Origin of the sequence: Cryobacterium sp. SO1 (assembly GCF_004210215.2) — a bacterium.
Classification (GTDB): Bacteria; Actinomycetota; Actinomycetes; order Actinomycetales; family Microbacteriaceae; genus Cryobacterium.
Genome location: NZ_CP067394.1, coordinates 969,424 through 1,080,796, shown reverse-complemented (window position 1 = coordinate 1,080,796; position 111,373 = coordinate 969,424). Strand labels below are relative to the sequence as shown.

The following is a 111,373-nucleotide window of genomic DNA, read 5'->3' as shown; positions in this document are numbered from 1 at the left end:
GCACATCGGAGGAGGTGCGCGGGTCGGAACTGGCAAGCTCGGCCACCGTCTGGGTGACCAGCACGTCGGCCCTGGCCATGCTCGCCGCGAGGGAGTCCTCGGTGGTGCGCGTGAATGTGGCCGAGAGGGTCAGCGTCGCGACAACGAAACCCACCGAGAGCGCCACCGCCAGTCCCGTCGCCAGCAGCCGGGCCAGCGTGGCGCGCAGGCCGGCGAAAAGGACGGTGATCACAGGGTCGGACCGGGCAGCGCCACATCGGGCACCTCCGCACCGGGCAGCGCCGCACCGTGCACCGCCACACCGTGCAGCGCCGAGAGCACGGAGTCGACCGTCGGGGCGTGCAACTCGCCTGCGAGACGCCCGTCGCCGAGGAGCACGACGCGGTCGGAGTACGCGGCCGCCACGGCGTCATGGGTGACCATGATCACCGTCTGGCCCCACTGGTCCACGCTTGTGCGCAGCAGCGCGAGCACCTCGGCGCCGGCCACGGAGTCGAGATTGCCGGTGGGCTCGTCGGCGAAGATCACGGCCGGCCGGCCGAGCAGCGCCCGCGCCACCGCCACCCGCTGCTGCTGCCCGCCGGACAACTCATGCGGGCGGTGTTTCAGTCGGCCGGTGAGCCCAAGGGTCTGCACGACCTCGTCGAACCAGGCCCGGTCCACCCGGCGCCGTGCCAACGCCAGGGGAAGAACGATGTTCTGCCTGGCCGTGAGGGTGGGCACGAGGTTGTAGGCCTGGAAGACGAACCCGATCTTCTCCCGGCGGAGCCTGGTGAGCCCGCGATCACGCAACCCGGTGATCGGGATTCCGTCGATCCAGACGGTGCCGCTGCTGACGGTGTCAAGCCCGGCCAGGCAGTGCATCAGGGTGGATTTGCCCGACCCCGACGGTCCCATCACGGCGGCGAACTGGCCGTGGGGAAAGTCCACAGAGACGTCGGCGAGCGCGGCGACCGCCGATTCCCCTCGACCGTAGGTCTTGCGAAGCGCCTGTGCCGCCACTGCGGCGTCACCGGTGCTGTGAGATTCGGTCATTGTCACTCCCCCGCGTGAATGTCGACACTCAGGCGAGTGCCTCCGTCGGTGTGCCCGGATGCGCGGCCGCGCGTTCACCGGCACGCCATCAGGCCGGGAACGGATTGTCAGCCGGTACTGCGCCCACAAGGCCCGGCGGGCGACCTCACGCTGTCCCCACCGGCAAAGCCCCCGTTTGGGTTACAACCCTACGCCCGTCGGCGACCGCGCGTGACCGCCGTTGAGCGATAGGGCTTTCGGGGGCAGCATGGGGGCATGATGTCCTCGCCACACTCCTCTCCACCCTCTCCACCCTCCTCACCCGCGGCGTCCCCCGTGCCCACTCCTCGCGTCGGCGTTCCGGTTTCGCGTCTCGACCGTTTCCCGGACGGGTCGGTGAGGGCCAATGGGTTCGAACTCGACGGCAAACTCCACGGGCACTGGGAGTGGTTCCGCCTGGACGGTTCGCTGATGCGCTCCGGAGAGTTCGACCTGGGGCATCAGGTGGGAATGTGGCGCACCTGGGACCGCGCCGGACGACTGGTCAAGGAGACCTCGTTTGGCTCGTCGACCCCGACTCCAGCCGGGCAGCGTCACCTGGACCTGCCGGGACCCGTCGGATCCGGCACCGCGAGTCCCGCCCCCAGGTGACGCAATGGCGGGTACCGGGCCGGCTTCCGGCTGATTTCTGAACTGAGCATCCGTTACCCGCGTAGCCCACGCTCGGCCGACAGGGGTGCGCCCGCGGGACTGTCCGCCGAGGGACTCTCTCGCTGCACGAGCTCGGGCCCGAACACGGAGAAGAGCGGGAGTGGATGACGGAGGCCACCGCGATGGCCTGCACGAACGCGGCGACGAATGTCGCTCCGAAGACCACCGCCATGTTGCCGGTCGCACCCGGTTCCTCCGTCGGCCCCTCGCCCACGAGCTTCCGCCTGAGCGGAAAGAAGGTCTTCGGCCCGAACCAGATCGCCCCAGCGACGAAGGCGGCCAGCGTGGCCACGAGAAAGGCCCACAAGTTGAGCTCGGCTCGAAACTCGGCATCGTCACCTGAGGTTGGTCGGGCTGGGGTTATCGGGCTGCGATCACATCAACAGGGCGAGCACGAACTGCAGCACCACCACGCCGGCCGTTGCCCCGGCCAGCGCCAACGCTGCAACGACGAGGCCACGGCCCCGCGCTCCGGCGGGGATGACCCTGTATGCCTGCAGGCTGAACATGAGCCCGACGGCACCGACGACCAGCGCGGGAACCGGATACACCACGGCGACGATGAGCCCGAGAGCCGCCACCCAGAAACCGGGCAGCCGGCCAGGCGTTTTCGTCCAGTCCGACTGCGGGGCGCCCAACGAGAGCAGGCGATTGCCGTCCATTTTCGCACGAGGGTCATTCACTTTGGAGCTCCTTCGAGGGCCCGTTGGACCGGTTCGGCCGCGACCACTCTTCCCTGCCATTGTCCAGCATTCCGTTTGTCTCGCATTCCATTCGTCCCGCATCCCATTCGTCCCGCATCCGCCGGGCCGGCGGTCAACCGATCAGGCACGGCGGCGGCCGGCGGCGGCCTCCCGCTCCAACGGGGTGACGGTCGCCAACGGAATGTTGAGGAAGTCGACCAGCGGGGCCAGCGCCTCGAACCGTGCGACGACGGCGTCGACGAAACCGTCGGTGAGCGCGGCGTCCCCGGGCAAGCGGGCGAACAGCGCCCAGCTGCGAACCCGCAGCAGGTCGGCGGCTGGATGCTCGGCGGGAAACCCCTTGGGCGCACGGAGGAGCGGCCGGCCCTCCAGCGGCTCCGCCAACCGCACCACGGGCGGCGCAGCGAGCAGGCTGCGCATCTCGTCGTGGTGGTCGAGCAGATACTCGCGGATCGCGTGCAATTGCGGCGCACCCGGCGAATAGGCGCCGGCGGCGACCATCACGCCGTGCACCCCCACCTGCAGGAAGAACCCGGCCCCGCTGGTCTTCTCCAGCCCCTGCCGGGGCCAGTTCGCCGCCAGATGGGTTTTGTACGGGGTTTTGTCGTTCGAGAACCGCACATCACGGTAGATCCGTAACATCGCCTTCGGCGCCGGACGCCGATAGTCGGGCGCGAAAGCGTCCAGACGGAGGTTGATCGCGTCGATCACCTCGAGCATCCGGGCCTTCAGCTCGGTCTCGTATAGACTCCGGTGCTCCTCGAACCAGTCACGGTTGTTGCGGTGCTCAAGCTCCTCGAGAAAATCGAATGCCTGCTCGCTGAAATGGGGGCCCACCGGCACGCTCCTTCGGTCACGTCCGTCCATTCTCTCGCGTCCGACGCCGAGCGTGTCGCCGGCCGTGTCGACGGCCCGTACCAAGGCCGGCCCGACGGTTACTTGGCTGCCTTGGCCGCGGCTTTGGCCGCTCGTTTGCTCTCCCGTACCTTGCCCAGCGACTCCGGGTCGACGATGTCAGCCACCGACCGCAACGAGCCCTCCTCGCCGTACGGGGCGGATGCCTCGCGCCAGCCTGGTGCCGTGACACCGAGCCGCTTGCCGAGCAGGGCGAGGAAGATCTTGGCCTTCTGCTCACCGAAACCCGGCAGCGCCTTCAGCCGGCGCAACACCTCGGCACCGTCGGGGGCCGTCCCGTCCGGGGCAGTCCCGTCCGGGGCAGTGCCGTCCGGGGCAGTGCCGTCTAAAGCCGTGCCGTCTGAAGCAGTGCCGTCTGAAGCAGTGCCGTCTGAAGCGGTGCCGTCCGGACCGGCCGCGGTCCAGATGGCGGCCGCGTCACCGTTCCAGTCCTGGGCGACCACGCCGGCCAGGGTCTGCACCCGTGCGGCCATCGAGCCGGGAAACGGTGTACCGCCGGGGTCTGCTTGAAGATCGCGACGAACTCTTCGGGGTCGTACCCGGCGATCACCGACGGGTCGAGGCCGCCGATCCGGTCCCGGATCTTCGCCGGACCGGCGAACGCGGTCTCCATGGCGATCTGCTGGTCCAGGAGCATGCCGAGCAGGAGCGCGAACGGGTCATCGCTGAGGAGGGTGTCTGCGGCGGTATCGCCGGTGAGGTGCAGCGTCATCAGCCCAGTCTCGCACCGCCCGGGCTGATCTGCAGGGTACGCTGCGGGTTGGCAGCGCGGCACCGGGGGTCCACCATGGCGACAACCGGAGTGCCCCATCCGAAAGCACCGTGCAGCGCGGGTCCCGGTCAGAGGAGGGTGACATGTTCGACATCCCTGCGGGCAGCGTGATGCGCAGCTGGACCGGGTGGATCAGGCCGGAGGATCGTGAGGCCTACGCGGGCTATCTGGAGCGCACCGGGCTGGCCGACTACAGGTCGACCCGGGGCAATCTGGGCGCCGCCACGGTGTTCCGCGACCTGCCGGACGGCCGGTGCGAGGTGCGCACGGTGTCGTTCTGGCGCGACTACTCCGATATCGTCGCCTTCGCCGGCGACGACATCAACATGGCGGTGTTTTATCCGGAAGACGACGGGTTCCTCATCGATCGTGACTTCACGGTGGCTCACTTCGATGTGGCCTGATGCCCCTGGTACTTCGACGCACGCTTCTTCGACGCACGCGCTCCCGTTTCTGCAGGTTCGGGCCGATCATGGCTGTATGGATGCCGTCGACGCCCTCTCCGAGATCGCCTTCTGGCTGGAGCGCGACCTCGCCCCGACCTTCAAGGTGCAGGCGTTCCGGCGGGCCGCCACCCTGATAAGCGACCTCGACCCCGCGGAACTGGCCGATCGGGTGCATGACGGCCGGCTCCGGGCGATGAAAGGAATCGGCGACCGTACGGCGGAGGTGATCGGGCAGTCGCTGTCCGGCCTGCCCGACTATCTCGACAACCTGCGCCGGCGCGGCGCCGAACCCCTCGCCGCCGGCGGTGTCGAGCTGCGCGACGCGCTCCGTGGCGACCTGCACAGCCACAGCGACTGGTCGGACGGCACCACGTCGATCGAGCTGATGCGCAAAGCGGCCCGGCTGCTCGGCCGGGAGTACCTGGCGCTGACCGACCATTCCCCCACTCTCACCGTCGCGCACGGTCTCACCGCCGACCGGCTGGAGGAGCAGCTCGGCGTCGTCGCCGACCTCAACGCGGACCCGCCCGATGGGGTGCGGCTACTCTCTGGCATCGAGGTCGACATCCTCGAGAATGGGCGGCTCGACCAGTCCCCCGCGCTGCTGGCCCGGCTCGACCTGGTCGTTGCCAGCGCGCACTCCAAGCTCCGCGTCGACTCGATCACCATGACCCAGCGGATGCTCGCCGGCATCCGTGACCCGCACACCAACGTGCTCGGCCACTGCACCGGGCGGCTCGTGACCGGGTCGCGCGGCACCCGGCCACCGTCGGCCTTCGACGCCGAGCGGGTGTTCGCCGCCTGCGCCGAGAATGACGTGGCTGTCGAGATCAACTCCAGGCCGGAGCGGCAGGACCCGCCGGCCGACCTGATCACGCTCGCGCTGGAGGCCGGCTGCCTGTTCACTATCGACTCCGACGCGCACGCGCCAGGCCACCTCGACTTCCTGGCCTACGGCGCCGAACGTGCCGCCGCAGCCGGGGTACCCCCGGAACGAATCGTGACAACCTGGCCGGTCCAGAAGCTGCTGGCCTGGTCGCGCGCCGGCCGCTGAGAATCCCGCGGCACGGCCGGACCGAACCGCGCCAGCACCCGGTCAGGATGCTTCGATAGGTTGGATGCCTGCCACACCGGCTGCCCCGGCAACTCACGAGGAGCTCCATGCCCATCACCGTCACAGGCGCGATCGCCCGCTCGAAGGGGGCTCCCGTCGAGCTCACCGACATCGTCATCCCCGACCCGGGGCCCGGCGAGGTCATCGTCGACATCGAGACCTGCGGTGTCTGTCACACCGACTTCCACTACAAAGAGGGCGGCATCAACGATGACTTCCCGTTCCTGCTCGGCCACGAGGCCACCGGCCGGGTCAGCGTGATCGGTGACGGCGTCACCCATGTGGCCGTCGGCGACTTCGTCGTGCTCAACTGGCGCGCCGTCTGCGGCGACTGCCGCGCCTGCCGGCGTGCCGAGCCCTGGTACTGCTTCAACACCTTCAACGCGACTCAGAAGATGACCCTGGTCGACGGCACCGAGCTCAGCCCGGCGCTGGGTATCGGCGCGTTCGCCGAGAAGACCCTGGTGCACGAGCGCCAGTGCACCAAGGTGAACCCGGACGCCGACCCGGCCGCCGTCGGACTGCTCGGCTGCGGCATCATGGCCGGCATCGGCGCCGCCATGAACACCGGCAACGTCACGCCGGGCAACTCCGTGGCCGTGATCGGCTGTGGCGGTGTGGGCGACGCTGCGATTGTCGGCGCCAAGCTGGCCGGCGCGAGCAGCATCATCGCCATCGACCGGGACGCCAAGAAGCTGACCAAGGCCACCGAGTTCGGCGCCACGCACACCATCGACTCGTCGAGCCTCGACGAAGACGGCGTTGTGGCGGCGGTGCAGGCACTCACCGGCGGCTTCGGCGCCGATGTCGTGATCGACGCGGTCGGCCGCCCGGAGACCTGGCGGCAGGCGTTCTACGCGCGCGACCTGGCCGGCACCGTGGTGCTTGTCGGGGTGCCGACGCCCGAGATGATGCTGGAGATCCCGCTGCTGGATGTGTTCGGGCGCGGTGGCTCGCTCAAGAGCTCCTGGTACGGCGATTGCCTCCCCGAGCGGGACTTCCCGATGCTCACCGAGCTGTACCTGCAGGGCCGGTTGCCGCTGGGCGATTTCGTCAGCGAACGCATCAGCATCGACGAGATCGAGGCGGCGTTCGCCACGATGGCGGCCGGCGACGTGCTGCGTTCGGTGGTGGTGCTGTAATGCGTGCGCGCATCGAGCACCTCGTCACCGAGGGCAGCTTCGACCTCGACGGCGGCAGCTGGGCGTTGGAGAACAACGTCTGGATCGTCGGCGATGACACCGAGTGCGTCGTCATCGACGCCGCCCACAACGCCGAGGCGATCCTCGCGGCGGTCGGCGACCGCACGCTGCTGGGCATCCTCAGCACGCACGCGCACAACGACCACATCGGCGCCGCCGGCGCCGTCTCGGCCGCCACGGGCGCGCCGGTCTACCTGCATCCGGACGACCGGATGCTCTGGGACGTCGTCTACCCCGACGCCGCGCCGGGCCGTGACCTCGCCGGCGGGCAGCGCCTCGCCGTCGCCGGGATCGAACTGCAGGTGATCCACACCCCGGGGCACTCCCCCGGCTCGGTCTGCTTCAGCGCGCCCGACTTACGCACCCTTTTCAGCGGCGACACGCTGTTCCACGGCGGGCCGGGTGCCACCGGACGCTCGTACAGCGACTTCCCCACCATCATCGAGTCGATCACGGGCAAGCTGCTCACCCTGCCGGCCGACACCGTCGTGAACACCGGGCACGGCGAGTCCAGCACCATCGGCGCCGAGGCTCCCGACCTGCCGGCCTGGCTCGCCCGCGGGCACTGACAGACGCACAGATAAAACACGCACCGACGCAACGGGTCACACCGACTGGCGCGGTTCCGGGCGTCCGCCCTCGGACTCCCTGGCCCGGTGCCCGTAGTACTCGCCCGTGGTCACCGACCGGTATGACGCCGTCACCATCTCCTCGAGCACGGCGAGGTCCACCTTCGCCAGATCGGTGATGTACAGGCAGCCCACACCGGTCTTGTGCGGGCCGAGCCGGGCGAGCTCGTCGGTATGGGCACCCAGGCCGTCGGCAAAGTAGATCGACATCGACGCCTTGCGCGGCGAGAAGCCGGCCGCTGCGGCGTCGCCCTCTCGTCCGCTCTCGTACCTGTAGTGGTAGCGACCGAACCCGATGATCGACCCGGGCCACAGCAGCGCCGGCTCATTGGTGATGCGTCCGAACCTCTCTAGCAGTGTTTCCGCGTCCCGCCGCCGGGTGGCGCCAGGGACGGCGTCGATGAAGGCGCGCACCTCATCATCGGTGGCCTGGTCGTCGGTGACCTGGTCGTCGGTGGCCTGGTCGTCGGTGGCCTGGTCGTCGGCGCAGTCAGCTGGGGTTTGGGTTGCCATGCCCCCCACGGTAGCGCCAGCCGCCCGGCCCGGCCAGTGCCGACACCAGCCGGCGGATGCCCGTGCGGGTGCGCCCGACTTCCTTCGTAACACTGCTTCTGACGAGGGCTTTTTTCGGCGAAGCTCGTTACCAGGGCATCGAACGCCCCGTTCGCTGCCCCGATCGCGGTGTGCCGGAGAGGCCAGGGAGCAGCCTGCAAAGCCGTCTACGCGGGTTCGATTCCCGCCATCGCGTCGCTCACACGCCGGGGCCTCTGGAGCGGCCCCGGCGTGCGCCGAGCGTTCGGTCAGTCGTGCAAGATCAGTCGTGCAGAATCAGGCATGCTGCTCGGTCTTGGCCAGCTGCCTGGCGAGGTCTTCCGGCGACAGGTTGGCGTCTCGGAACGCATCCGTCAGCGGCAACTGCAGCCGCAGGTCAGTACCCAGGCAGAGCGCCGCGCTGCCGCTCTTCAGCTTGAAGTCAAGTACGTGCCCGCCCCCGGTTCGGTCGTCGGTGATGAAGTGGGTGTGGCAGCCGGGCACGCCGATGCCCTGCTCGTAGAGCGGGGTGCGAAAACCCACGAGGGAGCCGGAGACGTCGTGCAGCTCGACGATGGCGTCCTCGTCGGTGGCCTCCACCATTGGTCGGTACGGCTTCTCCTGCTTCACGACGGTGCGCATCCGGATCCACTCGAAGTCGCCGTCGATACGCAGCGCGTACATGTAGTTCTCGGATGCCGTCATGTGGTCGATGAACGCGGATGCCTCGGAGCGAACCACGTTGTCGGGCAGCTGGCTCTCGATGTGCGGCACGAAGTTCGTCACCACGGCGTACGGCGTGTAGGCACCCAGGTCGGCCTTGGTCACGCCCCCGTCGGCGCGGAGCTGGTAGCACTTGCCGTCGACGATGAGCATCTCGCCGTCAAGCCCGTTGAAGGTGCCGATGCCGAAGCTGCCGTGGCCGAGCAGGTCGCGCACCGTCATCTCGCCCTCGTAGACGCCGTCGAGCAGGGCGCTCATCAGGCTGGTCTGGAAGATCTCGTGCCTGGTCACCGTGAAAGCGGGGGCGGTGATGTCGTTCACAGCAGCACGTCGCTTTCCAGGTCGGCCATCAGTTCGTCGCGATTGTTGCGGTAGTCCACCCGCACGTCGATGATGCTCGGGCCGTCATCGTTCATCGCCTGCGCGAGAACCGCGGCGAAATCGTCCAGGTGGGTGACTCGGTAGCCATGGGCGCCAAACGATTCGGCGTACTGAACGGCGTCGTAGTCGCCGAGCTGCACGCCGGAGGTGCGGCCGTACTTGCCCTGCTGCTGGAACGCGACCATGTCGTAGGTGCCGTCGTTGAAGATGATGTGGGTGAACTTCGAGCCGAGCCGCACCGCGGTCTCCAGTTCCATCGCGGAGTATAGGAACCCGCCGTCGCCGGACACCGACACCACCGGGGTGCCGGGGCGCACCAGCGTTGCGGCGATCGCCCAGGGCAGGGCGACGCCGAGGGTCTGCTGGCCGTTGGAGAACAGCAGGGTGCGCGGGTGGTAGGTGCGGAAGTGCCTGGCCATGTAGATGTAGTGCGAACCCACGTCGCAGAGCACCGTTGTGTCGTCGGGCAGGAGGGCGCGCATCGCCAGGGTCAGTTCGGCGGGGTGCACACCCTCGGACTCGTCGTCACGGTGCACGGGCACGTCCGCCTCGGCCAGGCGGGCCCGCTCGGTGGCCACGACCGCCGACGCGGATGCCGACAGGGTGAGGCCGTCGATCTCGCGGGCGAGCGCATCCATCGTCTCGGCCACATCGCCGCGCAACTCGACCGTGGGACGGTAGTAGTCGTCCAGGTCGGCCGACAGCTCGTCGAGGTGGATGATGCGGCGCAGATGGTCCTTGTTCCACTTGGACGGTTCGTATTCGACGAAGTCGTAGCCGATCGCCAGGATCAGGTCGGCCTTGTGCAGCAGCACGTCGCCGGGCTGGTTGCGGAACAGTCCGACCCGGCCGAGGTAGTGCTCCTCGAGGTCGTGGGAGATGACACCCGCGGCCTGGAAGGTCTCGACGACGGGGAGCTTGGCGGCGCCGAGCAGCCGGTGCAGGGCCGCGACTGCCCGGTCGGAGCCGGACCTGGCGCCGGCGAGGATCACCGGGAACTGCGCCGCGTTGAGCAGGTCCGCGGCCTGGCGGACGCTCTCCGCCGGGGCGGCGCCGAGCTGCGGCACCCAGTGCGGGGTGGTCATCGACACCGTGGTCGAATCGGTGAGCACGTCGTAGGGCAGCACCACGGCGGCGGCGCCCTTGGGATCCTGCACCGCCTGGCGGAAGGCATTGGCGATGGCCTCGGGCACATTGTTGGCGACGCTGACCTCGCCGGCGGACTTGGCGACGGCGGAGAGCATGCCGACGGCGTCCATCGACTGGTGGGTGCGCTTGAGCCGGTCGCCGCGGGAGACGGCGCCGCAGATGGCGACCATGGGGTCGCCCTCGGTCGTGGCGGTGAGCAGCCCGGTGGCGAGGTTGGCGGTGCCGGGGCCGCTGGTGACGAGCACCACGCCGGGTTCGCCGGTGAGGCGGCCGACGGCGGCGGCCATGAACGCGGCGTTCTGTTCGTGGCGCACCACGATCATCTGCGGGCCGCCATCGAGGAGGGCGTCGTAGACGGGGTCGATCTTGGCGCCGGGAACGCCGAAGACCCACTTGACACCGTAGGCCTCGAGGCATTCGACCACCCGGTCGGCCGAGCGGCGGGGTGAGCCGAGCGCGCCGAAGCCGGAGGTGCCGACCTTTTCATCCAAGACCGATGAATCCTGAGCCATGCCGTGCCTCCTGTAGCGGGTGAGCGCCGTGTGGTGAACCGGCGTCTTCCTCCACTCTGCCCGCTCGATCGATAACGAACAACGCCAATACCGGATGCCAATCATCTGCCAATCAGATGAGTCGGTGGGATGATGGAGGTATGGACCTCAGGCAGCTCGAATTCTTCAGCGCCGTCGCCGGCGAGCTCAACTTCACCCGGGCGGCCGAACGCCTCACCATCGCGCAGTCTGCCGTGTCGGCCGGGGTACGGTCCCTCGAGAGCGAGCTCGGGGTCGAGCTGTTCGACCGCAGCCGTCGGCAGATCCGGCTCACCTCCACCGGCGAGCTGTTGCTGCCCAAGGTGCGGGAGGCCCTCGATGCCGTCAACGAGGTGCGGGATGTCGCGCAGCAGTCCACGCACGCCATCACCGGATCTATCGTGATCGGGCTGATGACCTCGGTGACGCTGGTGAATGTGCCGCGGCTGCTCGGCCTCTACCGCAGTGCTCACCCGGGCGTGGGCGTGCGGCTGCGGGCCGCCCGGCGGGGCTCGGCCGACCTCGTCGACGAGCTGGCCAGCGGCGAGCTCGACCTCGCCTTCCTCGCCCTCAGCGGACCCGTGCCCGCGACGCTGTCGGCCGTTCCGATCGCCTCCTCCCCCATGGTGCTGGTGGTGCCCGCCGGGCATCCGCTCGCCGCGGCCGGTGGCGTTCAGCTGGCCGACCTCGGCGGGCAGGAATTCATCGACCTGCCGCCCGGCTATGCCAGCCGGCAGATCGTGGACGACGCCTTCGTCGCCGCCGGAATGGAGCGCCGGGTGATGATCGAGGTCTCCGACATCGGCACCGCCGCCGAGTACGTCACCAACGGTCTCGGCGTGGCCCTGCTGCCCGAGTTCGCCGCGCACGACGCCCTCAACGTGCGCCGCATCCCGGTGGTCCATGTGCCCGACTTCACGGTCTATCTGGCCGCCGCCCGCAAACGCCGGACCTCCGCCGCAGTGCGCGCCTTCGTCAACCTGGCCCTCTCCGGCGAGTAGCCGTCCCGGACCGTCCGCCCGGCGCGGCCAGATTGCCCCACTGTTCCCGTTCCGGACAAGTGGTCCCGGCACACCGGCACCAATTGTCCGCATGGGGACCAGTCGGGCTGTCGCGGGCGGGAGCGCCTGCCTTTCATGCAGGCAGGTTTGAGTCTGGAGGTGCACCCGTGACACTCGAGGTGACACCCGCCCACAGCTTTGAGGACATGGCCACCATGTTCGCGCCGAAGAACCCCGAATCGTCTGTCTGCTGGCCCCTGTCCTGGTAGTTGCGTTCGAAGGAGAACCGGGCGCTCACGGGTACCGCCAGAGCCGACAAGGTGCGGGAGCTCTGCGTCCGGGAGCGTGCCCCGGTTGCGTATTCGCCCACATCGACGGACCTTACCCTTAGCGATCGGCCAATAGCCAGATCGCAGCACGATTATTGGCTGGCACCTCCCCCGGATGCCGTGGCGGTGTAACGCGCGGCGAGGTCGCCGAATGCTGTCGCGAGTTCGGGCGGGCCGACGACCTCGATGGTGGTATCGAACCGGCCCAGCGCCGCAGCCAACGCCACCCACGACCCAGGTGGTCGACTGTTCCGAGCCTTGAAGCACGCGCGGGGCGAAGCGGTCAGCGCGGAGGTCGGCCGTAGCCCGGTGATCGCCCTGCTTCAGGGCAAAGCCGAGGACCCGGCCGGCGGCGTTCTCACTAGCGCCGTATCCTGCCCTACCTCGAGCAACGCCGCGGCGCGGCGCCGATGGGCATCCAGGGTGCCCGGGTCCATGTTGCCCAGCAGGGATACGACCATCCGGGTGCGCGGGTTTGCTGCGAAGACGGCACGGTGATCGTCGATGAACGTCCAGTACAGCCCGTCCCAATCGGGCATCCACTCACCCGGCGGCAGGTCGGACATCTTGCGCAGGTAATTGCTGCCGGACACATAGGGCTTGGTGGTGATCTCGTCCCCCGCCGCAAATTGGCTCATCGCGTACACGTTGGGCACCATCACCCAGTCGTACGCGTCGATGAACATCTCCATGAACCACTCGTGGACCGCGTCCGGGCGGATGCGCAGCAGCGCCATGGCGTTGCCGAGCACCATCAGCCGTTCGATGTGATGGGCGTACCCGGTGTCGAGCACACGGGAGATGACCAGGTCCACCGGCGCCAGCCCGGTTGTGGCGTCCCACCAGCCGTCGCCGAGTGCGCGCTGGTGATCGAGCCGGTTCGAGGTGCGCATCCGCCGCCCGCTGGTGCGATAGGTCGCCCGCATGTACTCGCGCCAGCCGATCACCTGCCGCACAAACCCCTCGACCGAGGCGAGCGGGGTGTCGTCATCGGCACCGTCGAGCACAGCCTGCACGACATCTCGCGGGTCGAGTAGCCCGATGTTCAGCGCCGCGGTGAGCAGGCCGTGGTTGATGAACGGATGCGTGCTGGAGATCGCGTCCTCGTAGGGCCCGAAGTCGTGCAGGCGCTCGCGCACGAACTCCTGCAGGTGCGCCCGGGCTTCGTCGGCGCTGGTTGGCCAGGCGAACAGGTGCGGGTCACCCGGCGCGTCCGGGAACTCGGTGTTGACCCAGGCAATGGCCCGGTCGACCTCTGGCGGCACCGGGGTGTGGTCGGTATCGCCCATCAGCGCGTCGAGGTCGAAGGCCCCCGCCTGGTGCAGGACGGGATGGCTCGCGAACCGGCCGACAACAGGGGCCGTGTACCCGCGCGGCAGCTTCTTGCGGTTCTCGGCATCGAATGACCATTTGCCACCCACCGGCTTGCCGTCGTCGACAAGGATCCCCAGCCGGCGGCGTTGCCACCCGTAGAAGTCCTGCATGCGGGAGCCGTTGTGGGCGAACCAGTCGTCGATCTGGGCCCGGTCGGTGAGGAAGTTCGGGGTCTCCAGCACGTCGTCCGGGCGCATGCGGTAGCCGCCGTCGGCGAGCCCGGCAAACAGGTCCCGCTCGAGCCAATCGTCGACAACGTCGAACCAGGTCACCCGTGCCGGGTCCCTGCTTTCCACGAACTCGGCCAGCTGATCGCGGGAGCTTCGTGCCACATCAGTCTGGAGCTCGACGACCTCGTAACCCTGCTCGCGCAGCCGGCCGGCGAAACGAGCCAGCGACGCGCGATGCAACACCAGCTTGTGCGAATGAAACCGATACTGGCGAAAGAGCAGATCGTGCTCGATGAGCACAAAAACGGTGTCTCCGGAGGCCTCGAAGTGTTGTTCGAACAGCTGATGCGGCAGAACGAGACGCACATTCGGGCCGCTACTCATGGTGCCAACCATAGACGGGTCGCAGAGAGCCCAGGCAATCGCATTCGTCACGCCGCTCTTCCAGCTCGGCCGCCGAAATCGTTCAGCCCGTCGGTTCGAGGACCACGACGGCCGTCTTCATCGGCCGCCGGCTGGCATACCCGTCAAGGTCGGTATCCAGCAACCGCCATCGGTCCCAGAGCCGCTCCCTGTCCGCTCCCTCCGCCGCGTGGGCGACGACGACGTGGCCTGTGCGGCCGGCAAGCTGCACCGTCGCCTCCGGATGCGCCTGGAGGTTCAGCCACCACGCGGGCTCGGCCGTGCCCCATCCGTTCATCGCCATGGTCACCAGATTCGGACCGTCCTCGTAGTACCCGACGATCACCGAGCGCTCCTGGCCGCTGCGGCGACCGATCGTGGTGAGTCTCAGCGTGCCCCAGCTCTGATCATGGGGGCGCCACAGCCCACTACGCCCTCCGGTGATCCGAACGAGCGCCCGGTGCACCTTCCAGAAAAGCACAATGAACCATCGGGGCTGTAGGCGCGGCGTGCGTCCGCTCGCTTCCGCCGAACCGCTGCTCTTGTCCACCGTGCATGCCGCCTTTCGCCGGAGTTCCCGCACGCTGCTCGCCAGACGAATCAGCTCACCAACGTGGGCCGATGGCCCGGCAGGAACGAACCCCAGGCAGGGATGGACATCAGCGTATTACCGGCATGGAAGCTTGTCGATGGCCCTCTGGATTCTGAGGCCCTGTCGGACCCCGCCGGCACTGCGGCCAGGCGCAGGGCAGCCGGGCCACTCCGATGCGATTTTGGCCAGAGACTTCTGCGGTCGCCCATAGAATTGATTCGTGACCTGAGGCGTCCCCCCACGCCAGGGTCACGTTGCGTCCCGCCGCGTCCCCCCACGCGGCGGGACGTTTTGGATGGACGTTGATCCATCTCAAACCCGTTGATGACGAAGCGCGCCGGCCCCCCAAAGTCCTGTCCCCTGGTCCCAGCGCACCTCTGTCCTTATCCCCCCTTGGACATGTCTAAGCCTACCTCTATCGGGACGGTGATCGTCACCCTGCGTATCGCCCGTTCAGCTCTCCACTCGGAGAGTGGCTGTGGCTGGTGCTACTGGTCCGTCAGGTCCGAGCCGCCGGGCAACCTGTTCTCGAGCAGCTTCGTGATCTCCCGGAGAGCTTCTGGTGACGTATCCCTGAGGGTTCTGGCCGCGAAGCTGATTACACGCTTGACCCGGATCATGCGGACCAACTCCAACTGGGAGTCGATACGCTCCGGTAGGTCATCGTCGGACCCAAGCAGGTACTCGGGTGCAATCCCGAAGAAGTTTGCGATCTCAGTGAGCAGCCGTACGTCACTGACCAGTGGGCCTTCCCCCCTGACCATGTACTGCCATCGGGCCCTCGAGAGCGAAACCTTCTTGGCTTTGAGACCGGCGGCGATCTCGCGGTAGGTATACGGGGTATTCCCTTCGGCCACGACTACGTCGAGCAGCAGGTTCAGCTTGCGTGCGAGTTCCAGTTGCGGAGTGGGCAGCGGTGCCCCTGTCCCTCCCGCTTCATTAGGCGTTTTGGTGCTCATCGGTCCTCGAGTCGTTTGTGGTCCCGTGAGTTGCATCTGACGCCCGACGAAAATGGTCTTCGATCCTCTGGATGAGCCTGGCTTCGCGAGCGGAGAGAGCTTGGTCGGGGTGGAGAAGGAGACAGTCACGAACCTCGACGTAGCGACGATGGAGGTGGATTGCGTGGCTCCCCCGGAAGCAGAGCGCCACCCGTGACATCGGTGCTTCAATGCTCAGCTCAGGTCGGTCAGCAAGCAACCGCTCCCAGAGTGGGGTGACCTTCCACAGCAGCCGTCGGCTTTGGCCGGCGTCGCTCAGGTTTCTGGAAGCTCCGATTAGCAGTCGGAGACCGAGACCCAGCGACAGGAGAACGGGGGCTAGGAACGTGCAGGCATCCGATAAGAAATCAACTGTCGCGCTGACGTGGGAGCCACCTGTTGCCCTGTTGATGGCGACACCCATCTGAATGACGACATAGAGCGATACCAACGCGCACCCGATAGAGATCATCACGAGTGCACTCTTGAGCGATGTGTCCGACTGACGTTTGAAGTCAGTCGTGCAAGCAACGATTGTCGAGATCGCAAGAACGATCAGAGCAATCCAGGTCGTGAAGCCATAGACCAGCTGACTCCAGTCGCCAGGGCCGATGAACTCGATGTTGTCAATGTCCCAGTCGTTGGTGAAGAAAAGGCCGGCCTGGAGGAGGATCAGTCCAGGGGCTCCCCACAAGGCAAATCGTTTTCGAATCGAGGTTAGTCCGGCCTGTGAGACAGCGGTCTGGATGAGGCAATCAAACAAAGCCACACAGATGATCGCTGTCGCGTGGAAGCTGAAATACGTGATGTCAACTCCACCCAGGAGTTTGTCGACGAAGGCATACGGGCCGTCGGCGATCAGCGACATTGTGACGGCGAAGGCCACCATGAACCAGAAAAGCAGACGTCGTTTTCCTCGGAGCGCGCTGGGTACAAGCAGAAGGGTCGTGCCCCACAGGGCTGCGAGCACCACGTATTCGATGAGCGCGAACATCAGAGAATCTGCCCGAATCCGGTCTCGGCTCCGCGCCTGCTTGTGGATGCGTCCTTCCGAAAGATCATCGCTAGCTCGTCCCCGATAGCCTCCGCCATTGCCTCTTCGTCATCGGTGAAGCTGCTTCTGGAGAGCGCCGAGACGATGGCGTACATCGGGACGAGGGGTGCGAGAAGTGCGACCCTGTCGGCCGGCATGATCATCTTCTTGTGGTTGAGGATCATGTGTCCGAACTCATGATTCACGAACTGCTGCCGGTGGACGGCGGAGTCTGTTGGCGCGTAGTAGATCCGCTCGAATTCTTCACCGGCCACCTCAAGCCAGAGCGCGCAGATTCCGCTATCAATCATTCCCTGTGGCGCCTGCACGATGACGATCTTTTTCTTGCGGAGCTGCTCCATATGGTGGTGCAGGATTTCCGAGTTCGCGGGGCGTGGGAGGTCGATCTCCTGCACCAGTTGTTGCGCGCGTTGTTGCCGTGCTGCGTAGTCCACTATGGATCCGATTGTCGAGTCGATACGTTGTGTCCCCCCTAGCCGGATCCAGCGCACCTGAGACATGCATGACTGCCGTCACCATGTGATTGTTGAAGCTCTTCATGATAGCCACGAGCTGGCGCCGACGGCATGCTTGAGGTACTCAGCGACGCCGACGATCCTCCAGGATCGCCATTGCCGCCTCTGCCCGTTCGGGCGAGGGAACGTCGGCCTGCAGCAGGGTCACGAGTGTCGAAACGTCATCCGTGTCGATGCGGTCCACAGCGTTCACGGTAGCGCATTTCGGAGCCGGCACCTCGTCGACCGAGAACTCCCGGGAGGTGCCGGAGCCGACTTACACAAGGGCCACCTGCCCCGCAATCAGAACAATGGCGGCCGGCCTCGCTCAAGGACGCCAGGCTCGCCCACGGGTTCGTTGCGCTTCTTCAGCATCCCCCGGGATTCGTATGGTTGCACGATGAGTATCCCTCCCGTCGCACCACTTTCGTACGCCTCCACGAAGATGGCGTCCATCCGTCGCCCGGTGTGGTTACTGAAACCGTCCCAAGCCACGACGGCTCGAGCCGATTCCGGACTTTCTTGGACAAGCCAGCGCGTGGCCGCCAGCATCTCTTCGATCCGATCAGCTACGGCTCGAACCAGCCGTCTACCGGATGAGCCCTCCGTGAGGGCGAAGGGCATCAGTGGACCACGCGGTTGGATGGACCGGAATGCGTGGTCCATGGCGGCCGCCGCGAGGGCGTGGAGTTCGTTCGGATCATCCGCGTGGCTGGACATGTCCAGAGCCTAGTGACGTCCCGGCGCCCAAAGACCCCCGGGTCATCCCCAATTCAGGGGCGACTGGGACTGCCAGGATTGTGCAGCAGAGCAGTCAGCCGAGTCGCTAACCGATCATGTACACGAACCCGCGATTCGACGCCGCCACCTGTGTCAGGAACTCCACAGCGCGTTGCAGGAAGTCGAGAACGTAACGCGCGTCCTGGTCCGTCGCAATGTCGTCGCTCAGACTGTGCTGCAATTCAAGGAGATCTTCGGCAATCTCCACGGCCTCCTCAGGCACAATCGCTCGCGTCCAGGGAAGCCATCCATATCCGTTCATGGTGACCTGCCCCTCGAACATCCGGTAAGCGGGTCGGGGCGTCTCACTTGGCCTACTCGGAGCAGTCAGCGCTTGCATCGATGACCATGCCTTGTCCAGGTACAACATGTCCGTCTTTGGCACCGACTGCACGAAGCTCGTGACGGCCACCTGAGCACCGTGAGGCATGCCCCAGGCGTCAGCCAGCGGGTCATCGCTGATGACACTAAGCGGATCGGCCAGCGCGAGTGCGGTCATGTCTGCGTCGAATGCGTATGCGTAGTATCTGATTCCCATGTGTCGATCCTGCCGAGTGCGCAACGTCTCCACCGGGCCGAACTGAAAATCTGTGGAAAACCCTTCAGTATCCCGCGGAGTGGATAGTCAACGAGGCGCGACGTCGCCCTGCATTGCCCATTGCGACATAGACACTTCGGACACTGACCTCCACGGTATTCCGAAGTCGAATCACCGGTTCCGCGAGCGTGAAACGCGTTGCCAGTTCGCACACGGTTTAGTCGAGCCCCGTCGCGTTGTTTCGCACGGGGGCATAGTGCGGGGTGGCGTAGCGTAAGCCCACTCATCAAAATCGTCCGAGTCGACGGATTCATGCGCCCGCGTCCACAGCTGCGAGGCGGGCTCATAGGCATTCATGAACATTTCGCAGTCGCAACAACACGCGCCCATCGTGGAGAGCCGCGCGATCAGTGCGGTGGCGCGAGGGGCGACGTGATCTCGATAGAGCGATGCGAATCGATGGGTGCCATTGCACCCGAACTCGTCGAGTTGGCGAGCCACAAAGCAGACAAGACATTCGCCGTCTGAGAGAGTCATGAGCGTAGAGGCGGCATCGTGAAGGATCCGCTCAGCCCGTTCGGTGACGGATGTGTGTTCCATGTGGAGACCGTGCCACGAACCACAGACATCGGTTCAGAAGTGCACGAGCCTGGCCGCGACGACTCGGACGCAGACTGCCAGTGGTGCGGTTAGAGAGAAACGTTGAAGCGGAACTCCACCGAATTCGGTCACCGATAAACATCATGGGCAGTGGTATCGCCCTACTTTGGGCGACGGATGGCGCAATTAGCCAGCGTTTAGGATGGTGCGGGCTTGGTCGAGCAGCGGCGCAAGCGCCCTGTGCCACACGGGCAGATCAACGGACAGTGTCACCCACGTGAGCTCACGATTGATCTGGTCGTACTGATGGATGATGAAGTTTCGGTTAGCGACGGCGACGGCCCAATCGACACCTTCCGGCGGGTTCACGCCAAGCCGAGACATTCGATTCGCACCTTCACCGAGCTTCATCATCAGCGAATCACCGGCCTCTTGAAGCAGGTCGTCAGCGAGATACGCGTCCCTGCCACGCTCGACGATCTCAGCAGACCGGGCAAGCCAGCCCGCGATGTGGAGGATTTCTTTCGCGCCTTTACGATTCATCACAGCAGCACCGCGTCGCGTCGAATGTCTTCGTCGATTCCTGGCGTCAGCCCGCCGTACGAAATGAGGTCGATTTCTCGGCCAAGGACCCGCTCAATCAGAAGCTTGAAACGAACAAACTCGAATGACGACGCACCTGGCCCCGCGTCCACAAGAAGATCGATATCGGAGTCATGGCGTGACTCGCCTCGCGCAACGGAGCCGAATACAGCCAGACGCTGATAGCCATTCTGTTCTGCCAGAGTCTTGAGTACAGGTGCAGCCGCCGCAAGCAAATCCGCAGGACTGACGGCTTCCAGATCTGGTGAGTTTCGGAGTTGCTGGCTGACCGCAGGCTGCGAGATTCCCAAAGCGTCCCCAACCTGCTGCTGGCTCAGGCCCGTGGCTAGCATCGCCCGAAGAGCGATGACGCGACGCAAACGGGCGTCGTCTTCGTGGCGACGAGCTTCTCGATACTCCACCACAAACGTCATAAGGCAACCTTATTCAGCATAGCGCCGGAGCAAAAGGTCCGATGAAAGGCTTGTGGTTAAATCCTGTTATCGCCCAGGGTCAGTTATTGAAGCGGAACTCCACGACGTCGCCGTCCTGCATGACGTATTCCTTGCCCTCGATGCGGGCCTTGCCCTTGGCTCGGGCCTCGACAACCGAACCGGCGTCGATGAGGTCCTGGAACGCGAAGACCTCGGCCTTGATGAAGCCTTTCTGGAAGTCGGTGTGGATGACGCCGGCGGCCTGCGGGGCGGTCCAGCCCTTGTGGATGGTCCAGGCCCGCGTTTCCTTGGGGCCGGCCGTGAGGTAGGTCTGCAGGCCGAGGGTGTCGAAGCCGATACGGGCGAGCTGGTTGAGCCCGCTCTCCTCCTGGCCGGTGGAGGCCAGCATCTCGGCGGCGTCTTCTTCGTCGAGTTCGGCGAGCTCGGATTCGAGCTTCGCGTCGAGGAACACGGCCTGGGCGGGGGCGACGAGCGCGGCCAGCACGGCGAGCTTCTCGGCATCCTGCAGCACGGCCTCGTCGACGTTGAAGACGTAGATGAACGGCTTGGTGGTGAGGAGGCCCAGTTCGCGGATGGGCTCAACGTCGATGGTCGACGCCGACAGCGGCTTGCCGGTGTCGAGGAAGGTCTGCGCCGCCAGGGCGGTCGTGAGCACGCTCGGATCGAGCTTGCGGCCCTTGGTCTCCTTCTCGTACCGCACGATCGCCTTTTCCAGCGTCTGCAGGTCGGCGAGCACCAGCTCGGTGTTGATGGTCTCCATGTCGCCGGCCGGGTTGACCGCACCGTCGACGTGCACCACGTCGGGGTCGGCGAAGCCGCGGATGACCTGCGCGATGGCGTCGGCCTCACGGATGTTGGCGAGGAACTTGTTGCCCAGGCCCTCACCCTCGCTCGCGCCGCGCACGATGCCGGCGATGTCGACGAACGACACCGGGGCGGGCAACAGGCGCTCACTGCCGAACACCTTCGCCAGCTTGGCCAGGCGGTGGTCGGGCAGGTTGACGATGCCAACGTTGGGCTCGATGGTGGCGAACGGGTAGTTCGCCGCGAGCACGTTGTTCTTGGTCAACGCGTTGAAGAGGGTGGACTTGCCGACATTGGGCAGTCCGACGATTGCAATAGTAAGAGCCACGAGAGTCCATGGTACCGGCTCAGCCGGTTCGGCGTTCTGCCGCATCGTTTCGCGGCACGCCCGGGCCGACCGGCGGGGCCACGGATGCCCGCCGGCACGGCGATGTCGGCGGCGCGTGAGACCATGAGGCGTGCCCGTCAACTTCACCGCCATCGATTTCGAAACCGCCAACTCTTCGGCCGCCTCGGCCTGCTCGGTGGGGTTGGTGAAGGTGCGCGACGGCGTCGTCGTCGACAAGATCGGCTGGTTCATCAAGCCGCCGCTCGGCCACGACCTGTTCCAGGAGTGGAACATCAAGATCCACGGCATCCGCCCGGACCACGTGGCGGCGGCCCTCAGCTGGTCGCAGCAGCTGCCCCACCTGGTCGCCTTCGCCGACGGTGACGTTCTCGTGGCGCACAACGCGGGCTTCGACCTGGGCGTGATCAAGACCGCGTCAGCGATCACGGGCATGACGGTGCCCGACTTCCGCTACGTCTGCAGCCTGCAGGTGGCCCGCAAGACCTACCACCTCGACTCCTACCGGCTGCCGGTCGCGGCGATGGCCGCCGGCTTCGAGGACTTCTCGCACCATAACGCCCTCGCCGACTCCGAGGCCTGCGCGGCGATCATGATCCACGCCGCCGACCGGCACGGCGCCGACACCATCGAGGACCTGGCCCGCATCTGCGGCGTCAACATGGGCGTCATCGGCCCGGTCGCCACCCGGGAACACCGCGCCGCGCACGGCCCGATGGCGCTGAACTAGCCGGCAGCGCCGGCTCCGAGGGCCGGCCCGCACGACGCGCGCGCGGCCTGCCGGCCGTGTCGGTGGTCGCTGTCAGACTGGCCGCATGGACCTCCTCGCGCTTTTCCTCGGCCTCCTTCTCGGTGCGGTGCTCGGCGCTCTCGTGAGCGTTGTGTTCCTGCAACGCCGCCAGTCGTCCGGCCCGGCGGGTGCCGACCCGGCCGTGCTCGAGGCCCGGCACCAGGTGGTGCTCGCCGAGAGCCGCGCCAGGGAGGCCGCCGTGCAGTCGCTGCTGCGAGAGGAACTCGCCTCGATGCAGGCCACCGCCGACGGCCTGCGCGACCAGATCGCCGACCAGAAGCGCCAGTACCGGGACATCGTCGACCGGCAGCACGACGACCAGGCCGCCCGCACCGAACGCGACAGGCAGGAGAGCCAGGTGCTGCAGGCCCTGGCCCCGGTGAAAGACAGCCTGGTCAGCATGCAGCGGAAGGTCGCGGAGCTCGAGCAGCAGCGCAGCCTGCAGCACGGTGAGCTCACCGAGCAGCTGCGCTCGGCCACCGAGTCAGAGGAGCGTCTGCGCAGCACCGCCGAGTCCCTCGCCTCCGCGCTCCGTGCCAACAGCACCCGCGGCGTCTGGGGCGAGACCCAGCTGCGCAGCGTGGTCGAGGCCGCAGGTCTCATCGAACGGGTCGACTTCGACGTGCAGTCCAGCATCCACTCGGATGCCGGCGCCGGCCGACCCGACATGGTGGTGCACCTGCCCGGCGGCAAGAACATCGCCTTGGACGCCAAGGTGCCGTTCACCGCGTTCCTCGAGGCCAGCCAGATTCCCGCGACGGCGACCGGTGCGGATGGCGCCCAGCGCGCCGTGTTCATGAAGGCGCACGTCAAGGCGGTGCGCGACCACGTCACCGCGCTGGGCAGCAAGGCCTACTGGCAGGGCTTGGACGCCTCCCCCGAACTCGTGATCGCGTTCATCCCCAGCGAATCGCTGGTGTCTTCTGCGCTGGAGGCCGACCCGTCGCTGATGGAGTTCGCGTTCAGCAAGCGGGTGGCGCTGGCCTCCCCCGTCACCCTGTGGTCGGTGCTGAAGACCGTGGCGTTCAGCTGGCAGCAGGATGTGCTCACCCACGACGCCCAGGTGCTCTTCGACCTCAGCCGTGAGCTGTACTCCCGGCTGGCCACCACCGCCACCCACATTGAGAAGCTCGGCCGCGCGATCGAGCGCACGGTGAAGGACTACAACGGGTTCGTCGGCTCGATGGAACGTCAGGTGCTGCCGACCGCCCGCAAGCTCAACGCCCTCGACGAGTCGAAGGTGCTGGCCCCGCTGGTGGGCATCGAGGAGTCCCCGCGCGAGCTGGTGGCCTACGAGTTCGTGGCCGCGCTGGAGACTGAAGCCCTGGAAGCGATCCCCACCCGGGACTGAGCCGCCCACGTCGCAACGCGAGTTGCACGTCGGGCCGGCGCTACGGGATGGCGCGAGCCGTGCGTTCCAGGTCGGAGACCGGCTGTTCGCGCTGGGTGGCGATCGCCGCGCCGGCGGCGGCGCAGACCACCAGGATGGCGATCTGCTGCTGAAGCAACAGGCTCTCGCCGAGCACGAGCACCCCGAAGACCGCCGCGACAACCGGGCCGAAGCTCGTGATGATGGCGTAGAGCCGCGGGGTGATCCGGCGCAGGATGAAGGTGTCCAGCGTGTACGGGAACGCCGACGACAGCACGCCCACCGCCACGAGAAGGCCGATCACACCCCAGTTCAACTTCGAGTAGTCCACCGTGACCACAGCCAGCGGCACGAGCAGCACCAGGCTGACCAGACTGGCGATGGTGATGCCTTCCAGGCCGGGCAGCTGCGTGGCCACCCGGCGGGTGAGCAGGATATAGCCGGCCCAGGCTGCCGCGGCGGTGAGCGCGAGGGCGATGCCGACCGGGTCGAGCGTGCCATCCGACCAGGTGAGCAGGAACACCCCGGCTGCGGCAGCGGCCGCGCAGACGAAGTCGAGGAACCGGCGGGACGCGGCCAGCGCCACCGCGAACGGGCCGAGGAACTCGATGGTCGCGGCCACGCCCAGGCCGAGCCGGTCGACCGACTCGTAGAAGGTGAGGTTCATCACCGCGAGCACCACGCCCAGCATCAGCGCGGGCCACAGTCGGGCCCAGGTGAACGTGACGAACTTGGGCCGGTAGAACGGCAGCACCGTGACCGCCGTCACCAGTTGCCGCACGGCGACGACCACGGGCGAGCCGACCATCGGGATGAGCAGACCGGCCAGCGACGAGCCGAAGTTGATGGTCACCTCGGTGACCAGTTGGGCTCCGGCTCCGGTGAGGCGGTCACGCTTGGCTGTCACTGTTCTCCCTCGCCGACCGGATGCGGTACTCCGACGACATTACCGGCCGACTGTCGGCCGCACGCCCCGTGCCGTGCCGGGTCAGCTGCGCCGGTAGGTAGCCCACCGGCGAAGGCCGCTCCTGTCGGAGCGGCCTTCGCTGGTTCGTCAGGCGCCAGCCTGAACGCTTCGGCTAGTGGAGACCGTGACGGCGACGACGAACAACCACGAGCACTCCGCCCGCAGCCATCAGCAGCGCGGCGATACCCGCCAGCGGAGCGATCTGCGCTCCGGTGGAGGCCAGGACGCCGCCAACGGCCGCGGCAACTCCCGCTGCCACACCGCTGGTGGGGCCGGTTCCCGGAACAGCACCGGCCGGCGCTGCCGTCGGAGCAACCGTCGGGGCCGGGGTGGTGCCTGCCGCGGCGACGGTCAGCGCGGCCGACACCGAGACACCGGTCTGGGCGCCGGTGAGGGTGACCGTGTACTGTCCGGGGACGGTCGGCGCGGTCCCGGTGATCACGGCTTGACCATCAATGACGTCGGCGACGCCCAGCGGGTCGGTCGAGGCTGCGGTGCTGATCTCGCTGGTGGCGCGCCAGTCGGCGGCCAGCCCAGCCATCGTGGCGGTGAATGCCGCCCCCGGCGCGACGGCGGCCTGGTCCAGGGTGAGGGTCGCCGCGGCGCTGAGGGACCTGAGGTTCGTGTTCAGGGCCAACGCGTTGGAGGAGGTGAAGAACAGATCGGTCTGGTCGGTCAGGCCGAGCACGTTCGCGGCACCGGGGCCGTACCCGGCGATCCGTACCTGGGAACCGGTGTGCTGCTGCGATTCGCCGGCTTCGGCGGTGCCGTAGCTCACGAGCATGGGCGAGCCTTCCTCGGTCGTCAGCGCGACGCTGAGGCCGGGCGGGGTCGACCCGACGATCTGGCTGGTGTGGGCGTGGTCGGCGGTCACCACGACGAGGGTGTTGCCGTCGGCCTTGGCGAATGCGAGTGCAGACTGCACCGCCTCATCGAGGTCGATGGTCTCGCCGATCTGGCCGCAGGCATCCGCTGCGTGGTCGCGCTTGTCGATGCTGGCGCCCTCAACCTGTAGGAAGAAGCCCTGCTCGCTGTTAGCAGACAGCAGATCGATGGCCTTGTCGGTCAGGGAGGCCAGCGAGAGACCGGTGTCCAGGCGTTCGGGGTTCGCCGTGCAGGAGGCCGGGGCGAGGTCGGCACCGCCAACAGTGGCTTCGGGGCCGATCCAGCGGGTGGGGAAGTTGCCGGGGGTGAAGAGTCCGAGCACCGGGGCGCTCTGGTCGGCCGTGGTGACGGCGGCAAGACCTGCCGCGTCGCCCACCAGCTGGTAGTCCCGGTCGACGGCCTGCTCGAACAGGGTCTGGCCGGCCCAGTCGCCGGCGACGGCCTTCTCAGTGAAGGTGGCCGCCCCGCCGCCCAGCACCACGTCTGGGCGGAGGGTGAGCAGTTGCTCGGAGATCGAGCCCAGTCCACCATTCTCGAGAGCCTCGGCGGCGCAGTTCGCCGTGGTCTTCACCGGTCCGTAGCAGCCGCGGTCCGAGATGTGGGCAACCTGGGCACCTGGGGTGGCGTCCTGGATTTCCGCGGTCGACACGTTACCGGTGCGCAACCCGTTGGCCTTGGCCAGTTCGAGCAGCGTCGACTGGGGCGTGCCGGCGATGTCCACCGAGAGTGCGCCGTTGTTCGTCTTGGTGCCGGTGGACCAGCCGCTGGCAGTCGATGCAGATTCCGACGCGTAGTTCGGGGTGCCGTCCTCGTTGAGCGCGTAGGTCGTGTATTGGCCGGTCAGCGGCAGCGCGTCGATCCCGGCGAACGCGCCCGCGGCGCCCTCGGCGTAGTTGCGGGCGACCGTGATCTCGCTGTCGCCCATGCCGTCACCGATCAACAGGATGACGTTCTTGGCCGGCCCGTCGACGATGGACTCGCGAACCGCGGCGGTCTTGTCGCCGTCGTTGCGAGCTGCCCCACCGTGGTCGTCGGTGGCGGCGTAGGCGCCGAGCGGCGCCAGGATGCTGACACCGGCGATGAGGCCGGTCGCTGCGGCCAGGAGCGCGCCGCGCCGGGTTCGGCGGATGGATGACTTGGACGAACGGAACACGGCGTTTCCCCCTGGACTTGGTGGCTCGGTGTTGATTCCGGTTCGAAATGCAACGACTACAAGGCAACCGGGCCGGCAGAGACACCGCGTAAACCGGCGGTGAACAACACGCGAAACCGCCTCGGTGTGCGGGAGGGAACAGCTCAGTGGAACACCGAACGGGCCACCACCGTCACCTCAACGGGCAGGCCGTCCGGCACGAACAGGGTGAGCACTGGCGGGCGCCACCAGGCCCGCAGGGTCACCGTGGCGCTCTGGCCGTCGGCAGTCTCGGCGCCGGCGAGCACCAGGTCCTCAACGCCGGAGCGCGGTGCGGCAGCAAGGTAGGCCGTTGCCGCCGCCCGGATCTCGGGGCTCGTCAGGGCGGCATGGAGCTCGCCGGCCTCGATCGCGACGGAGTCGAGGGTGAACGATTCGGCAGCGGCGAGCGCCGCGCCATCCGCCAGGGTGAAGAGTTTCTTCCGCTCCAGATAGAGGCTCGTGGCCGCGACCACGATCAGAACCACCATCAGCGCCAGGAAGCCATAGAAGATCGTCAGCAGCAGGACCGATCCCTCCTCCCCCGGCGCACCGGGGGCGGCGCGGTCGGCGGTCCTGGGCCTCATCTCCTTCACCCCCCGTGCCAGAATCTGGACACGGTCTGGGTGGCCGAGGCTTCCAACGGGACACTGCCGGCGTGCGACTGGGTGATGACGGCGGGCACGAACGGCAGGTCGACGACCACCCGCACGGTCACGGTCACCACACTGCGGCGGGACAGGCAGCCGGAATCGCCCGCACAGGTGATGTTCACCTGGGCGTCGGCCGCGTCAATGCCGTAGTCGGCCAGTCCCACCAGCACTGCACGCTCGGCTCGAGCCTCGGCGTCACCGACGGAGGGCGCCTGCACGTACACCCGGGCGGCCTGTCGCGCTGCGCCCTCCACCGCGAACGCGCCACCTTGCAACACCGACATGGCAAGGATCAGGTAGACCAGCGGCACCAATAGGATCAGCCCCGCCGTGATGAATTCGAGCGAGGCAGACCCGCGCTCCCCGGCGGGCCGCCACCTCGGGTTACCCGGTTTCCAGCCCCTCCACGACCGCATGCCCACTCACCTCCAGGCCACGGTCCACGCCCAGCAGACCGAACATCGGCAACGCCACCACCACCCGCACCCGCACCCCGGGCTGCCCGGCGACGTCAGCGTAGCTGGCGGTGACATCGGCGGCGTACGCCGGCCCGAGCGCTGTCGTGATCAGGTCACGGCTGCGAGCCGCACCCTGGTCGAGACCGCTATCGGCCAGCGCGGCAAACCGGGCGCCCTCGGCCGCCGCATCGAGCACGGTGTTGCGGATATGCAGGGCCAGGGCGAGCTGCAGCACCGCCAGGGTCAACGCGGTGAGCAGCGCCGACACCATCACGAACTCGGCCACAGCCGTTCCACGCTCGGCATCGCCCAGCGCCCACCGTCGGATCCGGATCATCTCGACTGGGCATTCGCTAGATGCCGCTGACCCGGTCGATGGCCTGCTCGAAGATTCCGCTGAGCGCGGGACCGGCCAGGCCCCAGATGATCATGACCAAGCCCGCGGTCATCAGAGTAATCAGAACCCAGCCCGGCACGTCGCCCCTCTCGTCGTGCAGCCCTCCGCGGATACGCTCCAGTAGCTGGGTGGTGAGGCTCATGGTGTCCTGCTTTCTCTCGGGTGGTGCACGGATGGATCGGGCGGTTCAGGTCAAACAGTTCAGGCGAGACGGTTCGGGTCGAACGGTGTCGGGTTGCACGGGATCGCTCAGACACGTCTAGAACCCGGCCTGCAGCACGAACAGCCCCGGGAAGATCGCGAACAGGATGGTCATCGGCAGGATCAGGAACACCAAAGGGAAGAGGCAGACATTATGATGCAGCTATGAGAGCTGCGATTTACTGCCGGATTTCCCTGGATTCCGCGGGAGAGGGGCTCGGTGTCGAGCGCCAGCAACGCGACTGCCAGGCTGAAGCCGCGCGTCGCGGGTGGACCGTTACCGAGACCTATGTCGACAACGACATTTCAGCCAGCAACGGCAAGCGGCGCCCTGCGTTCCAGCGGATGATCGCAGACGTCGAGAACGGCACCATCCAAGCAATCATCGCCTACTCCGTGGATCGGATCACCCGCACGCCGTCAGAGCTCGAAACGATCATTGCGCTCGCCGACAAGCACACGCTGGCGTTGGTAACAATTAATGGAGAAGTGAAGCTAGGCACGCCCGAAGGCAGGATGATGGCCCGCACGCTCGGAACTCTGGCGCGATATGAAGTAGAGCAGATGAGCAAACGGCTCGCCAGGAAGTTCTTGCAGAAAGCCGAGATGGGCGAGCCACACGGCTACGCTCCTTACGGATACTCCCGAGTCGCCGGCGGGGCCGGCTCCGCGAATCGCGACGTCGTCCGCCCCGAGCAAGGAGCCGTCGTCCGCGAAGCAGCCGAACGGATTCTCGCGCTCGAATCACTGCGATCCGTCGTCACCGACTTCAACGAGCGCGGCATCCATGGCCCCAGAGCTCCACTCTGGAATTCAACGATCCTGCGCCAGATCCTGCTCCGCCCGACGAACGCCGGCCTCCGCCAGTATCAGGGCCGCGTCATTGGCCCCTCAACGACCGAGCCGCTCTACGACGAGGCCATCTATGAGCGCCTCGTCGCTTTGCTGAAGGACCCGGCGCGACGGTCAAACAACGTAGGGCCGGGCTACAAGTACTTGCTTTCCGGCCTAGCGTTGTGCGGGTTGTGTGGCGGAGCGATGCGCCGGCAGATCGGTAGGACCGTCGTCAGCAAAAAGACGGGCGCGACGAAACGCCAGCCGCCGGCGTATAACTGCTCGAGCTGCTACAGAATCCGCCGACACCAGGAAGCGGTGGACGCCTCTATCGTTGAACTCGTCGTTGGGCGACTTGGGATGCCGGATGCGATCGATCTTTTTGCGACCAGCGACAGCGGTGTAGCCGAAGAGGCCCAATCAGCAATCGACGCTGTCAACGCCAAGGACCTCGTGATCAGCCAAATGTTCATGGCCGGAGAGATCACACGGGAGCAACTGCGGAGCATGACGGCAGCCAACGGCGCGGCCAGAACGACATCTCAGCGGTCCCTCGATACGGCACGGCCGTCAACGCCTCTCGCGCACCTTGCTGGCGGGCACGTTCGGGAGAAGTGGGATGAGCTGGACCTGAGCGCGCAGCGCGACGTGGTGGCTCGGCTACTGACAGTCGTGATCAAGCCGGCCGGAAGCGGCACCAGGTACAGCGAAGAGGATCTCGTGGTGGTCTGGAACGATTAGACCGTCTCCAGAGCCCGGTAGGCGGTAGAGCGCCCGCATCCCAGCTCGGCGGCGATCACCGTTACCGCTGTACCGCGGGCGAACATGATCTTCGCCAGTTCTATCTGGGCGGCGGTCATGGCCCGTGGACGGCCACCGATGCGACCACGTGCACGAGCAGCCGCGAGCCCGGCGTGCGTCCTCTCCACTGTGATCTCCCGCTCCATGGCAGCCAGGCCAGCCAGCATTAGAAGCATCAGCCTTCCAGCAGGAGTCGTTGTGTCGACGTCTTCGTTTAGTGATCGGAATCCGACGCCGCGACCGCCGAGCTCCTGGATAAGAGCCAGGACGTGCAAGGTCGAGCGACCGAGCCGGTCCAGCCTTGCCACGAGAAGGACATCGCCATCGCGAAGGTATGCGAGCGCCGCATCGAGTCCCGGCCTGGAGGTCTTTGTACCGGAGACACCGCGGTCCGCAAAGGTTTTGTCGGCGCCGGCCGTGTTAAGCGCGAGCGTCTGTGCGTCAAGAGTCTGGTCACCGGTAGAGACACGGGCGTAAGCGATGATTGCCATGATGATCCATCCCAGAAACGCCTGCCGCGGCTTCCGGGAACGGAAACCTTCTAGGACGACTTCTGGGACAACCATGCGCGGTGCGTCTGACATGGCGGCTCAAGTCCCGCAACCGGTCGTTTTTGGGACGACCCGCGCATGTACCCTTCATGACCACCACCACCTCCGACGCCAGCCTCTTCTCGACCTTCCTCGTCACCACGACCACCGAGACCATAACCTTCCATCGGAGCCGGACATCCGCATACTCGGAAGCCGCGGTCGGTGACACAGCCCCACGGACCGCAGCCGTAGGTTGCAGCTTCGAGCTCCACGAGCCCGCGGTCATCGTCTGGGCAGCCGGCGGCAGTTGGACAGGCGGCCTCGTGCTCTTCGTGGTGCAGGTGGCCGACACGGAATTCGTGCCGGCACCATGAGGGACGACGGGCTCGGCCCTCGTGTTGTGAACCTGGGATCGCCCCGGGGCTGGCAGTACATCGGGATCTCCGAGCTGGAGATCCTAAAGGTGAGGTTGCATAGAGACGGGACCATCACCGGAGGTATCCAGCGACCACGCGGAATCGTTGGGCCACACCAAAACCATTTCGGCCGCATCCTCCCGCTCGTCCTCTTCGAGCTGACGGTCGGCGAGGTCGGCTGGCTGTGCTTCAAACCTCGGCGACCATGGGTTCTCGAGGAGGTCACCGCGGTGACCCTCGCACCTATGCTCTGGATTGATGCGCAGCCGCTGTTCTACGGGTGACGGCAGGGTGTAGCTTGCGGGCTATGACCAAAGGTGACGACCGCGACCTGCCACACCTGCCCGTGGCTGACGGAGCTTGGGATGACGCGGTAGAGATTAGCGGAGACGAAGACTGGATCACAACCGAGCCGCAGCTGCGCTTGGACGGCGACCCGCGCATGTAATAGGTGTGCGAAACCCACGAGTCGTCACATTCAGCAGTCGGCCGGCGTTCAACGGTGTAATGGGCAGTGACTGGCACGTACTCGTTTGCGAGGTCGAAGACCGGCTGGCCCTCACGGCGACCGCCGAATCCGGCTTCTACAAGGTGACCGGCACCCGGCGCGCTGCTGTGATCGCCATACGGTCGGGCTTCCCTCCGACCGCCACCGTCATCGAGCGGTCTGGCGACCCCGTCGACGCAGCCTGGTCTCAGCTTTCCGTCTACGGGCTCCTGCTGCGGGTCACAGAGCCTGGTGTGCTGATCCCGCGTGCGAGGAACGAGGGCGGCGGTCTCGACATTCTGGACCTCGGGGTGGTAGAGCGGATCGTCCGGATAGTGCAATGCGACCCTCTGCACCGACGGTTGCAGTGATCCACGTGGTCGCGGGGCAAGAGAAAAGCGGCTCGACCACCGGTTAGATGGTCGAGCCGCCTTTCTTGTTCGCCTGGTCGAGCGTTAGATCCTATTGAGCGCTGGTTCTCCAGCCCTAGCCGCCGCAATCTCGGCGAGCGTCCCGAGAACCCCGCAGTCGGAACCGACATCACGGAACATCTCGCACTCCGCCTCAGGCTGGCAGAAGCGCACGGTTCCACCATTGCAGCCGGCCGTGCACCATGCATCCGCCGCGGCGCTCACGCTGTCACCGCCACTGCGGCCGCAGACCAACGACTTCCGGCGCCAGGGACAATCACCCAGGTGCCTTCGAGGAGCAATGTACATGTTGTCCAGGTCGGGTCGAACCGAAGCTCGCTGCGGTTCTCCATATCCACGTCGCCGAACTCGGCGACGAGCCGCTCGAGGCCGGCGATTACCTCTGAAGCCATCATGCTGCCACCCCAGTGCCTGCGAACGATCGCGGGTCCACCATCGGGATCGCGGCGAACGCTGCCGCTTGCTCGGCATGCGTGCCGGTTGGCGTGAAGAAGGCGGTGTCTTGCTTGACGCCCATCAGGCGCGAGCCTTCAGCTGAGCGAGTGCGACGGCGACGCGGGTCTGGGCGCTGCCGAAGTTCGCGACGATGAAGTGGTCGTGGTTCGTGATGCTGTTCATAATTCCCCTCCAGGATATGAATGGTGCAGTTGGTTGTGCGGGTGGTTGGTGGTGCAGGATCTACTTGGCAAGCAGGCGCTCGATGAGCGCGGTCTGCGCGGCCAGGTGGAAGCTCAGGCGGATCGTGTTCCGAGTCGCGACGTCGAAGCCGGCGAGCTCCGCCGCGTACCGGCTGGCGGCCGCGTCAACGCCGGCAAGAGCTGGGAAGAGCGAGACGAGCGCCTCTTCGACGGACTCGGCGGTGGACAGGTCGAGCTTGGTGGTGGTGGTGTTCTCTGGCATTTGGATCTCATTTCTCCGGCCCCTCAGCCGGTGGTGTGGGTGTGTGGTTGGTAGTGCGGTCTAGCGAAGTTCGAACGCCTGCTCGATAGACTCGGGTGAGTCGCCGTCAAGGTCACTGTCGGCCTCCGATGCCGAGATCTTGCCGATGATGCAGAGGGCGGCCAGTGCTTCCGTATTGCCGGTGGCGCTCCGCACCGACCCCCATGCCGGCCCCCAGACGGAACGCTGTCCGTCCAGGCTGTGCGGGTCGTAGGCCAGGTGGTGGATGCCACGGCCGCCGGGCTTGGCGATCCTGGCGCACCAAGAGCCGGGGCGGCTGTCGTGGCGGTGGATGCCTTTGAGTACGAGGCCAGCCTCGGCGACCTCAGCCACAGTCGGTTCGAGGTTTAGGTTTTCTTGGACTGACATGTCGTTCTCTTTTCTGTATGGGCTGCTTCCGCTGCCTGCATCTGGGCCTTCTGACCCCTTCACATACATAGAGGTGGCCACTTGCGCAAAAATCGGGGTGTTTTTGAGAAATACTTCAAAATCTTTTCTGACCAAAACTGGCGGGGGCACAGAAAGACACCCGGTGCACCGCACCGGGTGTCTCATGGTCTGGCTGGCCCCTGACTAGAAGGTGGTCTCCGCAACCACGGCGACCATCGCGCTGGACTTTTCCTTGAGGCCGAGCCCGTACCAGCGGGGGTAGCCGCCGACCGTCTTCTCGAAATCAGCTTCCAGGCGAGGAAGGATGCCACGCTCCTGTAGGCCTTCACGGATCGCCGGAAGGGTCCAGGAGGTGCTGCGTCCCTGCTCGAAGGAATAGGCCACGAACACGCGGCGGAGGTCAGCGCGGCCGCAGTTCATCTTCGCGGCCTCCGGGCCGGTGATCAGGCACTCGGCGATGAACCCGCCCAGGAAATCCTGGGAGGTGCGGTAGGAGGCCGTGGCTTCGGCGACCACGTCGCACGTGCCGAGGCCGTCCCGGCTGAACGCCAGGGCTCCCTCGACGAGCCAGCGCAGGATACCAGCCGACTCCGCGGCGAGCTTCATGGCCAGGTCGGCGTCCTTCTGCTCCGCGGACACGATGTTGTTGAACGGGAGGATGCGGACGCGGCGCCAGGTGCCGGCATCCTGTGCACGGATGGACGGGCGGTGGTTGGTGAGCAGCACCATCGTCGCGCTCGGCTCGAACGTCACCCGGGACTTGTAGAGACCACGGCCGCTGATCGTGTCGCTCGACGTCATGGTCTTCAACGCCATCTCGTCCAGCGAGTTACCGACGCCGGTCTCGGCCGAGAGCACGAGGCGCGCACCCTGCAGCTCGATCAGCATCTCATCGGTGAGATCACCGGTGAAGGCCTTGGCAGGCATCGTGCCGGCGTACGAGCCGACAGCCTGAGAGATGGCCTTCATCATCGTGCTCTTGCCGTTCTGTCCCCCGCCGGTGACCATGCCCATGACCTCCTCGACCGTCTTGCCGATCAGCGACATCCCGAAGAAGCGTTGGATGAACTTGACGTACTCAGCGTCGCCGCCAGCACTCTGCAGGATGAACCGCTCCCAGACTGTTGCCTTTGCCTCGGGGTCGTAGCCGACCGACGTCACCTTGCGCATGGCGTAGGCCGGACCGTGTGGCAGCAACTCGCCCGTCAGCAGGTCGACGACGCCGGACGGGGTGTTCAACAGGTACGGGTCGACGTCGCATTCGTCGGAGCGGAGCTGCACCATCGGGTCGCTCGATGCGATGATCCCGGCGTTCTTGATCGCGGCAGCCGATCGGCTGTTGCGGTAGCGCACCGGATCCTGGGCGTCGCGCTCGGTCAGCAGCTTGGTGACGTGGGCGACGTTGGGGCCGCGACCCTCGCTAGTCCAGATACCATTCTCGGCGTCGTAGCTGTTCCACTCACCCGTGGTCGGGTCGAACGTGTGGCTGCGGGTGTCGAGCAGCTCGTCGACCAGTCGCTCGGAACGGCCGGAGTCGTCATCCGAGTAGACGCGGGCAACGTTCTCGGCGCTGGTGATCGTGACCAAGTGAGTGGCGAGCAGGTCGGAGAGCGGGGTCGCGGCGCCTGCGGTCAACGCGGTTTGTAGGAAGTCGTCGATGCCGCCCTTACCGTCTGCGGTTACGCCGGGCGTGTCGATGACGTAGACGGTGGCGCCGGCCTTCTCCAGAAGCTGGCCGAAGGTTACGAGGGCACCACCCACACTCTTGTTGGTCCTCCAGTCAGCATCCCAGAAGAGGAGCTCAGTGCGGCCTTGGTGGTCGATGAGACCGACGGTCTCCGGAGCCAGCCGCGGCGTCGGCGAGTAGCCAGACTCGACGTCGCCAGAGACGAAGCCCATCGTCACACCGGTCAGGGCGACCGGGACGATCTCGAGACCTTCGCGGAGAGCGCAGGAGAGGATCGCGTCAGCCTTGGCCACACCCTCGGTCCAGGCTAGGACAGCCTGCGGGTTGACGGACAGCATCCGCTGACCGATCGGGTGAACATCGGCGGGGAGCTGTCCGACATCCGAGCCGCGGACCGCACCGGCCGGTGCCTCAAACTTCAGGCTGCGGCTCTTCGGCTTCTTGTCCTTGCCCAGGACGGGGATCGGTTCACCAGCCTGGTCGAGCTTCCGGGTGGTGCCGTCGGCTTCCAGCTCGTAGGTGAGGATGGTGCGGGGCTGGTCCGGCCGAACCTGGTAGAGGACCGGCTCGACGGGTCCGTGCTTAATCGAGTAGAGGGGGATGACCAGGCAGCTGTTGTCTTCGAGCAGCATGTTGTCGAGGGCGGCGCCGGTGTAGCCCGCGATCGCGTGCTTCTGGTCGCGACGTTCTGCCGTCGTAACGCCGCGGCCGCGTGCGACGTACTCGGAGTTTGCGCGCCACTGCAGGTAGGAGGCGTGGTGGCTGGCGAGGCGGTAGTAGCTTTCAGCGCTGCCAGCCGCCCACGCGGGCGTGAAGAAGGCATCGGAGTCGATGCTGCGAACCCAGTACGGGTCCGTGTCGTTCCGGATAGCCGCGGTTTCTGCATTGCGGAGCGCACGATCGCGGTTGGCGGTCATGAAGCCGAGAGCTTCCGGTGTGGCCGCTGGTGCCGCGGTCTTGGTGGTGAGAGCTGTGTTTGACATTTTGACCCCTAGGTTTTGAGGAGCTAGCTGCTCTCTCGCCACATAGAAGGGACGCTGTGCGCAAAAATCGGGGGTATTTGCCGAAATTGGTGTGAAGTACTTTCCAGCGGATGCTGCACGGAGTTGATGGACTCACCCTGGACTCACCTAGCGCACCCGGTTCTAGGGCACCCCGAGCTCCCGGCAGAGCCGATCAAGCCACAAAACTGCGCCACAGGGTGAGTTAGGTGAGTCCAGGGTGAGTCCCAGGGTGAGTCCGTTCGGGCATCCGGCAGAGATTCGAGACACCAACTTCCGCGTAATTACGCGGTTCTTGAACTGATTTTCTTCTTTTAGGTGTGTTAGGTGAGTTAGGTGAGTTGTTTTGAAGACTTTCTATGGTTGAAAATTGTTTTTGCCAAAAACGGCCTTTTCAGGCGGTTTCTGATTCTGAGTGAAAAACTTTCCCAAACGGACTCACCTAACTCACCTAACACACCCTGAGCCACATTTCCGCGAATCGGTAGGTAGCTGTCCGGGCAAGATCCATACCTGATATATGCGTGCGTCTGCCGAATGGGAGCACTCAGACTGGCGCGCCACCCATATTTGGGCGCACTGGCCGGTGGCTGACGCCCAATACCACCGCGCGATCTTCTCCCCTATATATGCGCGCGCAAGCGAACACCGGGCATGCCTACGAAGAACCCCAAAAATACTTCTTACCAATATCGGCAAATACCCTCAGTTTTTGCGCAAGCGGCCACCTCTGTGTGGTGAAGCAGTCATCCGGCTCTTCACCAGATAGAGGGGTCACACGCAGAATGTTCACAACCACCACCAAACCAACCGCCCATGCAATCGCACCGGCGCCGTACGGGGTCAAGCTCGAACCGCAGGATCACGCACGGCTGATCGTCACGATGGTCACCGGCCGTGGAACCGAAGCCACACCGGCCGAGCGCACCGCCGGCATCCGCGCCCGCAATGCCATCGTCACGGCCTACTGGCCTTGGATCGCCCGCGAAGCCACACGCACCTCCCCCTCCGCCCAGGCCTCCGAGGACCGCGCAGCCGAAGCCGTGGTCCGTTGCATCGAGGCCCTCGCGAAGTTCGACCCAGCCAAAGGAGTGCCCCTCAGCCGATTCCTTGTCGATTCGCACTCGGTCCACGGTGAGGCGGTCGCCCTTGCTGGGATGCCCGGCGACCTCGCGACTCGAGACCAGCGCCGCGGCTTCATCGGCCGCGGCCTCCCCATTCCCAGGCCGTCAAGCCTGGAGGCGCCGATCGGCGGCGGGGATGACGACCTGACTCTGGAAGAGGTAGTGCCGAGCTTGGAAGCCGGACCGGAAGAACTGGCTATGGTTTCTGAGCTGAAAGGGGCGGTTGCCGAAGCGCTGAGCCTGGTGAAGTCGGACCACCGAGAGATCCTGATTGCCTTTTATGGGTTGGATGGCAGCCGGCCTATGAAGCTGAAGGACATCGCCTTGCTGCGTGGGATCACCGAGAGCAGCACGAAACGCCGCCTCGAAAGCGCACGCCAGGCTCTCGCCGCAGGCACCCCTTCCCTCGCCGCTTACCTCGAGAACTGAGCCGCGACCATGACGCTAAACGTGACGGAAACCGCACCGACTCTCGCACCGACGCAGACCGCGCTGGCTGACCTGAGGATCGCTGTACGCGCCCTCGTAGCACCGCGGCCACCACTCGCCTCACTCATCGAGCAGGTCGCTGAGGCGGGCGGCCACAGCCTCGGCGGAGGCAGCGGTTCAGGTGGCGAGAAGCGCGGCCGCATCCCCATCTCCCCCGGTGCAACCGAGCTCTACGCCCGCATCGAACGGTCGGCCCGCGGGGCCCTAGCACAGCTGCAAGCGCAGCCGCGCCCGTACACGAAACGGATCACGGAAGCCCTCGCCGCGTCGCTGCCGTCCGCCACCGATCAGCGCAAGATCAACCCGGCCGCCGCACTCGTCTACTGGCTCGACTGGATGACAACGCAGGCGAACACCGCACGCGTAACGAGCGATGACCTGCGTGTCATGACGGGCTCCTTGCAGGAGCTGATCGACGCGGCCGACGGCTTGCTCCTGGTGACGCGGAAGGTGGAACTCAAGGTCACCTGCCCGACATGCCAAGCACGGAAGAGCGACGGCGGTTCATATGTACTGAGCGCACTGATCGTCGACGACCGGATGGAGCGGATCACCTGCTCTGCATGCGCAGGTAGCTGGGCGGGCCTCGACGCCTGGTCGCGTATGGCAAGGCAGGCTGGCATCATCCTCCCGCTCGATCTTTCGATGGTCTTGCTCACTGCATCGATGTAGGTCTAAATGGGATAGGGAATGGCGAGCACCCCAGGCCACGCGGCCTGGGGTTTTCTCGTGCCAGCAAACGTGTGTCCGATCGCGTTTCATATCTGTGAATTTCCTGGGCGTTTACCGAACCTTTGCTGAATGCTCGCGCATATGAGTAGTACACGGGATTCGTGTATCCAGATTCGGATGCGAGCTTCGTGTAGGTCTCTGGGAGGGGACAGAGCATATGTACGAATCACTCATTTCTTCCGGCCCACGCGTCGGTACCGTAGGCAAGATCGAGGCCTACATCGAGACACTCGATGCCAAGTCGGCGCGCCAGCTGCGGGCACACATCGCCAATCCGGCCACGCCGGTGCAGGCCATCCGCGACGCGCTACTCGCCAACGGATTCTCAGCCGGCCTAACCACAATCTGGCAGCACCGACATGACAGCTCACTTCCGATCCGGAAGGCGGCGTAAGCGCATGTACGAGATCATCGGCAAGGCCGCCCGTCAGGTTAAGATCCTGACCTTCGACATCGAGACCCGCCCCAACCTCGCGTACACGTGGGGCCTCTGGGATCAGAACATCTCGCTCGCCCAGCTCATCGAGCCTGGCGCCGTGTTCGCGTTCGCCGCCAAGTGGTACCACGAGAAGCGGACCCGCTTCCACTCCGACCACACCGACGGCCACGCCGACATGGTGCTGGCAGCCTGGAAGCTACTCGACGAAGCCGACATCGTGGTTCACTACAACGGCAAGAACTTCGACGTGAAGCACCTCAATCGTGAGTTCGTCCTCGCCGGTCTGACGCCGCCGAGCCCGTTCAAGCAGGTCGACCTCTTGCAGGTCGCACGCTCGCAGTTCAAGTTCCAGAGCAACAAGCTCGACCACGTGGCTAGCCAGCTCGGCCTGGGCGGCAAGACGTCGCACACCGGCTTCCAACTCTGGATCGACTGCATGGCCGGAGACGCGAAAGCGTGGCGCCTCATGGAGAGGTACAACCGCCAGGACGTCAAGCTCACCGAAGCTCTCTACGACCGGCTCCGCCCGTGGATCAAGAGTCACCCCCACATCGGCATGTGGACCGGCAAGCCGGACGCCTGCAGCAACTGCGGCCAGGACGGCCCGCACGAGTACACCGGCATCTACCGCACACTGCACCAGGCGTACGACCGGTACAAATGCCGCAACTGCGGCACCGCGATCCGCACCACCACCAAGCTGCACGATCCCATCAAGAACCGCCAGGCCGCATAGGCCACTAGCCCACCGCATCGTCAACCCACACCGGCCACCGATGCGGTGGGCTTCCCACATGCCCTCTGACCTGCGCACAGCGCCCCGCCGACAGATTGCCTGACATCGACCCCGAGGATGGTCGGCGCAGCAGACGTCGCCACAACCCCACCTTTGAGCACCGGCCTGTGTTTTGTCAACTTGAAGCCGGCCATTTCAGCGCTAATTAACCGGCCAGTTCGGCACTGTTTCCGGCCATTTGAGCAAGGCGGCCTGAACGGCCGGTTTTTGGGCGGCCCGGGCTATTTCATGAGGGCGTGTTTCACGCGGTAGGACTCGCCGCGGAACTGCAGGAGCCGGCCGTGGTGGACGATGCGGTCGATGACGGCTGCGGCCATGTTGTCGTCGCCGAATACCGTGCCCCAACGGGAGAACTCGAGGTTTGTGGTGATGATCAAGCTTCTTTTTTCATAACCGTCCGCGATGACCTGGAACAGGAGTCGGGCACCCTCGGTATCGATCGGTAGGTAGCCAAATTCATCGATTGCGAGGAGCCGGTTTTTGGCTATGTTGGCCAGCTCCCGATCGAGGCGGCCTTCATCTTTGGCGCGGCGCAGCTGCATGACCAGTGACGAGGTGGTGAAGAAGCGTGCCGGGATTCCCTCGCGGCAGGCGGCAGCGACCAGGGCGCTGGCGAGGTGGGTTTTGCCGGTGCCGACATCGCCGTAGAGGACGAGGTCCTCGGCTCGGTCGATGAACTCCAGCGACGTCAGTTCTTCTCGGCCGTAGTCCTCGGGGAACTTGACGCTGGAGTAGTCGAAACCTGTCAGTGATTTCAGCGCTGGTAGTCGGGCGGCGCTGAGTAGTCGTTGGCGGCGTGAGGCTTGCCGGGATTCGTGCTCGGCGAGGAGCATGCCGTGCAGGTACTCACGTTGTTTCGGGGTGCCTTTCTCGGCCCATTCGGCCAGCACGGTGTTCGTCAGCGATGCCTGCCGGCCGGTCTCGATGATGTCCTGAACGGTGACGAGGCTCACGCGATCTCTCCCGTCAGCGTGTTCACGGTGGTGAAGGCGTCGGTGGTGAAGATGTCATAAACACTCAAGTCCACGTTCTCCGCCGCCGGGGCGGTCCCGTCGGCCAGGCGCCGGGCGAGCATGCCCAACGCGGCGATCTCGGGGGCGTCTCCGCGCTGGATGAGCAAGTGCGCAGCAGTGATGGCGGCGTCGAACCCGGCCGATCCCGAGGCGGCATCGACGGCGTTGAGCAGCCTTCGCCGATTAGTGGCCGTGGCTTTGTCGAGCCAGTCGCGCACCGGCTCGGGGACCAGAGGCCGCAGCTGGGAATGCCCCCAGGCTCCGGGCTTGGTCACCAGCAACGGCAGCAGTGACGCCGGTTCGAAGATCGTCTCCGTCTGCCGGCCGAAGGCGCGCGGGAAGGAGCAGACGGGCGTGGCGTGCTCGTCGAGGATCTCGACGACGTCGTGGCGTAACCCGACGGTGAGGGTGCGGCTGTGGAAGGAGGACCCGGCCGCGTAGGTGTTCCCGTCAATGAGCAGGTTCCCGGTCTTGTCGGCAGTGCGGGACTCGTAACGCACCGGGTCGAACCCGACTCCGGGCAGCGCCAGAGACGCGGCGACGTCTTGGGCGAAGAGTTCGCTGATGGGCAGTCCTTTCCGGTAGTGCGTGGCCTCAGCCAACGCCATGCACCGGGCCATCAGCACGTCGTTCAGGCCCTGCAGCGTGGCCGCCTCGGGTTCGGGGACCATCAGGTTCCGGCGGAGGAACCCGACCGCGTTTTCCACGTTGCCCTTCTCGTTGCCGGAGTACGGATTGCAGTAACGGGACTCCGATCGGTAGTGCAGTTTGAACGCGCCGAACAGTTTGGTCTCAACCACCTTGGTGCCCACGCGTCGTCCGATGCCGGTGGCGTTATCAAAGACCAAGTGCCGGGGCGCGGCGCCGATGTGGTCGAACACGGTGCGCAGTCCGTGGCAGACGCACTCGGCGGTTTCGCCACGGTAAGCCTGAACAAAGCGCATGTTCGAGAACGGGAACGTGACGACGAAGATGTGTAGGACCTGCCGGATCCCACCGATGATGGCCTCGGCCTGCCCGAAGTCGACCTGCGCAGTGCCAGCCGGCCAGACCAATTCAGTGAAGCCCTCACCAGCCTGACGGTGGAGGGCATTCCACTTCTTCACGAAACGTTGCACCGGCGAATAACTCCCGCCGAAGGCCTGCTCGGCGACCAACCGGTCAAAGACCCGTTTGGCTGTGTGGCGTTGCTTGCGCGGCCGGCGCTGGTCCTCACCCAACCACTTCTCCACGGTCGCTTCGAACCCGGTCATCGCCGAGCCAGTCGGCCGGGCCACCGGCACCGGCGGCTTCGGTGAGTAATCGTGTTGCCCGGCGTATTTGACCACCGCGTCGCGGCTGACTCCCAACCGGCGGGCGATTTCCCGGCCCGGGATTCCGTGGGAGTCGAGTGTTCTGATATTTTCTTGCACGGACATGGGTACCGTCATCTGCTTCCTGGTTCCTTCCGGCGCGACCGCTTGGCAGTAGCTACGCCGTAAGGAACCTATCTGGGGGTGGCGGGCCCATGTCTCCAGCTCACTGAAGAGGGCCTCGGCCACCGGTGATCTCAATCTCTGCGACTTCCCCAAATCCAAGGTCTGGGAGGGGAATCGACTGGCCTGATTCTTAGCGCTCTTTTGGCAGGAAACCGGCCGCTAACTTGGCAGGATTCCAGTGCTGAAACGGCCTACAAAGAGTTGATCACACACAACCGGCCGCCTACCAAGGCCGTCAACGCCACACCGTGTGCGGGTCAGAGCCCCTTCTCAAGACCAGCCGGAAGAGCTGCGGATTAATCCGCACCACCGGCTAACGACCGGCAGCACACTCCCCTCCCCTGGTGTGCTGCCGGCCCTGAACGGCCGGCTGTGCTGCTTCTTGCCAGTGCACCCGGCCGTTCACCTTCCACCCAAATACCGCGCACTACCCGGAGCTCAGAGGGAGCCCGCAATGCCAGCAACAGAACTCGCCACCGTCTACGTCAAGATCGACGACATCCAGGTGGCCGACGCAACCAACACGACGCCCGACCGCGCGCTGATCAAACACGACGGCGTCGGGTACACGTTCCGCGTGGAGGTCGTAGACCCCGAGAAGCGCTTCAAGCGTGACGTCGACCGCGTCGCCCAGCGCTTCGAGGCTCAAGGTGATGCCGAATGAGCTTTAGCTCGCCGGATGGTGAGCTGCTGGACCTCTCCACGCCGCACGTCGAATATGGCGTACTCATGGGGTGCGTTCCAAGCTTCAACACCGCTGAGGCCGCACAGACAGCCGCCCACTGGCATGAGCACGTTATGGCACTCAGTAACGCGGACGGCTTCGGCCTTTTCGTCCACCTGGCGGAAACGTTCACGCACTCCGCCGCGGCCGCTGCTTGGTGCCACGACCTCAATAACAGCAGCTTCGCCCGCCCCGGTGACGAGTTCCGGGTCGTTCGGCTCACCGCTGAACTGGCCAAGGGAGTCAGAGCATGAGCCAGTGGGAGCTCGCCATGGCGGACCCTCGCTTCTGGCCCGTCCTTCTGCTCCAGTGGGCGTACATACTCGTTGTCTTCCTGTGCCTTCGCCAACGGGTTCTACGGCCTCGACCGCACGCAACCGAGGCCTGGAAGAACTACCCGGCCGCTGTCGCATGGTGCCGGCTCATCTCCTACCTACGCCGCCCCTTCGTGCAGATTCTCAATTGGATCGTCAAGTGACTCTCGCCGAGCTCATCGAGCAGCTGACCGAACTGGCAGCTGTGCATGGTGGGGACACAGTCGTATGGGCCATCCCTTATGGCGACATCGACCTTAACCATGTTCACTCGGCTGAGTTCCAGTCCTGGTCCAGCCGCATAGGTGCGGGCTCAGGCGTCGTCATCAGCGCTGGCTAACCAGCCCAACCTTCACGGCCCTTACCACGACGGCCGTTTCGCTTTAACCGCTCAGAGGGAGCAACAATGACCGACACAGCAGAACACAATACCGCATACATCCGGATCGTTGACCTACAGGTTGCCGACGAATCCAACGCCACGCCAGACCGCGGGCGGATCACCCACGAGGGCGTCGACTACGCGTTCGGCGTCGAACTGGTCGACAACGCGTGACGATCTTCGAGCTCGTCGAGAGGCTGCTTGACCTGGCCGGTGAGCATGGCGGCAACACCGTCGTCCATGTCGACACCTTCGATCGTGACACCGATGCGTTCACGTGTAACCCGGTGCAGTACGCCGGCTACTCGGACATGACGGACAGTGAGTCAGTCAGCAGCAATCCTTGGTTGATCTACATCAACTAGCGAAGGGCAATCTCCATCGGCCACCAGTGCAAATTCTTGTAGCCCTTCTTGATCCCAGCCTCGGTCGCCGGCGGTTAGTTCAAGACGTGCCCCTCATGGGCGTAGTTCATGACGCTCGCCGGGCTCACCTGACCTAACCCGGAGCGCGGGTCGTTGACCAGCGCGATGATCGCAGCGATGGCTTCCTTTGTGGTGTCATGCCAAACGACGATATTGCCTGGCCAGAGTAGGTCCCGCTCGCCCAGCGTCTGCACGCCTAGTGCGGACAGGTCCTGCAGGATCTCTGGGATCGTCAGCGAGCCCCGCCCCTTCATCCGCTTGACCAGTTGTTCTGTCAGTTCAGTGCCGTCCACGTTTCCCCTTGCGTCACCTGAAGGTATCGCAGCTCGGGACGGCAGCCACCCAAACACCGTCTTCCGCGGCCCTCCACTTCGAGGGCCGTTTCCTACTCAACGCTCAGAGGGATCAATAATTTGTCACTAGGTATCGACACCGGAACATCACAGCGGAACCTCGATTTCGGGCTCGCCCGTAGTCAGGGTTACGAATCCTGCTACGTGAAGCTTGGCGGCGATAACGTCACCCGCTACGTCGCACCGCACTACATCGCGCAGGTGGACAATGCCCGCGCCGCCGGAATGCGTGTCGGCCACTACTGGGTGCCGTCCGATGCACAGGATCCGGCCGGCGCCGCAAACTACTTCGTGGATCACCTGCGCGGTTGGACCGGCTCCGACTTCATCGTCCTGGACAACGAGTCGCTGGACGGCAAGCGTCACTACAGTGACCAGGCTGCTGCGGTATTCATCGACACCGTCCGGGCCCGCCTCGGAATCGGCGGACGTCAGGTCAAGTGCTACCTCGGTCTGAGCATCGAGCGGTCCAATGACTGGCCGGCTCTGCTCGGCACCGGCTGCGACTTCATCATCGCCGCATACGGCTACACGCCGTTCACCTACGACCTGGTCGGCAAGATCCCGGCTGACCGCAACGGCGGCCACCAGTACTCCTCGTCCGCCAACATTGGCGGGGTCACCATCGACGTCAATTCCTGGCGCGACTGGGCATTCGACTACGCCGGAAGCTCTCCGGCGGCACCGACCGCGGCACCGGCCAGCCCTGCGGCCTCCTGGTCCTACTGGGAGCCGAACGGCACTGGCGTCGCCAAGCGAGTTCAGCTCGCTCTGAAGGCCCGCGGCCGCTACGACGGCAGGTGCGACGACCAGTTCGGAGAGTTGACTCGAAAGGGCGTGCAGATCACGCTCAATGTCTCGCACCGCTTCGACGGACCTGTTGACGGGGTGATTGAGGGCGGCGGCTGCCGCGGTGTCCAGCAGTACGCCCATGATTTCGGCGACTACCCTGCCGAGCTCATCGACGCCCGGCTCGGCATCAACTCGTGGACCAACTTCGCGCTCGGTCTCGAGCGTCCGTAGCCACACGCACCGGCCGGCTCGTTCATCGAGCCGGCAGTTGCCCAAGGCCCTCAACACGCTCTAGCTCGACCTGGGTCTGTCTCAACTGATCTCCGCTCCGCTAGGGTGACCTCACGACGTGAGGAGCACAGTGGCGGGTCTGGAGTTCGAAACATGTGTTGTGTGCTCCGAACGTCATGCCCTCTGGCGCTGTGCCATGTCCGTCCACACGACGGCGGCTGGGGAGCGTTGCTCCGGCAATGTTGGATATCCCGAGGCGACCTTCGAGTCGAAGAGCGAGCAAGCGGCAAAGGTAACCCAGCGCCAGGCCGTCGCTCAGAAGGCCTTGCCACGGCGAGGTAGACCACCTCAGAGTTCACACGAAGCGTACGCAGGGCTTTCTGGGCAACCGGTCGTGTTGCGAACGCCAATACCCCAGCCCAAACAGAAGCAGAATCCGCCGGGTTCCCGGATGAACGCAACCACTGCGGCTGCGTCCTTCGCCAAGGTGGCGAAGGCCGAGCAGAAGGCACGGGACAAGCGAAAGAACAAGCTATTCGGGATGCACCCCCGCCGCACTGAACCGCTCGACCGCGGCATCTACCAGGTCAAAGGCGCGCGTCCCGTCAGCGGAGGCCTACCCTCTCTTGGGCGCGGCCACTAGGTGATCCGGCTCGTTCATCGGGCCGGCGCCAAGCCGGTTGCGCAGTAACCTGTCATCACCGTCGTGAGGAGCCCAGCCGTGTCCCTGCCTCAAATCGAATGCCCCGACTGCCACGAGCGACACCTCCTGTGGCGCGGGCGAATGGCTGTGCACGCGACGGCCGCGGGCCTCAGGTGCGACGGCACGATTAACGCACCGAAGCGGCCCGTGCGCACGAAGGCCGAGCCAGCGGAAGCGACCCGACAAGCGGCCAAAGGCACCAAGAAGCCCAGGCCGGAGATGACTCAGCGGGATCACGACGCGACCCACGGCAACCGTGCCGGAATCCACGACCCCGACCTTCTTGAGGCCTTCTCAGTGGCGAATGAGCGGAAGGGTCGAGGCCGACCTGCGGATAGCGCAGCACCGGAGCGAGTCATCTACCTGACCAAGACCACTCGGATAGTTTCCGGCGGGCTACCCAGTCTCGGCAGAGGGCGCTAGACCGAACCATCTGAACATACCCACCACCCATGAAGCGAGTCGCAACCTGCGACTCGCTTTTTGCATGCCTGCTCGGTGGGCAGAACGGCGGCCAGCATGACCCGCCTCACCGCTGGTGGTATCGCACCGTCAACTGGCCGCAGCACCCGCAACTGGCGCAAAGTCAAGAAGGAGTTCAGAGCTAAGTCAGCCGAGCTCAACTCACGGTGCGGTATTTGCCATCAAACGATCGACTACTCGATCACTAACACGACAGACGAAATGGTTTACGAGACCGACCACATCTACGCGCGGTCGAAGGCGGACAACATCCGCATCTCCGAAGACCCGGCCGGCTTGCAAGCGTCACACCGCCACTGCAACCGGAAGCGCGGCAACTCCCCGCTGAAAGTGTCGCTCGGCCGCCCTAGCGAGGCCTGGTAGCGCATTCGAAGCGATAACAGGCCTGGCCAAGACCCCACAGGGGTAGGGGGTCGCAGTTTTTCGCGTTCTCGACCCGGGCCCTGACTTCCGGGTAAGGGGCCCACACATATAGGCGTTTTCGCCAGACCCCCCTTCATTTAGGGCAGAGGGAGCATTTTCCGATGGCGCTAAACCCCCACAGGCCAGTCAAACCGCAGGGTCTGAGCAAAGTGGCGGCCCTGAAATGGACCGTCGTAGTGGCTCAACTCGACCCTGAAATCCTCACAAAAGCCGATTCTATGGCTCTCGAAATTCTCTGCGAGACCTTCTCCCGCTGGCACGAAGCAGTTGCTATGCGCCGGGCGAAAGGCCTCACACACACCAACTCCCAAGGCGTCGTCATCGCCCCATGGGTAGCCGCTGAGACCACAGCCGCGGCCGCCTACTTCGCACAGGCCGCCAAGTTCGGTCTAACTCCTGACGACCGCGGAGAGTTCGACGTCCGCCCGGAAGGGGCAGCTCCCGTTGACCCCGCCCTCGACACCCTCACCGCAGAACGCGATCGCGCCAAAGAAGGCCGCGGACCCCAAGCGGCTGGGGACTACTGAACCTCGGATCTTCACCCCTCCCCTTCGCGAGCTAACCCCCGAGACGAGCTGGGGCTTCAGCGTCATTTTCTTCGCCGAGAAGTTCTTGCCGTTGCTCAAGCTCCGGCCGTGGCAGAAGTGGCTCCTCATCCACATCGGCGAGATCCTGCCAGACGGATCCAACCGGTTCTCCACAGTCCTGGTCCTGGTGTCCCGCCAGAACGGCAAGAGCGTCATCTTCAACGTGCTCGGCCTGTGGACGCTGTTCATCGACCGCGGCGAGTTCATCATGAGCATCGCTCAGGACTTGAAGACCGCGCGCCTGATGTGGAAGAACGCGCTCAAGTTGGTCAAGGCCAACCCGTCGCTGAAAGCCCTCCTCGATCGAGTGTCGAACATCGCCGGCGCGGAAGCGTTCACCCTCAAGGACGGCAGGGAGTGGGGCGTCGCCAGCTCGGCGCCGGGTGCGGCCCGAGGGACCTCGAACAAGCTTGTCGGCTTCGACGAGCTGGGCTCCCAGTACACAACGGAGACATGGACGGCCATCAAGCCGTCACTGATCGCGGTGTGGAATTCCATGCTCATCGCGATGAGCAACGCAGGCACGTACCGCTCGGTCGTCCTCAACAAGCTGCGTGAGCAGGCAATTGCCGCCAAAGACGACCCGGATACCGGCCTCGCCATTTTCGAGTGGAGCGCCCCAGACGACGTAGAGGGTGACGAGCTCGACAACATCGACCATTGGGCACAGGCGAACCCGTCCATGGGTTACGGGGCGCTGACCGTCAAGACGATCCGTGACGCCCGACGGACCATGAGCGAAGGCGAGTTCAAGACCGAGCACCTGTGCGTGTACACGCCTCTGGCTACCGGCGGCGTATTCGGTGCCGGCGACTGGGAAGCATGCTCCGACCCGTCGAACGGACCGCGCTACCGCGGCTCGTTCATCTCCGCTTCGAGCGAGCGGATCATCTCCGTGGACACTTCAGCAGACCGTTCGATGACCTCGATCGGGATCGCGGGTTGGCGTGATGACGAACTCGCACACGTCGAGATCATCACTAAGCGCGAAGGCCAGGCCTGGGTGATTCCGTACTTGGTCGAGAAGTTGGCCAGCGACAACGCCGCCTGGACGAACGTCACCAAGATCGTGGTGCAGGGCAAGGCGACCACAGCTTCCCACCTCATCGAGCTCATGGAGAAAGCCGGCCTCCCGGTCTTCTCCCTCCAAGGCAGCGACGTCGGCGCCGCAGCCGGTGCCTTCTACGACGGCATCCGGGACGGCCTCATCCGGCACATCGACCAGGAAGACCTGAACGTCGCGGCAGCCACCGCCGCCACTCGCAAGTGGCAGGACTTGTGGGCCTTCGACCGTGACGGCTCCCCCGAAGACATCGCCGGCTTGATCGCCGTCGAGCAGGCGTACTTCGCGCTCACCATCTCTGCTCTGCGCTTCGGTGCGGATGCACCATCCATCTACGAAACGGAGGCTCCGCTTTGGGGCTAATCAAAGGCTTGGTGGGCTTCTCCAGGAAATCGGCGGGTACCGCAACTGCGACGCCGACGCCTGCTCAGACGTTCACCGCACACGAGACTCGTGCCCTCGTCGACAAGATCCGCGGGATGAACCCGGGCGCTCTCTACTACAAGCAGCCGTCCGTGCACTCAGCGGTCGACTTCATCGCTGGAAGCGTGGCTGGCCTCAAGTTGCAGACCTTCGAGCGGGTCAGCGACACAGACCGACGGACAGCCTCCGACTCAAACACCGCGAAGCTGCTCGCCAACCCCAATCCTGGTTTGACATCCTTCGAACTCAACCTGTGGCTCGCCTCCGACTACACCCTCTACAAGCGGGCGTACTGGTTCTTCGGCGAGACCCGCGACGGCTGGACCATCGTCCCGCTGGTCGTGCCGGCCGTCTCGATCAAATCCGGCACGGAAGCCGGCGGCGACCTGGTCATCACCTACACCGGTGGTGCCAAGTCGCAAACCATCCTGCAGAAGAACTTGATCATCTTCAAGGGCTGGAACCCTGAGCATTCAACCGAGCATGCCAGTCCGGCGGTTCTCTCCCTGCGAAACACGCTCGCAGAGCATGCCGCCGCCGAAGACCACCGCATCGCGAACTACCGCAACGGTGCCCAAGTTTCGCAGTTCATCAATCGACCAACCGCATGGGCGCCGGAAGCACGCAAGAAGTGGATGGAGTCATTCACGGAATGGCGCCAAAGTGGTGCAAAGCAGGGTGCCGCGTTCCTTCTCGAAGAGAACATGACCATCACGAACAGCACGCCGTTCAACTCTCGCGAAGCCCAGTGGTTTGAAGCCGCTCAGCTGACCGACGAGGTTGTCGCCCGGGCATTCAAGACCAGCCCCGACGTGCTGTCCGGCAAGAACCCAGCCGCGCTCACGGCCTTCTACAACGAGGTGGTCGGGCCGCTACTCGCCCAGTTCGAGTCAACGATCAACACCCGGCTGACCCCGGTCCTCGACCCAGGCAAGAACATCTACGTCGCGTACAACCTCAAGGCCAAGCTCGACGGCGACTTTCTCACCCGAGGTGCGGTCATGAGCACGGCGACCGGGCGACCGTGGATCACTGCGAACGAAGCACGCCGCATGGACAACCTGCCTCCGATCAACGACCCGGACGCTGACTCACTCGTGACCCCGCTGAACGTCCTCATCGGCGGTCAGGCGTCACCGCGTGACAGCGCCCCGCCAAAGTCTGCAGGGCAGGTCGCCGTGAAGGCTGACGCCACTGCGGCCGAGCCGGTCACGGCGACCGCGGACAGCGTCAGCGAGAAGGCGTTGCAGCAGGTCATCGACCGCTTCTTCGCACGCCAGTCGGTCGAGGTGCTCAAACAGCTTTCGACGAAGGCTGACGGCGAATGGTTCGACACGGCCCGCTGGGACAAGGAACTGGGCGACGACCTCTACAAGGCTGCCGTTCTCATCACCTCGCAGATCGGGTCTGACGCCGCCGCGGCTCTCGGCTTCACCGCCAGTGAGTACGGCGTCGATCAGACGCTCGCCTTCCTTAAAGCGGTCGCTGCATCACGCGCCACCTGGATCAACGCAACGACGCTCGCTGCTCTCGAAGCGGTGCGCGCCGAACCGGAGCCGGAGGACGACTCGCCCAGGCGGACACCCGAGACGGTGTTCGAAGAAGCGAAGACGTCCCGTGGCGAGCAGATCAGCCGAACAGTGCTGACCACCCTCGGGGCGTTTGCGCTCACCGAGGCGGCCAAGCAGCTGGCCGGCGACCGCGCGACGAAGACCTGGCACACCAATAGCACCGACCCGCGCTCCGCTCACAAGTCGATGGACGGCAAGTCGGCACGCATCGGTGAACCGTTCTCCAACGGGGCCCAGTGGCCCGGCGATCCGTCGCTAGACGCCGAAGGCGTAGCCAACTGCAAATGCTCCGTCTCCATCTACGTACCCCGCTAGGTCCTGAAAGGACTCCATGCTCACCAAATCATTGACCGCGCAGATCAACACTGCCGAGGTCTCGGACGGGCTCGGCATTGTCACGGCTCTCGTATCCGCCTTCCACGTTGTGGATTCGTACGGGGACGTGATGATGCCGGGGGCGTTTCAGAAGACGCTCGCGGCATGGGCCGCCAGCGGCGACCAGATCCCATTCCTCTGGAACCACGACACCTCTGACCCGTTCAACTTCATCGGCGACATCACCAAAGCCGAGGAGACGGCAGCAGGCCTGCTTGTTGAAGTCCAGTTCGACCTGGAAAACAAGAAGGCACATCAGGTGTACCGCAACTTGCAGAGTCGCAGGATCAAGCAGTTCTCGATCGGTTACTACCTCAAAGCGTCCGCCACGTCGGTGCGCGACGGGCTGGCCGTCCTCGAACTGTACGAGATCGACCTCCTCGAAGCGTCCGTGACCGCCTACGGCGCCAACCCCGAGACCGAACTTCTCGACGTGAAAGCCCTCGCGGCTGATCTCGTCGAGGCCAAGGCTGGCCGGACCCACTCGGCCGCCACCATCGAGCGAATGCGCGCCGCGTACGAGCTCCTCGGCGAGCTCCTGCAACCCGCAGCGGCTCCCGAAGCCGGCACAGACACAGATGCTAAGGCCGCGCCCGGCCAAGCAGCCACAGCCCAGGAGCCGCCCACGGCCACGGCTCAGGAGCTGCCCGCCAAGGACGCCGCCAATGAGGCCGTGAAAGCGCTCCAAACCCAACTCCGCCTCACCGTCCTGAAAGGACTCATCAATGTTTGATCTCATCGCACTCAAGGCCGAAGCCTCCGCCCTCATCCTCAAGTTCAGCACCGCCGGAGTTGAGACCACGGACGCCGAGTTCGCCCGTCTCGAAACGGTGACCGCCGAAATCAAGTCGGCCGGTGAGCGTGAAGCTCGCATCGCAGCGACCAAGTCGGCTGTCGCTGGCATCGCCTCGGTCAGGGTCGAGAAGGCTGCTGACACTGACATCGAGGCCAAGAGCTTCGGTCACAACTTCGTCAAGAACGGCGACATGGCCGCGTTCAAGGCGCACCGCAACCAGGAGGTTCCTGAGTTCAAGGCTGTCGGCCCGACCATGGTCGGCACCGAGCTGATCAGCGACATCGACCGGGTCATCGTCAGCAACCTGCGCCCCGCGGAATCCATCGAGGACCTGTTCGGGTCCGGCAACCTCTCCGGCAACGCGCTCGAGTACCGCTACGAGCTCCCCGTCGAGGGCACCATCACGGCCGTCGCCGAAGGTCAGGCGAAGGCGCAGGTCAAGTACACCTACGACATCGCACGCGAGACCATCGCCGAGGTGGGCGCGTCCATCGAGTTCACCGACGCCATGACCGAGGACCTCGACTATGTGGTCACCGAGATGAACGGCTCGCTGCTCAAGGACCTGTCCCTGAGCACCGATGAGCAGCTCCTCTACGGCGACGGCACCGGCGTCAACCTCAAGGGGTTGCTCGGACGTACCGGCGTGCAGACGCTGGTCTCGGCCTCCGTCGAAGACAACCTCGACAACATCAAGCACGCCGCCACCCTGGTGAGCATCGGCTCGCAGCGTCAGGCTGACTACCTGATCATCAACCCGCTCGACTTCGACGAGTTCATCCTGGCCAAGGACAAGAACGGCGCCTACCTCGGAGCCGGCCCGTTCGTTGCCACGGTGACGCAGGGCATCTGGTCGATCACGGCGTTCGTCACCTCCAAGGTGGCCGTGGGCACCGTGGTCGTGGGCGCGTTCGCTTCGGCCACCGTCCTCAACAAGGGCGGCATCAAGTCCAAGTCGACCGACTCCCACGAAGGCAACTTCGTCAAGGGAATCACCGTGGTCGTCGCATCGCGTCGTCTCGGCCTCAAGGTCCCCCGGCCGGCAGCGTTCGTGAAGCTGACGCTCTCCAGCGTCGCTGCCGCGTAGCACCACCGCACCACCTCTGAACGGCGGGCGCTCCCACCCGAGCGCCCGCCGGTCACCCCAACTTTTCAGCACAAGGAGCCACCGTGCAGACCTACGAAACCCTGCTGCCAACGCCCAGCAACGACCGCAACAGCGAACTGCTGGAAGCCGGCGAACGGTCGGTACGAGATGAGTGCGGTTGGCACATTGCCCCGTCCATCACGGAGACCCTCATCCTCGACGGCTCCGGCGCGGGCACCCAGTTCATTCCTTCCGCCTACATCACCGATATCTCGGCCGTGATGAACGGCGACCAGGTGATCGACCCGGAGACACTCGAATGGAGCGCGGCAGGATTCGCCCGCCTACCCGCCGGGCAACGGTGGACAACACGCCTCCGCGGGGTGCGGATCACGCTGACGCACGGTTACGACTCGGCCCCGGTCGTGGTGGAGATCATCCTCGCGATGGTCGCACGCGCCGCCGCCAGCCCAGAAGCTCACACCCGGGTCGCGATGGGCGCCGTCAACATCGGCCACTCACTCGTCGCACCGGGCGTCTCCGGCGGGCTCGTCCTCATGGCCCACGAGAAGGTCGGGCTGACGCCCTACCGGCTCGGGTCGGTGAGCTGATGGGGCTGTTGACCCGCGTCACCTTGGGCGTGACACGCGCCCCGGTCATCCGCCAACGCGGAAGCGAGCAGCGTGACTGGGCCGCCGCGCGATCGCACCGTTCACCAGGATGGCTCTTCCAGCCTGAGGACAGCACAGCAACCCCGAACGACGGGCGCGAAGACCTTCGCACGGACGCCACAGCCATCGGCCCGTTCAGCGCCGACGTGGCCTACGGCGACCGGGTCACACACGGCGGGATCGCGTACCAGGTCTTCACCGACCCGCAGCGGTGGCCGGCGCCGGTGGACAGCCTGGCGCACACCGTCCTCAAGCTCACCAGATTCCGAGGCTAGAACCGAATGGCAAGATCACGCTCCTCATCCAGGATCGACATGAACAACAAGGGGATCGGCGCTGTCGCAAAAGGCGCGTGGATGCTCGGCTCGGTTGACGCTATCGCTCACCGTATTGCACAGGTTGCCGGGCCCGGGTTCGAGGTCAGCACCCGCCGCGGGAAGTCGCGTGCGGTCTCGTCCGTGTACAGCGCTACCGATGAGGCGAAGAAAGCAGAAGCCGAGAACCGCGCGCTGACGCGGGCCATCGACGCAGGCCGCAGCTCGTGAGGTTCTACGACATGGAATCCGAAGTAATCGACGACCTCAACGCTCACTTCACCGACGCGCCAGCAGCTGACCGGCCGCCCGAATTCGGAAGCCGCTTCATCGTCGTGCATCGGACCGGCGGTGTCCTGGCCTCACGCGTCAGTGATAACCCGATCCTCGTTGTCGAATGCTACGACGCCACGCCAGAGCAGGCCTACCAGCTTGCCGCAGAGGTACGCGAACACCTCGCCCAGCTCCCCCGCCGGCTCACCACAGACCCTCGCGTCTACAAGGTAGTCGAGACGGCAGGACCGGCGTCACTGCCGGACCCGCGCAGCACCAGTCACCGCTACACGCAGACCATCGCAGTCCACACGAGAGGCAGGCGCGCCGAATGAGGCTCACCTTCAACACCCGCGTCAGCCTTCCGGGCGTCGCATACGCAGCTGGCGAAACACACGAGGTGAGCGACGCGCAATGCCGCGAGTACCTCTACCAGGGCTACGCCCGGATTGCTGACCCGGCACCGCACGCAAAGGCCGCCCAGCCTGCCAAGACCACCCCAACCGCAGTACCAACAACCACCGGCGCTGCCGGGGAACAGGAAGCCTCAAATGGCTAAGAACGACTCCAACATCCGCATTTACGGTGACGAGGAGGCGACCGTTTGGGTTGCCCCTAAGGGCACCGAACTCCCCGACGACCTGGCCGCGCTTGCCGCGCCGTACGCAGACGCCGGCCTGCTCGGCGAGGACGGCATCGAGTTCGAAGGCGAGCCCGAGACCGTCGAAGTCCGGGTTCACAACGGCTTCCGGATCGCCCGCACCAAAATCACCGGCGGCAAGCAGACCGTGAAGATCGTCTGCTCCGAGACGAACGCGATCACCAACGGCCTCATGTACCCGGCGGCAGTCGTCACCACGACAGCCGGTGTCACCCGGATCGACAACAAGGAGAAGTTCGTCTCCGACGAGCGAGTGTTCGTGATCGAAGACTACGACGTCGACATTCACACCCGGACGGTCATCACCCGCGGTGAGGTCACAGAGCGCGGAACTGTCGTCCAGAAGGCCGACAAGGAAACCATCTTCGAGTTCACGATCACGTCCTACGGAGCGATCTACACCCTCACCAACGACGCCGCCCTCGCAGTAGCCGCGGCGTAACCAAGCCGGCGGGCGCGAGTTCGGCGATGTCTCGCGCCCGCCTTCCATCACATCGCCACCCAGCAGTATCCCAACCCTGAAAGGCACATCGCCCATGTCGTTTCCCATTGCACCCCAGCCCGAGACCACCCGCGAATACGCGGCATCCCTCGGAGCAGCCCTGCCCACCGACCATAAAGCGCCGGCCACCGCCGCACCTGTCATCCCCGTCGTGTTCCGCGGCCACAACCTGACCCTCGACATGGCGCTCTGGGACCTCAACGCCCAGCTGTGCTTCGAGAACAACCACATCGCCAAGGGCTTCCTCGCGATTTTCGGAGAAGAGCAGTTCGGCCGTGTCATCGGGCACCTGCCGCTGAACGAACTTCCCGAGCTGATGGCGGTTGTGCAGGCGAGTCAGGAAGCAAAAAAATAGGCAGCTGCCGCTTCCTCCTGCGGCATCACCCGATCGCAGTTGACCTCGACCTCCGCCGGTTCTACGGCGTGACGGTGAACGACGTCCTCTCGGGTGCCCTGCCGCTTTGGTACGCAGCCGAGCTCATAGACCTGCTCCCCAACGGATGCATGTACAAGCGGGAAATCGGCGGCCGCTGGGCCTGGACCGATGACCAGCAGCTGATGGTCGCAATGCACCACCAGCAGGCGATCGCCAACTGGCAAGGATCCGTGGACGGCTCCAAGAACCGGAACCAGCCGAAGCCGGCTGAACCACCGCGCGGCCGGTACGAGGTCGAAATCCAAACCGACGCTATCTACGACCGCGTGAAGCGGCATGAAGAGGCCGTGGCCCGGCGCGCCCAGCGCCAGCACGACGAAACCACAACCGAACAGTAAGGCGCGCCCATGGCCGAGACCAACAAGATCGATATCGCTACGGTATACCTGCACGTCATCCCTTCATTTGAGGGGATCGAACAGTCGATCGGCCAGCAGTTCGGGGTGCCTGCACGCCAGGCCGGCGAGCGTGCCGGCGACAGCGCCGGCCAAGGGTTCGGGTCCAAGTTCGCGGCGAAGGGGAAGCTCGTCGCCGCGGCTGGCGCGATCGCAATCGGCGCAGCTGTCATGGCCGGGTTCAACGCGTCCATGGACGCTGAAAGCGGCAACAACAAGCTGACGGCCCAGCTGGGTCTTTCGCCGGCTGAGTCCGCCAAGTACGGGAAGATCGCCGGCCAGCTGTACACGTCGAACTACGGCGAGTCGATGGGCGACGTGAACGCCGGCATTGACGCGGTCGCATCCACGCTCGTCAAGACCGGCAAGATCGGCGAGAGCGCACTCGAAGGAACCACCGCAAAAGCTATGAGCTTCGCGTCAGCGTTTGACACCGATGTGTCCGAAGCTGTCAACGGCGTCGGAGTACTCATCGACTCCGGCCTGGCGACAAACGCCGACCAGGCGTTCGACTTGATGACGGCGTCGGCCCAGCGTGTCCCGTCCGCGATGCGCGGTGAATTCGCACCAATGGTCGACGAGTACAGCAAGCACTTCGCCAACCTCGGGCTGACGGGCGCCCAGTCTATGAGCCTGTTGGTGGCCGCGAGCCAGACCGGCGCCGTCGGCATGGACAAGACCGGTGACGCGCTCAAGGAATTCACGATCCTCGCCACCGACGGCTCGGCATCCTCCATCGCAGCGTTCGAATCGATCGGCTTGAACGCCAGTCAGATGGCATCAGATATCGCCGGCGGCGGACCGGCAGCGGCGGAAGCTCTAAGCACGACCGCCGCAGCACTACTCAAAATCGAAGACCCGGCAGCACGGGCCCAAGCCTCCATCGCACTCTTCGGAGCCCCGATGGAGGACATGGGTATCGACCAAATCCCGAAGTTCCTGACGTCTCTCGACGGCGGTGCAGACGGGATGAAGGACTTCGCCGGCACGGCCGCAGAGCTAGACAAGACCATGGGCGGCGGAGCTGCCGCCAGCATCTCCGGTGTGACACGCGGGCTGCAGAAGCTGATGACGGACGCAATCACCCCGCTCCTGCCGGCCGTCTCCTCAATCATCGGGTTCATCTCCGACCACACCTGGATCATCGGCGTCCTAGCCGGCGTCGTCCTGACAGCTTTGGTGCCGGCGATGGTCGCCTGGGCCTCCGCTACGTGGGCGACTACGGCGGCATTCGTCGCGTCGCCACTTGGCCTGGTCGTGATCGGGGTCCTGCTCATCATCGCGGCCATCGTGGCCCTGGTCGTCAACTGGGACATCGTAATTGCGTTCATCAAGACCACCCTTGCCGGGTTTATCGACTGGATTTTTGACGGCCTGACAGGTTTGTCCATCTGGTTCGGCACCATCTGGCAGGGAATCCTTGACACCGCCGCAGTGATCTGGGGCGCGATCGGCGCCTTTCTGAAAGCCGCTTGGGATGCCATCGTTGCGATCTTCATGGCCGTGCACCCGGTAGGCATCATCATCTCCCACTGGGACCAGATCATGGCGTTCACCAGCACCGTCTGGACGAACGTCTCGAACTTCATCTCGGGCATCTGGAACGGGATCATCAGCGGCATCTCAACCGGAGTCGGCAACGTGCTCGGCTTCGTGTTCGGTATGGGCAACAGCATCGGCGGATTCTTCGTGGGCCTGGTCGAAACCGCGAAGTCCTGGGGCTCCAACATCCTCGGTGGCCTGCTCGACGGTCTCAAGGCCATGGGCGGAAAAGTCACCAGCTTCTTCGGTGACCTGCTCCCTTCCTGGGTCACGGCCCCGTTCGCCGAGGCGTTGGACATCCACTCACCGTCGCGGGTCTTCTTCCGCCTGGGTGAGCACACCGGAGACGGTTTTCTCGGCGGTACTTCCTCCAAGAAGGACCTGATCGAGAAATCCATGCAGTCGCTGGTGACCATCCCGACCGTGCAGTCAAGTGCGATCGCACCGGCCCGCTCCGCCGAAGGCGGACAGTCCGGCACCGGCGACACCTTCGAAATTCACCCCTCCGCGGGAATGGACGAGACGCTGCTCGCGCAGAAGATCTCCACCGCCAACGCACGGAAGAAGCGGTTCTAATCATGAGCACAGTCGACGGCCTGGTTGCAGGTCTGACCCTCACCACAGGCGCAAGCTACGGCCTGGACCCGGCCGTCGACATTGTGCTCACGGGGCTGGACGGCTGGGACGGCGGAGGGTCAATCCGCCGCATGTCCACCCCGCGATTGAACGCGCCAGGCGACTTCGCCGAGCGCGGTTACCGCGGGGCACGTCTGGTCTCCGCGACTGGTGAGGCGACGTTCCCGACCCGTGCACAAGCTGCCCGGTTCATGCTGGACGCGGTCGCAGATCTGGCCGACGGTGAGGCCGGCGTGCTCACCGTGCACAACACCGACCTCAACCTCACCATGCACCTCCCCGTCTACCTCGACGAGGTTGCCGACGTAAAGCTCACCGGTGAAACCGATGTCAGCTTCAGCTTCGACATGATCGCGCCGGACCCCCTCAAGTTGGGCGTTCCGGAGCTCGTCGCTGTATGGCCGTACTCATGGACCAACACGGGCACCGCCACCGGACGACTGGTTTTTCAGGTCGCCGGCGTCTTCCCCCACGGGTTCACGATCACCGAGACCCTGACAGGCGCCGTCCTCGCATACACCACCAGCTTCGACGGCACGGCGGCACCGCTCGTCATAGACGTCACCACGGGCCGCGTAACGCACGCGGGATTCAACCTGGCCGCCGGGCTCACCACCCGCGAATGGACGCGCGTACTGCCCGGCCAGAGCGCCGCATTCGACCTATTCGGCGTAGACGCCACCAACCCGCAGCTGATCTTGAAGGGCACCTCCACATGGCACTAACCAAGCGGATCCTGGCCTTCCAGATGACGACCGGCGCGGTGCTCTACGAGCTCGACCCGTCGAACATCAAGTGGTCAACGCGCCTCAACAAGTACGGCACCCTCAGCGTCGACGTGCGGGTCGGGTCCTATGACATCGACGCGCGCGCGGTGCGCTCCTGCACCATGCCGAAAAAGCACGGCCTCGCGTTCGTCGAAGGCGACCGCATCATTGAAGCCGGCCACATCACGTCCCGCACATTCACCGATGACGATGCCAGCGTCTCCCTCTCCGCGATCGGGCTGTGGGGCTACCTCGAATGGGTCAAGGTCTTCTCCCGCGACTTCGAGCGTGCCTGGCAGAAGCCGAAGACCGACACACACACGATCTCTGGCACCACGCTTGCGGGGATCGCACGGCAGCTCATCCGCAACGGCATGGACAATGTCCACGAGCAAGGCCGGATGGTGTCGATCACCACCAGCCCCGACGGGGAGACGGGCGCCGCAACACGCACCTACGCAGGCAAAGACCTGGCAAGCATCGCCACCCGCCTGCATCAGCTCACCGATGTCGAAGGCGGACCCGACCAGGCGTTCGAGCCCGAGTTCACCGACGATACCCAGAGCCGCATCCACTGGGTGCACCGCGCGGGGACGAGAGCAGCTCCGCTGCTCATGCAAGCCGGCGAGCCCCACACCCTGGACTTGACGGTCGAACAGGGCCCAGTCACCGGCCTTGGCGTCGACCAGGACGGCACCGCCATCACCACCCGAATCTGGGCCCGTGGAGCAGGAACCGACGACACCCAAGGGATGGCGACTGGCACCAACGAACTGCTCCTCTCTGACGGCTACCCGCTGCTTGAAGGCGACCAAAGCTTCGACGTCGAAGATCAAGCAGTCCTGCTCAGCCACACCGTGCAGGCAGTCGCGGACACCTCCGCCACGATGAGCACCTGGTCACTCAAGCTCAAACTCGACCGAATCTCCGACATCACGCCGGGCGACTTCGCCCACGTCTGGGTGACAGGCAAGAACGGAGTTGAGGATGGGAAGCACCTCTGCCGCGTCGTCGGCGTCGATGGTGACCACACCGATTCCGTCAGCCTGACGGTCCAGCCGACCCTGACCACTTGGGATGGGTTCGACCCTTTCAAGGTTCCGCGTCGATACATCGAGCCGGACGCTGCCCGCGCCGAGTCGGAGGCGTCGACCGGATCTGTTGGAAGCACGGGCGGTGGCGGCTCCGCTGTCTGGGGCGTCATCGACCCGGGTTACGTCAGCGGGCGGGCCTTCGTAACCCTTGAAGGCTCCACCGCCCTCTCCACCGAGGCTTACCTGTACCACCACAGCTACTACCCTCAGCGCGAAAGCCGGGTGCTACTGATCCCGGATCCGTCCGGGTCCTTCGTGATCCTCGGTGAGTTTCTCGGTGACCAGCCGGTCACCGAACCGAAAGCACCGTGGCTGATTTACCAGTCGGACCTCTTCGGTACGGCGACGGCGGCCAGCACCAGTGCTGGGTGGGTCACGGCGCCAGGGATCCTTGAGTCGACAAGCATCGACAGCTGGGACGTCCCGCTCATCCAGCTCGACCCGCAGTACCGGCCTGGCCGGATGTGGATGGTTGTGGCACGTGTGATCAACACCAGCGACGGCTCCCACTTCGGGCACACCGTCCTCACCATCGACACCGAGGGTCACGTGATGGCCGGCCAGCCGTATCCGAGCGCTGGAAGCACCTTCCCCGCAGACGGCTACCGCGGCGGTTACGGCGTCAGCCTCGCATCCCTGTCGCTCCTCGTGGGCGCCGGGGAGGAGAACCCTGACGACGGCCGCGGCGGTACCGGGCGCGACAGCCTGGGACTTGGTTACGGCTTCGGCCGCGGCAGCTACGACCCGGCCACACAGTGGTTGGCGGACGGCTGGGGTCCAGCAGAGAGCACACATTCCAGCTCCCGTGATGGTGTCTTCGTCATCGATCCATCGACAGATTCGCAGGTTGCCCTCATCCACGGTGCCGGCGCCCTCTCCGGGTCCGGTATCGCTTTTGACGGGGTCCGTTGGGAAGAAGCCAACTTCCCGCTCACATGGCTGACGCTGGAGCTGCAACCCGGGTTCGTGCACGGCGACTTCGCCGCGGCACCCGCGTACGACCTCGAGAACCACGGCGGCCCTGCGCAAGCAGCGATGCGGCCTGACGGCGGTGTGCTCCTCCGCGGCGGCTACGAAGGTCCGATGGGCTCCGTCGGAGCCTTCCTACCCGCCGGCTGGGCGCCTGAGTTCGAGTTGCAGACGACGACACAGCGCGGCCGGCCGTTCACCATCCGGCCTGACGGCGCGATCATCGCACCGTTCGGTTCGGTGGGGTTCGGATACCACCTGCACATCAGCACCCAGTAGCACCACCTGAAACGCCCCGGTCATCCATCCGCCGACCGGGGCGTTTTGCATGCCTCGACCCTGGCCGTTCTGCGGCCGCCGGCGTATCACCTTGTGACCCAGCCACCCCTACTCAGATCGGCACCACATGCTCCCCGAACCCTCAACCATCCCGGAATGGACGCAGTTTTGGTCCAACGTCTCCGTGCTCACGATCGCAGGGTGGGTGATCGGCATTGCCGCAGTTCTCGTCTTCTTGAACAAAACATGGCCGTGGCTGCGCAGGGTGTTCCGGACGGTCGACACGCTCACGACACTGGCCGACGTCCTCCCGAAGCTGATCACCGACGTAGCCCAGATCCGACACGAAGTTATCCCCAACCACGGCGGGAGCCTTCGGGATGCGACAGACCGGACCGAGACCGCAGTAGCCGTGCTCTCCGATGCCGTTGACCTGCACGGAACGCAGATCACCGCGATCGAAGCCGGTGTCCAACACGTAACCCGGCAGGTAGCTGCTACCAAGACCACCCTCGCCAAGCACAGCAAGCAACTGCACGGGCTCGCTGACACGACCAACGCATAACGAAAGACAGACCATGGCTTACCCCGGCTTTCATACCATCGCCCTCTCCCAGGGTGAGACTCTCAACCGCTCCTTCACCTGGGCGCTCGGCGGCGAACCCGTCGACCTGACCGGTTACACCGCCCGCATGCAGGTGCGCCACCGCGTGACAGCTGAGGCTGTCGAGCTTGAGCTCAGCTCGGCACTCGGCACGATCACGCTCGGCGGCGCCCTCGGCACGATCACGCTCCACGTCTCAGCAGCCGTCTCCGCGGCACTCCCAGCCTCCACCCTCGTCTACTCGCTCGAGCTGACCAGCTCCGGGGCCGAAACCACGCCGCTTCTCAGCGGCTCATTCACAGTAAGGGCAGAGGTGACCCGGTGAACGACATCACAATCCTGACCACCGAAGAGGTGGTTATTGTTGCGACCACCGATCAGGTTGTCGAGGTGAAGGCCGAGCAGGTGGTGGTCTCGGTTGAAGTTGGCACCTCCGGGCCGCAGGGGCGGATTGGATCTGTTGGCCCGACCGGTCAGAGCATAGTCGGCCCGGCTGGCGAGTCGATCACCGGCGAGCGCGGGCCGGCCGGGCCGCAGGGCGCGTCGGTTACCGGCGCACAGGGCGTGCAGGGGCCGGTCGGCGAATCCTTGACTGGACCCCAAGGCGAGCGCGGCGAGGTCGGCCCGGCCGGTCTCGAATGGCGTGGCATCTGGGATGAGAACATCGACTACGCACAGGACGACGCCGTCTTTGACACTGCCACGCAGGCTTCATGGTTCGCGTACGGGGAGCCGCCCGCTGGGGAGGTCCCGTCCGAGACCAGCACCTTCTGGCAGCCTCTCGCCGTACGCGGCGCACAAGGCATTCAGGGCGAGCGTGGCGAGTCCGTGACCGGTGCACAGGGCCCGATCGGCGAGTCTGTGACCGGTCCTGCCGGCGCCGACGGTCCTGCCGGAGCCGACGGCCCGCAAGGGCCCGCCGGTATCGTCGACGGGCTGCTCGGCACAATCACGGAGACGCCCGCTCTCGGCGCACTCACGCAAGTCCTCCTGGACGGCGAGCTGGCGCCGCGCACCGAAGGTTACCCGCACATGGCGCGGTACACGCCGGCCGCTGGCGACCGCGTAGGGCTCTACAAAATCGGAGGCAGCCTCACAATCATGGACCGGCTGGTCGACTACTACTGGTCGGACCCCGGGATCACCGAGTACGTCCCGCCGACACCCGAATGGAAGACCTTCGAGCCGGGAACCTTCGGGGCCCTGCAGGTCACGATGACCAGCGCCGCCTGGGTAATCACCGCCGGAAAAGTTGTGGTCCCCGCGACCGGCAACACCACACCTATCCTCCGCTTCCCCGGCACACACAGGCCGGTACGTGACGCGTACGCGTGGGTGCTCGTGAGCAATGTAATCCGGCTAGTAAAGATCGACACCGCCGGCTTCATGACCGGCGTCGGCACAACTGCACAATGGCCAGCTGGGGCAATCGTCACCCTGAACGACATCGCGTTCAACGTCTCACAGACCGCAATCCTCACGGCCTCTGGAGGCTACGGCATCGGGATGGACTCGCTCAGCATGGGCTTTGCCTTCGGCAGCAAAAGCAACTACGGAAATGGGCAGACGACAATGCCTATCCCTGTCAACGCCCGCCCTTCCACTGGGCAGAGGGTCGGATGGATGCAAGGCGACTACCGCACCGACTCCGCCGCAGTCGCAGGAGCCGCAAGTGTGTCTTTTGTCTACGCCAACTACTCAAGCACAGTCACGGACTGCTTCGAAATGGCACGGTGGACGACCGCTTCCGCCGGACTCGTCTGGGTGCGGCCGCCGCTCCTGAACGGTTACATAACCAACGTGTCCTATCCGCTCGAGTACGCGAAACGGGCCGACGGGCTGCTCGCCATCCGCGGCGGCTGCAGCAGCGGCATCCCAAACGCCCCGATCTTCGAATTCGAGGAAGGCTACCGGCCAGCCATGAAGCAGGATCGCGTTGGCGGCTGGAGCGTATCTGCCGCAGGCCTCGTTTCCTCGAATGGCCCTGCTTCGTTTACGTTCACCCTCGACCTCATGCTTGTAAACCATTAATCGAAAGGCACCACATGTCCACATTCATGATCGCCCTAATCCGGACCGCGGTCCCGCTCCTCGTAGGCTCGGCCGTCGGCTGGCTGGCGTCGATCGGCCTTGCCCTCGACCCGTCTGTCGAGGCGGAAGCCGTCCTCGGCATCACCGTACTCGCCGGCTCCCTGTACTACGCCGGGATCAGCTGGCTGGCTGTGCACGTGCCGGTGTTCGGCTGGCTACTCGGCGTCGCCAATACCCCGATCTACTCACTGGAAGCGGCGGAAGCCAAGTACTTGCCGAAGCACGCTGCGTAACTAATGCAACAGAACGCCCCACCGCTGTCACAAGACAGCTGGTGGGGCGCTTTCTCCCGTTGGCCGGGTACTTCGTCCTGGCTGCGCGTCGCGCTTCTGTAGCATGGGGGCGTGATCACACGCCAAGAGGTTTACCAGGACAAGTTCAACCCAGCGATGTCGCTTCCGTACAACCTGCGCCAGATCGACTTTCAGAGTGCGATGCAGGATGTCTACGACTTTTTCTTCGATGTGAACACCCACCTCCGTGACAAGAAGCTCAGTCGCCTTGAGGACATGTTGCGTAAAGCCAACCTCAGCGGGACGATCAGCGACATGCTGACGGACTCGATGGCGAAGCACAGCCGCTCGCTAACCGGCAACAAGTTCCACAACGGGCACCCAGATCTACTGGTTAGGGGCATCTACGCCAATGACACGGTGAAGGCCGGCGAGCAAGGTATTGAAATCAAATCCACGTTGAAGAAGGGCGGCGCCGTCGATACGCACGGCGGCCGCACTCAGTGGATGTGTGTGTTCGTCTACGCGATTGACAACGTGGGCGAACCGGTCGATGCACGAGCTCCGCTGATCTTCCGTGAGGTGTACCTCGGCCAGGTCACCCCAGACGACTTCCGCAACAATGCGCGAGGCGCTCTCGGCACCCGCACCTCCACCCTCGATGCCGACGGGATCGCCAAGCTTCGCCGGTCCTGGGTGTACATGGACCCCGCTTAGACGCGATCCGGAAGTGCGGCAAGCAGGGGAATCGACTTTGCCGCGAGCAGCGCGTACGCGTCGTCCAGCTCCACACCGACGCTGCTGTAGCCGACAGCTTCGGCCGCTGCCAGTGTCGAACCTGAGCCGGCAAACGGGTCGAGAACCGTGCCGGTGCCCATAGGCAGGATCGCGCGGACCACCTGCCGCAGGAACGCTTGCGGTTTCAGGCTTGGGTGATTGGCGATCGCCCGTTCCTTGGAATGCGTCGGTGCACTCTGGATCACGTCGCCGAACGGGCGCTCGTCAGAGATCCGGCGCAACCCGCCGGTCCCCCAGACTCGCAGGTTGTTCGCGACGGTGCCTTCTACTGGCTTCCGGAACAAGAGCCACGGCTCCCAGTTCGAGCGGGGCATGACGCTGATGTCCGGGAACTCCTCGTGGGCGTTCTTTGGGCGGTCGCCACCGCGCATCGTCGTGACCAAGCGGACAATCTCACCGCGGCGCTCGAAGCCGGCCGCATCCAGGGCGTAGCTGACCAAGTGCGAGACCAGCGGGTTCGCGGCGACCATGACGTGAGCACCCGGCACGAGGACCGGCTTGAGGATCTCACCGAACCGGCGGAAGAAGCGTTCAAGGTCGTCCAGCTCCGAGCTGGTGAGCGTCGTGAAGCGCGGGAGCGGTGCCCGTACATGGCCGTCGAAAGACGGCGGGATACGCCACGTGCCACCTCGGCCGGCACGCAGCTTGGCTAGTTCCATCGGTGTGTACTCGATCAGGCCATACGGCGGGTCGGTGACGACTCCGTGGACAGAGTTCTTGGGCTGCTCCGCCAGCCATTCGAGCGAGTCGGCCTGGAACAGGCGAGTCTTACCTGTCGCGAAGATCGGCGTGCCATTAAGTGCGGCTTCGCCAACGACGGGCGCTGTTGGGACTGACGCGTCCGCGAGCCGGTAACGGCCACGACCAAGCCTCACGAACTTTCCCGGGGTGTTCAATTGCAGATACGATCGAACGGATGAGCTCGGCACATCTTCGCCGAACGCAAGCTGCATGTGTGCCTCGATATCGCCGATGGTCGCGCCGTCTGCGCCGCCGCGCATCAGGCATTCTGCAATGCCATCACGCACCTGACCTGGCTGAAAGCGCCCCACGGCTGCCCCTATCTGTACTTGACGTCCGGACGTCATTCTATGATCGGGCCACTGACAAAGCGAATTAGACAGTCGGCCGGGCGTGGCTATCGCGGCCGCTCAGGATCCACGCTGCGCACCGCTGCGATGAACCGAACCCACCGGGCCCGACGCCTTATCCGATCCCGATCCGGGTACCGAGTTTTGGGCTCTCCAGCGTAGTGGGAGCGCCGGCTCCACCATGGTGCGATCGAGCAAACGCGGCAGTTCTGCCAACCAGAATCGGAGCCACGGAGCAGGTAGAGCCCGCATCGTTCGCAGTAAAGAGGTTCCATACTTTCTACATGCGCGGGTACCCGTCAGCCCCGCCCGCATCGCACGCGCTCCCAGGTGAGCCGCCGGCGCCGGGCTGCACGCAGGCGATACCCTCGCACCGGCTCCAACCGCCGCTCAATCCCGAGGCGGAGATCGTGCCGCCGGCCCGACCCGCCGTCGAGGTCGTACCAGCCGGGCTCGACGGCGTCGCGCCAGCAGATGCCGAGGAGGGTTGGATACCCGCAACGGCGGCAGTGGCCACCGAGGCGCTCGATCTTGGTGACGACGGACGAACGATGGATTGTCGCACCGTAGAGGTAGGAGCCGTCTGCCACTTCGAGCTCGAAAGCAGCACCGAGCTGCACCAGGCCGAGCCGGCGGAGGCGTATGAAGCGTCCGTCGTAGGCGGCGTCTACGGAGCCAGGCGCCGGGGTCCGTTTCCAGTAGAGGGCGTCGAAGGTCATAAATTCGTGGCGGGTTACATGCTCGGTCGTGACCAGCCATCGGCCTGGTCGATCCATCGTTTTGTGGTCCATGTCCCATACATGCGCGGTTCGGTTCGGTCGGCGGTCCGAAGGTCATCCCGCGCATGTAATGGGCATGAGCAGCGAACAAGCCCCCAAGTTCTGGATGACCGGTCCGCTGACCGGTGGCGAGCTACGGATCGCTGATTCACCTGGAGAGCTGCTGTTTTCGCTGCTTGCCGGATACGGGGTGCTGCCGCTGATCCCGGCATCGGAAGGCGAAGCGCCGTCGCGGTATAGAGAGTGGCTCGAGATACGGCTTCACGATCGGTACCACTTCGCGTGCGAAATTGCGACGGAGTACCAGGCCCGGGCGCTGGCGGCTGCCGCGAAGGCAGGCACCTGGAGCCTCGAGGCGGAGACCGATGCGAACATCGACCGGCTCTACTCTGCTCGTCACTTTGTTCCGGACAGCTCGCCGTGGCCGGCTGGGTCAGTGCGGCTGGTGGTCGTGCACCCGGTCTTGGAGGAGCTGGATTGGGAGCCGCCGGCTGCTAGCCGCAGTTTGGTCGTGATCGACCCTCGAACCGAAGTCGATTTACTGCGCGGGTTGACTGCATGCGGGGCGCTTGACTCAGCCGGGAGGCTGGATCTTCGGAGTCGTTTTAAGCATCCACTCGGGTTGTGATCCAGTTGCCATGTATGAGGCTATGTCACTTTAGTGCCAAACCGCGCATGTACTACCTATGAAGTCACTCAGCGCCACCTCAGCCCACACCGTCCCCTCCGCCTGGGCTTTGCGCCAGCTCGCCGTGGCACCGCCTCTCTCGGAAGGCCAGCGCTCGCTCCTGAGCGCAGCATTCAAGAGCGCGCCGGCCCTCACCTCCGCAGAGCGCGAAGCTGCCTAGCCTTCTCCACCCAACGCCCCAGCCGTGACGGCTGGGGCGTTTTTGTGATTAACGGCCCCGCCGATCAAGAGATACATCATAATTTGGTGTTGGTTGGCACCATCATCGCCACCTCCTTCTTGCCCGCGGCTTCGAGAAGGTGCCGTTTGGCTTCCTCCCGGCCGTCCTGGGCCTGGGCCCGCAGCACGTCGGCGAGCGGGGAGCCGCGGTCGATCGCCCCGACGACCTGGTCCACAAACCGGGTCAGTGATAGGAGCCGCATCCGGGTGGACAGTTCGGTCAGCGCCGAAGTGAGCGAGACCCCGGCGTGCACGTCGCCGATCACGCCGGCGAACTCGCGGGACAGCTCCCCCGAGGTGCTGCGGGAAACTCGGCGCAGGGAATCGAGGATGCCCTCGCCCGCGGCGAGCGAGAGAGTGAGGAATTCCAGGATCGTGGGCAGTTCACTGTCGATCCGCGCCAGACGAGCGGTCGCCTGGCGCTTCAGCTGGGTATCCCGCAGCAGCACACCTGCCCCTGCCGCGACAACGGGTGCCGCGATCTGCACGATGAGCGGCCAGCTGCGGCCGAGCGGGGTGCCCAGCGCGACCAACAGGGCGCCGGCGACGCCGATCAGGGCCCAGGCCAGCTGCTCGGAGCGGAAGGCGTCGACGGTGCGGGAGGAACCGGACTGCCGGAGCCGGCGCTCGATGATGTCGGCGCCGCCGAGCGCACTGGCGAGGGCCTGCGCGAGGGACTCGAACACCGGGGAGAACAGGGTGCCCAGGACCGGGATCGGGTCGACGGAACGACGGCCGACGAAGGTCCGGGCCTCGGCGGACACGTCGAGCAGATACGGCGCCAACCGGTTCGCGAGCCGGGGCCGGCTCAACCGCGGGGTGAGGCTCACCAGCGACCAGAGGCCGATGCCGAGCACCGACCCGAAAAAGGCGCCCCAGGCGAGCGCGGTCATTGGAACCACCGCCGCTCCTCGGGCAGCCGCCCCACGATGAGCATCACCCGGTAGGCCAGCACCGAGACCGTGAGTCCGCCGAGGATGACGACGGTGCCGGCCGGCGTGTTGAACGCCTGCGCCGCCTCGGGGCGGCTACTGATCAGCACCAGCACGATCCAGGGCGCGGCCACGCCGAGCCGGGCGGCGTTCACCACCCAGGACTGCTTGGCCTCCACCTCGGCCCGCACCGCGGCATCCTGGCGCAACCAGCTCGACAGGCTGCGCAACACCAGGGTGAGGTCGCTGCCGCCCACTTCCCGCGCCATCCGCAACGTCTCGATCAGGCGATCCGCGAAGGGATCGGCGAGGGAGCCCTTGAGCCTGTTGACGCTGTAGTCGAAATTGCCGGTGGCCCGGTATTCCCGCTCGAACTCGGCGAACGCCGTGCGGGTGACCACTGGTCCGGCCTGCGCCAGGCTGCTCACCGCGTCGGGCAGGGCCAGACCCGACCGCACCGCCGAGACCAAATGGTCGACCACGTCGGGCCAGACGGTGCGGTTCAGCCGCCGCCTCGCCCGGGCCCGCCAGAGCACAATCAGGGTAGGCAGGACCAGCCAGACCACACCCACGACAAGGGTGAGCGCCCGCACGCCCAGCACGGCCTCGGCGAGCGCGGCAGCCGCAATCGCGAGCACCCCAGACAGGGTGGCGAACACCGAGACCGGCACCGAACCGAACCCGGCCTGCGCGAGCCGGGCCCGCCAGCCGGCCAGCAGCCGGTTGCCGTGGGATGCACTGTCGGTGGCCGGCCACAACAGCGTTGCGCTCAGAAGCACGAGACCGGCGCCGAGGAGGCTGCCAAGCACCAGAGTCATGCCGCTCCCCTCCGCAGAACCTCGGCCGGGTCCAGGCCGGCGGCGCGGAATTTGGCCAGCTTGGTGGGGAACCCCCCGGTGTGCTCCAAGACCCCGTCCTTCATCAGGAACAGCGGACTCGCCTCGATGATGGACCCGGTGAGCTGGCCGCTCGGTGCAATGATCTCGGTTACCCGGCGACGCCCGTGCCGGTCCATCTCGCAATGCAGCACGATGTCGATGCACCCGGCCACCGTGGGCAGCACGAACGCGGAGTCGATGTTGCGCCCGGCCAGCAGCGGCAGCGTCGACAGTTTGGCGAGGGCGTCCCTTGCGCTGTTGGCGTGGATCGAACACATGCCGGGAAGTCCGCTGTTGAGCGCGATGAGCAGGTCGAGGCTTTCCGCTTCGCGCACCTCGCCCACAACAAGCCGGTCAGGTCGCATGCGCAACGACTCCTTGATCAGTCGCCGCAGGGTGATCTCCCCGGCACCCTCCAGGCTGGGCTGCCGGCACTGCATCGCAACGACATCGCGAGCCCCCACGCTCAACTCGAAGGTCTCCTCCACCGTGATGATGCGTTCCGTGCGGCGGGTGGCCGACAACAGGGCGTTGAGCATGGTGGTCTTGCCGGTCTGGGTAGCCCCTGAGACGAGGATGTTCTGCCCACCGCGCACGCAGACGCGCATGAAGTCCGCCGCCGGTTGGGTGAGAGCGCCCAGCGCCACCAACTGGGTCAGGTCCCGGATGCGCCGGGTGAACTTGCGGATGTTGACCGACCAATGCCGCTGGGTGATGTCCGGGATCACCACGTGCAGCCTGGACCCGTCGGGCAGGGACGCGTCCACGAACGGTGACGACAGGTCGACCCGCCGGCCGGAGGCCTGCAGCATCCGCTCGACGAGGTCACGCACGTCGCGCTCGGTGAGCACCATCGGGGTCAGCTCGGGGACCCCGTCCCTGGCGACGAACACCCGGCTGGGCGCGTTGATCCAGATCTCCTCGATGTCGGGGTCGTCCAGGAAGGGTTGCAGCGCACCGAACCCGGTGAGCGCGGCGACCACCTCCCTGGTCGCCTGGAACTCGTCGGTGAGCAACGGCAGCGATCCGCCGAGCGCCCGCTCGCTGTACCGGCGCACCTCGTCGCGCACGTACTGATCGGCGAGGGCATCGTCGTCGGCCAGGTCGACGCCGTCGCGGCGCACACGCAGCCGCACTTGCTCGGTGATGATGCGCACGGCCTCGGTCATGAGGGAATCCTGCTGCACAAGCAGTCCTGCCTGTGCAAGTTATCCACAGCCTGCCCTCCCTCCCGGCTCCGGGCCACTCCGCAGCCGATCGAGTGCGCTCTAGACTGGAGCCTCACTCGCGGGAGTGGTGAAATTGGTATACACGCAGGTTTTAGGTACCTGTGCCGTAAGGCGTGAGGGTTCAAGTCCCTTCTCCCGCACCGACGGGCGCCGGCTGTCAGCACACAGATGCTGTCCGGCTCCGCTGCAACTGAGAAATCACTTCAATTCTGGCCACCGGAATTCTGCTTAGGTTAGGATTGCCTTACCCGTCACTCAGTAGATCGGTTCCCATGACCGCGACCGCACGCTCCGTCCAGCGCCCCCTGGATCTCCAGCCGAGCCTGGCCGAACACCTGCGCGCCAGTTCCACTACCCCACACCGCGACACCGAGACCCGCTCCTTCATCACCGAGCTGATGAGCGGCGAACTCTCCCTCGCGGATTACACCCGCTACCTCGGCCAGTACGCCTGGGTCTACGAAGCCCTCGAACAACTCGTCGACCGGGTCTCGCAGGTCGACCGCATCGAGATCTTCGATCCGGCCTTGGACCGTCTGCCCGCCATCGAGAGCGACCTGTCCGCACTCGGGGTGCAGGACTGGCGCAGGGAACATCCGCCGCTGCCCGCCACCACGGAGTACATCGCTCACCTCCAGTCGTTCACTAGCGCCGACCGGGTCCGTTGCCTCGCCCACCACTACACCCGCTACCTCGGCGACCTGTCCGGCGGCCAGGCCATCGCGGCTCTCGTCGCCCGGCACTACGGCGCCGCGCCCGAACAACTGGGTTTCTACCGCTTCGACGCCATCAACAACATCGTCCAGTACAAGCGCGCCTACCGTGACCGACTGAACGCCCTCGCGCTCGCGCAGGTGGAGATCGACGCCCTGGTGGCCGAGGTCGACGCCGCGTTCACGTATAACGGCGCGGTCTTCGACGGGTTGGCGCGTTAGCCGATGATACGAACTGCGGCACTGGACGGCCAGCTCGGCGACTTTCTCGCGAGCGCGGGTGTCGTGGTTTTCTACCTGCTGGTCTGGACGCTCGTGTTCGCCGGCACTGCTCTTTTTCTCGGCGTGTTCATCCCGTTCATCACGGGCGACTCGCTCCTGTTCGGTGCCGGTCTGGTGGCCGCGTCCACGTCGAGCCTGAACATCGTGGTGCTCGCCGTCGGTGTGGGAATCGCCGCGTTCCTCGGCGACCAGGTGGGCTTTCTGCTCGGCCGGCGGTACGGTCGCGGCTACCTCGATAGACGTGGCGGCCGGCGCACGCGCCTGGCCATCGTGAAGACCGAGTCGTTCTACCTCAAGTACGGCTGGTGGGCCGTGGTCGTGGCCCGGTTCATGCCCTGGGCACGGGTGTTCGTACCCGTCGTGGCCGGGGTCGGCCGGATGAACTACTACAAGTTCCTCTCCAGCAACCTCGTCGGGGCCCTGGCCTGGGGTGTGGGCATCACCCTCACCGGGTACTACGCGGCTGCGATCCCCGGGGTGAAGAGTGCCGCGTACATCATCGCCGGATTCTTCATCACCGCCTCGATCGTGTTCGGTTTGCGCACCTGGTTCGCCGACCGCGCTCAGACCCACCTCGACGCCCGCACCAGCACTGGATCTCACAACACATTGGGGGGTTAGCCCACCCTTTCATCAGGCCTTCCGGTTCGATTACGCGGTAACCTGTAGCGACGCAAGCGATCACCGCCGACTGGCCGATCTAGCCGCCGACGACTGGAGTTTTCTTCGTGATTAACACCGCACTCATCCCGTGGCTCGACCCGGAGATCCTCATCAACGGATTCGGGCCCTGGGCGCTCCTGGGCGTGTGCGCGATCGTCTTCGCCGAGACCGGTCTGCTGATCGGCTTCCTGCTTCCCGGCGACACCCTGCTCGTGATCACCGGGCTGTTCGTCTTCTTCGACATCATCACCATCGACATCTGGTGGGTGGCCCTGGCCATCGGCGGCGCCGCCTTCGTCGGCGGTGAGGTGGGCTACCTGATCGGCCACCGGCTCGGCCCGCGGGTGTTCGAACGCAAGGAATCCGGGCTGTTCAGCGTGAAAAACGTGCAACGTACGAACGCCTTTTTCGTTCGCTTCGGTGGTTTCGCCGTGATCGCCGCCCGCTTCGTGCCCATCGTTCGCACCTTCGCCCCTGTGGCCGCCGGCGTCGGGCACATGGATTACCGCAAGTACAGCCTGTACAACTTCATCGGCGCCATGATCTGGGGCGCCGGCTTGACCTTCTTCGGCTACTTCCTCGGCTACATCCCGCCGCTGGCCGACTTCGTACGCGACTACATCGACCTCATTCTGCTCGGCGCCGTTGTGCTCACCCTGCTTCCCACGATCTACCACTACATCCAGTCCACCGTGAAGGCCCGCCGTCAGGCCCACGCCGGCGTGACCGTGGACCCGGACACGCTCATGCTCGACCCCGAGACCTTCAACACCGACAGAGACGGCAAGCACGAGGCCTGACACCGTGCCGCCGCACTCAGCGGTGCGAGTGGTGCTCGTGTTCGGCATCCGCCGCGTGATCGGCCGGCTCGAGCTGGAAAGTAGAGTGCTCGACGTCGAAATGGTGCGACATGCACTCGGATAGTTCGCGCAGCAGTTCGCCCGACTTCCCCGCCGCCAGCAGCTCCGGCTCGACCACGATGTGAGCGCTGAACACGTGAGACCCCGACGTGATCGCCCAGACGTGCACATCGTGCACGGCCACCACCCCTGCGGTGCCCTCGAGGTGGTCCCGGATCGCTCGTACGTCGGTATCCGCGGGGGCGGATTCACTGAACACCCGAACGACGTCGCGGAGCAGGCCCAGCGCACGCGGCACGATCATCGCGGCGATCACCAGCGAGGCGATGGAGTCGGCCTGCGCGAAGCCCGTCGTGAGGATGACCACCGCGGCCACGATCACGGCCACCGAACCCAGTGCGTCACCGAGCACCTCGAGGTAGGCGCCGCGCATGTTGATCGACCCGGTGGCAGCGGGGCGCAGCAGCAGGATGCCGACGATGTTGGCGAGGAGACCGACCACGGCCACCACGAGCATCGGGGCGGCCAGCACCTCGGCGGGCGCACCGGCCGTCAGACGGCCGATGGCACCGACGACCACGAAGCCCGCCACCACCAGAAGGATCAGGCCGTTCAGCAGCGCACCGAAGACCTCGGCCCTCTGGTACCCGAACGTTTGACGGTCGGTGGCAGGGCGGGCGGCGACGACCGTGGCCGTGAGCGCGATGATGAGGCCGGCCAAGTCGGAGAACATGTGGCCGGCGTCGGCGAGCAGCGCCAGGGAGCCGGTGAGCCAGGCCCCAACGACTTCCACGACCAGAATCGTCGCGACCAGGCCGATGACGATCGACAGGCGCACACGATTACTCGTCGAAGCGGATGCGTGATCGTGACCCATGCTTCAAAACTACGAGCCCGCCGGGGCGAAAGCCAGCCCAGCCGCTAATTGGGAATGAGTGCCGTTCTCAGCAACTCAGGTCACCCTAACCGGCGGGCCAAGAGTCCCTGATCAGCCTTCTAAAAGCTCGGAGAGTACCGGCCCAAGTGCCGCAAAGGCGATGGCCCGGTGGCTCACGGCGTTCTTCACCTCGGCGGGCAGCTCGGCGGCCGACACGGCGTGGCCGTCCGGCTGGAAGATGGGATCGTAGCCGAACCCGCCGGCACCGGCCGGTTCCCGCAGGATCTGGCCCGGCCACTCCCCCGTGACCGCCCGCTCCACCCCGTTCGGCAGCGCCAGTGCGGCCACGCAGGTGAAGTGCCCGGCCCGGTGCTCGTCGGTCATGTCGCTGATCTGCCAGAGCAGCAGACGCAGGTTCTCCCCGGAATCCCTGGCCGGTCCGCCCCACCGGGCGGAGAAGATGCCGGGGGCTCCGCCGAGCACGTCGACGCAGATTCCGGAGTCGTCCGCGATGGCCGGCAAGCCGGTGTGCGCGGCGGCGGCGCGCGCCTTGATCAGCGCGTTCTCGGTGAAGGTCGCGCCGTTCTCGACCGGCTCCGGGCCGTCGTAGGCCAGCACCTCGAGGTCGGGCAGCATGGGCGCGAGAATACGGCGCAGCTCCTCGACCTTGTGGGCGTTGTGGGTGGCGAGAACGACGCGCATCTCAGCGGCCCAGCGTGGTCTTCTGCAGGTCGGTCAGCGTGATCGCCCCACCGAGGGCCAGGTCGAGCAGGGAGTCGAGCTCGCTGCGGTCGAACGGGGCTCCTTCGGCGGTGCCCTGCACCTCGATGAACTTGCCGCGGCCGGTGACGACCACGTTCATGTCGGTCTCGGCACGAACATCCTCGGTGTAGGCCAGGTCGAGCATCGGCACGCCACCGATGATGCCCACCGAGACGGCGGCGACGCTGTCGGTGAGTGGCTGGGCCTTCTGCGCGATGAACTTCTTCTCCCGGCCCCACTCGAGGGCGTCGGCCAGGGCCACGTAGGCGCCCGTGATGGCGGCGGTGCGGGTGCCGCCGTCGGCCTGCAGCACGTCGCAGTCGATGACGATGGTGTTCTCACCGAGGGCCTTCATGTCCACGACGGCGCGGAGGCTCCGGCCGATCAGCCGGCTGATCTCATGGGTGCGGCCGCCGATGCGGCCCTTGACCGATTCGCGGTCCATCCGGGAGTTCGTCGAGCGGGGCAGCATCGAGTACTCGGCGGTGACCCAACCCTTGCCCTTGCCGGCCATCCAGCGCGGCACCCCGTTGGTGAAGGACGCTGTGGCGAGCACCTTGGTGCGGCCGAATGAGATCAGCGCGGACCCCTCGGCCTGGTCGCTCCAGCCGCGTTCGATGGTGACGGGGCGCAGCTGGTCGTTGGTGCGGCCATCGGCGCGCAGGATGTCGGTCACGAGTTCTCCTTGAAAGGACGGGGGTTGGAAAAGCGAGGTGAGGCGGTCGAGGCGGCCAGTCTGGCGACCTCATTGAGGCTGATGGTGCCCGTGGCGACCAGGTCGACGTGGGAGATCTCCGGGCCGAGCAACCGGTGGGCGAGGCGGAGGAAGTCGTCGGCGCTGTCGCCGGTGGCTTCGTAGCGGTAGCTGGGCGGCGCGGCCTCGACCCGTTCGAGGCCCTGCCCCACAAGTACCCGGTAGACGTCGTTGGCGGTCTCGGTGTGGCTGGAGACCAGCGTCACCGCGTCGCCCATGACGTAGGAGATCACGCCACGCAGGAACGGATAGTGGGTGCAGCCCAGCACCAGGGTGTCCACGTCTGCCGCCTTGAGCGGGGCGAGGTATTCCTCGGCGACCCGCAGCACCTCGGCGCCCGTGGTGACACCGGACTCGACGAACTCCACGAACCGGGGACAGGCCTGGGAGAACAGCTGAATGTCGGTCGCCGCGGCGAACGCGTCGTTGTAGGCACGCGAATTCACGGTGCCGGCCGTGCCGACCACGCCGACTCGTTTGTTGCGTGTGGTGCCCACCGCACGTCGCACCGCCGGTTGGATCACCTCGATCACCGGCACACTGTATCGCTCCCTGGCATCCCGTAACACGGCGGCCGATGCGGTGTTGCACGCGATTACCAGCAACTTCACATCCTGGGACACCAGGTCGTCCAGAACCTCCAGCGCGTACTCGCGCACGTCGGCGATTTTCTTCGGTCCGTACGGCGAATGGGCCGTATCGCCGATATAAAGAATCGATTCGTTGGGCAGTTGGTCCTTGATGGCCCGGGCGACGGTCAGTCCGCCGACTCCGGAGTCGAAAATCCCAATCGGTGCATCCGTCACGTCGATCAAGCCTAGCCGGGTTCGGCATTCGGCCACGCGTGACACCGTCATATGCCCAGAACCGCCCAACGTACGTGGGCCGGAATATACCCGTAACTACACTCGGCATATGGGCCAGGCCAACCAGGCAGAGCCCGCACCGGAGACGTCCCTCGTGCCGTCTGAGGAGATGATCGTCATGAATGATCGAGTCGTAATCACCGGATTGGGAGCCCTCACACCGCTCGGCAACTCGTGGACCGAAACCTGGGACGGCCTGACCAACGGACGCAGCGGCGTCGCCCGCATCACGCAGTTCGACGCCACCGACCTGCCCACCCAGATCGCCGGAGAGGTCAAGGGCTTCGACCCGGCCACGAGGATGTCGATCAAGCAGGTCAAGCGGGCCTCACGCGCCTCGCAGATGGCCATCGCCGCGGCCAGGGAAGCCGTCGCAGACGCCGGTTTCGGCCCGTCCATGGAGGGCATCCACACCGCCGTCATCGTGAACAGCGCGGTGTCCGGGTACGCCGAGATCCAGGATGCCACCGAGCACGTCAACGCCGGCAGCCCCCGTCGCATCTCCCCCCGCTTCGTGCCGTCGTCCCTGATGAACATGGCGGCCTGTGAGATCGCCATCGACCTCGGTGTGCACGGACCGGTGAACGCGAGCGCCCTGGCTTGCGCCAGCGGCGCCTACGCACTGCTCGAGGCGCGCACCATGTTGGTGACCGGTGACGCCGACGTGGTCATCACCGGCGGCGTCGAAGCCGCCATCACCCCGGTGATGTTCGCCGGTCTGAACGCCATGCACGCCGCATCCACCCACAATGAGGCACCCACCGAAGCCAGCCGGCCATTCGACGCCAACCGCAACGGCCTGGTCTTCGGGGAGGGCGCCGTGGTCTTTGTCATGGAGCTCCTCTCCCACGCCCGTGCCCGCGGCGCCCGGGTCTACGCCGAGGTGCTCGGCGGCGCGCTCACCAGCGACGGCTTCAGCATCGTTGCCCCCGACCCGTCGGGCAAGTACGCCAGCCAGGCCATCACCCGGGCCATGGACCGGAGCAGGCTCAACCCGGCCGACATCGACATGATCGTCGCTCACGGCACCTCCACCCAGGCCAACGACAAGGCGGAGACCCTCGCCATCCGTGAATCGCTGCGCCACTTCGCCGACAAGATCTCGATCACCGCGCCCAAGTCGATGACCGGGCACATGATCGGCGCGGCCGGCGCGCTGTCTGCCTTGATCGGCGCGTTGTCGATCAAGAACGGCATCGTGCCGCCCACGATCAACCTGCACACCCCCGACCCGGACTGCACCCTGGACTACACGCCGCTCACTGCGCGCATCCAGCCCATCAAGCACGCCCTCGTGAACGCGTTCGGCTTCGGCGGCCAGAACTGCATCGTCGCCTTCGGCGCCCTGTAGGCCCGGTCGCCTGCCCACTGCAGACCCCGTGACTTGCCGCAAACGGCACCTTGGGACCTATGGATGGGGGAGTTTGCGGCAACTCGGCGGCGGTTGAACCGCACAATGTCCAGGTCGGGCGGGGACGGGGGCACACGAGCACCCAGCCCGGGTGGGGCCGTGGCGGCTAGGCTTCTCGCGTGACCGAGTCTTCAGCATTCCGAACCGACCGCTACGAGCTCACCATGGTGGATGCCGCCATTCAGAGCGGCACCGCGAACCGCGAGTGCATGTTCGAGGCGTTCGCTCGCCGTCTGCCCGCCGGCCGGCGGTACGGCATCGTCGCCGGCACGGGCAGGCTGCTCGACCTGATCCGCGATTTCAGGTTCGGCGATGCCGAGCTCGATTGGCTGCGCGAGAACAACGTGGTGCGTCCGCCCACCCTCGACTGGCTGGCGGACTACTCCTTCCCCGGCAGCATCTGGGGCTACCGGGAGGGCGACGCCTACTTCCCCGGCTCCCCGCTGATCCAGGTCGATGGCACCTTCGCCGAATGCGTCGTGCTTGAGACCCTCATCCTCAGCGTGCTCAACTACGACAGCGCCGTCGCGAGCGCCGCCGCCCGTATGGTCTCGGTGAGCCTCGGGCGGCCGTTGGCCGAGATGGGTTCCCGCCGCACGGGCGAGCACTCCGCCGTGGCCGCGGCCCGCGCCGCGTACATCGCCGGGTTCGCCTCCACCAGCAACCTCGAGGCCGGGCGCAGCTGGGGCATCCCCACCATGGGCACGGCCGCGCATTCGTTCACGCTGCTGCACGACACCGAAGAGGATGCCTTCAGGGCCCAGGTGGATGCGTTCGGCGCCTCGACGACGCTGCTCGTGGACACCTACAACATCAAACACGGCATCGAACTGGCCGTCTCGGTCGCGGGAACGGGCCTGGGCTCGATCCGGATCGACTCCGGCGACCTGCCGACGGTGGCCGCCGCCGCACGCGCCCAGTTGGACTCGCTCGGCGCCGTCAACACCCGCATCACCGTCACCAGCGACCTCGACGAATACTCGATCGCGGCCTTGTCGGCGTCGCCGGTAGACGCGTTCGGGGTGGGCACGTCCCTGGTCACCGGCTCAGGCGCCCCGGCCGCAGGGATGGTCTACAAGCTGGTGGCGCACAGGAACACCGACGACGAGTGGGTGTCGGTGGCGAAGACCTCAGCGTCCAAAGCCTCGGTCGGCGGACGCAAGAGCGCTGTGCGCCGACTGGACGCGAGCGGCACGGCCCGCGAGGAGGTCGTGATGGTTGATGCCGGCGGCCCGGCAATCGCCCCGGCCGCGACCCCCGCACCGGACCCCACCGGTGCTGCGGAGCGGTCTCTGCTCGTGCCGCTGATGGTGGCCGGGGTTGTCGACGAACGCTACCTGGGCGCCGGCGGCACCCGGCTCGCCCGCGAGCAGAACGCTGCGGCGATGCGCGAGCTGCCCATCGACGCCTTCAGGCTCGGCCGCGGCGACGCCGTCATCCCGACGGTGTTCCGCTGACTAGTCCTGCTTCATCTTCTCGTAGATTGCCTTGCAGGTCGGGCAGACGGGGAACTTCTCCGGGTCCCGTCCCGGCAGCCACTTCTTGCCACACAGCGCCTTGACCGGCTTACCGGTCATGGCGGATTCGAGGATCTTGTCCTTCGGCACGTAGTGCGAGAAGCGTTCGTGGTCGCCGGGCTCGATCTGCTCCTGATTGAGCAGCTCCTCGAGCTCACGGTCGAGGGTGGAGGTTCCGCCGCCGGTTTCCGGGCCACGGCCGGGCTCTGCGATGCTCGCGCGAATGTCGTGTGTCATGACCTCAAGTGTATGCAGCTACGCGCGCAATGCGGAGGAGAGCATCTCCGGGCCGCGACGTTCGAAGGTACGCGAACCCAGCCACACCCCGCCGATGAGCATGACGAAGCCGATACCGAGCCCCCAGTACAGCGCCGGGAGGTTCCAGATCGGATCCACAAAAATTCCCAGCACCGCGCACACAATGGCCGGCAGCGCCACGACGATCGACCCGACGAAGGTGAGCGACTGGATGACCGCGGCGGCCGTGTCCGACGACTGCGGCTGAGCGAACGGGCTGTCCCCCGGCTTGGTCGCCGGGTAGGGGAACCGGGCCGAGGTGAAGCTTGAAAAGCCGAGCCCGGCCAGCAGGATGCAGGTACTCACGCCGAGCAGCCCGGGAAGCACGGCCCAGTCGCCGTGGATGCTTACGCTGACCGCGGAACCGAGGCCGATCAGCGGGATGCCCACGAACAATGCCGGAACCAGACGGCCGACCCTGTCGGCGACGCCGCGTGGCCCGGAGACCACGTGCAGCCAGATGGCGGTGTGGTCATAAGCCACATCGTTGTGCAGCGTCCAGCCGAGGAAGACGCACATGAGCGGCACCGGAACCAGGACGAGGTACTCGAACGGCATGCCGGCGAAGACGAGCGGCAGGACGACAAGGATCGGCACGATCGGGATCATGATCAACGAGACCCAGTAGCGCGGGTCACGACCCCAGTAGGTGATGCTGCGGGCGGCGATGGCGCCGATCGGGTTGTGCGGCATCCGGTCGAACCAGCCCAGGCCGACGTAGGCCCTGGCCTGCGCCTCACGACCAGGCGACACAAGCATCCGCGCCACCAGACCTTGCCAGGCGAGCCAGAGCAGGTACACGGTGGCCGTGGCGATCAGGAGCCTGAGGAAGGACAGGCCCCATTCACCGGCAGCGGCGTCGCCCGGCACGGCCCACGCCGCACCCAGTGGCGTCCAGCCGAGGATGGCTGCGAAACCGCCGAGGAGGTCGAGCCCGTACTTGCTCCAGTCCACGTTGACCAGCAACACCACCACGGGGGTGATCATGACGATCAGCAGGATGCCGAGGATGCCGGTGAACTCGCGGGAGCGTCGGGTGGACAGCAGGAAGGCCGATATCGACGTGCTCACCCGCGAGGCGAGCATGCAGGTTGCCAGCAGCAGGGCCGCCGCCACGATGGCGAGCAGGGTCTCGACCACCCCCCGTGACCAGGTCACGATGGTGCCAAGCAGCACGATCGCCAGAGTCGTCGCCGGCACCCCGACCAGTGCGGAGACCGCCAGGCCCAGGGACAGCTGCTTGTTCGGGATGCCCAGGGTGGAGAATTTGCGCGGGTCCATGCTGTCGTCCACGCCGAAGACCAGCGGCACGAGGACGAACCCGAGCACCACAAGCGACCCCACCACGGTGACGCCGTCACGAATGGTGCCGACATCGTCGACGAAACGGAAGGCGACGAGCATGGCCACCAACGCCACGGCGACGAGCAGCCCGTACACCAAACCGAGCACCACTCCCACGACCTGCCAGGGGCTACGCCGGAACAGATTGGCGAGAAGCCTCAGTTTCAGTCCGAGAAATTGTGCAACCACTCCAGGCCCTCCGCAACCTTTCGTCCGCCGGCCAGGTCCACGAAGCGTTCTTCGAGTGACACGTTGCCGCGCACCTCGTCGATCGTTCCCGCGGCCAGCACGGAGCCCTGCACGATGATTGCCACGTGGTCGCAGACCCGCTGGATGAGGTCCATGCCGTGGCTGGAGAGAATCACGGTACCGCCCGCGGCGACGTAGCGCTGCAGGATCTCGGTGACGTTCACGGCCGACACCGGGTCGACCGATTCGAACGGTTCGTCGAGCACGAGTACCCTCGGTGAGTGGATCATGGCGCAGGCCAGGGCGATCTTCTTGGTCATGCCTGCCGAGTAGTCAGCGACCAAGCGGTTGAGGGCGTCCTCGATGCCGAAGGCCGCGGCCAGGTCGGCGGAGCGGGCGCGCACGGTTTCGCTCTCGAGACCCCGCAGCACACCGGCGTAGTAGAGCAACTGCGCTCCGGTGAGCCTGTCGAACAGGCGCAGCCGGTCGGGGAGCACACCGATGGTGCGCTTGGCGGCGATGGGATCTGCCCACACGTCAACACCGTGCACCTGGATCGATCCGGAGTCCGGCCGCAGTAAACCTGTGATCATCGAGAGCGTCGTGGTCTTGCCCGCGCCATTGGGTCCGACGATGCCGAAGAACGAGCCGGCCCGGACCTCGAGGTTGACGTCGGCGACGGCGATGTTCTGGCCGAAACGCTTGTTCAACCCGCTGACCGCAATTTCGACGGGGGCGAGGCCGCCGACCACGTCGGATGCGCCGGTGCGCGGCACCGACGGCTTGCGCACGACCGGTAGGACGCGCAGCGCGCCCGTGGAACCGGGATCGGGCACGACCGTGGCCGGGCGGGCGGCGTCTGCGGCCATCACGACGGGTGCCGCAGCTGTGACGGGGGCCTTGCCGGTCAAGGTCTGGCCCGGAGCGGCGGCGGCCGGAGACTCCTCAATGGCGACGACCTCGCTGGGCTCGGCCGGAGCCACGGCCGGTGGCACCGTGTCGGCCTGCCGCAGGGTCAACCGGGGCAGTTTCCAAAACGGCTTGCGCGACGGCCGTGCCGGCTCGGTGACCGGGCTGCTCAAGGCCGGAGCCGTGGTCAGAACCACAGTGTCGTCCGAGTCGGCTGTGGGCGTTGTGAGGACGGCGGTCTCGTCGGCGTCGGCGGGCACCGGCGGGTCGACGTTCTCGTCGGCCGGCGCGCCAGCGGCCTGGGCGACGGGCAGCACTACCGTGTGCGCGTCGACGACGGATTCGTCAACCGCTAGCTCATCCCCTCCGGGCTGGGTAGCGACGGGCTCGGCAACGACGGGCTCACCAACGACGGGCTCAGCAACGAGCGGCTCGTGCCTGACGGGCGCAGCAATGACCGGCTCGTGCACGAGGGGCTCAGCGACTCCGGAGCCGGCCTTGACGGGCGCGGCAGCGGAGGTCGTGTCCTCGACGGCAGCCGAACGGGCCGCGGCGGCGGCGGTAGCGGCGCGGGCCGATGCTGTGGCGGCGGTCCTGGCGGCGGCGGCCTTCGTCGCGGCAGCCTTCGTCGCGGCCGCGCGGGCGGCGCCGGCCTTGGTCGCCGATTCCGACTTGGCGGCGGCCGCTTTCGCTGCGGCGGCCTTCGAGGCCGCCGTCCGCGCATTGCTCGAGCGCGCCGCTGCGGTGGCGGGCCTGTCAGCGGTCGCCTGAGCGGAGCCGTCGGGCAGGTCCTGGTCGACGATGGCGGCTGCCTCGACGGCATCGGCGGTGTCCGCCGTGGCTGTTGTGGTGGCCGGCAGCCTGGTCGCCTTCGAAGGCGCCTTCACGGGCGTCTTCCGGGCAGCGGGGGCACGGGTCACCGGGACTCGCGGGGCAGCCGCAACGGGTTCGGCGCGGTCAACCTCGGCAGCGGCCGAGGTGACGCTCAGCGCCGAGGCGTCCACACCCGGTGTCACGGGCGTCGTCGGTGGCGCAGCCACGTCTTCAGCGAGCGCCTGCGTGACCGGCTTCTTCTTGGCCGGAGCGCGGGGGGTGGTCGCGGCTCGCGGAGACGCGGGAGTGCGCGGTGCGCGGGTGGTGCTTCGCGCGGGTTTTGCCGGCGCGGCCGAGTCGGCGGCAGTCGCTGCGGCGGGAGCGGCTGCGGCGGGAGCGGCTGCGGCGGGAGCGGCTGATTGCGAAGTAGCTGCGTCGGAAGTAGCTGCGTGGGCGGCATCGCCGGGCGCGCTCGACGCCCCATCGGCCCTGTTCGTCATCGGCTTGGGCGCGGTGGTCCGGGGCGCGCGGCGTACCGGGGTCTTGCGGGGCGGTTTCACGTCTGTCGGCGGCACGGCCGTGGACGGAGAAACGGGCTCATGGGGGCGGTCCGCAGGGGTGTCGTGTTCGATGGCACTACCCTCACGTTCCGGCTCCGTATCGGGAACGGGCAAGACAGGAGTCTGCTCGTCGGGCTCGGAGTTCGGAGGCACTGGAGTCACCTCGCTAACCTACCAAGGACCGTCTGACCTCGCTGAGGATGGCGTCATCCGCGGGCGGATTCCCTCCAGGTCTCCGACTGGATTCGGCACTGGAATCCCCGGTCACGGCGCCGCACCATCGTCACGATCCGGACACGCATTGGGCCGACTCTTCCCCCGGAACGGGGTGGTCGGCTAGTCTGAAGGTGGCATAACGGAGTGTCTATACGTGAACTTAAGGGTGAACCGCAGGCAAACTCGACTAAAACGTCCTGCTGCCGCGGGGCCACCCAGATCTTTCTTAGGAGATATTCGTGACCACCCAGGTAGTAATACTTGCAGCAGGAATGGGCAGCCGCCTCGGCCGCTCACTGCCCAAACCTTTGACCGAACTCAATGACGGCCGCACGATCATGCAGCAGCAGTTCGACAACATCGAGCACGCCTTCGGCAAGAAGACCAAGGTCACCATCGTCGTCGGCTACAAGCTCGAGCACATTATCGAGGCCTTCCCGCAGGCGTCTTTCGTCTACAACGAGCAGTACGACGTGACCAACACGTCCAAGAGCCTGCTGCGAGCCCTGCGCGCATCCGCCAACGGTGGCGTGCTGTGGATGAACGGCGACGTCGTCTTCGATCCCGCCATCCTCGACCGCGCCGCAGCGATGATGAAGCGCGACCAGTCCTTCGTCACGGTCAACACGTCCAAGGTGTCTGACGAGGAAGTCAAGTACACGACGAGCGCCGAGGGCTACATCAAGGAGCTGTCCAAGACCGTGAAAAACGGTCTCGGCGAGGCCGTGGGCATCAACTACGTGTCCGCTGCCGACAAGGCCATGCTCATCCACCACCTCAGCAAGGTTGCCGACCAGGACTACTTCGAGCGCGGCATCGAGCTCGCGATCGAGAAGAACCGTATGCTCGTCGAACCCGTCGACATCTCGGACTTCTACGCAGTCGAGGTCGACTTCGCCGAGGACCTCGAGCGCGCCAACCTGTTCGTCTGATCATCTGTCCGCCGTGGGGCGCCGCCGCCAATGGCGCGGCGCCCCATTTCGCTCCCATACGATAGAGCGCGTGAGTAGTTACGCTCAGGTGCGTCCTGAACAGCGCACCCCGTTTGCGCGTTACCGTCATTCGCTGTGGTTGCTGACCCAGCGCGACCTGCGGGTGCGGTACTCAACCTCGGTGCTCGGCTATTTCTGGTCGATCCTCGACCCGCTGGTAATGGCCGGCATCTACTGGTTCGTTTTCACCCAGGTCTTCCAACGCACCGTGGGCAACGACCCGTACATCGTCTTCCTGCTTGCCGCGTTACTGCCGTGGATGTGGTTCAACGGGGCCGTCTCCGACTGCACCCGGGCCTTCCTGCGCGAAGCGAAGCTGATCCGCTCCACCCGCATCCCCCGCACCATCTGGGTGAACCGCCTCGTGCTCTCCAAAGGCATCGAGTTCGTCGCCGCCATCCCCGTCCTGATCCTCTTTGCCGTCTGGTCCGGTGCCGAGATCAGCATGGACGCGTTCTTCTTCCCGCTGGCCATCATCATCCAGGCCATCCTCACCGCCGGCGTCGGCCTGATCGTGGCCCCGCTGGTCGTGTTCTTCCGCGACCTCGAGCGGGCAGTCAAGCTCATCCTGCGCTTCCTGTTCTACGCGTCACCGATCATCTACGGCACCAGCGACCTGCCGGAACAGCTGCATTTCTGGGCGGCATTCAACCCGCTCAGCGGCATCTTCAGCCTCTACCGTGCCGCGTTCTTCCCCGGCGAGCTGGACTGGTTCGTCGTAACCGTCAGCGTGGTCATGTCCGTGGCCTTCCTCGGGATCGGCCTGCTGGTCTTCTCCCGCACCGAGCGCGCCGTTCTGAAGGAGATCTGATGGCCGAGACCGTCATCTCCCTGAACGACGTCGGGATCAGGTTCCGCCGCAACCGACGCAGCCGCCGCAGCTTCAAAGACCTGTTCGCCAGCACCCGCCGTCGCACCAGGCCCGGCGAGTTCTGGGCGCTGCAGAACGTGTCGTTCACGGTGCAACGCGGAGAGGCCATCGGCGTGGTCGGTCGGAACGGCCAGGGCAAGTCCACGCTGCTCAAACTGGTCACCGGTGTTGTCCTGCCCGACGAGGGCACCGTTGATGTCATCGAGGGGGTCGCGCCGCTGATCGAGATCACCGGAGGATTCGTCGACGACCTCACCGTGCGCGACAACGTCTACCTCACCGCGGGGCTGCATGGAATGACGCGCAAGCAGATCGATTCCAGGTTCGACGACATCATCGCGTTCGCCGAGATCGCCGATTTCATCGATACCCCGTACAAGCACCTCTCCAGCGGTATGAAGGTGCGCATCGCGTTCGCTGTGATCTCCAGGCTTGAGGAGCCGATCATCCTCGTCGACGAGGTGTTGGCCGTCGGCGACAAGGCCTTCCGCGAGAAGTGCTACCGCCGCATCGAGGAGCTCCTCGCCGGCGGACGTACCCTGTTCTTCGTCTCGCACAACGAACGCGATCTGCGGCGCTTCTGCGCCAGGGGCCTCTATCTTGACAAGGGCGCGCTGGTCCTCGACGCCCCGATCAACGAGGTTCTCGACCGGTACAACGCTGAATACGGCATCAAACCGGCGACGTAACCCGACCTCGATTCGTCACGGCCAACGCCCCGCATCTGACTGGGAATTTTCTCGCCGATGCCCAGTTTCGAACCGTAAACTCATGCTTTGCGCACCCGAGGAGGACCGCACCATGGCCAAGAAGCCCACACCACTGCTGTCGCCCACCGGCGGGCTGCCGCGGGGCGGCCAGCTGCCCACCGGCGTCGCCACCGGGTTCGACAGGGTCATGGCCATCCATCGCCCGGCGGTTCTCGCTCACATTCGCAGCATCCGCCACCGTCACCCGGATGCCACCCCGGAGCAGCTCGTGCGCATTCTGGAGCGACGTTACCTCGCCGCAGTGACCAGCGGTGGCGCGGCCGTCGGTGCGACCGCTGTGATCCCCGGCGTGGGCACCGGCATCACCCTGGCCCTGTCGGGTGTTGAGACCGCCGGGTTCCTCGAAGCGACCGCACTGTTCTCGCAGTCCGTCAGCGAGGTACACGGCATCACGGTGAGCGACCCCGAACGGGCCAGGGCACTGGTCATGACCATGATGCTCGGCCACGAGGGTTCCGACCTGGTACGTCAGCTGGCCGGCCAGGTCACCGGCGGCGGCGTCGCGCGCACCGCGTACTGGGGCGAACTGGTGACCACCAGTCTCCCCCGGGCCATCATGGGTCCGCTGACCGACCGTCTGAAGCGCTCCTTCATCCGGCAGTTCGCCGCCAAGGGTGGGGCCAGCCTGATCGGCAAGGCCGTGCCGTTCGGCATCGGCGCCGTCATCGGCGGAATGGGCAACCACATTCTCGGCAAACGCGTCGTCGGCTCGTCCAGGCTCGCGTTCGGCCAGGCGCCGGCCTGGTTCGGCGCCGAGCTGGACCCGAAGGTGCACACCATCACGCTGCAGAACGGCACCGTGGTGCCCGGCGGCCGGCTCACCCAGTTGGGTCACGGGGCTCTCCGGGCCCTCCCCCGCCCGCGGCGCCGCAGGAGCGCGCCGGCAGACCAGGTCGACCCCGCGGAGGGCTAGACCTCTTCGATCTCGCTGGCATCGTCGACGAACTCGGCGAGGCCGTCATCGACGTCGGCGTGAACCTCGGCGAAGCGGTCCCACTCGGCCATCAGGTGCTCGATCGCGGCCTGGAATCGCGCCGTCGGTGCGCCGGGGGTCGGATCGCCGAAGTACTGCTCCACCCAGACCTGCAGCCGCTGCTCGGCGCCGCTGTCGTTGACAAGCTCGTCCAGGGTCTCCACGACGCCAGCGGTGCCACTGGCGCCGAGCCACTCGCAGTCGGACAGGTATCCGCTGGTGTCGATGGCGGCGTGAGGGTTCAACGGCCGTGTCACCATGAGCGGCTTGCCCGAGGCGAGCCGGTCATAGACCATCGCCGAGATGTCCACGATGGCGACATCAGCGGCGGACAGCTGCCATCCGAGTTCAGCGCCGGTGTCGATGATGTGCTGGGCGCCGGGGTCGCGGCCGTTCGCGGCGGTGATGGCGGCCATGATCTGTTTGTTCGCCGCACCGTATTCGTGGTCGACGACTCCGGAGCGCGGGTGCGGACGGTAGATCACCCGGTGCCGGGGGCTTCGCAGCAGCGCCGTGACGAGAGCCACGCCGTGCGTGGCGATGGACCCGTAGGCGGCGGCGGCGCGGTCGCCTTCCCAGGTGGGCGCGTAGAGCACGACTGTGCGCTCGTCGGGCGTATACGGCAGCAGGCCGGAATAGTGGTCGGCCTGGGGTCGACCGATGGTGATCGCCCGCTTGTCGAAGTCGTAGTCCCAGAGCACCTTGCCGAGCCTGTCGACCGCAGCCTGACCGGCGACGAACGAGTAGTCGTACGCCTTGAACTGGTTGGTGGTCATGTACATCTTGTCGCTCTCACCGTGGTTGATGAAAACGTGCCAGCGGCGCCCGTAGCGCATCATCTGGAAGTTGCGGGAATTCTGGTTGACGTAGAGGACGACCCGGATGTCCTGCTCGGCGATCACCCGTTCGAGGTCGACCACCTTGCGCACGTAGGCGACCGGTATCGGGCTTTCCTCGAGCAGCTTATTCGTGCCGCCGGCGGTGCGGCTCAGGACGACCACTGGCCAGGTCTCCGCCAGCTTGGCGAGCGGTTTGTACCACTGGCGCATCTGGTAGAGGTTGACCGGCCCATCCGCGAAGTACACAGCGATCGTGAAGGTACGCGCAGGCAGCGGGCCGCGCACGGCGAGACGCTCCTCGACGAGACGTTGGGCTTTGCGGGAACCGAGCACGTCCTTCACCAGCTTTGCTGCGAGTCGGACGTCTTTCCTGCTTACCACTGCTCCAGCCTACCCACCGAGGTGGGACCTCAGGCCTACTGAACCTCGGATGAGGCGCGCCGGTAGCCAATCGTTAGCGATGGGTTCAGATGACGGGGGGCCGGCCGGCGCGGGTCATCCGCCAGATGGTGCGCGCCGACAGCGGCCGCCGCTCACCCGGGTCGGTGGTCCAGCCTTCCCACCAGCCGCGGAACCAGGCCTTCAGGGCGGCCGGGTCGCGGGCGCCGCGCAGCACCTGAATCGCCGTCCAGGACCCCACGTAGAACGGCATCAGCGGCGCCGGCAGGTTGCGCCGGGCGATCCACACCCGGTTGCGGGCATTGAGCCTGTAGAAATCGGCGTGCCGGGTGGGCAGGATCACCGGGTGGTTCGCCACCAGGTCGCCGGCGTACCAGGTGCGCAGGCCCAGGTCCCACACCCGCCAGGCCAGCTCGATGCCCTCGTGGGCGTAGAAGAACGGTTCGGCCCAACCACCGGTAGCGTCGAAGACCGGCCGCGGCATCAGCACTGCACCTTCCCACACCGAGAAGACGGCGCCGGATTCGGTGGCTTCACCCTTGCGGATGCGCGGGATCCACCGCCGCGGAGCGGTGAGACCGGCCGGGTCGACGACTTGCGGTTGCAACAGCCCGATGCTGGGATCGGCGCGCAGCACGCTCACGGCGTCGATCAGGAACCGGGGGTCCGGCAGGCTGGCGTCGTCGTCCAGAAAGAACAGGTAGTCGCCGGTGACGTGCTCCACCCCGCGGTTGCGGCCGGCGGGGATGCCCAGGTTCTCGGGCAGGGCAAGGGCGGTGACCCCGGCGGGAAGTCCCGTGGGCTGCCAGCCGTTGCCGACACAGACGATGTCGAGCTGCACCTCCTGCTGGGCGAGGAGACTGCGGATGCCGCGCTCCAGGTCGTCCGGACGGCGGCCCTGGGTGAGCACGACGACGCCGACGGTGACGGGCATCGTGTCGCCTGATCTCAGGAGCGCACCCGCTTGGACGCCATGATCGCCAGGAAGTGGCCCATCAACGCGAGGAAGGCGAGGGGAACGAGCACGGCCAGGAAGACCCGGTCGGTGACCGGCTGTCCGGCGACCAGGCCGATGACCGCGGCGACGAAGATCACCATGGTCAGTTCCACCGAGTGGTACAGGCGGTGGAACGGCAGGAACCGGGCCAGGCCCCGCAGGGTGGCGATCAGACCGGCCTGCGGCACCTTCTCACCCTTGTTGTCGGCCAGTTTGGGCAGGCCCGCGTTGGCGCGGGCCACGTGCACCATGTCGTTGAGGGCCTTGTTGAGCACGATCAGCAGCGCGAGGGCCAGGCCCAAGGTAGTGAACAGGAAGTCGGCGGGCGCCTCGAACGGGTAGGCGGCGGCGCGGATGCCCAGGGCGATGGGGATCAGGGCTTCGGTGGAGTAGTGCCCGACCTTGTCGAGGAACACGCCGGCCGGCGAGGATGTCTTGCGCCAGCGGGCCACCTCGCCGTCGCAGCAGTCGACCAGCATTTGCAGCTGGCCGAGCACCAGCGCGAGCAGGGCACCCCAGAGGCCAGGGATCAGCAGGGCCGCGGCGGTGGACCAGCCGACGAGGATCATCAGGCCGGTGACGCCATTGGCCGAGATGCGCGTCTTCAGCAGCATCCAGGTGAGATACGGCGAGAGATCGCGCAGGTAGAGCGAGGCCGTCCAGTGCTCGGCGTTGGCGCGCATCCGTACCTCGGGGGGTTGCGCGACGGCACGAAGCTCGGCGATCGAAGAGGGCCGAGCCGTATTGGGCGAAGCAGACGTCATTGATGTCTTCCCGTGTGTGCCGAGATGTTGGTGGTGAGCTTGAGGTAACCGAGCAGAAAGCCGACACCCCAGCAGAAGTGAATGCACGGCAAGACTACGAGAAACCAGAGCGCGACACGAACGCCGTCGGCCCTGGTGGACGCGACCGTGGCGGCAACAACGATGAGCAGGTAGGCCAGTGGGGCCATCAACCCCAGCAGCAGCCAGCCTTGACCGCCCAGCAGCACCTGAACGAGGCCGGCCAGGCCCAGCAGGATGCCGAGCGAGACGCCGAGCACCATAACGGGCGGAGCGAAGTAGCGCAGGCCGTTCGATTCGGGGTACCGGCGGGCCAGTTCGCCACGCCAGAGCCCGGTCGAGACCATCTGGCGAGCCAGCCGGGACAGGCTGGGCCGCGGCCGGTAGATGACCTTCAACGCGGGTGTGAACCAGACCGACCCGCCGTGTTCGCGCAGGCGCCGGTTGAGTTCCCAGTCCTGGCCGCGCTTGATGCCCTCGTCGAACATGCCCACCCGCAACAGGCTGTCGAGGCGGAAGCAGCCGAGGTACACGGTCTCGGCCTCCCCCTCAGGCCCGCCGACGTGCAGCGGGGTGCCGCCCAGGCCGATGCGGGTGCCGTAGGCGCGGGCGACGGCCTGTTGGAACGGTGCGGTGCCCTGGGCATCCATGATGCCGCCGACATTGTCGGCGCCGGTGCGCTGCAGGGTCTCGACTGCGATGCGGGCGTAGTCGCGCGGGAGCACGGAGTGGGCGTCGACACGGATGACGACGGGGTAGCTGGAGGCGCGAATGGCAATGTTGAGGCCGGCCGGGGTCGACCCGACCTCGTTGGATACGACGCGGATGCGCGGGTCCACCGCGGCCATCTCCTCGACGAGTTCGGTCGTGCCGTCGATGCTCGGCCCGAGGGCGAGGGTGACCTCGAAGGGTCCGTCGTAGTCCTGCTCGAGAAGGCTCTGCACCGCGGCCCGCACATGGCTGGCCTCGTTGAGCACCGGCATGATGTACGAGACGCCGATCAGCACTGTGTCTGCGCTCTCGTGCACTGGGCTGGCCATCTTTCCACTCATTCGGGCAATCGCCTGAGCCTAGCAGCCGAGTCTTTTGACTCGGGTCGCGTTGCCTGTGCGGCACCCGCCAGCGGCTGGTACCGGCCGGTACGCACAACTGCGCCGCCGGTGCGGGACCGGCGGCGCAGGGGGAAGGAAGGAGCTGACGCGGGCTAGCTGGTGAGCTCGCCCACGGTGACGGAGACCGTCACTGACTTTCCGTCGCGCACGTAGATGAGGTCGGCGGAGTCGCCGGCCGCGAGGGTGCGCACCTGGGCGGTGAGGTCGGTGGCGTCCGTGATGGGAACGCCGTTGAAGTTGGTGACAACATCACCGGCCTTCAGTCCGGCCTTCTCGGCGGCTCCTCCGGACGACACCTCGCTGATCAGGGCGCCGACGGTGGCGCTGTCCGTGCTGGTGGCGCTGGTGACGCTGGCTCCGAGCAGGCCGTGTGAGGCGGATCCGCTCTCGATGATCTCGTCGGAGACCCGCTTGGCCAGGTTCGCCGGGATCGAGAAGCCGACACCGATGCTCCCTGCCGTGGTGGCGGTCGAGCTGCCACCGGCGTTGGCGATGGCGACGTTGATGCCGATCAGCTCGCCCTTGCTGTTGAGCAGCGCACCGCCGGAGTTGCCGGGGTTGATCGCGGCATCCGTCTGGATCACGGAGAGCGAGATACTGCTCTGGGGGGCCTGAGCGTCGGGGGTCGAACCGTCCCTGTTGGGCAGGTCGTAGTTGAAGAAGTTGCCGTCGCCCTCTTCTGGCGTGGTCTCATCGGGCGTGGCGGGGGCGGCTGAGGAGGCCACGGTGATGCTGCGGTTGAGGGCGCTGACGATGCCATTGGTGACGGTGCCGGACAGGCCGAGCGGGGCGCCGATCGCAATGGCGGTGTCGCCGACGTTGAGGTCGCTCGAATCCGCCCACGTGATGGGCGTGAGGCCGGACGCGTCAGTCAACTTGATCACGGCGAGGTCGGAGACCGGGTCGGTGCCGATCAGAGTGGCCGTGTAGAGCTTGCCGTCGCTGGCCTTCACCTGGATGGCCGCGTCGGACGCGGCGCCGTCGAGCGTGACGACGTGGGTGTTGGTGAGGATGTAGCCGTCTTCGCTCAGAATGACACCCGACCCGGTTCCGCCGGAATCGCCCGCGGCGACGTCGATCGTGACGACGCTCGATGAGGCTTTGGCGGCAACGGCGGTGATCTCGTTGACACTCTCGGTGTCGTTGACGACCACCGTGCTCGGCCCCTGGGCCTGGCTGGCCGGGGTACCGTTGCTCTGGCTCGAGTAGACCAAGGCGGAGACGCCGGCGGCGGAGACGCCGCCGACCAGGGCTGCGATGGCGAGGGCGGCGACGAACGCGACGCTCCCCTTGCGCCGGTTGGGGTCCTTGGGGGCCTTGCCAAAGGCGGGCTGGGCGGGGTACCCGTTCGCGTTGGCGTACGCCTGCTGCTGGGCAAGCGTGGGAGCGTAAATCGGGGTGGACCCGTCCGGGCCCGGAATGGGGCGACCGAAGGCATCCGTGGGGTAGGCCGCGGCCTGTGCCGGAGCCTGAGTGTAGGGGTGCGTCGGCTGAGGTGCTGCCTGATCGGCTGCTGCCTGATCGGCTGCGGTCTGATCGGCAGCACCCTGCTGGGCAGCGGCCTGGTGGTCGGCTGCGCCGAGTGCCGGTGTCTGAGCGGCGGGAGCCTGAGGGGCCTGGGCGGCGACCGTGCCGTCTCCAGAGCCGAGAACCTCGGTGGGCTGGTTGTCTGCCGGCTGGGGAACCGTGGGCTGCACCGCCGTCGGCTGTGCGTCGGTGGGATCGGTGGGGGGAACGTTTGCGGTGCCCGGAACGGCTTCACCCGAGGAGTTGACCTCGATCGGTGCGCTGTCCTGAGGCTCGTCGGGGGTGGTACCCGGGTCCTGTGTGTTGTCAGTCATGATGTGCTCCTTCCAAGCGAAGATAGCTTCTCGCCTAAAGCTGTGCGTTTGATATGCGCAGACTGGGAGCAGTCAATGATGAAGCCGTGACCTTGCCCGGCTTGAGGAATTGCGCACCGGAACGATGCGCCCACGTTGCGCTCAGCAGCCGGGACCGCGGGGGTTGACGGAGCAGGACTCGGCAACAAGAACCGTGTCGGTCCGGTCGGCGATCGCGATGATCGGGGTCGTCGGAACGAGCACCAGGCCTTGCACGGCGCGCCATTCTCCGCCGCCGAAGCGATACTCGGCCGCATAGGACGCGACCAGGCCGATCGACACCGTGCCGGGTTGCTCGAACACATGGCTGGTTGAGGTTTCTGAGAACTCGGGAAGGTTCAGGGCCGCCCAACTCGCCCCGCCGCTCACCGAGGTGCGGGATGCTCCGTCGCCGTAGTCCCAGCGAAAACCCACCGGGGTGAACCGCACCTCGGCCGCCGCGCCGAGGAGCGGCCCTGACCGGGCATGCGCAGACGCCGTGGCGAAGAAGTTGGTTGGCACGCCAACAACGATCCAGCCGTTGGGCTCCATGCCCTGGGTGGGCACATCAGCCGGGATGCTGACCAGATCGCTCACCCGAACAACCAGATCCGGGTCGCACGGAGTCTGTGGCTGGCATGCCGGCACCGCGGGGTCGGCCGGTACCGCGTTCGGCAAGCGCCTCGGTAGTCCGCCCGGGCCGGCGGATGCGTCGCCCCGGTCGACGGACACACCCCCGGGGACAAAACTGACACCATCGGGCAACCCGTCCCAAGTGCCCTCACCCCGGTCGCCACCCCCGCTGCTACCTCCGTAGGCGTCGCCCGGGCGACCCGGGGTGAAACTCTCCCGCTCCGCCCCGACGTTCACCCCGCCATTTCCGACGGAAGCGCCTAACGTTGGACAGTCCCCACTCGCGCCGGACCAGGCTCCGCAAACCTGAGCGTCAATGAGCGCAACAGCTGATGCCGGTAGCTGATTCGCTAGCGCAATCGAAATCAGAGCGACCAGCAGAAATTTTCCCCGTCCCATGACCGAGTCCTCTCCAGAAGCAAGCGCTGGCTGGCTGATTCGAAAGTGAAACCGATCTCAAGGGGAAGCCTCTCCACACGGTCGACTGCAACCACGCTCACCCCTGAGCCATCGATGACGTCCGATTCGGAAACGTCGAGGCACACATAGGCTGAGACCGCGCCAGTTGCCAAGTCGACAGACTGCAAGGTGAAGCTGTCGAACTTGAGCACGCCAACGCCAACTGTTCCGACCTGCGCCATACCCTCCATAGTTTGCACTTCGGTCTCAAGTGCCTCCCCGACTGCTACCGCTGTCATTCGTGATGGGTTGTCGCCACCTTCATGGGCAATTACACCGGAGAGGTCCAGGTAGTTCGCGTAGGCCTCGGTGGCCGCGGCGAGCGCCTCCTCGTCGGACGCGAAAATGGGGACGACCGTGGGCGTTGGCGACGGCGGAGCGGATTTCGGAGCCGCCGTACAGCCCGCCGCACCCAACAGCAGACCGCCCACACAGGCAGCAGTGATCATCCGTCCTGCACCTCTTCGCACAACGCCCACGATCCCCATGCCGCCACCGTAGGGCAGCCGTCCCTCCCCGCGCGCAAGTTATCCACAGCCCCAAATTCGGCCGTGGTGATGCATAAGTCCCGCTGCATCTCCCCTGGGCCGGCGGGCGGGCAGGAGAGAGTGGGGGCGGGATGTCGTAACTTTGGGGATATGAAGCAGGTCACCACATGACGATTTCCGGCGCCTGGCGGCGCACCGCCCAAGGCGCCGGACTCCTCGGCGCCGACGGCACCATCTCCGCCAGCATTTTCGCTGAGATGAGCGCCCTCGCCATGCGCACCGGTGCCATCAACCTGGGCCAGGGTTTCCCCGACGAAGACGGACCGGCCGAGGTGCTCGAGGCCGCGCGTCAGGCCATCAGCGACGGTGTCAACCAGTACCCGCCCGGGCGGGGCACACCCGTGCTGCTCGAGGCGATTGCGCGCCACCAGCGCCGCTTCTACGGCCTGACCGTCGATCCCGGCACCGAGGTTCTGGTCACCGCCGGTGCCACGGAAGCCATCGCCGCGACCCTGCTCGCGTTACTCGAACCGGGTGACGAAGTGGTGACCTTCGAGCCGTTCTACGACGCCTACGGCGGCCTGATCGCCCTGGCCGGCGGCGTGCACCGCACGGTGCGGCTGCACTCCTCCGATTTTCAACCCGACCTGGATGAACTCGCCGCCGTCGTGACCGACCGCACCCGGATCATCCTGATCAACAACCCGCACAACCCCACCGGCACTGTCTTCACCCGCCAGACCCTGGAGCTGGTCGTGGCCCTCGCGCACCAGCACGACGCCCTGATCGTGACCGACGAGGTGTACGAACACCTCACCTTCGGCGTGACCCACCTGCCGGTCGCGACGCTGCCCGGCGCCGGCGAGCGCACCGTCACGATCTCCTCGGCCGGCAAGACCTTCAGCACGACGGGGTGGAAGGTGGGCTGGCTGAGCGCGCCGGCTGCCATCGTCACGGCGATCCTCGCCGTCAAACAATTCCTCACCTACGTCAACGGCGCCCCGTTCCAGCCGGCCACGGCCATCGGGCTGGACCTGCCCGACAGCTACTACACCGGCATCGCCACCGGCCTGCAGGCCAAACGGGACGTGCTGGCCCGCGGGCTGAGCGCGGCGGGGTTCACCCTCACCACGCCGCAGGGGTCGTATTTCATCGTGGCGGATGCCGGCGCCCTCGGCCGTCCGGACGCCGTCGAGTTCTGTCGCACCTTGCCCGACCTGGCCGGGGTGGTCGGGATCCCGATTACGGCATTCTGCCTGCCGGAGCACAAGGCGCAGTACGCGTCGCTGGTGCGGTTCGCCTTCTGCAAGCGTGTCGACGTGCTCGAGGAGGCCGCCACGCGGCTCGCCCGGTTGTGACCCGGCCAGCACACGAAACGGCACCCTGCGGCAGGGGGCCGTTGCGGTGCCCGCAGGTGGCGGCTGAGGCTAGTTCGCGTAGGCCGGATAGTCGGTGTAACCGACGGCATCCGGGCCGTAGAACGTGGCCGGGTTGGGCTCGTTCAGCGGCAGGTTCTCGAGCCAGCGACGCACGAGGTCGGGGTTGGCGATCACGGCGCGTCCCACGACGACACCGTCTCCGAGGCCGTCGTCCAGCAGAGCGATGGCTTCCTCGCGCGTGGTGACCTGGCTGAAGCCGGTGTTGACCAGCAGCGGTCCCTCGAACCGGGTGCGCAGGGCACGCACCAGCTCGCCCGACGGGTCGCGGTTCAAAATGCTGAGGTAGGCCAGCTTGAGCGGTGCAAGCCCGTCGACCAGGGCGCCGTAGGTGGCCAGCACGTCGGCGTCGTCGGTTTCGAGGGCGTCCTGGATGTTGTGCTGCGGGGAGATGCGGATGCCCACCCGGTCGGCGCCGATCGCGGCGGCGACCGCCGTGGCGACCTCGACGACGAAACGGGCCCGGTTTTCGGGCGAACCGCCGTAGACGTCGTCACGCTGGTTGGAGGCCGGCGAGAGGAATTCGTGCAGCAGGTACCCGTTGGCACCGTGGATTTCGACGCCGTCCATGCCGGCCGCGACGGCATTGCGGGACGCCTGCACGAAGCAGTCGATGATGCCGGGAGGTCCTCGAGGGTGAGGGCGCGCGGCACCGGGTAAGGCAGCTTGCCCTTGTACGTGTGGCTCTCGCCCTGGATGGCGATGGCGCTGGGCGCGACAATCTGGAGCCCGCCGTTGGTTTCGGGGTGGGTGACCCGGCCGGCGTGCATGACCTGAGCCACGATGCGTCCACCGGCGGCATGCACGGCATCCGCGACCTTGGCCCAGCCGTCGATCTGCTCGTCGGTGACCAAGCCGGGCTGGCCGGGGAAGCCCTGACCGGCCTGGTCGGGATAGACGCCCTCGGTCACGATGAGGCCCAGGGTGGCTCGCTGGCGGTAGTGCTCGATGTTCAACGCGCCGGGGACGCCTTCGACACCGGAACGCATTCGGGTCAACGGTGCCATGACCATCCGGTTGGGCAATTCGAGGGCGCCGAGGTTCAGCGGGGTGAAAAGACTCACGTAGTGCTCCTTATTTCTGTGTGATGCGGACGCGGTGGATGCGCGGCTATGCCGCCGAGGTCGGATACGCGTCCCGTTCAGGAAACAGTGCGATAGACCCCGCTATTCCGGGCCTCGGGAGATAGATTGCCGGCGCACAGCCTCCGCCGGGCGCCAATCCGGCCGCCCGGGCGCACCGAACCCCTGTCATGAGCATCACCTCCGACGTATCGGCGTCCGACGCGGCCCCGGGCTACTGCCCTGATGCGCTGATCCATGACGCGGCCCGGCTGGGCCTGCAGATGAGCCTGATCAACACGGCTCTCGGACCCGTGGCGGTGCGCCACGGCCGACGCACGGCCACAGGCGCCCCCGCAACGATCCTGTTGCACGGCGCGGCGGGATCCTGGACCACGTGGACACCCTTGATCAGCGCGGCGGACCGGCAGACCGGCGCCCCGCTGGCCGACCTGATCCTCCCCGACCTACCGGGTTGGGGCGACACTCCCCTGCCGCGGAACGTCGACGCGGAGACCATCGAGTCGCTGGCCACGGCCGTCGCCGAAATCGCCACGGCCCTGGGCTACCGGAACTGGCAGGTGATCGGACACTCGCTGGGCGGCTTCGTGGCCCTCGAACTCGCGGCAAGCACGCCCCGGCAGACGAGCTTCGTCGGCCTGGTGTCCGCCACCACATTCAGCGTCATCACCAGCGTGCGGCATCCGCTCACCCGGTTCACGGTCCTGCCCGGCTTCACGGCTCTCCTCGGCGTCATGCGGGCCCTGACGGTGCTCGGCCCTCTCGGCCGCAGCCTGGCCACTGGGTTGCACAGGGTGCGCCTGCTGCGCCCCCTGGTGTCCCCGTTGTTCAGTGACGTCCGCCGGGTCGACGGCAGTGTGGTGGCCGCCCTCGCCGCCGAGGCCCGGCCGCGCTCCTTCGCCCTGGCCGCCCGCCGCGCCGGGGGGTACGACGCCGAGGTTTCCTGGGCACGCATCGAGTGCCCGGTGCGCTCCGTGCACGGCGACCGGGATGTGTTCGTCACCGCCGACGACGACCGACGGATGGCCGGACTCATCGCCGACCTCGAGGTAACGGTGCTCGGCGGGACCGGCCACTTCGGCCACGTCGAACGGCCGTCGGATGCCCTGCAGGCTTTGCATCGGCCCGAATCCCTTGCGCTTGGGCGACAGGCAGAGGAGAATTGACAAATACTCCGGTTCTCTTGTTAGTGCCCCATCATCGCTTTCACCCGTTCCCGGCACCGTGCGTGGCCAATCTGGAAGTGAACGTGACACCTCATGGGCACCCTGTCCTACGACCGGGTCGTCGTTGAATTCGACGACAGGATCCTTACTCATCTGCAAGTCGTCATTGTGCAAAAACTCCGAAGAGGCGAAAGCTTCCTGTTTTCGTGGCGCAACGCCATCGATGTTGGGGACGGCCGCAGTTCGGCGTGGATGAACCCGGCCATTCCGCTGTACTTCAAGTTCACCGGCGGGCATACGCCGACGCTCAATCCGGAGTGGATCGCCCAATTGGCCCGCTCAGCGAACAGCTCTCAGGGGCTCATCGCCACGAGCGAAGAGCGCTGCATCGACTCCGGTCACGGGGGCGGCGCGAATGTGTCATTCGCGGTCAAGTCGGCCTCCGCGTTGCCGAAATCGTCGGTGGCCGCGCCAGAGTAGAGCCGCAGGCCGGCTCCAGCGGCACGGTTCCGAATCTGCGCAGGACGAGGGCGGGGTTGGTCCTGCGTACCTCGGCGAGCCGGGCGGCGGAGATCCAGGCGAGCGCGACATCCGTCGTCTCACCCAATGTGACCAGTTCGACACCCATCGGGTCGACCACCATGCTCGCGCCTACTCCGCCGGGCGGGGCGTGGTCGGCCGCCGCGACGTAGACGGTGTTCTCGAGGGCGCGCGCGGTGACGAGGGTGCGCCAGTGCTGTTCCTTGAGCGGTCCGCGCACCCACTCGGCGGGCACCAGCACCAGGTCGGCGCCGGCATCGACCAGCCGACGGGTCACCTCGGGGAACCTGATGTCGTAGCAGGTCTGCAGGCCCACGGTGATGCCCGCGACGTCGAAGGTCTCGGGAGCCTCGATGAGCCCTGCGAGCACTCGGTCGGATTCCCGGGTGCCGAACGCGTCGTAGAGGTGCAGTTTGCGGTAGCGCGCCACGACCTTCCCGGCAGGGTCGACGGCGATAAGCGTGTTGTGCACCCGGTCGGGGTCGGCGGTGCGTTCAAGCATGCCGGCGACGATGTGCACGCCCAAATCGGCGGCCAGACGGCCAATGGCCGTTACGAACGGGCCGGTGAGGGCCTCGGCGGAGGCAACGGAGGCCTCGCCCAACCGGCGCTCGAAGAAGGATGAGTATTCGGGGAACACCACGATGCGCGCGCCGCGGGCCACGGCAGTGCCTGCCAGCTCCCGCATCACGGCCAGATTCGAGGCCTGATCTGCGCCGGGCGCGAACTGCGCCACGGCAACTCCCAGTTCGTCTTGCGCGCGCGCATCCACCATGCCGCCAGCCTAGCGGCGGCTTCCCAGCTTGACCGTCGGCCGGTTGCAAGCGAAGCTCTCCGCAACGTGCCAGCATGAGATCTGGATGTGAGTGAAGGGTGACGGATGAAGATCTTGGTCGTGGAAGACGATGACCAGATGGGCGCCCTCATCGAACGCGGATTGCAGGCCGAGGGATACGAGACCGCACGGGTCTCCAACGGGGTCGACGCGCTCATCGCCATCGCCGGCGACGGCTTCAGCCTGGCCGCGATCGATGTGATGCTGCCACAGATGTCGGGGTTTGAGATCTGCCGGCGCATCCGCCTGTCGGGCAGCACCATGCCGGTACTGCTGCTGACCGCACGCGACACCGTCGACGACAGGGTCTTCGGGCTGGACAGCGGCGCCGACGACTACCTCACCAAGCCGTTCGCCTTCGCCGAGCTGTCCGCCCGGGTGCGCGCCCTGTTGCGTCGCCGGTCCATGGGAGCCCCGGCCACCGTGGAGATCGGCAACCTGGTGCTTGACTCCCGTGACCTGCGGGTCACCGTCGCCGGGCGAGCGGTGTCGATGAGCCCCAAGGAGGTGGCGTTGCTGCGCCTGCTCTGCAGCCGGGCCGGCACCACCGTGGACCGCAGCACCATCCTGGAAGAGATCTGGAACGGCACCAACCACATCGACCCCAACATCGTCGACCAGTACATCAGTTACCTGCGCCGCAAGATCGACACGGATGCCGCGGGCGTGCGCATCGTCACCGTGCGGGGCACCGGCTACGCCGTGGAGCTCGCCGAATGAGGCGGCCCGCCCGGTGAGTCGTCTCCGTCGAATCTGGTGGCCGGCGCTGTCGATCCGCGCGCGTATCACCGTGGGCAGCCTCCTGGTCGCCACGGTGCTGTTCAGCACCGCCGCGTTCTTCTTCCGGCTCGAGGTGCAGTCGATCCTCACGGAGACGAATGAGACCGTGCTGCGCAACGATGCCGAGTCGCTGCTCGGTCAGCTCGCGACGAACCCCACCGAGGCCATTCAAAGCCCGAGCGAGGGCCAGCTGCTCGCCATCGTCGACCCCACCGGAACCGTACGCAAGTCGTCCCTCCCGCGCAGCCTGGACCAGCAGATTGAAGCCCTCACCGAGCTGGGTGCCGAGCCGCAGACCGTGTACACGCCCGCCGCCAGCTACCTGGTCTCGGCGACGCCGGTGAGTTCGGATGCCGGTGATTGGCTGGTCATCGCCGCCCGAAGCCAGCAGGCCCCGACGCTGCTGCTCGACGAGCTCACCGGTGTGCTGACCCTCGGCACCCTGATCCTCACCGCCGGTTTCGGACTGGCCTCCTGGTTGCTCACCGGAGCGGCCCTGCGCCCGGTGACCCGTCTGCGTGAGGAGGCCGAGAGCCTGAGCACCACCGGATCGTCGGCGCAGCTGCGGGTGCCGGCCGGCAAGGACGAGGTGAGCCAGCTCGCCCGCACCCTCAACGACTTCATCGAGCGGCTCCGGCGCGGCGTTGACCGCGAAAAGCAGATCGTGTCGGATGCGAGCCACGAGCTGCGCACCCCGCTCGCGGTGCTGCAGGCGCAACTCGAGTTGGCCCACCTCGACTCAGGCGACGCTCCGGCGCTCGAGCGCGACATCCGCGACGCATCGGCGACCGCCGGCCGGCTCAGCCGTCTGGCGACCAACCTGCTCGAACTCAGCAAGTTGGAGAGCGAGCAGGCGCCGCCCGAGACCGACTGGGCCGGTCTGGTGGGTGAGATCACGGCGTCGGTCGACCGGGCCAGGGTGGTGCGGGACGGCCAGGAACTCGAGGTGGTCTATCGCATCGACGACGACGACCCGGTGGGCCGGTATGGCATCTCGGCCACCAATATGGGCCAGCTCCTCGACAACCTGATCTCGAACGCCATCACGGCGATGGCGGGCCGTGGCAGTGTCACCGTCTCGCTCGTGCGCTCCGGCATCGGGGCGCTGATCACAGTGGTCGACACCGGCCCCGGCCTGCCGGAGGACTTCATCCCCCTGGCCTTCGACAGGTTCTCCCGGCCGGACAACGCGCGCTCGAGCAGTTCCGGCGGCTCCGGGCTCGGCCTGGCCATCGTGCACGCCATCGTCGAACGCGCCAACGGCACCGTCCTGTTGCGCAACACCGGCACCGGACTCGCGGTCGAAATCCGGCTGCCGCGGCACCTGCGCTGAATCGACACCGACCAGCACAACAGGCCGCCGCGGCGACTCTGAGAACCTTCGCAGGAGCGTGCGGCCCCCGGTCGGCAAACGTTAACCCGAGGGTTCTACGGTCTGGATGTGACCTTAGTTCTCGCCTCTCCACTCGTCGAGGCCTCGGGGCCGACGACGCGAGGTCGGCGCGGCTTCATCGGCACCGTCGTGTTGGCGCGGACGCTCGTCTCGTGCACCTCGTGAGGTCGCGGCGCGCCACCGCCACGCGGTTCGTCACGCTTTGGGCCTACCCGGTCCTGCTCGCCGACGCCACATCCCGCCTGGCCGGCACCCACCGGGTATGGCTTCTGCAGAACGTGGGCAGGAGAGAAACCACCGCCGGAAGCGACCTCGACGTGCTCCGGCAGGCGGGCTTCACCATCGCGACGTCTCGCACGATCAACTGCACGATCCTCATCGAAATGACAAGGTAACCCATGCCATCGACCGTGGTCATCATTCCCACCTACAACGAGCGCGACAACATCCGCCCGATCGTCGCTCGCGTGCGCGCGAGCGTGCCGGATGCCCACGTCCTGATCGTCGACGATGCCTCGCCAGACGGCACCGGCGCCCTGGCCGACCTGCTCGCGGCATCGGACGAACGGGTGCAGGTTCTGCACCGCAGCAAGAAGAACGGCCTGGGCGCGGCCTACCTCGAGTCCTTCGGCTGGGCCAGGGACCGCGGTTTCGACTATCTTGTGCAGCTCGACGCCGATGGCTCGCACCAGCCCGAGCAGCTGCCCGACCTGCTGGCGGCCGCGCGCACCGCCGATGTGGTGCTCGGCTCGCGCTGGGTTCCCGATGGTCGGGTGCAGAACTGGCCGTGGCACCGCCGGATGCTCTCCCAGGGCGGCTCGGTCTATTCGCGACTGCTGCTCCGGTTGCCCCAACGGGACGTCACCGGCGGGTACCGGGTGTACAGCGCCGACGCCCTGCAGAAGATGGCGCTCGGCAGCGTCGACAGCCTCGGCTACTGCTTCCAGATCGACATGCTGTTGCACGCCGTACGCGCCCGTTTGCGCGTGGTAGAGGTGCCGATCACCTTCGTCGAACGCACCCTCGGCAGCTCGAAAATGAGCGGGAGGATCGTTCTGGAGGCGATGGTACGGGTCACGATCTGGGGCCTGACCGGCCGCGGCGCCCGGCACAACAATCCGGCTCCCGTGGGCTCGGCCCAGCTCGGACGCTGAGCCGGCTACGCACCTGCCCGGCCGAGAGCGGCGGCCACCGCGGGCGCAATTGCCACTTCTGGTCACAATGACTATATGATGGACCTCACGTTAGAGTCATACTGACCTTTACTCGATGGATGCCCCGATGACCGATCTACACCCGCCCGTGCTTGCGGTTTCGACGGTCATTTTCGCGCTCCGGCCCGACGTCGAATCGGGTTTCATGACGCTCTGGCTTCCCCTGGTGCGCCGCACCAGGGACCCCTACCTGGGCCTGTGGGCGCTGCCGGGCGGCTGGCTGCCGCCGGAAGAAGAGCTCTCCACCGCCGCGGCCAGCACCCTGCGCGAAACCACAGGCCTCTCCCCCAACTACCTCGAACAGCTCTACACGTTCGGCGACCTCGGCCGGTCCCCGGGCAGCCGGGTCGTCTCGGTCGTCTACTGGGCCCTGGTGCAATCCACCGAGGCCGAACTCGCCGCCGTCGGCGACAACGTGCAGTGGTTCCCCGCCGACCGGCTGCCCGAACTCGCGTTCGACCACAACCACATCGTCGAATACGCGCTCTGGCGTCTGCGCACCAAGGTGGAGTACTCCCGCATCGCGCACGCCTTCCTCGGTGAGACGTTCACCCTGGCCCAACTGCGCGACGTGCACGAGGCGGTCCTGCGCCGCGCGCTGGACCCGGCGAACTTCCGCCGCATGATCGAGTCGTCCGGAACCGTCGTCGACACCGGCCTCCGACTGGCCGGCGTGCCGCACCGACCGCCCCGGCTCTACCGTTACAACGACTCCCAGTCCCTCACCGAACAGAGCCCGCTGGGCCCATCGGCCGGCTGGCCCGAGACTCCCCTCCAATCCACCCCGCACCCCCCGAGGAGCACGACATGACCATCGCATCGGTCGACCGCACCATCCGTTTGATCAGCACGGGCGAAACCGCCGGCAGCACCTGCACGCCAGACCTCGCCGTCGATCCCTGGTATTTCGACGACAAAGCCCCCGGCTACGGTCCGGGCTCCTCGATGGGTGACGTCATCCCCACCGGCTCCCCCCGCCAGGGCGAGCTGCCCGCCCGGTACCGCACGGCCTCGAACGGTGAGCTGGGCGACTGGATCCGCGCCGCCAAGGCCACCCTCGGCAACCGCGTCGTGGTACTCGGCCACTTCTACCAGCGCGAGGAAGTGCTCCAGCACGCCGACTTCGTCGGTGACTCCTTCCAGCTCGCCGTCGCCACCCAGAGCCGGCCGGATGCCGAAGCCATCGTCTTCTGCGGCGTGCATTTCATGGCCGAGACCGCCGATCTGCTCTCCCGCCCCGAGCAGGCCGTGATCCTGCCCAACCTCGCCGCAGGCTGTTCCATGGCCGACATGGCCGACATCGACTCCGTCACCGAGTGCTGGGAGCAGCTCGAAGAGCTCTACGGCACCGAACCCGATGCCTCCGGCCGCGTGCCGGTGATCCCGGTCACCTACATGAACTCCTCCGCCGCGCTCAAGGGCTTCTGCGGTGAGCACGGCGGCATCGTCTGCACCTCCTCGAACGCCGAGACCGTGCTTGAGTGGGCCTTCGAACGGGGCCAGCGGGTGCTGTTCTTCCCCGACCAGCACCTGGGCCGCAACACCGCCAAGGCCATGGGCGTGCCCCTCGAGCGGATGCCGATGTGGAACCCGCGCAAGCCCCTCGGCGGCAACACCGAGAACGAGCTCGAGAACTCACAGGTGATCCTCTGGCACGGCTTCTGCAGTGTGCACCGCCGGTTCACGGTCGACCAGATCGACGCTGCACGCGCCGAGCACCCCGGCGTGCGCGTGATCGTGCACCCCGAGTGCCCGATGGCCGTCGTCGACGCCGCGGACGAGTACGGCTCCACCGATTACATCGGCAAGGCCATCGCTGCCGCCCCGGCCGGCTCGACGTTCGCGATCGGCACCGAGATCAACCTCGTGCAGCGCCTCGCCGCCCAGTACCCGCAACACACCATCTTCTGCCTCGACCCGGTGGTCTGCCCCTGCTCCACCATGTACCGCATCCACTCCGGCTACCTGGCCTGGGTGCTCGAGGCCCTCGTGGGCACCGAAGACGTGCCCGCCGAGGTGCTCAACCGCATCACCGTGGCCGACGATGTCGCCGGGCAGGCCCGCATCGCTCTCGAGCGGATGCTCGCGGCCAGACCGCCGGTCGTCACACCGGTGGGAGCCTGACCATGGCACGCGTGCTGGTCGTCGGCAGCGGACTCGCCGGTCTGCTCGCCGCCGTGCGGGCCACCGACGCCGGGCACCGGGTGACCCTGGTGACCAAGGCCGCCCTGCCCGAGAGCAACACCCGCTACGCCCAGGGTGGCATCGCCGCGGCGCTGTTCCCCGACGATTCGGTTGATGCGCACATCCTCGACACCCTGCGGGCGGGCGCCGGGCTGTGCGACCCGGCCGCTGTGCAGGTGCTCTGCTCGGAGGGCCCGGCCCGGGTGCGGGACCTGATCCGGTTCGGGGTCGACTTCGACCGCGACGAATCCGGCATCACTCGCGGCCTCGAGGCCGCGCACTCCCGCTCGCGGGTGTTGCACGCCGGCGGCGACGCAACCGGCGCCGCGATCGAGGCCGCCCTGGTGGCCACGGTGCGGGAACGGGCGAACCGGGCCCACACGCTCGGCGGCGACCAGATCACCATCCACGAAAACAGCATGCTCGTCGACCTGGTCGTGCATGACGGCCGGGTCACCGGCGCCACCCTGCTCGAGTCCGGCGGTGCCAGGCCCACCGTGACCGTCGACGCCGTGATCCTCGCCACCGGCGGCGCTGGCGCGCTCTACACGCACACGACGAATCCGGCCATCGCCACCGGCGACGGCGTCGCCGCCGCCTGGCGCGCGGGCGCGGCCGTCGCCGACGTCGAGTTCTACCAGTTCCACCCCACGGCCCTGGCGGTTCCGGGCACGCCCCTGGTCTCAGAGGCCGTGCGCGGTGAGGGAGCCGTGCTGCTCAGCAGCACCGGTGAACGCTTCATGACGGCCATCCACCCGGATGCCGAACTCGCCCCCCGCGACATCGTCGCCCGCAGCATCGCCGCCCAGATGAAGGCGCAGGGCGGTGCCCCGGTCATGCTCGACGCCACCGGCCTCGGCCGTGAGCTGCTCGAGGGCCGCTTCCCCACCATCACGGCGGCCTGTCGCGACGCGGGCCTGGACTGGGCCGTCGAAGCCATCCCGGTCGCGCCGGCCGCGCACTACTGGATGGGCGGCGTCGCCACCGATGCTTGGGGCCGCACCTCCGTGCCCGGGCTCTACGCCGTGGGCGAGGTGGCCCGCACCGGCGCCCACGGCGCCAACCGGCTGGCCTCCAACTCGCTGCTCGAGGCCGCCGTCTTCGCCGACCGCGCCGTGCGCGCACTCGGCGAACCCGAGCAGCGGCCACCGCAGTTCGGCGCAGCAGCGGCCACGGCCGGCTACACCAGCGGCACCGACCCCGACGATCAGCTCGACGACGAACTCGTCTACGAGATCGACAGTGCACCCGAGACCATCAACACCGGAGCGAGCGTCGACCGCGGCACCCTGCAGCAACTCCTCTGGGAGGCCGCCGGCGTGCACCGCTCGGGCGCCGGCCTCACCCGCGCCGCCGTTCTGCTGGCCGGCTGGCGGGCGGCCGACCGCGACACGGCCTCGGTCACCGACCTGGAAACCGGGAACCTGCTTGATCTCGGCCGCCTGATCGTGGCCGCCGCCCTCGCCAGGCAGGAATCCCGCGGAGCCCACCACCGCGCCGACTTCCCCGACAGCCGGCCCGAGCTGGCCCGGCCGCGGTTCACCCGCCGCCGGGACCGGGAGTCCCGCAGCCTGATTTCTGTTTCCTCGCAGCCCTCATCACCGCAGCCCTCGGAGGCCATCGCATGCTGACCAGTCACTCCATCGACACCGTCGTGCGCGCCGCCCTCGACGAGGACGCCCCGTGGGGCGACCTCACCTCCGAAATGCTGATCCCCGCCGACGCCGTGGCCACGGCCCAGCTCGTCGCCAGGGAACCCGGTGTCTTCAGTGGCGGGGCCGTGTTCGCCGCCGCGTTCCGTCTCGTCGACCCGCGCATCGTGGTGCACCTGCACCTGGCCGACGGCACCCCGTTCACCGCCGGCGAGCTACTCGCCGAAGCCTCGGGCCCGGCCCGCGGCATCCTCACGGCCGAACGCATCGGACTCAACTTCGTGCAGCGCATGAGCGGCATCGCCGCGCTCACCGCCCGCTACGTGGCCGAGACCGTCGGCACCGACGCCCGCATCGTCGACACCCGCAAGACCACACCGGGCCTGCGCGCCTTCGAACGCCAGGCCGTGCGCGACGGAGGCGGCCACAACCACCGATTCAGCCTGTCCGACGCCGTGATGGCCAAAGACAACCACCTGGCCGTGCTCAGCGCCGGCGGCGTCGGCCTCACCGACGCCCTGCTCGCCGTGCGCGCCAAACTCTCGCACACCACCCACTTCGAGGTGGAGGTGGACACCCTCGACCAGATCGAACCGGTGCTGGCCGCGGGAATCGACACCATCATGCTCGACAACTTCGACGCGGACGACCTGCGGGAGGGTGTGCGCCGGGTCGCCGGCCGCGCCATCGTGGAGGCCAGCGGCGGGGTGTCGCTGGACACCGTGCGCCGTATCGCCGAATCCGGTGTCGACGTGATCTCGGTGGGCGCCCTCACCCACAGTGTGCGTTCCCTCGACCTCGGCCTCGACGTCGTGATCATCACCGAGGATTGAAACCACCCAGCACCATCAGCAGCACCGAACCGGAGCAGCCATGATCTACCTGGACAACGCGGCCACCACACCGCTCCGCCGCGAGGTGGCCGAGGCCATCTGGCCGGTCATGACCCGCGGCTTCGGCAACCCGTCCAGCCACCACCGGGTGGGCGAGGCCGCCGCGGCCACGCTCAAGGCCGCCAGGGCCGACATCGCCCGGGTGCTCGGCTGCCGGCCGGGTGAGATCACCATCACCAGCGGCGGCACCGAGGCCGACAACCTCGCGGTCAAGGGGCTCGCGCTCGGCAGCCCGCGCGGCCGGCACATCATCACCACCGCGCTCGAACACGAGGCCGTTCTCGAGTCCTGCGACTACCTGCGCCGGGTGCACGGGTTCGAGATCACCCTGCTGGGCACGGATGCGACCGGTCGGGTCGACCCCGAAGAACTCGCCCAGGTCATCAGGCCGGAGAGCACCCTCGTCACCGTGCACTACGCCAACAACGAGATCGGCACCGTGCAGCCCATCGCCGAGCTCGCCGCGATCGCCCGCGCCGCCGGGGTGCCGTTCCACACCGATGCCGTGCAGGCCGCCGGCTGGCTGCCGCTGAACGTGGCCGACCTCGGGGTCGACGCGCTGAGCATCTCCGGGCACAAGCTCGGTGCGTCCCAGGGCGTCGGCGCTCTGTACCTGCGCGGCCGGCTCACGGTCGAACCGGTGCTGCACGGCGGCGGCCAGGAGCGCGGCAAGCGCAGCGGCACCGAGAACGTGGCCGGAGCCGTGGGGCTGGCCGTCGCCCTCAGGCTCGCCGAGGCCGAACGCACAGAGCTCGCGCCTCGGCTGACCGCGCTGCGGGACACCTTCGTGGCCGCCGTGCTCACCGGCACGCCGGGGGCGGTTCTCACCGGGCATCCGCTGCACCGGCTGCCCGGCCACGCCTCGTTCACCTTCGCCGGAACCGGCGGCGAGGCCGTGCTGCTCGAACTGGAACGACACGACATCGTCTGCTCGAGCGGGTCTGCCTGCGCCGCCGGCAGCGACGAGCCGTCGCACGTGCTCACCGCCCTGGGCATCCCCGCCGACCTGGCCCAGACCGCCGTGCGATTCACCCTCTCGGCCACCACCACGGCCGCGGACCTCACCGAGGCCGCCGCCCGCGTGCACGACGCGGTCGCCGCCGTGCGCGGCCTCGCCACCTCGTAACTGGACCCCCGCGCAACAGTTGGGCCTGGGCGAACGGAGGCTGAACGGGCGGAAAATGGCGGGGAGGTGGGACCTTTGGCCCGTGTTCTGGGCGTTGCGGCAGCCTATGTTTGAACCAGAGACAAAGATCCCAGATCGGGTTGTCCAGGAGGAAAACTATGACGATCACAGACCATCCAGTCGCCACTCCCATAGCTACGCAGATCGACACCTTGGTTGCCGCCGGCAACGTCGCGCTGAAGGACTACGCGGACTTCACCCAGGAGCAGATCGACTTCATCGTCAAGAAGGCCTCCGTCGCCGCCCTGTCCCAGCACGCCACGCTCGCCGTGCACGCCGTCGCTGAGACCGGCCGTGGTGTCTTCGAAGACAAGGCCGTGAAGAACCTCTTCGCGTGCGAGCACGTCACCAACAGCATGCAGAACCTCAAGACCGTGGGCATCATCAGCCGCGACGAGCTCACCGGCATCACCGAGATCGCCGAGCCCGTCGGCGTCATCTGTGGCATCACCCCGGTCACGAACTGTACGTCCACCGCGATCTTCAAGTCCCTCATCGCGCTCAAGACCCGCAACCCCATCATCTTCGGCTTCCACCCGGCCGCGCAGGAGTCCTCCGCCGCCGCCGCCCGCGTCGTCCGCGACGCTGCCATCGCAGCCGGCGCCCCCGCCAACTGCATCCAGTGGATCGAACAGCCCTCCCTCGAAGCCTCCACCCTGCTGATGAACCACCCCGGTGTGGCCCTCATCCTCGCAACCGGTGGTAACGCGATGGTTCGCGCCGCGTATTCCTGCGGCAAGCCCGCCCTGGGCGTCGGCGCCGGCAACGTGCCCGCCTTCATCGAGAAGAGCGCCAAGCTCAAGCGTGCCGTCAACGACGTCGTGCTCTCGAAGGCCTTCGACTACGGCATGATCTGCGCCTCAGAGCAGGCCGTCATCATCGAAGAGCCCCTCTACAACGAGGCCATGGCCGAGTTCAAGATCCTGCACGCCTACCGCACCAACAAAGAAGAGAAGGCCCTCCTCGAGGAATTCATCTTCGGTGTACAGGCCAACTCGGAGAACTGCGCCGGCGCCAAGCTGAACCCGAACGTCGTCGGCAAGTCGCCGATGTGGATCGCCCAGCAGGCCGGCTTCAGCGTTCCCGAAGACACGTCCATCATCCTGGTCGAGGTCTCCGGCGTTGGCCCGCACGAGCCGATGACCCGCGAAAAGCTCGCACCGGTGCTCGCCGTCATGCACGCCAAGGACGCCGAAGAGGGCATCTCGCTCTCCGAGCAGATGGTGGAATTCGACGGACTGGGCCACTCGGGCTCGATCCACAGCGAAAACCCCGCAATCATCGAGGAATTCGGCAAGCGCGTCAAGGCTGTCCGCATCATCACCAACGCCCCCAGCTCGCTCGGTGGTATCGGTGACATCTACAACGCGTTCATCCCTTCGCTCACGCTCGGCTGTGGTTCGTACGGACACAACTCCGTGTCGAACAACGTCTCGGCGATCAACCTGATCAACATCAAGCGCATCGGCCGGAGGAACAACAACTTGCAGTGGTTCAAGATCCCCGCGAAGACCTACTTCGAGCCGAACGCCATCCGTTACCTGGCCGACATGCGCGACGTCACCCGGGTCACCATCGTCACCGACTCGACCATGACCCGCCTGGGCTTCGTCGACAAGATCCTCGACGTGCTCAACCGCCGCGAGGGCCGCGTTGCCCTGCAGATCATCGACAACGTGCTCCCCGAGCCCACCGTTGCCGCCGTCGAGAAGGGCGCAGAAGAAATGCGCGCCTTCAAGCCGGACACCATCATCGCCCTCGGTGGCGGATCTCCGATGGACGCCGCGAAGGTCATGTGGCTGCTGTACGAACACCCCGAAATTGAATTCGCCGACATGAAGGAAAAGTTCTTCGACGTGCGCAAGCGCGCGTTCAAGTTCCCCGACCTCGGTGAGCTCGCCAAGCTGGTCTGCATCCCGACCACCTCGGGTACCGGCAGTGAGATGACCCCGTTCGCCGTCATCACCGACGACGTCACCGGCGTCAAGTACCCGCTGGCCGACTACGCGCTGATCCCGTCCGTCGCGATCATCGACCCCGTGCTCACGGCCATGATGCCCTCGTTCCTCGCCGCCGACTCCGGCTTCGACGCCCTGACCCACGCCACCGAGGCGTATGTCTCGGTGTACGCGAACGACTTCACCGACGGCCTGTGCCTGCACGCGATCAAGCTGATCTTCGAGAACATCGAG

General features: G+C 66.3%; 123 protein-coding genes, 1 tRNA gene and 1 pseudogene (2 of these 125 running past the window's edge). 68 read left to right on the top strand and 57 right to left on the bottom strand.

The features are described from left to right. A protein-coding gene (locus BJQ95_RS05130; protein WP_130176461.1) for an FtsX-like permease family protein crosses the window boundary here: on the bottom strand, window positions 1–232 show its 5' portion. 2,270 nt of this gene lie to the left of the window's left edge; 232 of the gene's 2,502 nt are visible here — the first part of the coding sequence; the start codon lies at window positions 230–232; its stop codon lies beyond the left edge, outside the window. Continuing rightward, entirely contained in the window at window positions 229–1,035 is an 807-nt protein-coding gene (locus BJQ95_RS05125; RefSeq protein ID WP_130176462.1) for an ABC transporter ATP-binding protein, read from the bottom strand. Before BJQ95_RS05125 ends, BJQ95_RS05130 begins: the two co-directional genes overlap by 4 nt. Window positions 1,036–1,350: 315 nt before the next feature. Here BJQ95_RS05125 and BJQ95_RS05120 point away from each other — a divergent pair, with 315 nt between their 5' ends. Next, complete coding sequence (locus BJQ95_RS05120; RefSeq protein WP_205750033.1) at window positions 1,351–1,665, top strand: toxin-antitoxin system YwqK family antitoxin; 315 nt, start codon at window positions 1,351–1,353, stop codon at window positions 1,663–1,665. Here the strand turns inward: BJQ95_RS05120 and BJQ95_RS19490 are convergent. From BJQ95_RS19490 to BJQ95_RS05105, 4 genes are all read right to left on the bottom strand, one after another. After that, window positions 1,559–2,017, bottom strand: a complete 459-nt coding sequence (locus BJQ95_RS19490; RefSeq protein ID WP_165384854.1) for a DUF1761 domain-containing protein — start codon at window positions 2,015–2,017, stop codon at window positions 1,559–1,561. The genes BJQ95_RS05120 and BJQ95_RS19490 overlap by 107 nt on opposite strands. Before the next feature lie 82 nt (window positions 2,018–2,099). After that, window positions 2,100–2,408 (bottom strand): hypothetical protein, encoded by a 309-nt coding sequence (locus tag BJQ95_RS05115; RefSeq protein ID WP_130176463.1) that lies wholly within the window; start codon window positions 2,406–2,408, stop codon window positions 2,100–2,102. Window positions 2,409–2,549: 141 nt separating this feature from the next. Then, window positions 2,550–3,266 (bottom strand): DUF2461 domain-containing protein, encoded by a 717-nt coding sequence (locus BJQ95_RS05110; protein ID WP_130176464.1) that lies wholly within the window; start codon window positions 3,264–3,266, stop codon window positions 2,550–2,552. Window positions 3,267–3,364: 98 nt separating this feature from the next. Next, window positions 3,365–3,817 (bottom strand): hypothetical protein, encoded by a 453-nt coding sequence (locus BJQ95_RS05105; protein ID WP_370688371.1) that lies wholly within the window; start codon window positions 3,815–3,817, stop codon window positions 3,365–3,367. A gap of 382 nt (window positions 3,818–4,199) precedes the next feature. Between BJQ95_RS05105 and BJQ95_RS05095 the strand changes: the two genes are divergently transcribed. The 4 genes from BJQ95_RS05095 (at window position 4,200) to BJQ95_RS05080 (ending at window position 7,447) form a co-directional block, all read left to right on the top strand. After that, a complete protein-coding gene (locus tag BJQ95_RS05095) occupies window positions 4,200–4,520 on the top strand; it encodes a hypothetical protein (RefSeq protein ID WP_240694607.1) in 321 nt (106 codons plus the stop codon). A gap of 76 nt (window positions 4,521–4,596) precedes the next feature. After that, window positions 4,597–5,616: a PHP domain-containing protein gene (locus BJQ95_RS05090; protein WP_130176465.1), complete on the top strand. Its 1,020-nt coding sequence runs from the start codon at window positions 4,597–4,599 to the stop codon at window positions 5,614–5,616. 107 nt (window positions 5,617–5,723) lie between these two features. Next, a complete protein-coding gene (locus BJQ95_RS05085; protein ID WP_130176466.1) occupies window positions 5,724–6,818 on the top strand; it encodes an S-(hydroxymethyl)mycothiol dehydrogenase in 1,095 nt (364 codons plus the stop codon). Further along, window positions 6,818–7,447 carry an MBL fold metallo-hydrolase gene (locus BJQ95_RS05080; protein WP_130176467.1) on the top strand — a complete coding sequence of 210 codons (630 nt, stop codon included), beginning with the start codon at window positions 6,818–6,820 and terminating at the stop codon, window positions 7,445–7,447. Before BJQ95_RS05085 ends, BJQ95_RS05080 begins: the two co-directional genes overlap by 1 nt. 36 nt (window positions 7,448–7,483) lie before the next feature. Here the strand turns inward: BJQ95_RS05080 and BJQ95_RS05075 are convergent, their stop codons facing one another. From BJQ95_RS05075 to alsS, 3 genes are all read right to left on the bottom strand, one after another. Next, a complete protein-coding gene (locus BJQ95_RS05075; protein ID WP_130176468.1) occupies window positions 7,484–8,020 on the bottom strand; it encodes a DUF1801 domain-containing protein in 537 nt (178 codons plus the stop codon). Window positions 8,021–8,335: 315 nt separating this feature from the next. After that, a complete protein-coding gene (budA, locus tag BJQ95_RS05070) occupies window positions 8,336–9,082 on the bottom strand; it encodes an acetolactate decarboxylase (RefSeq protein ID WP_240694608.1) in 747 nt (248 codons plus the stop codon). Then, complete coding sequence (gene alsS, locus BJQ95_RS05065; protein ID WP_130176469.1) at window positions 9,079–10,803, bottom strand: acetolactate synthase AlsS; 1,725 nt, start codon at window positions 10,801–10,803, stop codon at window positions 9,079–9,081. Before alsS ends, budA begins: the two co-directional genes overlap by 4 nt. Before the next feature lie 140 nt (window positions 10,804–10,943). Between alsS and BJQ95_RS05060 the strand changes: the two genes are divergently transcribed. Next, window positions 10,944–11,822, top strand: a complete 879-nt coding sequence (locus BJQ95_RS05060) for a LysR family transcriptional regulator (RefSeq protein ID WP_130176470.1) — start codon at window positions 10,944–10,946, stop codon at window positions 11,820–11,822. 421 nt (window positions 11,823–12,243) lie between these two features. Here the strand turns inward: BJQ95_RS05060 and BJQ95_RS05055 are convergent, their stop codons facing one another. The 12 genes from BJQ95_RS05055 to ychF form a co-directional block, all read right to left on the bottom strand. Beyond that, a complete protein-coding gene (locus BJQ95_RS05055; RefSeq protein WP_256041531.1) occupies window positions 12,244–12,378 on the bottom strand; it encodes a hypothetical protein in 135 nt (44 codons plus the stop codon). Between the two features lie 96 nt (window positions 12,379–12,474). Then, window positions 12,475–14,079 carry a cryptochrome/photolyase family protein gene (locus tag BJQ95_RS05050; RefSeq protein ID WP_130176471.1) on the bottom strand — a complete coding sequence of 535 codons (1,605 nt, stop codon included), beginning with the start codon at window positions 14,077–14,079 and terminating at the stop codon, window positions 12,475–12,477. 82 nt (window positions 14,080–14,161) lie between these two features. Next, window positions 14,162–14,578, bottom strand: a complete 417-nt coding sequence (locus BJQ95_RS05045; protein WP_240694609.1) for a nitroreductase/quinone reductase family protein — start codon at window positions 14,576–14,578, stop codon at window positions 14,162–14,164. Window positions 14,579–15,177: 599 nt separating this feature from the next. After that, entirely contained in the window at window positions 15,178–15,648 is a 471-nt protein-coding gene (locus tag BJQ95_RS05040) for a hypothetical protein (protein ID WP_130176473.1), read from the bottom strand. Beyond that, window positions 15,629–16,660, bottom strand: coding sequence for a DUF6545 domain-containing protein (locus BJQ95_RS05035; RefSeq protein WP_130176474.1), 1,032 nt, complete (start codon window positions 16,658–16,660; stop codon window positions 15,629–15,631). The genes BJQ95_RS05040 and BJQ95_RS05035 overlap by 20 nt, the downstream gene beginning before the upstream one ends. After that, a complete protein-coding gene (locus BJQ95_RS05030; RefSeq protein WP_130176475.1) occupies window positions 16,660–17,154 on the bottom strand; it encodes an ImmA/IrrE family metallo-endopeptidase in 495 nt (164 codons plus the stop codon). Before BJQ95_RS05030 ends, BJQ95_RS05035 begins: the two co-directional genes overlap by 1 nt. A 363-nt stretch (window positions 17,155–17,517) precedes the next feature. After that, window positions 17,518–17,934 (bottom strand): hypothetical protein, encoded by a 417-nt coding sequence (locus BJQ95_RS05025; RefSeq protein WP_130176476.1) that lies wholly within the window; start codon window positions 17,932–17,934, stop codon window positions 17,518–17,520. A 106-nt stretch (window positions 17,935–18,040) separates the two neighbouring features. Continuing rightward, window positions 18,041–18,532, bottom strand: a complete 492-nt coding sequence (locus BJQ95_RS05020; protein ID WP_130176477.1) for a DUF1877 domain-containing protein — start codon at window positions 18,530–18,532, stop codon at window positions 18,041–18,043. A 171-nt stretch (window positions 18,533–18,703) separates the two neighbouring features. Further along, complete coding sequence (locus BJQ95_RS19485; protein ID WP_370688388.1) at window positions 18,704–19,069, bottom strand: DUF2695 domain-containing protein; 366 nt, start codon at window positions 19,067–19,069, stop codon at window positions 18,704–18,706. Between the two features lie 249 nt (window positions 19,070–19,318). Further along, entirely contained in the window at window positions 19,319–19,675 is a 357-nt protein-coding gene (locus BJQ95_RS05015; protein ID WP_205750031.1) for a DUF86 domain-containing protein, read from the bottom strand. Then, on the bottom strand, window positions 19,675–20,148 hold the full coding sequence (locus BJQ95_RS05010) for a nucleotidyltransferase domain-containing protein (protein ID WP_130176480.1): 474 nt from the start codon (window positions 20,146–20,148) through the stop codon (window positions 19,675–19,677). The genes BJQ95_RS05015 and BJQ95_RS05010 overlap by 1 nt, the downstream gene beginning before the upstream one ends. 79 nt (window positions 20,149–20,227) lie before the next feature. Beyond that, window positions 20,228–21,301: a redox-regulated ATPase YchF gene (ychF, locus tag BJQ95_RS05005; RefSeq protein WP_130176481.1), complete on the bottom strand. Its 1,074-nt coding sequence runs from the start codon at window positions 21,299–21,301 to the stop codon at window positions 20,228–20,230. Window positions 21,302–21,431: 130 nt separating this feature from the next. On the opposite strand from ychF, the gene BJQ95_RS05000 reads away from it, so the two are divergent. Together BJQ95_RS05000 and rmuC are read left to right on the top strand one after the other, a co-directional pair. Next, on the top strand, window positions 21,432–22,049 hold the full coding sequence (locus BJQ95_RS05000; protein ID WP_256041530.1) for an exonuclease domain-containing protein: 618 nt from the start codon (window positions 21,432–21,434) through the stop codon (window positions 22,047–22,049). Window positions 22,050–22,134: 85 nt separating this feature from the next. Then, window positions 22,135–23,460, top strand: coding sequence for a DNA recombination protein RmuC (gene rmuC / locus BJQ95_RS04995; protein WP_130176482.1), 1,326 nt, complete (start codon window positions 22,135–22,137; stop codon window positions 23,458–23,460). Between the two features lie 40 nt (window positions 23,461–23,500). Here the strand turns inward: rmuC and BJQ95_RS04990 are convergent, their stop codons facing one another. The 6 genes from BJQ95_RS04990 to BJQ95_RS04965 form a co-directional block, all read right to left on the bottom strand. Continuing rightward, entirely contained in the window at window positions 23,501–24,385 is an 885-nt protein-coding gene (locus BJQ95_RS04990) for a DMT family transporter (RefSeq protein ID WP_130176483.1), read from the bottom strand. Window positions 24,386–24,557: 172 nt separating this feature from the next. Next, window positions 24,558–26,483, bottom strand: a complete 1,926-nt coding sequence (gene phoA, locus BJQ95_RS04985; protein WP_130176484.1) for an alkaline phosphatase — start codon at window positions 26,481–26,483, stop codon at window positions 24,558–24,560. A 143-nt stretch (window positions 26,484–26,626) separates the two neighbouring features. Then, complete coding sequence (locus tag BJQ95_RS04980) at window positions 26,627–27,088, bottom strand: pilus assembly protein TadG-related protein (RefSeq protein ID WP_130176485.1); 462 nt, start codon at window positions 27,086–27,088, stop codon at window positions 26,627–26,629. 5 nt (window positions 27,089–27,093) lie between these two features. Further along, entirely contained in the window at window positions 27,094–27,570 is a 477-nt protein-coding gene (locus BJQ95_RS04975) for a hypothetical protein (protein ID WP_130176486.1), read from the bottom strand. Continuing rightward, window positions 27,539–27,949 carry a TadE/TadG family type IV pilus assembly protein gene (locus BJQ95_RS04970; RefSeq protein ID WP_205750032.1) on the bottom strand — a complete coding sequence of 137 codons (411 nt, stop codon included), beginning with the start codon at window positions 27,947–27,949 and terminating at the stop codon, window positions 27,539–27,541. The genes BJQ95_RS04975 and BJQ95_RS04970 overlap by 32 nt, the downstream gene beginning before the upstream one ends. A 16-nt stretch (window positions 27,950–27,965) precedes the next feature. Next, the gene (locus BJQ95_RS04965; RefSeq protein WP_130176487.1) at window positions 27,966–28,151 is read right to left on the bottom strand and encodes a hypothetical protein; all 186 of its coding nucleotides are present in this window, start codon (window positions 28,149–28,151) and stop codon (window positions 27,966–27,968) included. A gap of 224 nt (window positions 28,152–28,375) precedes the next feature. On the opposite strand from BJQ95_RS04965, the gene BJQ95_RS04960 reads away from it, so the two are divergent. Continuing rightward, on the top strand, window positions 28,376–29,785 hold the full coding sequence (locus BJQ95_RS04960) for a recombinase family protein (protein ID WP_130176488.1): 1,410 nt from the start codon (window positions 28,376–28,378) through the stop codon (window positions 29,783–29,785). Here BJQ95_RS04960 and BJQ95_RS04955 read toward each other — a convergent pair. After that, complete coding sequence (locus BJQ95_RS04955; RefSeq protein WP_130176489.1) at window positions 29,782–30,336, bottom strand: recombinase family protein; 555 nt, start codon at window positions 30,334–30,336, stop codon at window positions 29,782–29,784. The genes BJQ95_RS04960 and BJQ95_RS04955 overlap by 4 nt on opposite strands. Before the next feature lie 149 nt (window positions 30,337–30,485). Here BJQ95_RS04955 and BJQ95_RS04950 point away from each other — a divergent pair, with 149 nt between their 5' ends. Next, entirely contained in the window at window positions 30,486–30,752 is a 267-nt protein-coding gene (locus tag BJQ95_RS04950) for a hypothetical protein (RefSeq protein ID WP_130176490.1), read from the top strand. 549 nt (window positions 30,753–31,301) lie between these two features. Continuing rightward, complete coding sequence (locus tag BJQ95_RS04945; RefSeq protein ID WP_130176491.1) at window positions 31,302–31,652, top strand: hypothetical protein; 351 nt, start codon at window positions 31,302–31,304, stop codon at window positions 31,650–31,652. Between the two features lie 260 nt (window positions 31,653–31,912). Here the strand turns inward: BJQ95_RS04945 and BJQ95_RS04940 are convergent, their stop codons facing one another. The 5 genes from BJQ95_RS04940 to BJQ95_RS04920 form a co-directional block, all read right to left on the bottom strand. Beyond that, window positions 31,913–32,107 (bottom strand): hypothetical protein, encoded by a 195-nt coding sequence (locus tag BJQ95_RS04940; RefSeq protein WP_130176492.1) that lies wholly within the window; start codon window positions 32,105–32,107, stop codon window positions 31,913–31,915. Then, on the bottom strand, window positions 32,104–32,229 hold the full coding sequence (locus tag BJQ95_RS04935; protein ID WP_256041529.1) for a hypothetical protein: 126 nt from the start codon (window positions 32,227–32,229) through the stop codon (window positions 32,104–32,106). Before BJQ95_RS04935 ends, BJQ95_RS04940 begins: the two co-directional genes overlap by 4 nt. Before the next feature lie 161 nt (window positions 32,230–32,390). After that, complete coding sequence (locus BJQ95_RS04930) at window positions 32,391–32,612, bottom strand: hypothetical protein (RefSeq protein WP_130176493.1); 222 nt, start codon at window positions 32,610–32,612, stop codon at window positions 32,391–32,393. A gap of 60 nt (window positions 32,613–32,672) precedes the next feature. After that, window positions 32,673–33,020: a hypothetical protein gene (locus BJQ95_RS04925; protein WP_130176494.1), complete on the bottom strand. Its 348-nt coding sequence runs from the start codon at window positions 33,018–33,020 to the stop codon at window positions 32,673–32,675. A gap of 204 nt (window positions 33,021–33,224) precedes the next feature. After that, the gene (locus BJQ95_RS04920) at window positions 33,225–35,711 is read right to left on the bottom strand and encodes a phage/plasmid primase, P4 family (protein WP_130176495.1); all 2,487 of its coding nucleotides are present in this window, start codon (window positions 35,709–35,711) and stop codon (window positions 33,225–33,227) included. Between the two features lie 803 nt (window positions 35,712–36,514). Between BJQ95_RS04920 and BJQ95_RS04915 the strand changes: the two genes are divergently transcribed. The 4 genes from BJQ95_RS04915 to BJQ95_RS04900 all read left to right on the top strand — a co-directional run bounded on the left by BJQ95_RS04915 (window position 36,515) and on the right by BJQ95_RS04900 (window position 39,249). After that, on the top strand, window positions 36,515–37,282 hold the full coding sequence (locus tag BJQ95_RS04915; protein WP_165384855.1) for a sigma-70 family RNA polymerase sigma factor: 768 nt from the start codon (window positions 36,515–36,517) through the stop codon (window positions 37,280–37,282). 9 nt (window positions 37,283–37,291) lie between these two features. Then, the gene (locus BJQ95_RS04910; protein WP_130176497.1) at window positions 37,292–38,014 is read left to right on the top strand and encodes a hypothetical protein; all 723 of its coding nucleotides are present in this window, start codon (window positions 37,292–37,294) and stop codon (window positions 38,012–38,014) included. Between the two features lie 217 nt (window positions 38,015–38,231). Then, window positions 38,232–38,468, top strand: coding sequence for a hypothetical protein (locus BJQ95_RS04905; RefSeq protein ID WP_130176498.1), 237 nt, complete (start codon window positions 38,232–38,234; stop codon window positions 38,466–38,468). 4 nt (window positions 38,469–38,472) lie between these two features. After that, a complete protein-coding gene (locus BJQ95_RS04900) occupies window positions 38,473–39,249 on the top strand; it encodes a ribonuclease H-like domain-containing protein (RefSeq protein WP_165384856.1) in 777 nt (258 codons plus the stop codon). Between the two features lie 281 nt (window positions 39,250–39,530). Here the strand turns inward: BJQ95_RS04900 and istB are convergent, their stop codons facing one another. Both istB and istA read right to left on the bottom strand, forming a co-directional pair. Beyond that, window positions 39,531–40,262: an IS21-like element helper ATPase IstB gene (istB, locus tag BJQ95_RS04895; RefSeq protein ID WP_205750142.1), complete on the bottom strand. Its 732-nt coding sequence runs from the start codon at window positions 40,260–40,262 to the stop codon at window positions 39,531–39,533. Then, the gene (gene istA, locus BJQ95_RS04890; RefSeq protein ID WP_130178144.1) at window positions 40,259–41,740 is read right to left on the bottom strand and encodes an IS21 family transposase; all 1,482 of its coding nucleotides are present in this window, start codon (window positions 41,738–41,740) and stop codon (window positions 40,259–40,261) included. The genes istB and istA overlap by 4 nt, the downstream gene beginning before the upstream one ends. 514 nt (window positions 41,741–42,254) lie before the next feature. Here istA and BJQ95_RS04885 point away from each other — a divergent pair. The 5 genes from BJQ95_RS04885 (at window position 42,255) to BJQ95_RS04865 (ending at window position 43,585) form a co-directional block, all read left to right on the top strand. Continuing rightward, window positions 42,255–42,464, top strand: coding sequence for a hypothetical protein (locus BJQ95_RS04885; protein ID WP_130178111.1), 210 nt, complete (start codon window positions 42,255–42,257; stop codon window positions 42,462–42,464). Continuing rightward, window positions 42,461–42,778 (top strand): hypothetical protein, encoded by a 318-nt coding sequence (locus BJQ95_RS04880; RefSeq protein ID WP_130178110.1) that lies wholly within the window; start codon window positions 42,461–42,463, stop codon window positions 42,776–42,778. Before BJQ95_RS04885 ends, BJQ95_RS04880 begins: the two co-directional genes overlap by 4 nt. Next, window positions 42,775–43,002, top strand: a complete 228-nt coding sequence (locus BJQ95_RS04875) for a hypothetical protein (RefSeq protein WP_130178109.1) — start codon at window positions 42,775–42,777, stop codon at window positions 43,000–43,002. The genes BJQ95_RS04880 and BJQ95_RS04875 overlap by 4 nt, the downstream gene beginning before the upstream one ends. A 242-nt stretch (window positions 43,003–43,244) precedes the next feature. After that, window positions 43,245–43,394, top strand: a complete 150-nt coding sequence (locus BJQ95_RS04870) for a hypothetical protein (protein WP_165384956.1) — start codon at window positions 43,245–43,247, stop codon at window positions 43,392–43,394. After that, the gene (locus tag BJQ95_RS04865; protein ID WP_130178108.1) at window positions 43,391–43,585 is read left to right on the top strand and encodes a hypothetical protein; all 195 of its coding nucleotides are present in this window, start codon (window positions 43,391–43,393) and stop codon (window positions 43,583–43,585) included. Before BJQ95_RS04870 ends, BJQ95_RS04865 begins: the two co-directional genes overlap by 4 nt. Before the next feature lie 74 nt (window positions 43,586–43,659). Here the strand turns inward: BJQ95_RS04865 and BJQ95_RS04860 are convergent, their stop codons facing one another. Further along, entirely contained in the window at window positions 43,660–43,938 is a 279-nt protein-coding gene (locus BJQ95_RS04860; RefSeq protein WP_130178107.1) for a hypothetical protein, read from the bottom strand. Window positions 43,939–44,058: 120 nt separating this feature from the next. On the opposite strand from BJQ95_RS04860, the gene BJQ95_RS04855 reads away from it, so the two are divergent. From BJQ95_RS04855 to BJQ95_RS04745, 23 genes are all read left to right on the top strand, one after another. Further along, a complete protein-coding gene (locus BJQ95_RS04855) occupies window positions 44,059–45,021 on the top strand; it encodes a GH25 family lysozyme (protein WP_165384955.1) in 963 nt (320 codons plus the stop codon). 1,222 nt (window positions 45,022–46,243) lie between these two features. Further along, entirely contained in the window at window positions 46,244–46,570 is a 327-nt protein-coding gene (locus tag BJQ95_RS04850) for a hypothetical protein (protein ID WP_130178105.1), read from the top strand. A 161-nt stretch (window positions 46,571–46,731) separates the two neighbouring features. Next, window positions 46,732–47,157, top strand: a complete 426-nt coding sequence (locus tag BJQ95_RS04845; protein ID WP_130178104.1) for a P27 family phage terminase small subunit — start codon at window positions 46,732–46,734, stop codon at window positions 47,155–47,157. After that, window positions 47,075–48,643, top strand: a complete 1,569-nt coding sequence (locus BJQ95_RS04840; protein WP_165384954.1) for a terminase large subunit domain-containing protein — start codon at window positions 47,075–47,077, stop codon at window positions 48,641–48,643. Before BJQ95_RS04845 ends, BJQ95_RS04840 begins: the two co-directional genes overlap by 83 nt. Then, window positions 48,634–50,589 (top strand): phage portal protein, encoded by a 1,956-nt coding sequence (locus BJQ95_RS04835; RefSeq protein WP_130178102.1) that lies wholly within the window; start codon window positions 48,634–48,636, stop codon window positions 50,587–50,589. Before BJQ95_RS04840 ends, BJQ95_RS04835 begins: the two co-directional genes overlap by 10 nt. Before the next feature lie 31 nt (window positions 50,590–50,620). Continuing rightward, window positions 50,621–51,382: an HK97 family phage prohead protease gene (locus tag BJQ95_RS04830; RefSeq protein WP_165384953.1), complete on the top strand. Its 762-nt coding sequence runs from the start codon at window positions 50,621–50,623 to the stop codon at window positions 51,380–51,382. Continuing rightward, window positions 51,375–52,532: a phage major capsid protein gene (locus BJQ95_RS04825; RefSeq protein ID WP_256041528.1), complete on the top strand. Its 1,158-nt coding sequence runs from the start codon at window positions 51,375–51,377 to the stop codon at window positions 52,530–52,532. Before BJQ95_RS04830 ends, BJQ95_RS04825 begins: the two co-directional genes overlap by 8 nt. Window positions 52,533–52,615: 83 nt before the next feature. After that, entirely contained in the window at window positions 52,616–53,143 is a 528-nt protein-coding gene (locus BJQ95_RS04820) for a hypothetical protein (RefSeq protein ID WP_256041527.1), read from the top strand. Further along, window positions 53,143–53,478 carry a hypothetical protein gene (locus BJQ95_RS04815; RefSeq protein WP_130178100.1) on the top strand — a complete coding sequence of 112 codons (336 nt, stop codon included), beginning with the start codon at window positions 53,143–53,145 and terminating at the stop codon, window positions 53,476–53,478. The genes BJQ95_RS04820 and BJQ95_RS04815 overlap by 1 nt, the downstream gene beginning before the upstream one ends. 39 nt (window positions 53,479–53,517) lie before the next feature. Then, window positions 53,518–53,748 (top strand): hypothetical protein, encoded by a 231-nt coding sequence (locus BJQ95_RS04810; RefSeq protein ID WP_130178099.1) that lies wholly within the window; start codon window positions 53,518–53,520, stop codon window positions 53,746–53,748. Window positions 53,749–53,759: 11 nt separating this feature from the next. Next, on the top strand, window positions 53,760–54,125 hold the full coding sequence (locus tag BJQ95_RS04805) for a hypothetical protein (RefSeq protein ID WP_130178098.1): 366 nt from the start codon (window positions 53,760–53,762) through the stop codon (window positions 54,123–54,125). Then, window positions 54,122–54,349 carry a hypothetical protein gene (locus BJQ95_RS04800; RefSeq protein ID WP_130178097.1) on the top strand — a complete coding sequence of 76 codons (228 nt, stop codon included), beginning with the start codon at window positions 54,122–54,124 and terminating at the stop codon, window positions 54,347–54,349. Before BJQ95_RS04805 ends, BJQ95_RS04800 begins: the two co-directional genes overlap by 4 nt. Then, window positions 54,342–54,893 (top strand): hypothetical protein, encoded by a 552-nt coding sequence (locus tag BJQ95_RS04795; protein ID WP_130178096.1) that lies wholly within the window; start codon window positions 54,342–54,344, stop codon window positions 54,891–54,893. Before BJQ95_RS04800 ends, BJQ95_RS04795 begins: the two co-directional genes overlap by 8 nt. 94 nt (window positions 54,894–54,987) lie before the next feature. Beyond that, window positions 54,988–55,308: a hypothetical protein gene (locus tag BJQ95_RS04790; RefSeq protein ID WP_130178095.1), complete on the top strand. Its 321-nt coding sequence runs from the start codon at window positions 54,988–54,990 to the stop codon at window positions 55,306–55,308. A 74-nt stretch (window positions 55,309–55,382) separates the two neighbouring features. Next, window positions 55,383–55,727, top strand: coding sequence for a hypothetical protein (locus BJQ95_RS04785; RefSeq protein ID WP_130178094.1), 345 nt, complete (start codon window positions 55,383–55,385; stop codon window positions 55,725–55,727). Window positions 55,728–55,736: 9 nt separating this feature from the next. Further along, entirely contained in the window at window positions 55,737–57,902 is a 2,166-nt protein-coding gene (locus BJQ95_RS04780) for a hypothetical protein (RefSeq protein WP_130178093.1), read from the top strand. A 2-nt stretch (window positions 57,903–57,904) separates the two neighbouring features. Next, on the top strand, window positions 57,905–58,687 hold the full coding sequence (locus BJQ95_RS04775; protein ID WP_130178092.1) for a hypothetical protein: 783 nt from the start codon (window positions 57,905–57,907) through the stop codon (window positions 58,685–58,687). Continuing rightward, entirely contained in the window at window positions 58,678–61,071 is a 2,394-nt protein-coding gene (locus BJQ95_RS04770; protein WP_130178091.1) for a hypothetical protein, read from the top strand. The genes BJQ95_RS04775 and BJQ95_RS04770 overlap by 10 nt, the downstream gene beginning before the upstream one ends. Window positions 61,072–61,255: 184 nt before the next feature. Next, window positions 61,256–61,636, top strand: a complete 381-nt coding sequence (locus tag BJQ95_RS04765) for a hypothetical protein (protein ID WP_130178090.1) — start codon at window positions 61,256–61,258, stop codon at window positions 61,634–61,636. Window positions 61,637–61,649: 13 nt separating this feature from the next. Further along, entirely contained in the window at window positions 61,650–62,000 is a 351-nt protein-coding gene (locus BJQ95_RS04760) for a hypothetical protein (protein WP_130178089.1), read from the top strand. Further along, window positions 61,997–63,706 (top strand): collagen-like protein, encoded by a 1,710-nt coding sequence (locus BJQ95_RS04755; RefSeq protein WP_130178088.1) that lies wholly within the window; start codon window positions 61,997–61,999, stop codon window positions 63,704–63,706. Before BJQ95_RS04760 ends, BJQ95_RS04755 begins: the two co-directional genes overlap by 4 nt. 14 nt (window positions 63,707–63,720) lie before the next feature. Continuing rightward, window positions 63,721–63,999 (top strand): hypothetical protein, encoded by a 279-nt coding sequence (locus tag BJQ95_RS04750; RefSeq protein WP_130178087.1) that lies wholly within the window; start codon window positions 63,721–63,723, stop codon window positions 63,997–63,999. Window positions 64,000–64,110: 111 nt separating this feature from the next. After that, complete coding sequence (locus BJQ95_RS04745) at window positions 64,111–64,716, top strand: hypothetical protein (protein WP_130178086.1); 606 nt, start codon at window positions 64,111–64,113, stop codon at window positions 64,714–64,716. On the opposite strand, the gene BJQ95_RS04740 is transcribed toward BJQ95_RS04745, so the two are convergent. Then, window positions 64,713–65,849 (bottom strand): DNA methyltransferase, encoded by a 1,137-nt coding sequence (locus BJQ95_RS04740; RefSeq protein WP_240694785.1) that lies wholly within the window; start codon window positions 65,847–65,849, stop codon window positions 64,713–64,715. The two genes, BJQ95_RS04745 and BJQ95_RS04740, sit on opposite strands and share 4 nt — an antisense overlap. A 338-nt stretch (window positions 65,850–66,187) precedes the next feature. Next, entirely contained in the window at window positions 66,188–66,679 is a 492-nt protein-coding gene (locus BJQ95_RS04735; protein ID WP_130178085.1) for a hypothetical protein, read from the bottom strand. A gap of 64 nt (window positions 66,680–66,743) precedes the next feature. Between BJQ95_RS04735 and BJQ95_RS04730 the strand changes: the two genes are divergently transcribed. Both BJQ95_RS04730 and BJQ95_RS04725 read left to right on the top strand, forming a co-directional pair. After that, window positions 66,744–67,295, top strand: a complete 552-nt coding sequence (locus BJQ95_RS04730) for a hypothetical protein (RefSeq protein ID WP_130178084.1) — start codon at window positions 66,744–66,746, stop codon at window positions 67,293–67,295. 58 nt (window positions 67,296–67,353) lie between these two features. Then, complete coding sequence (locus BJQ95_RS04725; protein ID WP_165384952.1) at window positions 67,354–67,515, top strand: hypothetical protein; 162 nt, start codon at window positions 67,354–67,356, stop codon at window positions 67,513–67,515. Between the two features lie 76 nt (window positions 67,516–67,591). Here the strand turns inward: BJQ95_RS04725 and BJQ95_RS04720 are convergent, their stop codons facing one another. From BJQ95_RS04720 to BJQ95_RS04710, 3 genes are read right to left on the bottom strand one after another with little or no spacing between them, the layout of a single operon-like run. Beyond that, window positions 67,592–68,467, bottom strand: coding sequence for a type II secretion system F family protein (locus BJQ95_RS04720; RefSeq protein ID WP_240694788.1), 876 nt, complete (start codon window positions 68,465–68,467; stop codon window positions 67,592–67,594). Then, the gene (locus tag BJQ95_RS04715; protein ID WP_130178082.1) at window positions 68,464–69,324 is read right to left on the bottom strand and encodes a type II secretion system F family protein; all 861 of its coding nucleotides are present in this window, start codon (window positions 69,322–69,324) and stop codon (window positions 68,464–68,466) included. Before BJQ95_RS04715 ends, BJQ95_RS04720 begins: the two co-directional genes overlap by 4 nt. Further along, complete coding sequence (locus BJQ95_RS04710; protein ID WP_130178081.1) at window positions 69,321–70,553, bottom strand: CpaF family protein; 1,233 nt, start codon at window positions 70,551–70,553, stop codon at window positions 69,321–69,323. The genes BJQ95_RS04715 and BJQ95_RS04710 overlap by 4 nt, the downstream gene beginning before the upstream one ends. Window positions 70,554–70,671: 118 nt before the next feature. Between BJQ95_RS04710 and BJQ95_RS04705 the strand changes: the two genes are divergently transcribed. The 4 genes from BJQ95_RS04705 to BJQ95_RS04690 all read left to right on the top strand — a co-directional run bounded on the left by BJQ95_RS04705 (window position 70,672) and on the right by BJQ95_RS04690 (window position 73,071). Next, window positions 70,672–70,753: transfer RNA gene (locus BJQ95_RS04705), tRNA-Leu, on the top strand. Window positions 70,754–70,885: 132 nt separating this feature from the next. Then, window positions 70,886–71,548, top strand: a complete 663-nt coding sequence (locus tag BJQ95_RS04700) for a heme oxygenase (biliverdin-producing) (RefSeq protein WP_130178080.1) — start codon at window positions 70,886–70,888, stop codon at window positions 71,546–71,548. 3 nt (window positions 71,549–71,551) lie between these two features. After that, window positions 71,552–72,229 carry a DedA family protein gene (locus tag BJQ95_RS04695; protein ID WP_205750138.1) on the top strand — a complete coding sequence of 226 codons (678 nt, stop codon included), beginning with the start codon at window positions 71,552–71,554 and terminating at the stop codon, window positions 72,227–72,229. Between the two features lie 107 nt (window positions 72,230–72,336). Next, window positions 72,337–73,071, top strand: coding sequence for a DedA family protein (locus BJQ95_RS04690; RefSeq protein WP_130178079.1), 735 nt, complete (start codon window positions 72,337–72,339; stop codon window positions 73,069–73,071). Window positions 73,072–73,087: 16 nt separating this feature from the next. On the opposite strand, the gene BJQ95_RS04685 is transcribed toward BJQ95_RS04690, so the two are convergent. From BJQ95_RS04685 to murI, 4 genes are all read right to left on the bottom strand, one after another. Continuing rightward, window positions 73,088–74,008: a cation diffusion facilitator family transporter gene (locus BJQ95_RS04685; protein ID WP_130178078.1), complete on the bottom strand. Its 921-nt coding sequence runs from the start codon at window positions 74,006–74,008 to the stop codon at window positions 73,088–73,090. A 111-nt stretch (window positions 74,009–74,119) separates the two neighbouring features. Beyond that, entirely contained in the window at window positions 74,120–74,710 is a 591-nt protein-coding gene (rdgB, locus tag BJQ95_RS04680) for an RdgB/HAM1 family non-canonical purine NTP pyrophosphatase (protein ID WP_256041526.1), read from the bottom strand. Between the two features lies 1 nt (window position 74,711). Then, entirely contained in the window at window positions 74,712–75,446 is a 735-nt protein-coding gene (rph, locus tag BJQ95_RS04675; protein ID WP_130178077.1) for a ribonuclease PH, read from the bottom strand. Continuing rightward, the gene (gene murI, locus BJQ95_RS04670) at window positions 75,443–76,330 is read right to left on the bottom strand and encodes a glutamate racemase (protein ID WP_130178076.1); all 888 of its coding nucleotides are present in this window, start codon (window positions 76,328–76,330) and stop codon (window positions 75,443–75,445) included. Before murI ends, rph begins: the two co-directional genes overlap by 4 nt. A 109-nt stretch (window positions 76,331–76,439) precedes the next feature. Here murI and BJQ95_RS04665 point away from each other — a divergent pair, with 109 nt between their 5' ends. Further along, the gene (locus tag BJQ95_RS04665; protein WP_205750137.1) at window positions 76,440–77,741 is read left to right on the top strand and encodes a beta-ketoacyl synthase; all 1,302 of its coding nucleotides are present in this window, start codon (window positions 76,440–76,442) and stop codon (window positions 77,739–77,741) included. Between the two features lie 179 nt (window positions 77,742–77,920). Further along, window positions 77,921–79,258: a nicotinate phosphoribosyltransferase gene (locus BJQ95_RS04660; RefSeq protein WP_130178075.1), complete on the top strand. Its 1,338-nt coding sequence runs from the start codon at window positions 77,921–77,923 to the stop codon at window positions 79,256–79,258. Here the strand turns inward: BJQ95_RS04660 and BJQ95_RS04655 are convergent, their stop codons facing one another. The 3 genes from BJQ95_RS04655 to BJQ95_RS19480 are packed head-to-tail and all read right to left on the bottom strand — an operon-like array spanning window position 79,259 to window position 83,370. Next, window positions 79,259–79,555 (bottom strand): DUF3039 domain-containing protein, encoded by a 297-nt coding sequence (locus tag BJQ95_RS04655; RefSeq protein ID WP_130178074.1) that lies wholly within the window; start codon window positions 79,553–79,555, stop codon window positions 79,259–79,261. Window positions 79,556–79,573: 18 nt separating this feature from the next. Then, window positions 79,574–81,148: a hypothetical protein gene (locus BJQ95_RS04650; protein ID WP_205750136.1), complete on the bottom strand. Its 1,575-nt coding sequence runs from the start codon at window positions 81,146–81,148 to the stop codon at window positions 79,574–79,576. Then, a complete protein-coding gene (locus tag BJQ95_RS19480) occupies window positions 81,124–83,370 on the bottom strand; it encodes an ABC transporter ATP-binding protein (protein ID WP_205750135.1) in 2,247 nt (748 codons plus the stop codon). Before BJQ95_RS19480 ends, BJQ95_RS04650 begins: the two co-directional genes overlap by 25 nt. 515 nt (window positions 83,371–83,885) lie before the next feature. Between BJQ95_RS19480 and BJQ95_RS04640 the strand changes: the two genes are divergently transcribed. The 4 genes from BJQ95_RS04640 (at window position 83,886) to BJQ95_RS04625 (ending at window position 87,192) form a co-directional block, all read left to right on the top strand. After that, the gene (locus BJQ95_RS04640; RefSeq protein ID WP_130178073.1) at window positions 83,886–84,578 is read left to right on the top strand and encodes an NTP transferase domain-containing protein; all 693 of its coding nucleotides are present in this window, start codon (window positions 83,886–83,888) and stop codon (window positions 84,576–84,578) included. A 70-nt stretch (window positions 84,579–84,648) separates the two neighbouring features. Beyond that, window positions 84,649–85,449: an ABC transporter permease gene (locus tag BJQ95_RS04635; RefSeq protein ID WP_240694783.1), complete on the top strand. Its 801-nt coding sequence runs from the start codon at window positions 84,649–84,651 to the stop codon at window positions 85,447–85,449. Then, window positions 85,449–86,198 carry an ABC transporter ATP-binding protein gene (locus tag BJQ95_RS04630; RefSeq protein WP_130178072.1) on the top strand — a complete coding sequence of 250 codons (750 nt, stop codon included), beginning with the start codon at window positions 85,449–85,451 and terminating at the stop codon, window positions 86,196–86,198. The genes BJQ95_RS04635 and BJQ95_RS04630 overlap by 1 nt, the downstream gene beginning before the upstream one ends. A gap of 112 nt (window positions 86,199–86,310) precedes the next feature. Continuing rightward, window positions 86,311–87,192 carry a hypothetical protein gene (locus BJQ95_RS04625; RefSeq protein ID WP_370688387.1) on the top strand — a complete coding sequence of 294 codons (882 nt, stop codon included), beginning with the start codon at window positions 86,311–86,313 and terminating at the stop codon, window positions 87,190–87,192. On the opposite strand, the gene BJQ95_RS04620 is transcribed toward BJQ95_RS04625, so the two are convergent. The 7 genes from BJQ95_RS04620 to BJQ95_RS04590 all read right to left on the bottom strand — a co-directional run bounded on the left by BJQ95_RS04620 (window position 87,189) and on the right by BJQ95_RS04590 (window position 94,781). Further along, a complete protein-coding gene (locus tag BJQ95_RS04620; protein WP_130178071.1) occupies window positions 87,189–88,472 on the bottom strand; it encodes a hypothetical protein in 1,284 nt (427 codons plus the stop codon). The genes BJQ95_RS04625 and BJQ95_RS04620 overlap by 4 nt on opposite strands. Before the next feature lie 85 nt (window positions 88,473–88,557). Continuing rightward, a complete protein-coding gene (locus BJQ95_RS04615; RefSeq protein WP_130178070.1) occupies window positions 88,558–89,424 on the bottom strand; it encodes a glycosyltransferase family 2 protein in 867 nt (288 codons plus the stop codon). Window positions 89,425–89,438: 14 nt separating this feature from the next. Further along, window positions 89,439–90,251: a CDP-alcohol phosphatidyltransferase family protein gene (locus BJQ95_RS04610; RefSeq protein WP_130178069.1), complete on the bottom strand. Its 813-nt coding sequence runs from the start codon at window positions 90,249–90,251 to the stop codon at window positions 89,439–89,441. Continuing rightward, window positions 90,248–91,309 carry a glycosyltransferase family 2 protein gene (locus BJQ95_RS04605; RefSeq protein WP_240694782.1) on the bottom strand — a complete coding sequence of 354 codons (1,062 nt, stop codon included), beginning with the start codon at window positions 91,307–91,309 and terminating at the stop codon, window positions 90,248–90,250. Before BJQ95_RS04605 ends, BJQ95_RS04610 begins: the two co-directional genes overlap by 4 nt. Before the next feature lie 164 nt (window positions 91,310–91,473). Beyond that, window positions 91,474–93,222: a S1C family serine protease gene (locus tag BJQ95_RS04600; RefSeq protein WP_130178068.1), complete on the bottom strand. Its 1,749-nt coding sequence runs from the start codon at window positions 93,220–93,222 to the stop codon at window positions 91,474–91,476. Between the two features lie 141 nt (window positions 93,223–93,363). After that, the gene (locus tag BJQ95_RS04595; protein WP_130178067.1) at window positions 93,364–93,837 is read right to left on the bottom strand and encodes a hypothetical protein; all 474 of its coding nucleotides are present in this window, start codon (window positions 93,835–93,837) and stop codon (window positions 93,364–93,366) included. 401 nt (window positions 93,838–94,238) lie between these two features. Beyond that, window positions 94,239–94,781, bottom strand: coding sequence for a hypothetical protein (locus BJQ95_RS04590; protein ID WP_130178066.1), 543 nt, complete (start codon window positions 94,779–94,781; stop codon window positions 94,239–94,241). A 206-nt stretch (window positions 94,782–94,987) separates the two neighbouring features. On the opposite strand from BJQ95_RS04590, the gene BJQ95_RS04585 reads away from it, so the two are divergent. Further along, window positions 94,988–96,178, top strand: a complete 1,191-nt coding sequence (locus BJQ95_RS04585; protein WP_130178065.1) for an aminotransferase class I/II-fold pyridoxal phosphate-dependent enzyme — start codon at window positions 94,988–94,990, stop codon at window positions 96,176–96,178. A gap of 69 nt (window positions 96,179–96,247) precedes the next feature. Here BJQ95_RS04585 and BJQ95_RS04580 read toward each other — a convergent pair. After that, window positions 96,248–97,269, bottom strand: a pseudogene (locus BJQ95_RS04580) (alkene reductase). A 239-nt stretch (window positions 97,270–97,508) separates the two neighbouring features. Here BJQ95_RS04580 and BJQ95_RS04575 point away from each other — a divergent pair. Beyond that, entirely contained in the window at window positions 97,509–98,504 is a 996-nt protein-coding gene (locus tag BJQ95_RS04575) for an alpha/beta fold hydrolase (protein WP_130178064.1), read from the top strand. Between the two features lie 93 nt (window positions 98,505–98,597). Continuing rightward, on the top strand, window positions 98,598–98,984 hold the full coding sequence (locus BJQ95_RS04570) for an ATP-dependent DNA ligase (protein WP_240694781.1): 387 nt from the start codon (window positions 98,598–98,600) through the stop codon (window positions 98,982–98,984). Here BJQ95_RS04570 and BJQ95_RS04565 read toward each other — a convergent pair. Further along, window positions 98,935–99,819, bottom strand: coding sequence for a carbon-nitrogen hydrolase family protein (locus BJQ95_RS04565; protein WP_130178063.1), 885 nt, complete (start codon window positions 99,817–99,819; stop codon window positions 98,935–98,937). The two genes, BJQ95_RS04570 and BJQ95_RS04565, sit on opposite strands and share 50 nt — an antisense overlap. 105 nt (window positions 99,820–99,924) lie before the next feature. On the opposite strand from BJQ95_RS04565, the gene BJQ95_RS04560 reads away from it, so the two are divergent. The 10 genes from BJQ95_RS04560 to adhE all read left to right on the top strand — a co-directional run. Next, window positions 99,925–100,599 (top strand): response regulator transcription factor, encoded by a 675-nt coding sequence (locus tag BJQ95_RS04560; protein WP_130178062.1) that lies wholly within the window; start codon window positions 99,925–99,927, stop codon window positions 100,597–100,599. A gap of 13 nt (window positions 100,600–100,612) precedes the next feature. After that, the gene (locus tag BJQ95_RS04555; RefSeq protein WP_165384951.1) at window positions 100,613–101,992 is read left to right on the top strand and encodes a cell wall metabolism sensor histidine kinase WalK; all 1,380 of its coding nucleotides are present in this window, start codon (window positions 100,613–100,615) and stop codon (window positions 101,990–101,992) included. Window positions 101,993–102,204: 212 nt separating this feature from the next. Continuing rightward, window positions 102,205–102,447, top strand: coding sequence for a hypothetical protein (locus tag BJQ95_RS04550; protein WP_130178060.1), 243 nt, complete (start codon window positions 102,205–102,207; stop codon window positions 102,445–102,447). A gap of 3 nt (window positions 102,448–102,450) precedes the next feature. After that, the gene (locus BJQ95_RS04545) at window positions 102,451–103,206 is read left to right on the top strand and encodes a polyprenol monophosphomannose synthase (RefSeq protein WP_130178059.1); all 756 of its coding nucleotides are present in this window, start codon (window positions 102,451–102,453) and stop codon (window positions 103,204–103,206) included. A gap of 127 nt (window positions 103,207–103,333) precedes the next feature. Beyond that, the gene (locus BJQ95_RS04540; protein ID WP_130178058.1) at window positions 103,334–104,077 is read left to right on the top strand and encodes an NUDIX domain-containing protein; all 744 of its coding nucleotides are present in this window, start codon (window positions 103,334–103,336) and stop codon (window positions 104,075–104,077) included. After that, window positions 104,074–105,390: a quinolinate synthase NadA gene (gene nadA, locus BJQ95_RS04535; protein ID WP_130178057.1), complete on the top strand. Its 1,317-nt coding sequence runs from the start codon at window positions 104,074–104,076 to the stop codon at window positions 105,388–105,390. The genes BJQ95_RS04540 and nadA overlap by 4 nt, the downstream gene beginning before the upstream one ends. A gap of 2 nt (window positions 105,391–105,392) precedes the next feature. Next, complete coding sequence (gene nadB / locus BJQ95_RS04530; RefSeq protein WP_130178056.1) at window positions 105,393–107,081, top strand: L-aspartate oxidase; 1,689 nt, start codon at window positions 105,393–105,395, stop codon at window positions 107,079–107,081. Then, window positions 107,075–107,935 carry a carboxylating nicotinate-nucleotide diphosphorylase gene (nadC, locus tag BJQ95_RS04525; protein WP_130178055.1) on the top strand — a complete coding sequence of 287 codons (861 nt, stop codon included), beginning with the start codon at window positions 107,075–107,077 and terminating at the stop codon, window positions 107,933–107,935. The genes nadB and nadC overlap by 7 nt, the downstream gene beginning before the upstream one ends. A gap of 40 nt (window positions 107,936–107,975) precedes the next feature. Further along, window positions 107,976–109,121: a cysteine desulfurase family protein gene (locus tag BJQ95_RS04520; protein ID WP_130178054.1), complete on the top strand. Its 1,146-nt coding sequence runs from the start codon at window positions 107,976–107,978 to the stop codon at window positions 109,119–109,121. Window positions 109,122–109,279: 158 nt separating this feature from the next. Beyond that, window positions 109,280–111,373, top strand: the 5' portion of a protein-coding gene (gene adhE, locus BJQ95_RS04515) for a bifunctional acetaldehyde-CoA/alcohol dehydrogenase (protein ID WP_205750133.1). Its footprint extends 660 nt past the window's final position; only the first 2,094 of its 2,754 coding nucleotides appear in the window; its start codon is at window positions 109,280–109,282; the stop codon falls past the right edge of the window.

Bases quoted from the DNA above. Each gene is read 5' to 3' on its own strand.
- BJQ95_RS04845 (WP_130178104.1), top strand. From the start codon at position 46,732: ATGGCGCTAAACCCCCACAGGCCAGTCAAACCGCAGGGTCTGAGCAAA.
- BJQ95_RS04540 (WP_130178058.1), top strand. From the start codon at position 103,334: ATGACCGATCTACACCCGCCCGTGCTTGCGGTTTCGACGGTCATTTTC.
- BJQ95_RS04610 (WP_130178069.1), bottom strand. From the start codon at position 90,251: ATGACGTCTGCTTCGCCCAATACGGCTCGGCCCTCTTCGATCGCCGAG.
- BJQ95_RS05015 (WP_205750031.1), bottom strand. From the start codon at position 19,675: ATGAATCGTAAAGGCGCGAAAGAAATCCTCCACATCGCGGGCTGGCTT.
- BJQ95_RS04900 (WP_165384856.1), top strand. From the start codon at position 38,473: ATGTACGAGATCATCGGCAAGGCCGCCCGTCAGGTTAAGATCCTGACC.
- BJQ95_RS04850 (WP_130178105.1), top strand. From the start codon at position 46,244: ATGACCCGCCTCACCGCTGGTGGTATCGCACCGTCAACTGGCCGCAGC.
- BJQ95_RS04950 (WP_130176490.1), top strand. From the start codon at position 30,486: ATGACCACCACCACCTCCGACGCCAGCCTCTTCTCGACCTTCCTCGTC.
- BJQ95_RS04560 (WP_130178062.1), top strand. From the start codon at position 99,925: ATGAAGATCTTGGTCGTGGAAGACGATGACCAGATGGGCGCCCTCATC.
- BJQ95_RS04910 (WP_130176497.1), top strand. From the start codon at position 37,292: ATGACGCTAAACGTGACGGAAACCGCACCGACTCTCGCACCGACGCAG.
- BJQ95_RS04980 (WP_130176485.1), bottom strand. From the start codon at position 27,088: ATGAGGCCCAGGACCGCCGACCGCGCCGCCCCCGGTGCGCCGGGGGAG.
- BJQ95_RS04905 (WP_130176498.1), top strand. From the start codon at position 38,232: ATGTACGAATCACTCATTTCTTCCGGCCCACGCGTCGGTACCGTAGGC.
- BJQ95_RS05060 (WP_130176470.1), top strand. From the start codon at position 10,944: ATGGACCTCAGGCAGCTCGAATTCTTCAGCGCCGTCGCCGGCGAGCTC.
- BJQ95_RS04710 (WP_130178081.1), bottom strand. From the start codon at position 70,553: ATGACCGAGGCCGTGCGCATCATCACCGAGCAAGTGCGGCTGCGTGTG.
- BJQ95_RS04695 (WP_205750138.1), top strand. From the start codon at position 71,552: ATGATACGAACTGCGGCACTGGACGGCCAGCTCGGCGACTTTCTCGCG.
- BJQ95_RS04750 (WP_130178087.1), top strand. From the start codon at position 63,721: ATGTCCACATTCATGATCGCCCTAATCCGGACCGCGGTCCCGCTCCTC.
- BJQ95_RS05125 (WP_130176462.1), bottom strand. From the start codon at position 1,035: ATGACCGAATCTCACAGCACCGGTGACGCCGCAGTGGCGGCACAGGCG.
- nadB (WP_130178056.1), top strand. From the start codon at position 105,393: ATGGCACGCGTGCTGGTCGTCGGCAGCGGACTCGCCGGTCTGCTCGCC.
- BJQ95_RS04665 (WP_205750137.1), top strand. From the start codon at position 76,440: ATGGGCCAGGCCAACCAGGCAGAGCCCGCACCGGAGACGTCCCTCGTG.
- nadC (WP_130178055.1), top strand. From the start codon at position 107,075: ATGCTGACCAGTCACTCCATCGACACCGTCGTGCGCGCCGCCCTCGAC.
- BJQ95_RS04880 (WP_130178110.1), top strand. From the start codon at position 42,461: ATGAGCTTTAGCTCGCCGGATGGTGAGCTGCTGGACCTCTCCACGCCG.
- BJQ95_RS04935 (WP_256041529.1), bottom strand. From the start codon at position 32,229: ATGGGCGTCAAGCAAGACACCGCCTTCTTCACGCCAACCGGCACGCAT.
- BJQ95_RS05105 (WP_370688371.1), bottom strand. From the start codon at position 3,817: ATGGCCGCACGGGTGCAGACCCTGGCCGGCGTGGTCGCCCAGGACTGG.
- BJQ95_RS05020 (WP_130176477.1), bottom strand. From the start codon at position 18,532: ATGGGAATCAGATACTACGCATACGCATTCGACGCAGACATGACCGCA.
- BJQ95_RS04780 (WP_130178093.1), top strand. From the start codon at position 55,737: ATGGCCGAGACCAACAAGATCGATATCGCTACGGTATACCTGCACGTC.
- BJQ95_RS05035 (WP_130176474.1), bottom strand. From the start codon at position 16,660: ATGTTCGCGCTCATCGAATACGTGGTGCTCGCAGCCCTGTGGGGCACG.
- BJQ95_RS04940 (WP_130176492.1), bottom strand. From the start codon at position 32,107: ATGATGGCTTCAGAGGTAATCGCCGGCCTCGAGCGGCTCGTCGCCGAG.
- BJQ95_RS04960 (WP_130176488.1), top strand. From the start codon at position 28,376: ATGAGAGCTGCGATTTACTGCCGGATTTCCCTGGATTCCGCGGGAGAG.
- BJQ95_RS04615 (WP_130178070.1), bottom strand. From the start codon at position 89,424: ATGCCCGTCACCGTCGGCGTCGTCGTGCTCACCCAGGGCCGCCGTCCG.
- BJQ95_RS04730 (WP_130178084.1), top strand. From the start codon at position 66,744: ATGAGCAGCGAACAAGCCCCCAAGTTCTGGATGACCGGTCCGCTGACC.
- BJQ95_RS04955 (WP_130176489.1), bottom strand. From the start codon at position 30,336: ATGGCAATCATCGCTTACGCCCGTGTCTCTACCGGTGACCAGACTCTT.
- BJQ95_RS04630 (WP_130178072.1), top strand. From the start codon at position 85,449: ATGGCCGAGACCGTCATCTCCCTGAACGACGTCGGGATCAGGTTCCGC.
- BJQ95_RS04570 (WP_240694781.1), top strand. From the start codon at position 98,598: ATGGGCACCCTGTCCTACGACCGGGTCGTCGTTGAATTCGACGACAGG.
- BJQ95_RS05040 (WP_130176473.1), bottom strand. From the start codon at position 15,648: ATGAGCACCAAAACGCCTAATGAAGCGGGAGGGACAGGGGCACCGCTG.
- rdgB (WP_256041526.1), bottom strand. From the start codon at position 74,710: ATGCGCGTCGTTCTCGCCACCCACAACGCCCACAAGGTCGAGGAGCTG.
- BJQ95_RS04760 (WP_130178089.1), top strand. From the start codon at position 61,650: ATGGCTTACCCCGGCTTTCATACCATCGCCCTCTCCCAGGGTGAGACT.
- BJQ95_RS04885 (WP_130178111.1), top strand. From the start codon at position 42,255: ATGCCAGCAACAGAACTCGCCACCGTCTACGTCAAGATCGACGACATC.
- BJQ95_RS04815 (WP_130178100.1), top strand. From the start codon at position 53,143: ATGGGGCTGTTGACCCGCGTCACCTTGGGCGTGACACGCGCCCCGGTC.
- BJQ95_RS05025 (WP_130176476.1), bottom strand. From the start codon at position 17,934: ATGTCCAGCCACGCGGATGATCCGAACGAACTCCACGCCCTCGCGGCG.
- BJQ95_RS04945 (WP_130176491.1), top strand. From the start codon at position 31,302: ATGGGCAGTGACTGGCACGTACTCGTTTGCGAGGTCGAAGACCGGCTG.
- BJQ95_RS04875 (WP_130178109.1), top strand. From the start codon at position 42,775: ATGAGCCAGTGGGAGCTCGCCATGGCGGACCCTCGCTTCTGGCCCGTC.
- BJQ95_RS04795 (WP_130178096.1), top strand. From the start codon at position 54,342: ATGGCTAAGAACGACTCCAACATCCGCATTTACGGTGACGAGGAGGCG.
- BJQ95_RS04735 (WP_130178085.1), bottom strand. From the start codon at position 66,679: ATGGACCACAAAACGATGGATCGACCAGGCCGATGGCTGGTCACGACC.
- BJQ95_RS04805 (WP_130178098.1), top strand. From the start codon at position 53,760: ATGGAATCCGAAGTAATCGACGACCTCAACGCTCACTTCACCGACGCG.
- BJQ95_RS04625 (WP_370688387.1), top strand. From the start codon at position 86,311: ATGGCCAAGAAGCCCACACCACTGCTGTCGCCCACCGGCGGGCTGCCG.
- BJQ95_RS04545 (WP_130178059.1), top strand. From the start codon at position 102,451: ATGCCATCGACCGTGGTCATCATTCCCACCTACAACGAGCGCGACAAC.
- BJQ95_RS04810 (WP_130178099.1), top strand. From the start codon at position 53,518: ATGAACAACAAGGGGATCGGCGCTGTCGCAAAAGGCGCGTGGATGCTC.
- BJQ95_RS04600 (WP_130178068.1), bottom strand. From the start codon at position 93,222: ATGACTGACAACACACAGGACCCGGGTACCACCCCCGACGAGCCTCAG.
- BJQ95_RS04775 (WP_130178092.1), top strand. From the start codon at position 57,905: ATGAGCACAGTCGACGGCCTGGTTGCAGGTCTGACCCTCACCACAGGC.
- BJQ95_RS04790 (WP_130178095.1), top strand. From the start codon at position 54,988: ATGTCGTTTCCCATTGCACCCCAGCCCGAGACCACCCGCGAATACGCG.
- BJQ95_RS04800 (WP_130178097.1), top strand. From the start codon at position 54,122: ATGAGGCTCACCTTCAACACCCGCGTCAGCCTTCCGGGCGTCGCATAC.
- BJQ95_RS05090 (WP_130176465.1), top strand. From the start codon at position 4,597: ATGGATGCCGTCGACGCCCTCTCCGAGATCGCCTTCTGGCTGGAGCGC.
- BJQ95_RS05010 (WP_130176480.1), bottom strand. From the start codon at position 20,148: ATGACGTTTGTGGTGGAGTATCGAGAAGCTCGTCGCCACGAAGACGAC.
- rmuC (WP_130176482.1), top strand. From the start codon at position 22,135: ATGGACCTCCTCGCGCTTTTCCTCGGCCTCCTTCTCGGTGCGGTGCTC.
- BJQ95_RS19480 (WP_205750135.1), bottom strand. From the start codon at position 83,370: ATGACGAACAGGGCCGATGGGGCGTCGAGCGCGCCCGGCGATGCCGCC.
- BJQ95_RS04685 (WP_130178078.1), bottom strand. From the start codon at position 74,008: ATGGGTCACGATCACGCATCCGCTTCGACGAGTAATCGTGTGCGCCTG.
- BJQ95_RS04700 (WP_130178080.1), top strand. From the start codon at position 70,886: ATGACCGCGACCGCACGCTCCGTCCAGCGCCCCCTGGATCTCCAGCCG.
- BJQ95_RS04920 (WP_130176495.1), bottom strand. From the start codon at position 35,711: ATGTCAAACACAGCTCTCACCACCAAGACCGCGGCACCAGCGGCCACA.
- BJQ95_RS04975 (WP_130176486.1), bottom strand. From the start codon at position 27,570: ATGCGGTCGTGGAGGGGCTGGAAACCGGGTAACCCGAGGTGGCGGCCC.
- BJQ95_RS04770 (WP_130178091.1), top strand. From the start codon at position 58,678: ATGGCACTAACCAAGCGGATCCTGGCCTTCCAGATGACGACCGGCGCG.
- BJQ95_RS04965 (WP_130176487.1), bottom strand. From the start codon at position 28,151: ATGAGCCTCACCACCCAGCTACTGGAGCGTATCCGCGGAGGGCTGCAC.
- nadA (WP_130178057.1), top strand. From the start codon at position 104,074: ATGACCATCGCATCGGTCGACCGCACCATCCGTTTGATCAGCACGGGC.
- BJQ95_RS04590 (WP_130178066.1), bottom strand. From the start codon at position 94,781: ATGATCACTGCTGCCTGTGTGGGCGGTCTGCTGTTGGGTGCGGCGGGC.
- BJQ95_RS04925 (WP_130176494.1), bottom strand. From the start codon at position 33,020: ATGTCAGTCCAAGAAAACCTAAACCTCGAACCGACTGTGGCTGAGGTC.
- alsS (WP_130176469.1), bottom strand. From the start codon at position 10,803: ATGGCTCAGGATTCATCGGTCTTGGATGAAAAGGTCGGCACCTCCGGC.
- BJQ95_RS04520 (WP_130178054.1), top strand. From the start codon at position 107,976: ATGATCTACCTGGACAACGCGGCCACCACACCGCTCCGCCGCGAGGTG.
- BJQ95_RS04870 (WP_165384956.1), top strand. From the start codon at position 43,245: ATGACCGACACAGCAGAACACAATACCGCATACATCCGGATCGTTGAC.
- BJQ95_RS04655 (WP_130178074.1), bottom strand. From the start codon at position 79,555: ATGACACACGACATTCGCGCGAGCATCGCAGAGCCCGGCCGTGGCCCG.
- BJQ95_RS04915 (WP_165384855.1), top strand. From the start codon at position 36,515: ATGTTCACAACCACCACCAAACCAACCGCCCATGCAATCGCACCGGCG.
- BJQ95_RS04575 (WP_130178064.1), top strand. From the start codon at position 97,509: ATGAGCATCACCTCCGACGTATCGGCGTCCGACGCGGCCCCGGGCTAC.
- BJQ95_RS04715 (WP_130178082.1), bottom strand. From the start codon at position 69,324: ATGACTCTGGTGCTTGGCAGCCTCCTCGGCGCCGGTCTCGTGCTTCTG.
- BJQ95_RS04605 (WP_240694782.1), bottom strand. From the start codon at position 91,309: ATGGCCAGCCCAGTGCACGAGAGCGCAGACACAGTGCTGATCGGCGTC.
- BJQ95_RS04720 (WP_240694788.1), bottom strand. From the start codon at position 68,467: ATGACCGCGCTCGCCTGGGGCGCCTTTTTCGGGTCGGTGCTCGGCATC.
- BJQ95_RS05080 (WP_130176467.1), top strand. From the start codon at position 6,818: ATGCGTGCGCGCATCGAGCACCTCGTCACCGAGGGCAGCTTCGACCTC.
- BJQ95_RS05095 (WP_240694607.1), top strand. From the start codon at position 4,200: ATGTTCGACATCCCTGCGGGCAGCGTGATGCGCAGCTGGACCGGGTGG.
- BJQ95_RS04930 (WP_130176493.1), bottom strand. From the start codon at position 32,612: ATGCCAGAGAACACCACCACCACCAAGCTCGACCTGTCCACCGCCGAG.
- BJQ95_RS05050 (WP_130176471.1), bottom strand. From the start codon at position 14,079: ATGAGTAGCGGCCCGAATGTGCGTCTCGTTCTGCCGCATCAGCTGTTC.
- BJQ95_RS19485 (WP_370688388.1), bottom strand. From the start codon at position 19,069: ATGACTCTCTCAGACGGCGAATGTCTTGTCTGCTTTGTGGCTCGCCAA.
- BJQ95_RS04585 (WP_130178065.1), top strand. From the start codon at position 94,988: ATGACGATTTCCGGCGCCTGGCGGCGCACCGCCCAAGGCGCCGGACTC.
- BJQ95_RS05085 (WP_130176466.1), top strand. From the start codon at position 5,724: ATGCCCATCACCGTCACAGGCGCGATCGCCCGCTCGAAGGGGGCTCCC.
- BJQ95_RS04825 (WP_256041528.1), top strand. From the start codon at position 51,375: ATGTTTGATCTCATCGCACTCAAGGCCGAAGCCTCCGCCCTCATCCTC.
- BJQ95_RS05075 (WP_130176468.1), bottom strand. From the start codon at position 8,020: ATGGCAACCCAAACCCCAGCTGACTGCGCCGACGACCAGGCCACCGAC.
- BJQ95_RS04970 (WP_205750032.1), bottom strand. From the start codon at position 27,949: ATGATCCGGATCCGACGGTGGGCGCTGGGCGATGCCGAGCGTGGAACG.
- BJQ95_RS04565 (WP_130178063.1), bottom strand. From the start codon at position 99,819: ATGGTGGATGCGCGCGCGCAAGACGAACTGGGAGTTGCCGTGGCGCAG.
- istA (WP_130178144.1), bottom strand. From the start codon at position 41,740: ATGTCCGTGCAAGAAAATATCAGAACACTCGACTCCCACGGAATCCCG.
- BJQ95_RS04725 (WP_165384952.1), top strand. From the start codon at position 67,354: ATGAAGTCACTCAGCGCCACCTCAGCCCACACCGTCCCCTCCGCCTGG.